This is a genomic window from Acidiphilium sp. PA, assembly GCF_026191915.1.
GTDB lineage: Bacteria > Pseudomonadota > Alphaproteobacteria > Acetobacterales > Acetobacteraceae > Acidiphilium.
The window spans coordinates 114,300-226,796 of record NZ_JAIMBY010000002.1 but is presented as its reverse complement, the minus strand read 5'-3'; the positions used below and the strand labels follow the sequence as shown (position 1 = coordinate 226,796).

At 65.4% G+C, this 112,497-nt stretch carries 111 protein-coding genes and 1 pseudogene (2 of these 112 running past the window's edge); 65 read left to right on the top strand and 47 right to left on the bottom strand.

Annotated elements, in window-relative coordinates:
* From ybeY to AruPA_RS04620, 3 genes are all read left to right on the top strand, one after another.
* Positions 1–433, top strand: the 3' portion of a protein-coding gene (gene ybeY, locus AruPA_RS04630) for an rRNA maturation RNase YbeY (protein ID WP_265635476.1). It extends 29 nt beyond the left edge of the window; only the last 433 of its 462 coding nucleotides appear in the window; the start codon falls outside the window, past its left edge; the stop codon is at positions 431–433.
* Positions 430–1,290, top strand: coding sequence for a hemolysin family protein (locus AruPA_RS04625; protein ID WP_265635475.1), 861 nt, complete (start codon positions 430–432; stop codon positions 1,288–1,290). The genes ybeY and AruPA_RS04625 overlap by 4 nt, the downstream gene beginning before the upstream one ends.
* A 286-nt stretch (positions 1,291–1,576) precedes the next feature.
* Positions 1,577–2,272 (top strand): thioredoxin domain-containing protein, encoded by a 696-nt coding sequence (locus AruPA_RS04620; protein ID WP_265635474.1) that lies wholly within the window; start codon positions 1,577–1,579, stop codon positions 2,270–2,272.
* Here the strand turns inward: AruPA_RS04620 and AruPA_RS04615 are convergent, their stop codons facing one another.
* On the bottom strand, positions 2,273–2,545 hold the full coding sequence (locus AruPA_RS04615) for a hypothetical protein (RefSeq protein WP_265635472.1): 273 nt from the start codon (positions 2,543–2,545) through the stop codon (positions 2,273–2,275).
* Between the two features lie 318 nt (positions 2,546–2,863).
* Here AruPA_RS04615 and AruPA_RS04610 point away from each other — a divergent pair, with 318 nt between their 5' ends.
* Together AruPA_RS04610 and AruPA_RS04605 are read left to right on the top strand one after the other, a co-directional pair.
* The gene (locus AruPA_RS04610; protein WP_265635470.1) at positions 2,864–3,919 is read left to right on the top strand and encodes a ribonucleotide-diphosphate reductase subunit beta; all 1,056 of its coding nucleotides are present in this window, start codon (positions 2,864–2,866) and stop codon (positions 3,917–3,919) included.
* 288 nt (positions 3,920–4,207) lie between these two features.
* A complete protein-coding gene (locus AruPA_RS04605) occupies positions 4,208–4,504 on the top strand; it encodes a hypothetical protein (RefSeq protein WP_029312818.1) in 297 nt (98 codons plus the stop codon).
* On the opposite strand, the gene AruPA_RS04600 is transcribed toward AruPA_RS04605, so the two are convergent.
* From AruPA_RS04600 to AruPA_RS04575, 6 genes are read right to left on the bottom strand one after another with little or no spacing between them, the layout of a single operon-like run.
* On the bottom strand, positions 4,501–5,112 hold the full coding sequence (locus AruPA_RS04600) for a ribonuclease HII (RefSeq protein ID WP_265635467.1): 612 nt from the start codon (positions 5,110–5,112) through the stop codon (positions 4,501–4,503). The genes AruPA_RS04605 and AruPA_RS04600 overlap by 4 nt on opposite strands.
* Positions 5,105–5,608 carry an NADH-quinone oxidoreductase subunit B family protein gene (locus AruPA_RS04595; protein WP_265635466.1) on the bottom strand — a complete coding sequence of 168 codons (504 nt, stop codon included), beginning with the start codon at positions 5,606–5,608 and terminating at the stop codon, positions 5,105–5,107. Before AruPA_RS04595 ends, AruPA_RS04600 begins: the two co-directional genes overlap by 8 nt.
* Entirely contained in the window at positions 5,601–6,893 is a 1,293-nt protein-coding gene (locus AruPA_RS04590; protein ID WP_265635464.1) for a nickel-dependent hydrogenase large subunit, read from the bottom strand. The genes AruPA_RS04595 and AruPA_RS04590 overlap by 8 nt, the downstream gene beginning before the upstream one ends.
* Entirely contained in the window at positions 6,890–8,230 is a 1,341-nt protein-coding gene (locus tag AruPA_RS04585) for a hypothetical protein (protein ID WP_265635463.1), read from the bottom strand. Before AruPA_RS04585 ends, AruPA_RS04590 begins: the two co-directional genes overlap by 4 nt.
* Entirely contained in the window at positions 8,227–9,519 is a 1,293-nt protein-coding gene (locus tag AruPA_RS04580) for a hypothetical protein (protein WP_265635462.1), read from the bottom strand. Before AruPA_RS04580 ends, AruPA_RS04585 begins: the two co-directional genes overlap by 4 nt.
* Before the next feature lie 36 nt (positions 9,520–9,555).
* Positions 9,556–10,416: a sulfite oxidase heme-binding subunit YedZ gene (locus AruPA_RS04575; protein WP_265635460.1), complete on the bottom strand. Its 861-nt coding sequence runs from the start codon at positions 10,414–10,416 to the stop codon at positions 9,556–9,558.
* A gap of 259 nt (positions 10,417–10,675) precedes the next feature.
* Between AruPA_RS04575 and ileS the strand changes: the two genes are divergently transcribed.
* The 4 genes from ileS to AruPA_RS04555 all read left to right on the top strand — a co-directional run bounded on the left by ileS (position 10,676) and on the right by AruPA_RS04555 (position 15,865).
* Positions 10,676–13,504: an isoleucine--tRNA ligase gene (gene ileS / locus AruPA_RS04570; RefSeq protein ID WP_265635458.1), complete on the top strand. Its 2,829-nt coding sequence runs from the start codon at positions 10,676–10,678 to the stop codon at positions 13,502–13,504.
* Positions 13,501–14,010 carry a signal peptidase II gene (lspA, locus tag AruPA_RS04565; protein ID WP_265635456.1) on the top strand — a complete coding sequence of 170 codons (510 nt, stop codon included), beginning with the start codon at positions 13,501–13,503 and terminating at the stop codon, positions 14,008–14,010. The genes ileS and lspA overlap by 4 nt, the downstream gene beginning before the upstream one ends.
* Positions 14,007–14,585 carry a DUF3035 domain-containing protein gene (locus tag AruPA_RS04560; protein ID WP_265635454.1) on the top strand — a complete coding sequence of 193 codons (579 nt, stop codon included), beginning with the start codon at positions 14,007–14,009 and terminating at the stop codon, positions 14,583–14,585. Before lspA ends, AruPA_RS04560 begins: the two co-directional genes overlap by 4 nt.
* A gap of 68 nt (positions 14,586–14,653) precedes the next feature.
* Complete coding sequence (locus AruPA_RS04555) at positions 14,654–15,865, top strand: MFS transporter (RefSeq protein ID WP_265635452.1); 1,212 nt, start codon at positions 14,654–14,656, stop codon at positions 15,863–15,865.
* Between the two features lie 28 nt (positions 15,866–15,893).
* Here the strand turns inward: AruPA_RS04555 and AruPA_RS04550 are convergent, their stop codons facing one another.
* Together AruPA_RS04550 and AruPA_RS04545 are read right to left on the bottom strand one after the other, a co-directional pair.
* Positions 15,894–16,784, bottom strand: coding sequence for an alpha/beta hydrolase (locus AruPA_RS04550; RefSeq protein WP_265635450.1), 891 nt, complete (start codon positions 16,782–16,784; stop codon positions 15,894–15,896).
* A 32-nt stretch (positions 16,785–16,816) separates the two neighbouring features.
* Positions 16,817–17,665, bottom strand: a complete 849-nt coding sequence (locus tag AruPA_RS04545) for an SDR family oxidoreductase (RefSeq protein ID WP_265635448.1) — start codon at positions 17,663–17,665, stop codon at positions 16,817–16,819.
* Positions 17,666–17,719: 54 nt separating this feature from the next.
* On the opposite strand from AruPA_RS04545, the gene mutL reads away from it, so the two are divergent.
* From mutL to AruPA_RS04530, 3 genes are all read left to right on the top strand, one after another.
* On the top strand, positions 17,720–19,456 hold the full coding sequence (gene mutL / locus AruPA_RS04540; protein WP_265635447.1) for a DNA mismatch repair endonuclease MutL: 1,737 nt from the start codon (positions 17,720–17,722) through the stop codon (positions 19,454–19,456).
* A 40-nt stretch (positions 19,457–19,496) separates the two neighbouring features.
* The gene (locus tag AruPA_RS04535; protein ID WP_265635445.1) at positions 19,497–21,185 is read left to right on the top strand and encodes a M3 family oligoendopeptidase; all 1,689 of its coding nucleotides are present in this window, start codon (positions 19,497–19,499) and stop codon (positions 21,183–21,185) included.
* Between the two features lie 133 nt (positions 21,186–21,318).
* Positions 21,319–23,073 (top strand): ABC transporter ATP-binding protein, encoded by a 1,755-nt coding sequence (locus tag AruPA_RS04530; protein WP_265635443.1) that lies wholly within the window; start codon positions 21,319–21,321, stop codon positions 23,071–23,073.
* A gap of 97 nt (positions 23,074–23,170) precedes the next feature.
* On the opposite strand, the gene AruPA_RS04525 is transcribed toward AruPA_RS04530, so the two are convergent.
* Both AruPA_RS04525 and ubiG read right to left on the bottom strand, forming a co-directional pair.
* Positions 23,171–24,028: an oxidoreductase gene (locus AruPA_RS04525; RefSeq protein ID WP_265635441.1), complete on the bottom strand. Its 858-nt coding sequence runs from the start codon at positions 24,026–24,028 to the stop codon at positions 23,171–23,173.
* A gap of 99 nt (positions 24,029–24,127) precedes the next feature.
* Positions 24,128–24,847 (bottom strand): bifunctional 2-polyprenyl-6-hydroxyphenol methylase/3-demethylubiquinol 3-O-methyltransferase UbiG, encoded by a 720-nt coding sequence (gene ubiG, locus AruPA_RS04520; RefSeq protein WP_265635439.1) that lies wholly within the window; start codon positions 24,845–24,847, stop codon positions 24,128–24,130.
* A gap of 130 nt (positions 24,848–24,977) precedes the next feature.
* Between ubiG and AruPA_RS04515 the strand changes: the two genes are divergently transcribed.
* The 10 genes from AruPA_RS04515 (at position 24,978) to AruPA_RS04470 (ending at position 36,485) form a co-directional block, all read left to right on the top strand.
* Positions 24,978–26,195, top strand: a complete 1,218-nt coding sequence (locus AruPA_RS04515) for an aspartate kinase (RefSeq protein WP_265635437.1) — start codon at positions 24,978–24,980, stop codon at positions 26,193–26,195.
* The gene (locus AruPA_RS04510) at positions 26,195–27,235 is read left to right on the top strand and encodes a nitronate monooxygenase family protein (protein ID WP_265635435.1); all 1,041 of its coding nucleotides are present in this window, start codon (positions 26,195–26,197) and stop codon (positions 27,233–27,235) included. The genes AruPA_RS04515 and AruPA_RS04510 overlap by 1 nt, the downstream gene beginning before the upstream one ends.
* Complete coding sequence (ptsP, locus tag AruPA_RS04505) at positions 27,213–29,483, top strand: phosphoenolpyruvate--protein phosphotransferase (protein ID WP_265635433.1); 2,271 nt, start codon at positions 27,213–27,215, stop codon at positions 29,481–29,483. Before AruPA_RS04510 ends, ptsP begins: the two co-directional genes overlap by 23 nt.
* Positions 29,484–29,569: 86 nt before the next feature.
* A complete protein-coding gene (locus AruPA_RS04500; RefSeq protein ID WP_265635432.1) occupies positions 29,570–30,745 on the top strand; it encodes a helix-turn-helix domain-containing protein in 1,176 nt (391 codons plus the stop codon).
* A 15-nt stretch (positions 30,746–30,760) separates the two neighbouring features.
* Positions 30,761–31,897, top strand: a complete 1,137-nt coding sequence (ispG, locus tag AruPA_RS04495; protein WP_265635430.1) for a flavodoxin-dependent (E)-4-hydroxy-3-methylbut-2-enyl-diphosphate synthase — start codon at positions 30,761–30,763, stop codon at positions 31,895–31,897.
* Between the two features lie 3 nt (positions 31,898–31,900).
* The gene (locus AruPA_RS04490; RefSeq protein ID WP_265635428.1) at positions 31,901–32,503 is read left to right on the top strand and encodes a glutathione S-transferase family protein; all 603 of its coding nucleotides are present in this window, start codon (positions 31,901–31,903) and stop codon (positions 32,501–32,503) included.
* 99 nt (positions 32,504–32,602) lie between these two features.
* Positions 32,603–33,838 (top strand): histidine--tRNA ligase, encoded by a 1,236-nt coding sequence (gene hisS / locus AruPA_RS04485; RefSeq protein ID WP_265635427.1) that lies wholly within the window; start codon positions 32,603–32,605, stop codon positions 33,836–33,838.
* Positions 33,835–34,890 (top strand): peptide chain release factor 1, encoded by a 1,056-nt coding sequence (gene prfA, locus AruPA_RS04480; protein ID WP_265635426.1) that lies wholly within the window; start codon positions 33,835–33,837, stop codon positions 34,888–34,890. The genes hisS and prfA overlap by 4 nt, the downstream gene beginning before the upstream one ends.
* Before the next feature lie 10 nt (positions 34,891–34,900).
* On the top strand, positions 34,901–35,758 hold the full coding sequence (gene prmC / locus AruPA_RS04475) for a peptide chain release factor N(5)-glutamine methyltransferase (RefSeq protein ID WP_408858574.1): 858 nt from the start codon (positions 34,901–34,903) through the stop codon (positions 35,756–35,758).
* Between the two features lie 253 nt (positions 35,759–36,011).
* Positions 36,012–36,485: a DUF4167 domain-containing protein gene (locus tag AruPA_RS04470; protein WP_265635424.1), complete on the top strand. Its 474-nt coding sequence runs from the start codon at positions 36,012–36,014 to the stop codon at positions 36,483–36,485.
* 3 nt (positions 36,486–36,488) lie between these two features.
* On the opposite strand, the gene AruPA_RS04465 is transcribed toward AruPA_RS04470, so the two are convergent.
* Positions 36,489–37,181, bottom strand: a complete 693-nt coding sequence (locus AruPA_RS04465) for a tyrosine-protein phosphatase (protein ID WP_265635423.1) — start codon at positions 37,179–37,181, stop codon at positions 36,489–36,491.
* A gap of 43 nt (positions 37,182–37,224) precedes the next feature.
* On the opposite strand from AruPA_RS04465, the gene AruPA_RS04460 reads away from it, so the two are divergent.
* The 8 genes from AruPA_RS04460 to AruPA_RS04425 all read left to right on the top strand — a co-directional run bounded on the left by AruPA_RS04460 (position 37,225) and on the right by AruPA_RS04425 (position 46,151).
* On the top strand, positions 37,225–37,737 hold the full coding sequence (locus AruPA_RS04460) for a CHAP domain-containing protein (protein WP_265635422.1): 513 nt from the start codon (positions 37,225–37,227) through the stop codon (positions 37,735–37,737).
* Between the two features lie 9 nt (positions 37,738–37,746).
* The gene (gene murJ / locus AruPA_RS04455; RefSeq protein WP_265635421.1) at positions 37,747–39,306 is read left to right on the top strand and encodes a murein biosynthesis integral membrane protein MurJ; all 1,560 of its coding nucleotides are present in this window, start codon (positions 37,747–37,749) and stop codon (positions 39,304–39,306) included.
* A 224-nt stretch (positions 39,307–39,530) separates the two neighbouring features.
* Positions 39,531–40,532: a tryptophan--tRNA ligase gene (gene trpS / locus AruPA_RS04450; RefSeq protein ID WP_265635420.1), complete on the top strand. Its 1,002-nt coding sequence runs from the start codon at positions 39,531–39,533 to the stop codon at positions 40,530–40,532.
* Complete coding sequence (locus tag AruPA_RS04445) at positions 40,529–42,172, top strand: ABC transporter substrate-binding protein (RefSeq protein ID WP_265635419.1); 1,644 nt, start codon at positions 40,529–40,531, stop codon at positions 42,170–42,172. The genes trpS and AruPA_RS04445 overlap by 4 nt, the downstream gene beginning before the upstream one ends.
* The gene (locus AruPA_RS04440; RefSeq protein WP_265635418.1) at positions 42,169–43,188 is read left to right on the top strand and encodes an ABC transporter permease; all 1,020 of its coding nucleotides are present in this window, start codon (positions 42,169–42,171) and stop codon (positions 43,186–43,188) included. Before AruPA_RS04445 ends, AruPA_RS04440 begins: the two co-directional genes overlap by 4 nt.
* Before the next feature lie 4 nt (positions 43,189–43,192).
* Complete coding sequence (locus tag AruPA_RS04435) at positions 43,193–44,167, top strand: ABC transporter permease (RefSeq protein WP_265635416.1); 975 nt, start codon at positions 43,193–43,195, stop codon at positions 44,165–44,167.
* The gene (locus AruPA_RS04430; protein ID WP_265635414.1) at positions 44,164–45,162 is read left to right on the top strand and encodes an ABC transporter ATP-binding protein; all 999 of its coding nucleotides are present in this window, start codon (positions 44,164–44,166) and stop codon (positions 45,160–45,162) included. The genes AruPA_RS04435 and AruPA_RS04430 overlap by 4 nt, the downstream gene beginning before the upstream one ends.
* Positions 45,159–46,151, top strand: coding sequence for an ABC transporter ATP-binding protein (locus AruPA_RS04425; RefSeq protein ID WP_265635412.1), 993 nt, complete (start codon positions 45,159–45,161; stop codon positions 46,149–46,151). Before AruPA_RS04430 ends, AruPA_RS04425 begins: the two co-directional genes overlap by 4 nt.
* 8 nt (positions 46,152–46,159) lie before the next feature.
* Here AruPA_RS04425 and AruPA_RS04420 read toward each other — a convergent pair whose 3' ends face one another.
* From AruPA_RS04420 to galU, 4 genes are read right to left on the bottom strand one after another with little or no spacing between them, the layout of a single operon-like run.
* The gene (locus tag AruPA_RS04420; protein ID WP_265635410.1) at positions 46,160–47,686 is read right to left on the bottom strand and encodes a hypothetical protein; all 1,527 of its coding nucleotides are present in this window, start codon (positions 47,684–47,686) and stop codon (positions 46,160–46,162) included.
* Positions 47,679–48,665 carry a glycosyltransferase family 2 protein gene (locus AruPA_RS04415; protein ID WP_265635409.1) on the bottom strand — a complete coding sequence of 329 codons (987 nt, stop codon included), beginning with the start codon at positions 48,663–48,665 and terminating at the stop codon, positions 47,679–47,681. The genes AruPA_RS04420 and AruPA_RS04415 overlap by 8 nt, the downstream gene beginning before the upstream one ends.
* Entirely contained in the window at positions 48,652–50,070 is a 1,419-nt protein-coding gene (gene pgmG / locus AruPA_RS04410; RefSeq protein WP_265635407.1) for a phosphoglucomutase/phosphomannomutase PgmG, read from the bottom strand. The genes AruPA_RS04415 and pgmG overlap by 14 nt, the downstream gene beginning before the upstream one ends.
* Positions 50,063–50,941 carry a UTP--glucose-1-phosphate uridylyltransferase GalU gene (gene galU / locus AruPA_RS04405; RefSeq protein WP_265635760.1) on the bottom strand — a complete coding sequence of 293 codons (879 nt, stop codon included), beginning with the start codon at positions 50,939–50,941 and terminating at the stop codon, positions 50,063–50,065. The genes pgmG and galU overlap by 8 nt, the downstream gene beginning before the upstream one ends.
* A gap of 145 nt (positions 50,942–51,086) precedes the next feature.
* On the opposite strand from galU, the gene AruPA_RS04400 reads away from it, so the two are divergent.
* Positions 51,087–51,512 (top strand): MaoC family dehydratase, encoded by a 426-nt coding sequence (locus tag AruPA_RS04400; RefSeq protein ID WP_265635405.1) that lies wholly within the window; start codon positions 51,087–51,089, stop codon positions 51,510–51,512.
* A 7-nt stretch (positions 51,513–51,519) separates the two neighbouring features.
* On the opposite strand, the gene AruPA_RS04395 is transcribed toward AruPA_RS04400, so the two are convergent.
* Entirely contained in the window at positions 51,520–52,419 is a 900-nt protein-coding gene (locus AruPA_RS04395) for an alpha/beta fold hydrolase (protein WP_265635404.1), read from the bottom strand.
* A gap of 246 nt (positions 52,420–52,665) precedes the next feature.
* On the opposite strand from AruPA_RS04395, the gene AruPA_RS04390 reads away from it, so the two are divergent.
* From AruPA_RS04390 to AruPA_RS04380, 3 genes are read left to right on the top strand one after another with little or no spacing between them, the layout of a single operon-like run.
* Entirely contained in the window at positions 52,666–53,484 is an 819-nt protein-coding gene (locus AruPA_RS04390; RefSeq protein ID WP_265635402.1) for an ABC transporter ATP-binding protein, read from the top strand.
* A complete protein-coding gene (locus AruPA_RS04385; RefSeq protein ID WP_265635400.1) occupies positions 53,481–54,305 on the top strand; it encodes an ABC transporter permease in 825 nt (274 codons plus the stop codon). Before AruPA_RS04390 ends, AruPA_RS04385 begins: the two co-directional genes overlap by 4 nt.
* The gene (locus AruPA_RS04380; protein ID WP_265635399.1) at positions 54,302–55,258 is read left to right on the top strand and encodes an ABC transporter substrate-binding protein; all 957 of its coding nucleotides are present in this window, start codon (positions 54,302–54,304) and stop codon (positions 55,256–55,258) included. Before AruPA_RS04385 ends, AruPA_RS04380 begins: the two co-directional genes overlap by 4 nt.
* A 9-nt stretch (positions 55,259–55,267) precedes the next feature.
* On the opposite strand, the gene AruPA_RS04375 is transcribed toward AruPA_RS04380, so the two are convergent.
* Complete coding sequence (locus AruPA_RS04375) at positions 55,268–57,055, bottom strand: FAD-dependent oxidoreductase (RefSeq protein ID WP_265635397.1); 1,788 nt, start codon at positions 57,053–57,055, stop codon at positions 55,268–55,270.
* Between the two features lie 103 nt (positions 57,056–57,158).
* On the opposite strand from AruPA_RS04375, the gene AruPA_RS04370 reads away from it, so the two are divergent.
* The 3 genes from AruPA_RS04370 to AruPA_RS04360 are packed head-to-tail and all read left to right on the top strand — an operon-like array spanning position 57,159 to position 58,930.
* Positions 57,159–57,488, top strand: coding sequence for a hypothetical protein (locus tag AruPA_RS04370; protein WP_265635395.1), 330 nt, complete (start codon positions 57,159–57,161; stop codon positions 57,486–57,488).
* Positions 57,485–57,976 carry a hypothetical protein gene (locus AruPA_RS04365; protein ID WP_265635393.1) on the top strand — a complete coding sequence of 164 codons (492 nt, stop codon included), beginning with the start codon at positions 57,485–57,487 and terminating at the stop codon, positions 57,974–57,976. Before AruPA_RS04370 ends, AruPA_RS04365 begins: the two co-directional genes overlap by 4 nt.
* 9 nt (positions 57,977–57,985) lie before the next feature.
* Positions 57,986–58,930, top strand: coding sequence for a polyprenyl synthetase family protein (locus AruPA_RS04360; RefSeq protein WP_265635391.1), 945 nt, complete (start codon positions 57,986–57,988; stop codon positions 58,928–58,930).
* 83 nt (positions 58,931–59,013) lie between these two features.
* Here AruPA_RS04360 and AruPA_RS04355 read toward each other — a convergent pair whose 3' ends face one another.
* The 5 genes from AruPA_RS04355 to AruPA_RS04335 form a co-directional block, all read right to left on the bottom strand.
* Positions 59,014–60,243, bottom strand: coding sequence for a cyclopropane-fatty-acyl-phospholipid synthase family protein (locus tag AruPA_RS04355; RefSeq protein WP_265635389.1), 1,230 nt, complete (start codon positions 60,241–60,243; stop codon positions 59,014–59,016).
* A 177-nt stretch (positions 60,244–60,420) separates the two neighbouring features.
* Positions 60,421–60,978, bottom strand: coding sequence for a 50S ribosomal protein L9 (gene rplI / locus AruPA_RS04350; RefSeq protein ID WP_265635388.1), 558 nt, complete (start codon positions 60,976–60,978; stop codon positions 60,421–60,423).
* A gap of 12 nt (positions 60,979–60,990) precedes the next feature.
* Positions 60,991–61,275, bottom strand: coding sequence for a 30S ribosomal protein S18 (rpsR, locus tag AruPA_RS04345; protein ID WP_265635386.1), 285 nt, complete (start codon positions 61,273–61,275; stop codon positions 60,991–60,993).
* A gap of 3 nt (positions 61,276–61,278) precedes the next feature.
* Complete coding sequence (rpsF, locus tag AruPA_RS04340) at positions 61,279–61,755, bottom strand: 30S ribosomal protein S6 (RefSeq protein WP_265635759.1); 477 nt, start codon at positions 61,753–61,755, stop codon at positions 61,279–61,281.
* Positions 61,756–62,023: 268 nt separating this feature from the next.
* The gene (locus tag AruPA_RS04335; protein WP_265635385.1) at positions 62,024–62,269 is read right to left on the bottom strand and encodes a hypothetical protein; all 246 of its coding nucleotides are present in this window, start codon (positions 62,267–62,269) and stop codon (positions 62,024–62,026) included.
* 313 nt (positions 62,270–62,582) lie between these two features.
* On the opposite strand from AruPA_RS04335, the gene speB reads away from it, so the two are divergent.
* Together speB and AruPA_RS04325 are read left to right on the top strand one after the other, a co-directional pair.
* Complete coding sequence (speB, locus tag AruPA_RS04330) at positions 62,583–63,479, top strand: agmatinase (protein WP_265635383.1); 897 nt, start codon at positions 62,583–62,585, stop codon at positions 63,477–63,479.
* 157 nt (positions 63,480–63,636) lie between these two features.
* Positions 63,637–65,067, top strand: coding sequence for an alkaline phosphatase family protein (locus AruPA_RS04325; RefSeq protein ID WP_265635381.1), 1,431 nt, complete (start codon positions 63,637–63,639; stop codon positions 65,065–65,067).
* A gap of 14 nt (positions 65,068–65,081) precedes the next feature.
* On the opposite strand, the gene AruPA_RS04320 is transcribed toward AruPA_RS04325, so the two are convergent.
* The 4 genes from AruPA_RS04320 to AruPA_RS04305 form a co-directional block, all read right to left on the bottom strand.
* Positions 65,082–66,635, bottom strand: a complete 1,554-nt coding sequence (locus AruPA_RS04320) for a GMC family oxidoreductase (protein ID WP_265635379.1) — start codon at positions 66,633–66,635, stop codon at positions 65,082–65,084.
* Entirely contained in the window at positions 66,632–68,023 is a 1,392-nt protein-coding gene (locus AruPA_RS04315; RefSeq protein ID WP_265635377.1) for an alpha/beta hydrolase, read from the bottom strand. The genes AruPA_RS04320 and AruPA_RS04315 overlap by 4 nt, the downstream gene beginning before the upstream one ends.
* Positions 68,016–68,180 (bottom strand): hypothetical protein, encoded by a 165-nt coding sequence (locus AruPA_RS04310; RefSeq protein ID WP_265635376.1) that lies wholly within the window; start codon positions 68,178–68,180, stop codon positions 68,016–68,018. The genes AruPA_RS04315 and AruPA_RS04310 overlap by 8 nt, the downstream gene beginning before the upstream one ends.
* A gap of 75 nt (positions 68,181–68,255) precedes the next feature.
* Positions 68,256–69,215 carry an SDR family oxidoreductase gene (locus AruPA_RS04305; protein ID WP_265635374.1) on the bottom strand — a complete coding sequence of 320 codons (960 nt, stop codon included), beginning with the start codon at positions 69,213–69,215 and terminating at the stop codon, positions 68,256–68,258.
* Between the two features lie 410 nt (positions 69,216–69,625).
* Here AruPA_RS04305 and AruPA_RS04300 point away from each other — a divergent pair, with 410 nt between their 5' ends.
* Both AruPA_RS04300 and ispD read left to right on the top strand, forming a co-directional pair.
* Positions 69,626–70,051 (top strand): PRC-barrel domain-containing protein, encoded by a 426-nt coding sequence (locus tag AruPA_RS04300; protein WP_265635372.1) that lies wholly within the window; start codon positions 69,626–69,628, stop codon positions 70,049–70,051.
* A 340-nt stretch (positions 70,052–70,391) separates the two neighbouring features.
* Entirely contained in the window at positions 70,392–71,582 is a 1,191-nt protein-coding gene (gene ispD, locus AruPA_RS04295) for a 2-C-methyl-D-erythritol 4-phosphate cytidylyltransferase (protein WP_265635370.1), read from the top strand.
* 16 nt (positions 71,583–71,598) lie between these two features.
* Here the strand turns inward: ispD and AruPA_RS04290 are convergent, their stop codons facing one another.
* Genes AruPA_RS04290 through pcaF form a run of 3 tightly spaced genes read right to left on the bottom strand, consistent with a single transcriptional unit; the run spans position 71,599 to position 74,122 of the window.
* On the bottom strand, positions 71,599–72,252 hold the full coding sequence (locus tag AruPA_RS04290) for a 3-oxoacid CoA-transferase subunit B (RefSeq protein WP_265635369.1): 654 nt from the start codon (positions 72,250–72,252) through the stop codon (positions 71,599–71,601).
* On the bottom strand, positions 72,249–72,920 hold the full coding sequence (locus AruPA_RS04285; protein WP_265635367.1) for a 3-oxoacid CoA-transferase subunit A: 672 nt from the start codon (positions 72,918–72,920) through the stop codon (positions 72,249–72,251). The genes AruPA_RS04290 and AruPA_RS04285 overlap by 4 nt, the downstream gene beginning before the upstream one ends.
* Before the next feature lie 5 nt (positions 72,921–72,925).
* The gene (gene pcaF / locus AruPA_RS04280) at positions 72,926–74,122 is read right to left on the bottom strand and encodes a 3-oxoadipyl-CoA thiolase (protein WP_265635365.1); all 1,197 of its coding nucleotides are present in this window, start codon (positions 74,120–74,122) and stop codon (positions 72,926–72,928) included.
* Here pcaF and AruPA_RS04275 point away from each other — a divergent pair.
* Genes AruPA_RS04275 through AruPA_RS04265 form a run of 3 tightly spaced genes read left to right on the top strand, consistent with a single transcriptional unit; the run spans position 74,106 to position 76,875 of the window.
* Positions 74,106–74,261, top strand: coding sequence for a hypothetical protein (locus AruPA_RS04275; protein WP_265635363.1), 156 nt, complete (start codon positions 74,106–74,108; stop codon positions 74,259–74,261). The two genes, pcaF and AruPA_RS04275, sit on opposite strands and share 17 nt — an antisense overlap.
* Positions 74,258–75,883 carry an ABC-F family ATP-binding cassette domain-containing protein gene (locus tag AruPA_RS04270; protein WP_265635361.1) on the top strand — a complete coding sequence of 542 codons (1,626 nt, stop codon included), beginning with the start codon at positions 74,258–74,260 and terminating at the stop codon, positions 75,881–75,883. Before AruPA_RS04275 ends, AruPA_RS04270 begins: the two co-directional genes overlap by 4 nt.
* A complete protein-coding gene (locus AruPA_RS04265) occupies positions 75,880–76,875 on the top strand; it encodes an NAD(P)H-binding protein (protein ID WP_265635360.1) in 996 nt (331 codons plus the stop codon). Before AruPA_RS04270 ends, AruPA_RS04265 begins: the two co-directional genes overlap by 4 nt.
* A 131-nt stretch (positions 76,876–77,006) precedes the next feature.
* On the opposite strand, the gene AruPA_RS04260 is transcribed toward AruPA_RS04265, so the two are convergent.
* The 3 genes from AruPA_RS04260 to AruPA_RS04250 are packed head-to-tail and all read right to left on the bottom strand — an operon-like array spanning position 77,007 to position 80,145.
* On the bottom strand, positions 77,007–78,542 hold the full coding sequence (locus AruPA_RS04260) for a DHA2 family efflux MFS transporter permease subunit (protein ID WP_265635358.1): 1,536 nt from the start codon (positions 78,540–78,542) through the stop codon (positions 77,007–77,009).
* Positions 78,539–79,630 (bottom strand): HlyD family secretion protein, encoded by a 1,092-nt coding sequence (locus tag AruPA_RS04255; protein ID WP_265635356.1) that lies wholly within the window; start codon positions 79,628–79,630, stop codon positions 78,539–78,541. The genes AruPA_RS04260 and AruPA_RS04255 overlap by 4 nt, the downstream gene beginning before the upstream one ends.
* Complete coding sequence (locus AruPA_RS04250) at positions 79,627–80,145, bottom strand: helix-turn-helix domain-containing protein (RefSeq protein WP_265635355.1); 519 nt, start codon at positions 80,143–80,145, stop codon at positions 79,627–79,629. The genes AruPA_RS04255 and AruPA_RS04250 overlap by 4 nt, the downstream gene beginning before the upstream one ends.
* Before the next feature lie 106 nt (positions 80,146–80,251).
* Between AruPA_RS04250 and AruPA_RS04245 the strand changes: the two genes are divergently transcribed.
* From AruPA_RS04245 to AruPA_RS04230, 4 genes are all read left to right on the top strand, one after another.
* Complete coding sequence (locus AruPA_RS04245; protein WP_265635353.1) at positions 80,252–80,692, top strand: PaaI family thioesterase; 441 nt, start codon at positions 80,252–80,254, stop codon at positions 80,690–80,692.
* 3 nt (positions 80,693–80,695) lie between these two features.
* A complete protein-coding gene (gene panE, locus AruPA_RS04240; protein ID WP_265635351.1) occupies positions 80,696–81,637 on the top strand; it encodes a 2-dehydropantoate 2-reductase in 942 nt (313 codons plus the stop codon).
* Between the two features lie 430 nt (positions 81,638–82,067).
* Positions 82,068–82,475, top strand: a complete 408-nt coding sequence (locus AruPA_RS04235; protein ID WP_265635349.1) for a hypothetical protein — start codon at positions 82,068–82,070, stop codon at positions 82,473–82,475.
* Positions 82,476–82,520: 45 nt separating this feature from the next.
* Positions 82,521–83,240, top strand: coding sequence for a hypothetical protein (locus AruPA_RS04230; RefSeq protein ID WP_265635348.1), 720 nt, complete (start codon positions 82,521–82,523; stop codon positions 83,238–83,240).
* A 261-nt stretch (positions 83,241–83,501) separates the two neighbouring features.
* Here the strand turns inward: AruPA_RS04230 and rsmD are convergent, their stop codons facing one another.
* The 3 genes from rsmD to AruPA_RS04215 are packed head-to-tail and all read right to left on the bottom strand — an operon-like array spanning position 83,502 to position 85,521.
* Positions 83,502–84,056 carry a 16S rRNA (guanine(966)-N(2))-methyltransferase RsmD gene (gene rsmD, locus AruPA_RS04225; RefSeq protein WP_265635347.1) on the bottom strand — a complete coding sequence of 185 codons (555 nt, stop codon included), beginning with the start codon at positions 84,054–84,056 and terminating at the stop codon, positions 83,502–83,504.
* Positions 84,056–84,811, bottom strand: coding sequence for a pseudouridine synthase (locus AruPA_RS04220; protein ID WP_265635346.1), 756 nt, complete (start codon positions 84,809–84,811; stop codon positions 84,056–84,058). The genes rsmD and AruPA_RS04220 overlap by 1 nt, the downstream gene beginning before the upstream one ends.
* Positions 84,808–85,521 (bottom strand): gamma-glutamyl-gamma-aminobutyrate hydrolase family protein, encoded by a 714-nt coding sequence (locus AruPA_RS04215; protein WP_265635344.1) that lies wholly within the window; start codon positions 85,519–85,521, stop codon positions 84,808–84,810. The genes AruPA_RS04220 and AruPA_RS04215 overlap by 4 nt, the downstream gene beginning before the upstream one ends.
* A 53-nt stretch (positions 85,522–85,574) precedes the next feature.
* Between AruPA_RS04215 and AruPA_RS04210 the strand changes: the two genes are divergently transcribed.
* From AruPA_RS04210 to AruPA_RS04175, 8 genes are all read left to right on the top strand, one after another.
* Positions 85,575–86,030, top strand: a complete 456-nt coding sequence (locus AruPA_RS04210) for a nucleoside deaminase (RefSeq protein ID WP_265635758.1) — start codon at positions 85,575–85,577, stop codon at positions 86,028–86,030.
* Between the two features lie 120 nt (positions 86,031–86,150).
* Positions 86,151–87,716 (top strand): flagellar basal-body MS-ring/collar protein FliF, encoded by a 1,566-nt coding sequence (fliF, locus tag AruPA_RS04205; protein ID WP_265635342.1) that lies wholly within the window; start codon positions 86,151–86,153, stop codon positions 87,714–87,716.
* Positions 87,713–88,720 (top strand): flagellar motor switch protein FliG, encoded by a 1,008-nt coding sequence (locus AruPA_RS04200; protein ID WP_265635341.1) that lies wholly within the window; start codon positions 87,713–87,715, stop codon positions 88,718–88,720. The genes fliF and AruPA_RS04200 overlap by 4 nt, the downstream gene beginning before the upstream one ends.
* A gap of 25 nt (positions 88,721–88,745) precedes the next feature.
* Positions 88,746–89,081, top strand: a complete 336-nt coding sequence (gene fliN / locus AruPA_RS04195; protein WP_265635340.1) for a flagellar motor switch protein FliN — start codon at positions 88,746–88,748, stop codon at positions 89,079–89,081.
* A gap of 9 nt (positions 89,082–89,090) precedes the next feature.
* Positions 89,091–90,437, top strand: coding sequence for a sigma-54-dependent Fis family transcriptional regulator (locus AruPA_RS04190; RefSeq protein ID WP_265635338.1), 1,347 nt, complete (start codon positions 89,091–89,093; stop codon positions 90,435–90,437).
* Positions 90,434–92,509, top strand: coding sequence for a flagellar biosynthesis protein FlhA (gene flhA / locus AruPA_RS04185; RefSeq protein ID WP_265635336.1), 2,076 nt, complete (start codon positions 90,434–90,436; stop codon positions 92,507–92,509). The genes AruPA_RS04190 and flhA overlap by 4 nt, the downstream gene beginning before the upstream one ends.
* Positions 92,510–93,385 carry a GTP-binding protein gene (locus tag AruPA_RS04180; protein WP_265635334.1) on the top strand — a complete coding sequence of 292 codons (876 nt, stop codon included), beginning with the start codon at positions 92,510–92,512 and terminating at the stop codon, positions 93,383–93,385. It begins immediately after the preceding gene.
* The gene (locus AruPA_RS04175) at positions 93,375–94,217 is read left to right on the top strand and encodes an AAA family ATPase (RefSeq protein WP_265635333.1); all 843 of its coding nucleotides are present in this window, start codon (positions 93,375–93,377) and stop codon (positions 94,215–94,217) included. Before AruPA_RS04180 ends, AruPA_RS04175 begins: the two co-directional genes overlap by 11 nt.
* 24 nt (positions 94,218–94,241) lie before the next feature.
* Here AruPA_RS04175 and AruPA_RS04170 read toward each other — a convergent pair whose 3' ends face one another.
* Positions 94,242–95,138: a tyrosine recombinase gene (locus AruPA_RS04170; RefSeq protein WP_265635332.1), complete on the bottom strand. Its 897-nt coding sequence runs from the start codon at positions 95,136–95,138 to the stop codon at positions 94,242–94,244.
* 28 nt (positions 95,139–95,166) lie between these two features.
* On the opposite strand from AruPA_RS04170, the gene aroB reads away from it, so the two are divergent.
* The gene (aroB, locus tag AruPA_RS04165) at positions 95,167–96,837 is read left to right on the top strand and encodes a 3-dehydroquinate synthase (RefSeq protein ID WP_265635331.1); all 1,671 of its coding nucleotides are present in this window, start codon (positions 95,167–95,169) and stop codon (positions 96,835–96,837) included.
* A pseudogene (locus tag AruPA_RS04160) lies at positions 96,797–97,333 on the top strand (FMN-binding negative transcriptional regulator); the annotation flags it as partial. The gene aroB and the pseudogene AruPA_RS04160, both read left to right, overlap by 41 nt.
* A gap of 31 nt (positions 97,334–97,364) precedes the next feature.
* Here the strand turns inward: AruPA_RS04160 and AruPA_RS21765 are convergent.
* The gene (locus tag AruPA_RS21765) at positions 97,365–98,411 is read right to left on the bottom strand and encodes a hypothetical protein (protein ID WP_408858570.1); all 1,047 of its coding nucleotides are present in this window, start codon (positions 98,409–98,411) and stop codon (positions 97,365–97,367) included.
* A 56-nt stretch (positions 98,412–98,467) separates the two neighbouring features.
* Between AruPA_RS21765 and AruPA_RS04155 the strand changes: the two genes are divergently transcribed.
* Entirely contained in the window at positions 98,468–99,004 is a 537-nt protein-coding gene (locus tag AruPA_RS04155; RefSeq protein WP_265635327.1) for a cytochrome b, read from the top strand.
* Here the strand turns inward: AruPA_RS04155 and AruPA_RS04150 are convergent.
* The 8 genes from AruPA_RS04150 to AruPA_RS04115 form a co-directional block, all read right to left on the bottom strand.
* Positions 98,996–99,808 (bottom strand): TIGR00282 family metallophosphoesterase, encoded by an 813-nt coding sequence (locus AruPA_RS04150; RefSeq protein ID WP_265635325.1) that lies wholly within the window; start codon positions 99,806–99,808, stop codon positions 98,996–98,998. The genes AruPA_RS04155 and AruPA_RS04150 overlap by 9 nt on opposite strands.
* 57 nt (positions 99,809–99,865) lie before the next feature.
* Positions 99,866–100,171 carry a putative quinol monooxygenase gene (locus tag AruPA_RS04145; RefSeq protein ID WP_265635323.1) on the bottom strand — a complete coding sequence of 102 codons (306 nt, stop codon included), beginning with the start codon at positions 100,169–100,171 and terminating at the stop codon, positions 99,866–99,868.
* A gap of 13 nt (positions 100,172–100,184) precedes the next feature.
* Entirely contained in the window at positions 100,185–101,144 is a 960-nt protein-coding gene (locus AruPA_RS04140; protein WP_265635322.1) for an aldo/keto reductase, read from the bottom strand.
* Positions 101,145–101,209: 65 nt separating this feature from the next.
* Positions 101,210–101,464 carry a CopG family antitoxin gene (locus AruPA_RS04135; RefSeq protein WP_265635320.1) on the bottom strand — a complete coding sequence of 85 codons (255 nt, stop codon included), beginning with the start codon at positions 101,462–101,464 and terminating at the stop codon, positions 101,210–101,212.
* Positions 101,465–101,531: 67 nt separating this feature from the next.
* Positions 101,532–103,184: an NAD(P)/FAD-dependent oxidoreductase gene (locus AruPA_RS04130; protein WP_265635319.1), complete on the bottom strand. Its 1,653-nt coding sequence runs from the start codon at positions 103,182–103,184 to the stop codon at positions 101,532–101,534.
* Positions 103,181–103,981: a carbon-nitrogen hydrolase family protein gene (locus AruPA_RS04125; protein ID WP_265635317.1), complete on the bottom strand. Its 801-nt coding sequence runs from the start codon at positions 103,979–103,981 to the stop codon at positions 103,181–103,183. The genes AruPA_RS04130 and AruPA_RS04125 overlap by 4 nt, the downstream gene beginning before the upstream one ends.
* Before the next feature lie 68 nt (positions 103,982–104,049).
* Positions 104,050–104,280, bottom strand: coding sequence for a hypothetical protein (locus AruPA_RS04120; RefSeq protein WP_265635315.1), 231 nt, complete (start codon positions 104,278–104,280; stop codon positions 104,050–104,052).
* A 2-nt stretch (positions 104,281–104,282) separates the two neighbouring features.
* Positions 104,283–104,750, bottom strand: coding sequence for a hypothetical protein (locus tag AruPA_RS04115; protein WP_265635313.1), 468 nt, complete (start codon positions 104,748–104,750; stop codon positions 104,283–104,285).
* Between the two features lie 125 nt (positions 104,751–104,875).
* Here AruPA_RS04115 and AruPA_RS04110 point away from each other — a divergent pair, with 125 nt between their 5' ends.
* From AruPA_RS04110 to topA, 6 genes are all read left to right on the top strand, one after another.
* Complete coding sequence (locus AruPA_RS04110; RefSeq protein ID WP_265635311.1) at positions 104,876–105,532, top strand: helix-turn-helix transcriptional regulator; 657 nt, start codon at positions 104,876–104,878, stop codon at positions 105,530–105,532.
* 65 nt (positions 105,533–105,597) lie between these two features.
* Positions 105,598–106,533 carry an aspartate carbamoyltransferase catalytic subunit gene (locus AruPA_RS04105; protein ID WP_265635309.1) on the top strand — a complete coding sequence of 312 codons (936 nt, stop codon included), beginning with the start codon at positions 105,598–105,600 and terminating at the stop codon, positions 106,531–106,533.
* Positions 106,526–107,800 (top strand): dihydroorotase family protein, encoded by a 1,275-nt coding sequence (locus AruPA_RS04100; protein ID WP_265635307.1) that lies wholly within the window; start codon positions 106,526–106,528, stop codon positions 107,798–107,800. Before AruPA_RS04105 ends, AruPA_RS04100 begins: the two co-directional genes overlap by 8 nt.
* On the top strand, positions 107,797–108,375 hold the full coding sequence (gene plsY, locus AruPA_RS04095) for a glycerol-3-phosphate 1-O-acyltransferase PlsY (protein WP_265635305.1): 579 nt from the start codon (positions 107,797–107,799) through the stop codon (positions 108,373–108,375). Before AruPA_RS04100 ends, plsY begins: the two co-directional genes overlap by 4 nt.
* Positions 108,372–109,493: a DNA-processing protein DprA gene (gene dprA / locus AruPA_RS04090; RefSeq protein ID WP_265635303.1), complete on the top strand. Its 1,122-nt coding sequence runs from the start codon at positions 108,372–108,374 to the stop codon at positions 109,491–109,493. Before plsY ends, dprA begins: the two co-directional genes overlap by 4 nt.
* A gap of 39 nt (positions 109,494–109,532) precedes the next feature.
* Positions 109,533–112,169 (top strand): type I DNA topoisomerase, encoded by a 2,637-nt coding sequence (gene topA, locus AruPA_RS04085; protein ID WP_265635301.1) that lies wholly within the window; start codon positions 109,533–109,535, stop codon positions 112,167–112,169.
* Positions 112,170–112,200: 31 nt separating this feature from the next.
* Here topA and AruPA_RS04080 read toward each other — a convergent pair whose 3' ends face one another.
* A protein-coding gene (locus AruPA_RS04080; RefSeq protein WP_265635299.1) for a lysozyme crosses the window boundary here: on the bottom strand, positions 112,201–112,497 show its 3' portion. Its footprint extends 198 nt past the window's final position; only the last 297 of its 495 coding nucleotides appear in the window; its start codon lies beyond the right edge, outside the window — the gene reads right to left on this strand; the stop codon is at positions 112,201–112,203.

The window sequence follows — 112,497 nt, the reverse complement described above, 5'->3', positions numbered from 1 at the left end:
CCCCCTCGCCGGTCCACCGGCGCGGGGGGAGATCATCATCGCCAACCCGGGCTGGCACCGCCACGTCAAAGCACCCGAGCGCCTGATCGCCCGCGCCCTCACCATCGCCGGCCGTCACCCGACGGTCGTCCTCGCGGACGATGCCACCGTCAAACGCCTCAACACGCGCGACCGGGGCCGCAACAAACCCACCAACGTCCTGACCTACGAAACACCGCCGGAAATCATTCTCGCCCTCGGCGTCGTCCTGCGCGAAGCGGCCGCCGCAAACCGCCGCCCCGCCCACCACCTCGCCCATCTGGTCATCCACGGCGCGCTGCACCTCGCCGGCGAAGACCACCATACCGCCGGCGAAGCCCGCCGCATGGAACGGCTGGAATCCCGCCTGCTCGCCAAACTCCGGGTTCCGAATCCGTGGAAGCACCAGTCATGAGTGGTAGCTGGTTCACCAAACTCCTCCACAAAATCCGCGACCAGCCCGATCTGCGCCAGCAGATCGGCGAACTCATGGAAGAAGCCAACGCCGAAATCGACGCCGAAGACGGCGGCGGCACCGGGCTCGACCGTCAGGAACGCGCCCTGATCGCCAATGTGCTGCGCCTGCGCGGCTTCTCCGCCGACGACGTCATGATCCCGCGCGCCGACATCATCGCCATGCGTGCCGACGTCACGCTCGATCAGGCGATCGACCAGATGCGCCGCGAAGGCCACTCCCGCATGCCCGTATTCGGCGAGCATCTCGATGACATCCTCGGCATGGTCCACGTCAAGGACGTACTTGGCTACACGGGTAAACCCGAAGCCTTCAACCTGCGCGCCATCCTGCGCAAGCCGCTGATGGTCGCCCCGCAAATCCCGGTGCTCGACCTCCTGCTGCAGATGCGCCAACGCCGCATCCACCTCGCCCTGGTGATCGACGAATACGGCGGCGTCGACGGCCTCGTCACCATTGAGGATCTGGTCGAAACCATCGTCGGCGACATCGATGACGAACACGACGAAATCGAAGGCCCGATGATCACCGAACGCGAAGACGGCAGCATCGACCTCAACGCCCGCCTCCCCATCGAAGATTTCATCGCTCGCTACGGCGACATCCTGACCGAGGAAGAACGCGAAACCGACCTCGACACCGTGGGCGGCCTGGTCTTCACCCTCGCCGGCCGCGTCCCTACCCGCGGCGAAATTCTCCGCCACCCCTCAGGCCTGGAATTTCTGGTTCTCGACGCTGACGCTCGCCGCATCCGCCGCCTCCGCGCCCGCCAGATCACACCGCCGCCCGCGGTGTGATCAAGACATGGGGAGAGGAAATCGACGACTGTGCCGCAAACAGGGAGGGGAAAGAGACGTCATAACATTCGCGATAATTTGAGCGTAGCCATCAAAGAAATTTGTGTGAACGATCGAACCAAAGAAGGTTCCAGAGGCATCTGACTGGCTTGTGATTGAGTCGCTAGCAACGTGAAATGTAAGGAGGTTCGGGATATGTATGGGCAGTCGAGTTGCCAGGCCGAGCTTTTGACGCGTGCGGCGTGATTCTGCTTGACCGTTTTGCCGAACCAGGTAACGGAGGAGTATGACAAGCCGGATTAAATCCGCACTGTTCGCCGTGGGCGCCGTCGCCGTTGCTGCCGTTCTGGTGGTCATGCTGCATCGACCAAAACCGAAACCGGCGAGCGATGCCAATCCGCCGGTCATCCACACCCCGTTCACCGCGGCCAGCCTGATCCGCACAGGCGATCCGGTGTTCGGCAACCCCAACGCCGCCGTCACGATCACGGATTTCTACGATATCCGCTGTCCGCCCTGCCGGCGGATGAACCTGCGGTTCAACCGGCTGATGCAGTCGGATCATGATTTCCGCTATGTGCCGGTCGACTACCCGATTCTCGGCAAACCCAGCGTGCTCGGCACCAGGGCGCTGTTCGCAGCGGCGCTGCAACACAAATATCGGGCGCTGCGTCATATTCTGATGCGTCAGAAGCGCAAGCCCACCATGGCGATCCTCAAGGCGGATGCCAGAACCGCCGGGATCGACTGGCCGAGCCTGCAGGCAGCGATGAACGGTCCGGCCGTGGCCGCCCGCCTCGCGGCCAATCTGGCGCGCGGCCATGGGCTTGGCTTGAAATATGTGCCGAGCTGGTACATCGGCCACCAGCGCATCATCGGCTCAATCAGTTATGCCGATCTGGTCAAAACCGTCGATCGGGCAGAGCAGCAGCAGCGTCAGGCCGGGAACGACCAAGGAGCCACCGCGAGCCATAAATCCTGATCAGCGATTGGCCGGTGGCTCATCGGCGCGGCCCGAGGTTAGATGGCGGTCCACCGACAGGCGGAAATCTTCCAGCGCGACCACGGCTGAAGGATCGAGCGCCTCGACCCCGGCCATCAGCGTATCGCTCAACTCGCGCAGGGCCGAGAGCAGCGCCGCGCCCACCAGATTGCCGGACAGCACATCGGCGAAACGCGCCGCGTGTTCGGGGTGGTTCTTGTCCCGCAACGTCCGGATCAGGGTTTCGGCGTGTTTCTGCGGTTCATCGGTCATCGTGCATCCGTCCATCTTGTTTCACCCGCGAGTCTCGACGGGCTTGGCGGGGCTGTCAATCGGATCGCGGCTCGAGGCGGCATACGCGTCAACATATAGTGGCCTCGCCCCGCGTTGCGCGCAGATGTAGTGGCGAAATCGGATTCGGGCCGAAAAATGCGATTGCCCAACCGCCCGTACCGGTTCATAAGACAGGCATAGAGTCGATCATCAAAACCAGCGCGGTCCGGGACCGTCCATCCGCTCAGCCGTGCGCCGCACGATGAAGCGGAGGTACTTGCTCCGCCTTGACCTCGCTTTGCCTCAAAGGATCACCGCATGTCCGCCATCATCACGCCGCCGCCGACCCCGATTGTCCTGCCGACCAAGTTCGACCTGCTGACCGAGAACCCGGTCTACAAGCCGTTCCGCTATCCATGGGCCTACGAGGCGTGGCTGACCCAGCAGCGCGTGCATTGGCTGCCGGAGGAGGTGCCTCTGGCCGATGACGTCAAGGATTGGCACAAGAACCTGACGGCCGCCGAACGCAACCTGCTCACCCAGATTTTCCGCTTCTTCACCCAGGCGGATGTCGAGGTGAATAATTGCTACATGAAGCACTACAGCCAGGTCTTCAAACCGACCGAAGTGCTGATGATGCTCTCGGCCTTCTCTAACATAGAGACGGTGCATATCGCCGCCTACTCGCATCTGCTCGATACCGTGGGCATGCCAGAGCTCGAATATTCCGCCTTCATGAAATACAAGGAAATGAAGGACAAATATGACTACATGCACGGCTTCCGGGTGGATAACAAACATGAAATCGCCAAGACCCTCGCGGCGTTCGGCGCCTTTACCGAAGGCTTGCAGTTGTTCGCCTCATTCGCGATCCTGCTGAATTTCCCGCGATTCAACAAAATGAAGGGCATGGGCCAGATCATTTCCTGGTCGGTGCGCGACGAAAGCCTGCATTGCCTGTCGATCATCCGGCTGTTCCGCACCTTCATCTCGGAAAACCCCGAAATCTGGACCGAGGAGCTACGCCGCGAGCTCTATCTGACCTGCGCCACCATTGTCGATCACGAGGATGCGTTCATCGATCTCGCGTTCGAATTCGGCGCGATCGAGGGTATCAATGCGGCCGAGGTGAAGCGCTATATCCGTTTCATCGCCGATCGTCGCTTGCAGCAGCTTGGCCTCGACCCGTTGTTCCATGTCGAGAAAAACCCGCTTCCCTGGCTCGATGAAATGCTGAACGCGGTGGAGCATGCCAATTTCTTCGAGAACCGTGCGACCGAATACAGCAAGGCGTCTACCACGGGTTCATGGGAGGAAGCCTTTTCGGATTTCGTGTTCACCTCGCCTGAACCACCGCTGATCGTTGCGGTCTGATTGATCATTACCAAAGCCGAATCCGGTCCCGTTGCAAATGGTCGCGTGCGCGGTTCGACCCCGCGCACGGGATTATTCGCACAGCGCGAATGAGGACTTGTCAAAAATGAGAGAGTGTGGCTCTATATCGCCAACCAACAATTTCAAAAATAAGAAACCGGCGAGAACTGCGTTTTGCGTACAACACTAATCGTTTGTATGACGTTTTTTGTTGGCAATAGACGTGTTTGAGCATAGCCAAATGTTAGAAAACCGGTAAGATGACTTCCAGTTCATCTTTTGATCGGAATGCCCGCAGTGACAGATGAGGATACCATCGACCAGTTTGCCGACGATGTCGTGAAGGCTGATAAAACCCAGTCACGGTATAGCCGGCGCCTGTCCGATAAAATATTGATCGCGTTTCATCATGCATGCGATCAGGACGATTACGAAATCGCCGAGCAGTTGCTGGTCATTCTCGAGCACATGCTGACGCGCCGCAGCCCTAACAGCGATGCGAACCGGCGTAAGAGCATCGAGAGCCTGGTGGCCGCGCATGAACGGCTTTGGCACCTGCGGCATCCCGAGCAGAAATACGCCTAAACCGGCCTTGCGATATCACGCAGCAGCGGGCCGAACCCGCAACGGTGATGTGCCGTGATACCGCGTGACACGATGGCGGCACGATGGACCTGCGTGCCATAGCCGGCGTTTTGCGCCCAGCCATAACCCGGATAGCGCCGATCGAGCCGCACCATCAGCTGATCGCGCGCGAGTTTTGCCGCGATCGAAGCCGCGGCGATCGAGAGTGAAATACCATCACCACCGACCAGCGCCGAACAATTCATCGGCAGTGACGGTACCATGTTGCCATCGACCAGCACGTGGTCGGGCCGCACCGTCAGGCGGGCAACCGCCCGGCGCATCGCGAGTAGGCTCGCCTGCAGAATATTCAGCCGCGCAATCTCGGCAACGGAGGCGGCGCCCAGCGCGATCACGGCGCCGCAGTCGATCAGCGCGGCCAGCGCCACGGCCCGCCGCGCGGCCGATAATCGTTTGGAATCATCGATCAGCCGCATGATCGTCGCGTCGATATCGAGCGGCAGGATTGCCGCGGCCGCCAGCACCGGGCCGGCCAGCGGTCCGCGGCCGACCTCGTCCACCCCTGCCACGATCCCGCCGCAGCGCCGCTCATAGCTGAAATCAGGCATGCGGCTCGATCCGCGATGAGCGGCGCGAACCGGCAACCGGCGCGGCATTGGCCTCGAGCAAAGCCACGAGACCGGCGATGATGCGGCCCGGCGAAGGCGGGCAACCGGCGATCAGCAAATCGACCGGCACGATCCGTTCCGCACCGCCCAGCACGGTCGGCGCGCCCTTGAAGACGCCGCCATCGACCGCGCAATCCCCCACCGCGACCACGAAGCGCGGCGGCGCCATCGCAGCCAGTGTGCGGGTCACCGCATCGGACATCGTGGTGGTGACGACGCCAGTGATCAGCAGCACATCCGCCGCGCGTGGATCATCGACCAGCGTGATGCCGTAGCGGATCAGCCCGGCCCGCAGCGCCGCGGCACCCGCCAGCGAAATTTCGCACCCGCCGCAACTGCCGGCATCGACATGGCGCACCGCAAGGCTGCGGCCCAGCCTTGTGATGCCGGCATCCGCGAGGCGTGCCGCCAGTGAACTCACTGCCGCTTCATCCATCGATCGCCCCCACTGACAAGCCATAACACGCGATCAGCACGGCCGCCGCCCTGGGATCGAGCCCGACCACGGCGCCTTCGAGCACCGGCAGCAGCCGTGCCGAAGGGTCGATCGCGATACAATCGCGGATCTGCCCGTCGAGCAGGTCGATCCAGTGATACACCATGCCGCGCGCGCTTTCGGCCTCACCCAGCGCCGTGCCGGTGCCGGCGGGCAGCGCCGCGGCGATGATGCCCTCAGGCACCGCCGCGAGGTCGGCACGCACCGATGCAGCGAGCGCACGGATCGCGCGTGCCCGCGCCTGCGCGATCGCGGCGGCCGGCCCCAGGTCGCGCCGCACCCGCCCCCAGGCGAACGCCCGCACCACCAACACGGCACGGTCCACCGCAGCGAGCAGGGCGGCAACACCATCGCCACGCAGATCGAGCGCGAGACCGCCGGGCACGACGATATCCATCATCAGCCGATGGCCGAACGCGTCGCCCAGCGCCACGGCGCACTGTTCCCGTGCCTGACCGAGCAACGTCGCGAACCGCGCATCGCCGGCCGCCGCCACCGCCGCCGCCAGCGCGGCCAGATCGGCGGTCATCCGCTCGATCGCGATCATGATGGTCCGCAGCGCCACCGCCCGCGGCGGGGCCGCGGCATCGCTCGCCGCCTCCGCCGCGCGGGCGAACGCCACCGCGTGCGCCACCGTCGCATCGCCGGCGATGCGGGCGGCGAAGCGTGCGGCCACTCGGGGCGACTTGCCACGCATCAGCCCCCCGATGCCGCGATGGGCGTAGCCGAGGCGGTGCTCCAGGCGGAGGATCCGCGTGCCGTCCATGCTAAAACGCCCCAAACTGAAACGTCGGTGCACCGGGCTTGCGATCCGCCCGGCAACCGGGCCCGCGCCGATCTGATACCCGCCCTCACCCGCGGTTTCGATGAAGCGCGGCCAGGCGGAATCGGTGCCGGCGGCGCCTTGCGCGATCGCCGGGCGGTGATCGGTGGCACCTTCAGCCACGGCACCGGTCTGATCGAACGCGAGCCGTTCGAACCACGCGGCCTGCGGAAATCCCGCAGCGATCGAAGGATAGGCGTTGGCGATCAGGTCGGTCGCCAGCAGCAGCGGTGCCGATCCATTGGTGAACAGCGCATGCACGCGCCCGCCCGAAACGAACAGACCGCGAAACCCCAACCCGGGATCGCCGGCCGCGAGGCTGCGCCAAGTGGCGGCATCCAGCATCACGATCGCACCCGGCGGCGCGGCAGACGCGATCGCGGCATCAAGTGCGGCGTTCATGCGGGCAGCGCGATCAGCCAGGGCAGCAGCCCCAGCGCGGCGGCGGCGAGCAACAGCAGGGCAGCGGGCAGCGCGCGGCGCGCCGGCGGCATGACGAACCGCGCCGGCGGCTGGCGGGCCAGTGCGATCGCCGCGGTCAGCACGACCGCCGCCAGCACCGCCCCGCCCAGCCAGACATCGAGGCGGAAAGCGCCGCGCAGCACGGCGGCATCGCCGGTGAAGGCGCCGAACGGCGGCAAGGGGAGCAGCGCGATCAGGCCGGTGGATGCGAACGTGCCGCCGGCGAGGCGCGCGAGCGCGATGGTCGCCAGGATCAGCAGCGCGCCGTCGGTTGCGCCCAGACCAAAGCCGATCGATGCGACGCCGAGTTGCACGCACCCTGCCGTCTCCTGTACCGCGCCGCGCCGGAGCAGCCCGATCAGACCAGCCAGAACCAGCACGCCACCGCCCCAGATCAACAGCGTGGCCACCGCAACCGTCTGCGCGAGCATCACCGCGAGGCAGCCGATCGCCGCCGCGACGCCGAGCCGGATCGCGAAGCGGCGCGGTGCGAGCCAGATCAGCACGAGGCCCAGCACACCGGCCTTGACGATCCAGGCGGCCAGCCCGACCGGCCAGGTGGCGGCGAGACCGGAATCCGCCATCGGCAAGGGCGCGATCACCGCGAGCACGATCGACAGCAACACGATGCGGCGCAGCATCGCCTCGATCCGAAACAGCGCGCGCTCCGGCCCCGCGTAATCGGCCGGGTCGCCGCATTCGAGGCACCCCGATGTCAGGGCGAGCGCGATGCCGGCCAGCAGAACCAGCGCCGCATTGGCGGGTGTCGCCGCGAGCAGGCCGCCAATCGCATCGAGTCGGTCGCTGCCCGCCCGCACCGCCAACGCGCCGAGCACGAGCAGCCAGACCAGCAGGCCGATCGCCACGCGCAGCGCCGCCTCCGCCGCCACCGCGCCACGCCCGCCCTCCCCCGATTCGAGCCACGCGGCCAGGCGCGCGCCGAGTGCCAGGGCAAGCAGTCCGGCCAGCAGCGGCACGGTCGCGAGCGGGGCCGTGATCAGACCGAAGGAAAAACCGGGCACCACCAGCAAGGCGGCACCGCTCGCGCTCACCGCGATGACCGGCCAGGCGGCATAGAGCGGCGAGGCGAATCCCGGCCGCAGCCGGCGTTTACGGCTGAGTTTGACCAGATCATCCCAGGCCTGCCGCCACGGGGGCGGCGCCACGCCATCGTGCACCGCCCGCAGGACCGGGGTGAGCAGACCGAGTCCCGCGGCCATGCCGAGCAGCGTGGCAACATCGATCAAGGTGGCGACCAGGCGGCTCAGCAGCATCATGGCCGGAACGGCGCGGCGAGCCAGTGCAGGGCACGGCAGATCCAGTGCCAGGCGGGTTGCGCGCGGGGCGGTAGGCGGAGCCCGCCGGCAAACCCGGTCGCGGTGATCTGGGTCGCCGGATCGCCGAACGGCAGCCACGCCGGCGGGCGGGCGAAACCATCGTCATACGCTGGTACGTCGACCGGACCGGCCCGCAGCAGAAACCGCCGTGCGGCGAGCGCCAGGGCGGCGATGGCGAGGGCAACCCCCAGCCGCGCCGGATCGGCCAGCGCCACGATCACGCCACCGAGCAGCATTGCCGTGAGCGCGACCAGCACCGGCCGCGCCGCATCCTCGGCCGCCGCGGCGCGCAGGCTGCGTGGCCGGCCGAGGGCGATGGCGGCGAACGCACGCAGCACGGCAAATCCCATCAAGGCGAACCACAGCGCCAGCGTAATGATGGCGGTCCAGGCACCGGCACCGATCGCGGCGCGCCACGCCGCGCTGAAGGCGACGAAGCCCGGTCCGGGCGGCAACATGGCGGCGAAGGCGAGGCCGCCACCCGTCAGCAAGGCAAAGCGCGGCATTCCGCGCGCAATGCCGCCCAGCCAGTCGAGCGCGCTGGTGCCGGTCGCCTCGGTGAGCGTCGCGGCGGCGATGCCGAGCACAGGGGTGATCAGCGCGTTCGCGATCATCGCCGCCACCGCCGCCGGTGCGGCGCCAAGGCCGAGTGCCAGGAGCGCCAATCCGGTGAGCCCCAGCGCCGTGGCGCGGGCGAAGCCGGCCAGCGTGTTCGCGCGCGCCGCCCATGCGCCACCACCGAGCAGAGCGGCGCCGCCAGCCAACGCGAATACGGGGTCGAGCGCGGGGGCATCCAGCGCCACCGTGAGCAGGACCGATGGGACCGCGGCGAGTGCGAACGCGCCGCCCTGGCGGCCCCATGATGCGAGCAACAGCGCGATCAGTCCCCAGAACAGCGAACCGGCCGGATCGAGCGCCAATACCGCGAGCACACTGGCTGCTATGAGCGCGTACAAACCCGGCGTGGGCCGTCCGGCCGCCGTGATGGTGGCGGCGGCGGCGAGCAGCAGGGGTGCTAGCAGGCCGGCCCGCAGCGGATCGACCGTGAAACCCGCCACATCGAACCCGGGGTCACCCAGCCAGGGCAGCACCGCCTGCATCGGCGGAACGCCGAACAGCGCGACCGCCGCCATGCCGAGCGCACCGGCGAATGCGAGACCGGCCACGCCGCCAGCCACGGCTGCCGGCATCGCGGCCATGACGCGTGACTGCTCAGGGGATCGGGCCATGCCCCGGCATAGCAGGCCGGCCCGATTCGCCCATCATCAGGGTGATGCCGAGGCGCGTTTCTGCACCCGCCGCGCGATCACCAAACCCATCAGAATCGCGAGATCGATCGCCACGAATGCCGCCGCGCTGATCCGCGCCGTGCTGAAATTGGCGTCGAGCACGAGCCATGGGTTGATCCCCGAATTGAGCTTGTACCATAGCGCCTCGCCCAGCGCGGTGATCAGCACGCTCGCCACCGCCAGGATCGCGATGCCCGGCACCGAGCGGCGAAACCCCGGCGCGCTGGCGCGCCACAGCATCAGCCACACGAACAGCCCGGCCGGCACCATCGCCACCCCGACCTCGACCTTCTGGGTCAGGAAAAAATGCCAGAGCGACAGGATCGCGACCGGATAGATCAGCCGGTGCAGCGCTTTCCATTTCTTCCCCATCCGCGCCATCGCCGCATCGGTCGAGGTGATCGACAGGGCGATGAACCCGACCGTCGCGATCGTGCCGAGAATGAGGTAGAATACCGTCAGCATCTGGCTGACCACGAAGCCGAGCGCGAACCCCTCGTCCCACGCGTAGAGCCCGATGTGGGCGATCGTGTAGAACGCCGCCGCGAGCCCGAGCATGCGCCGCAGCATCACTACGCGCGGCCAGTCGAACAGCGCGCGCGCCGGGGTGACCGCGAGGCACAGGATCAAGAAACGGATCGCCCAGAACCCGGTTTCCAGCATGGCGTGATGCACCGGCCGGCTGCCTAGATTATCAGTGCGCCACTGCCAGAGAATGAACGGCGTCGGCGCGATGCAGAGCAGCAGCGTGATCAGCTTCAGCCAGGAAAACCGCCCGGCCGGCGTGCGCCAGGGGATTGCGAAGACAGAGGGGCGGCGCTTGGTCGTGGTGCTCATGTGGGTCTCATGTGTTTACGCATCTACGCTGGCAGATGGGGCGGCAGGCAAAAGTAAGGCTGCTTTTTTGAAAAAAAGAAGCAAAAAACTTTTTGTCCTGTGGGCGCCGCGGCTCTGTGGCTTGACCGGGGTGGCTTGGGGCTTGCATATATTGACCATGAATGGGTGCAGCATCCGGCGCATGAGCGGACGAATTATCGGGCCGGCCCTGAGCTAAGGGCCGGGTTACACACCTGTTTCCTCTCCTCCGGAGCTTGCCATGAACGATAGCGTCCCCGCCGAGCGCGATTACCGCGCCACCGTGTTTCTGCCCCGCACCGCATTCCCGATGCGCGGCGACCTGCCCAAACGCGAACCCGAAGCCCTCGCCCGCTGGGAGGCGATGGATCTGTTCGCCCGCCTGCGGGCCGATGCCGCCGGCCGCACCCCCTTCATTCTGCACGATGGCCCGCCCTACGCCAACGGCAATCTGCACATCGGCCACGCGCTGAACAAAATCCACAAGGATGTGATCAACCGCGCCCGCCAGATGGCCGGGTTCGATGCCGATTACGTGCCGGGGTGGGATTGCCACGGCCTGCCGATCGAATGGATGGTCGAACAACAATACCGCAAAGCCGGCAAAAACAAGGACGAAGTGCCGGTACTCGACTTCCGCGCCGAATGCCGCGCCTACGCCGCCAAATGGCTCGACATCCAGGCCGCCGAGTTCAGACGCCTCGGCATCGAAGGCAATTGGGCGCAACGCTACGCGACGATGGATTTTCCATCCGAAGCCGCGATCGCCGCCGAGATCCATAAATTCGCGGCGAACGGCGCGCTCTATCGCGGCCTGCGGCCGGTGATGTGGAGCCCGGTCGAAAAGACCGCGCTGGCGGAGGCGGAGGTCGAGTATCAGGATCGGACGGATACGGCGATCTGGGTGCGGTTTCCGATCATCGCCGGTGAATTCGCCGGCAGCGCCATCGTGATCTGGACCACCACACCATGGACCATTCCGGGTAACCGCGCGATCGCCGCCGGTGCAGATTTCGAGTATGCGCTGATCGATGTCGATGCGGTGAGCGAAACCAGCCACGCGCGCATTGGCGACACATTGTTCGTCGCGCTCGATCTGCTCGATAAATTCACAGCCGAAACCGGCATTGTCGGTCATACGCAGCGCCGCGTCGTGACCGGCGCCGCTCTGGTGGACGTGGTCTGCGCCCATCCGTTGCGTGGACAAGGCTATGAGTTCGACGTGCCGATGCTGTTGGGTGATTTCGTCACCACCGAAGCCGGTACCGGCTTCGTCCACATGGCGCCCGCGCATGGGGAGGACGATTTCTTTCTCTGCCGCGAACACGGCATCGAGGTGCCGGAGACCGTCAATGACGACGGCACCTATGCCGCCGATGTGCCGCTGTTTGCCGGCCAGCATGTCTACAAAGTGGCCGACAATGTCTGCCGCGCCCTGGAAGAGGCCGGCGCGCTGCTCAAACGCGCGGAATTCCTCCACTCCTACCCGCATTCCTGGCGCTCGAAAGCACCGCTGATCTACCTCGCACGGCCCAACTGGTTCATCCGGATGGATGGCACAGAGCAGATCCGCGACAAAGCGCTGGCCGCACTCGATGCCACGCGGTTCGTGCCGGATGCCGGGCGCAACCGCATCCGCTCGATGGTGGAATCCCGGCCGGACTGGTGCATCTCGCGCCAACGCGCCTGGGGCGTGCCGATCGCGCTGTTCATGCGCAAATCGGACAAGACGGTCCTGAACGATCCTGCGGTGTTCGCCCGCACCCGCGCCCTGTTCGAGGCCGAGGGGGCGGACGCCTGGTACGCCCGGCCCGCCGCCGATTTCCTTGGCAACGCCTATAACCCCGATGATTACGAACAGGTGTTCGACATCGTCGATGTCTGGTTCGAGAGTGGCTCGACCCATGCCTTCGTGCTCGAAGCGCGCGGCATGCCCTGGCCGGCCGATTTATACCTCGAAGGGTCGGATCAGCATCGCGGCTGGTTTCAGGCCTCGCTGCTCGAAGCGGTCGGCACGCGCGGCGTGGCGCCGTTCAAGGCGATCGTCACGGATGGTTTCGTGCTCGACGAGCAGGGCCGGAAAATGTCGAAATCGCTCGGCAACGTGACCGCGCCGCAGGAGGTGATCGACCTGTACGGTGCGGACATTCTGCGCCTGTGGGTGATGAATTCGGACGTGCACAACGATCTGCGGATCGGCAAGGAAATCCTCAAGCAGCAGGCCGATCTGTATCGCCGCATCCGCAACACGCTGCGCTGGATCCTGGGCGGGCTGGAGGGTTTTTCCGACGCGGAAATACTCGATCGCGCGGCGATGCCCGAGCTCGAGAAATACATGCTCCACAAGCTGGCCGAGCTCGATGCGATGCTGCGCCGCGCGGTCGAGACGCATGACTGGACCGGCGTGTATCCGGCGATCCATCAGTTCTGCAACAACGATCTGTCGGCGTTTTATTTCGACATCCGCAAGGACGCGCTCTATTGCGACGTGAAGCTCGATGCCGACGGTCGGCAGCTTGCCCAGAGCGAAACGAGGCGCGCCTGCCGGACCGTGCTGGATATTCTGCACCGCTGCCTGACCACCTGGCTCGCGCCGGTGCTGCCGTTCACCGCCGATGAGGCATGGCGGGCACGATTCGGTGAGGATGAGTGCGTGCATCTGGCGCAGTTTCCGCCGGTGCCGGCGGCGTGGCGCGACGACGCGCTCGAAGTCGGCTGGGCGGAAATCCGCGCGGTGCGCAAGCTCGCGAACACACAGTTGGAAGAGGCGCGGCGTAGCGGCGACATCGCGTCCTCGTTGCAGGCCTGCATCAGCCTCACCCTCGCGGTCGATGCGCCGCCTGCGTTGCATAGCGCCGATTGGGCGGAGTTGCTGATCACCTCGGCGGCTGAAACCATGATCGCAACCGATGAAGCTGGCGCGGGTGCGGCTGCACCATTGCGCGCGCCGCCGAAGGTGACGATCGCGCCGGGCACCAAATGCGCGCGCTGCTGGCAGGTCTTGCCGGAAGTGGGCGAGGATCAGGCTCACCCGAGCCTGTGCCGCCGCTGCTGCGAGTATGCCGGATGAACCGTCGCCTTGCCGGTGTGCTGATGGCGCTGGTCGTCCTGCTGGCCGACCAGGCGTCGAAATACTGGGTGCTGTACGGGCTCGACCTGCCGCAGCGCGGCATCGTGCGGATCCTGCCGGTGCTGAATTTCGCGATGGTATGGAACCACGGCGTCACATTCGGCATTCTGGCGGGCGATAACGCCACGCTGCTGCTCATCATGGTGGCCGCGGTCGCGGTCATCGCGCTGGCGGTCTGGCTGTGGCGGGCGGACCATCTGACGACGACGCTGGCGGTGGGTGCGATCATCGGCGGCGCGATCGGCAATATTATTTCGCGGGTGCAGTACGGCGCGGTGGTCGATTTCATCGATGCGCATATCGGCGCGTATCACTGGTATGTATTCAACGTGGCGGATGCCGCGATCGTCTGCGGTGTCGGGACGTTGATTCTCGACTCGATGCGCCGCCGTGACCCCGCCGCTCCCTTGCCCGCACGGGCGCGCGGCGATAAGGAGGCGTCATGATCCGCACACGCAAATCGGCCGCGCCGTTGACCCTTGCCGCCATCTCCGCCATCGCGACACTGGCGCTCGCCGGGTGCAGCGATGCCTCGAAAACCTTCGGGCTCGAGGTCACCCCGCCCGATGCCTACGATGTCGCGACCGAGGCACCGCTGTCGATGCCGCCGGATCTCGCGCTGCCCACGCCGCAGCCTGGCGCACCCCGGCCGCAGCAGGTCTCCGCCTCGCAGCAGGCCGAGGACGTGCTCTCGCCCCAGACCGCGCTCGCCAACGGCGATACCAGCATGGGCCCCGGCCAGCAGGCCCTGTTGCAGGAGGCCGGTCCGCCGCCGCCGGCCGGGATACGCACGATCGTCAATCACCAGGCCGAGCTTGAAAGCCGCAGCCCGGGTTTCGTGTCCTCGCTGATGTCACTCGGCGGCGGCACGCAGGGCAACCAGGTGGTCAACGCCTCCGCCGAGCAGCGTCGCCTGCAGGAAAATGCGGCGCTCGGCGCACCGGTGACGTCGGGCGCCACGCCGCAGCAGAGTGCCACACCATCCAAAGGTCTCATCGGGCGGATTCTCAACATTTTCTGACCCACCCGCATGTGAGCCTTGCCGGCGTGCCGGTTGCGCGCGGCTGAACAACTTGCATATCGGGTGGCATGCCCCACGCCACGAACGCATCGGCCGACGCGACCGCACCATCCACCGGCCTGATCACCCTGTATGCCGTCGCGGCCGGTGCGGTGGTGGCCAATTTATATTATGCTCAGCCCCTGGTCGGGCTGATCGCGCCCGCGCTGCATCTGCCCAAATCGATCGCGAGCCTATTGGTGACCTTCACCCAGCTCGGCTATGCGTGCGGGTTACTGCTGTTGGTGCCGCTGGGCGATCTGGTCGAGAACCGCGCGCTCAGCACCCGGTTGATCGGCGGGTCGGTCATCGCCCTCACGCTCGCCACCGCCGCGTGGGCCTGGCCGGTTTTTCTGGCCGCCGCCCTGCTGATCGGCCTGTGTTCGAGTGCGGTGCAGATATTGGTGCCGATGATCGCGACCCTGACGCCGGATGCCACGCGCGGCCGGGTGGTGGGCAACGTGATGGGCGGCCTGGTGTTCGGCATTCTGCTGGCGCGGCCGGTGGCGAGCCTGATCGCTTATGCGGTGGGCTGGCGCGCGGTGTTCGGCCTCTCGGCGCTGGGCATGGCCGCGCTGTTTCTGGTGCTGCGCCGGCACTTGCCGCGCGTAGCCCCCAAGGCCGAAGCGGGCTATTTTTCGCTCATTCTGAGCATGTTCAAACTGTACGCGACCGAGCCGACGCTGCGGCGGCGTGCGGCCTATCAATGCGCGGCGTTCGGCGTGTTCAGCCTGTATTGGACGGCGGTGCCGATCTATCTGACCGAGCAGTTCCACTACACGCAATTCGGCATCGCGGTGTTCGCGCTGGTCGGTGCCGCCGGCGCGATTTCAGCGCCGCTGGCCGGGCGGCTGGCCGACGCGGGCCATGGCAGGGTGAGCAGCGCGGTCTCGCTCGCTCTCGTGCTGGTCTCATTCGGGGTTTCGGCGTTGGCGGCGGCGCTGCATAGCGTGGTGCTGCTGGCGCTGGCGGGCGTCGCGCTCGATTTCGGCGTGCAGGCAAACAACGTGCTCGGCCAGCGCGCGATCTATGCGCTGGCGCCGGAGCTGCGGGCGCGATTGAACGGTGCCTACATGGCGGCGTTCTTCGTCGGCGGCGCGACGGGCTCGGCGGTGGCGAGTGCCCTGCTGATCCACGGCGGCTGGCCGCTGGTCGCCCTGGTCGGCGCGGCGGCCCCTGCCCTCGCGCTGAGCTATTTCATTCTGAACGAAATCCGCCGGCGGCGCGCGGCCTTCGCCTGACCCCGACCGCCGCCGCGCGGCTTGAGCGCTAGCGCGCCGCACCGCGGATGAAGGCGGCGCTGTCGTCGAGCGTCTGTCGGCCTTCCGGGACGAAACTATGGAACATCGGCCAGACATGCGCCACCACCGGCCAGATGCGCAGCAGGCTCACCACGCCCGCGGCGCGCGCCTTTTCGTCCAGCCGCACGCTGTCGTCGCGCAGGACCTCGTTGGCGCCGACGTGGATCATCAGCGGCGGCAAGCCGGCAAGGTCGCCATACAGCGGCGAGGCGTGCGGCGTGCGGGGATCGGCCTCGCCGAGGTACAGTTTCGCCCCCTCGGCGATTTTGCTGCCGATGATCATCGGATCGCGCCCCTCGTTCTCGATCGCGCTGGCGCCGGTGCCGGCCAGATCGGTCCAGGGCGAGAATAGGACGGCGCGCGCCGGCATCGGCAGGCCCGCTTCCTTGGCTGCGAGCAGCACGGCGAGCGCCAGGCCGCCGCCGGCGGAATCCCCCGCGATCGCGAGGCGTTGCGGCATCACCCCCTGCTCGAGCAGGCCGCGATAGGCGGCCAGACCGTCATCGACCGCGGCGGGGTAGCGGTGTTCGGGGGCGAGCCGATAATTAGCGGCGAACACGCGAACGCCACGCCGCGCGAGCGCGCCGGTGATCGGGCGATGGGTCTCGGCCGAACAGACCAGATAGGCGCCGCCGTGCAGGTAAAGCACCGTCATCGCCGGGCGGGCCCCCACGGCCGGTTCGACCCACTCGCCCGGCACACCGCCAACCAATGCCTCGGTGTAGAGCACGCCGCGCGGCACCGGCATCGGCGATTTGAAGGCGCGGCGGACGGTTTCAGGATCGGCGGTGCCGGAGAGCTTGCGCTTGACCTGATAGCGCAGGACCGGATTGAGCAGATGGGCGGCAAGACTGGCCATAGCGACTCCTTGAGGTCAACGGCGTGACGGTATCACGGTTTGGCGGTTACCAGATCTTGCGGCCTGGCAAGCCGGCGCTGGATCACGCTCCAGGCGCGCACGGGCATCAGGCGGCTCAGCGTGTCGATCGTGTAGGCATCCGCGCCGATCAGCACGCGCGGCGCGCCCCGTTCCACCCCATCGAGAATGACACGCGCGGCGGTCTCGGGTGGTGTCTTGAGCGAGATCTCGAACGCCTTGACACCGGCGGCGGCGACGGCCGGATCGATCCGCGCGGCGAGCCGGGCGGCGCGGGCGATGTTGGTACGGATGCCGCCAGGATGCACGATCGTGACGCCGATCCTGGTATCGGCCAGTTCATGGCGCAGCGATTCGCCAAAGCCGCGGATGGCGAATTTCGAGGCGGCATAGGCCGCCTGCCAGGGCGGCCCGACGAGGCCGAACACCGATGAGAGAAACACGATCCGCCGGGGGCCGGCGTCCCCCTTGCGCAGGACCGGCAGCATGGCGCGCGTCAGCCGCACCGCCGCCCAGAAATTGATGTCCATCAGCCAGGCGAATTCTGCCTCGTCCATCTGTTCGAACGAGCCGACCAGCGCGACACCGGCATTGTTGATCAGCAGGGCGGGTGCCGCGTGGCTGGCGGCAATCGCGTCCGGCAATGCCGCGATGGCGGCGGCGTCGGCCAGATCGGCAACATGGGTGGATACGCTGGCGCCGAACAGCCGTGCGCGTTCCGCGATACGCGCGAGACCTTCGGCATCGCGGTCGATCAGCGCAAGATCGGCGCCGCGCGCCGCCAGCGCCAGGGCAAGAGCGGCGCCGATTCCGCTGGCGGCGCCGGTGAGCACCGCAACCTTGCCGTTTACCCTCATGCGCATCGGCGGACTCCCTGTGGTTTGGACATCGTTAACCCAACGGCTTTACATGGTCGCATGCCGATCCGACTCCTAGCCCCCGCCACCATCAACCGAATCGCTGCCGGCGAAGTGATCGAACGGCCGGCCGCCGCGGTCAAGGAACTGGTCGAGAACGCGCTGGATGCCGGCGCGCGGCGGATTGCCGTGCGGATCGACGGCGGCGGCATCGCGCGGATCGAGGTCACCGACGATGGCAGCGGCATCCCCGAAGCGGAACTGGCGCTTGCAATCACCCGGCACGCCACCTCCAAACTGTCCGATGAGGCGCTGGTGCGGATCGCGACCCTCGGGTTTCGCGGCGAGGCGCTGCCTTCGATCGGGGCGGCGGCGCGGCTGACGCTGGTGTCGCGGCCGCGCGGCCAGGATGCGGCGGCCCAAATTGTGGTGGCGGGCGGCGCGGTGAGCGAGATCGTGCCGGTGGCGGCTCCGTTCGGCACCAGCGCGATCGTGGAAGATCTGTTCTATGCCACGCCGGCGCGGCGGAAATTCCTGCGCTCGGTGGCATCGGAAACCGCCGCCTGCGCCGATGCGGTGCGGCATCTGGCGCTGGCGGCGGCGGATGTCGCGTTCGCGCTGAGCATCGATGGGACCACCAGTTTCGACGTGCCCGCGCAGAATCGGCGGGCGCGGGTCGCGGCATTGTACGGGCGCGGTGACGCCGAGGCGCTGGTCGCGCTGGCGGCGACGCGCGAGGATATCACGATCAGCGGCTTCGTCTCGCCCGCCAGCGTGACGCGGGCGACGGCGCGGCATCAGCACATGATGGTCAATGCGCGGCCGGTGCGCGACCCGCTGCTGCGAATGGCGCTGCGGGTGGCGTATCGCGATCTGATCCCGGCCGGGCGGCATCCGCTGGCGGCACTCTGGCTCGACATTCCGCCCGAGCAACTCGATGTCAATGTGCATCCGGCGAAATCCGAATTGCGGTTTGCAGCGCCGGATGCGGTGCGCAGCCTGTTGATCGGCGCGGTGCAGCGTCATCTGGCGACGCCGGCCGGGGTCGCCGCCGCCCCGGCGCTGCGCCTGGGCGGCGGCGGGCGGGCAAGTTGGAGCTATCCAGCACCGGCCGGTGCGACGGCGCGCGGCTTTGCGGAGGCGGAGACGGCGCTCGCGTTCGATCTGCCGCCGAGCCTGCGGCGGGCGGCACCGGCGGAGCCGGTCGGCGCGTTTCCGCTCGGCACGCCGATCGCCCAGGTATTCGACACGTATATTTTGTCGCAGATCGCCGATGGGTCGCTGGTGCTGATCGACCAGCACGCCGCGCATGAGCGGTTGACCGAATTGCGGCTGCGCGCCGAGCGCGATGCCGGCGGGATTGCAAGCCAGGGATTGTTGTCGCCGGTGCCGCTCGATATGGCGGATGACGATGCCGCGCGGCTGATGGCCAGTGCCGGATCGCTCGCGCAACTCGGCGTGCTGCTCGAGGGATTCGGCGCCGGGGCGGTGCTGATCCGCGCGATTCCGGCCGCTTTGGGCAATGCCGATCCGCGGGCGCTGGTGCGCGATATCGCCGATGCACTCGCCGATACAGGAACCGCGGGCCCGCTGGAAGGGCGGCTCGACGCGATGCTCATCCGCATCGCGTGCCACCGTTCGATCCGCGCCGGTCGGCGCCTGGGATTCGAGGAAATGGCGGCGCTGCTGCGCGCGATGGAGGCCACGCCGCTGTCGCAGACCTGTCCGCACGGGCGCCCGACCGTGCTGAAACTGACGCGCGGCGATCTGGAGCGGATGTTCGGGCGGGCCGGCTAGGCGGGATTGCGCGGCGGCGCCGAACTTGGTTTGATCAGGGATGGACAACGAACCCAATATCCGTTTTGCCGATATCACTGCCCCGACGCCGGACCGTGCGAGCCTCGCGCGCGATTACGCCGCGATCAACGCGCTGTTCGACGATGGCGAGATTGCCGAGGCGGCGGCGCGGTTCGATCGGTTGCGGCGCGAGATCGGGACGTGGGGAGCCCTCGTCGAACTGCGGTTTCAGCAGAATACCGACGATGCCGGGGCGAAGGCGGCGCTCGATTATCGGGATGAATTGCTGCCGGCGGCGCAGAACCATGAAACCGCATTCAAACGGCGCATGCTCGACCATGACGACCGGACCGCGATCGTGCATGCGGTGGGTGCCAATGCGGTCGCGTTGTGGGACCTCGACATCGGGATTTTCCGCCCGGAGATCGAGGCCGATCTGGAGCAGGAGGCCAAGCTCGCCGCGCGCTACACCGAACTGACCGCCTCGGTGCAGATCGAGATCGATGGCAGAACGGTGAATTACGAGGGGATGGCACCGTACCGGGAGCATATCGATCGTGCGCTGCGCCATGAGGCCGAACAGAAGATCGATGCGTTCTTCGGGGAGAATGCCGCGGAACTGGACCAGATTTATGACGAGCTGGTGAAGTTGCGCCACGGGATCGCACGCAAACTCGGCTATGAAAGTTTCATTCCGCTCGCCTACAAGCGGATGCGCCGGCTGGATTACGGACCCGATGAGGTCGCCCGGTATCGCGACGCGATTGCGACGCATGTGACGCCGCTGGTCGCACAGATTATGGAACGGCGGCGTACGATTTTCGGCTGGGACAAGGTATTCGCCTGGGACGAACGCATCGTCGATCCGCTCGGCAACCCGACGCCGCTGGGCGGGCATGATGAGTTGGTTGCGGCCGGTCAGGCGATGTATGATCGGATGGACCCGGAGATTGCCCGGTTTTATGAGGCGATGAACCAGGGTGGGTTTCTCGATCTGAAGAACCGGCCCGCCAAGGGCAACGGCGGGTTCTGCACCAGTTTCGATACGGTCGGCATGCCGTTCATTTTTGCCAATTTCGTGGGAACCAGCGGTGATATCGACGTGCTGACGCACGAGATGGGCCATGCGTTTCAGTATTTTTCCAGCCGGGCGCTGCCCAGCGTCGATGATCTCTGGCCGGGGAGCGAAACAGCCGAGATACATTCGATGAGTTTTGAATTTTTCGCCTATCCGCATGCCGAGTTGCTGGTCGGGACAGATGCCGCAGCGCGCTACCGCCAGATGCACCTGATCGGCGCGTTGACGTTTCTGCCGCACGGCGCGTGCCTCGATCATTTCCAGCACGAGGTCTATGCGAACCCGGATATGACGCCGGCTGAGCGCCGCGCGGTGTGGCGGAAGCTCGAACGGCACTACCTGCCGTGGCGCGATTACGGCGATCTGGCCAATGGTGCGGATGGTGGGTCGTGGCAGCAGGTGCTGCATTTATATCTGATGCCGTTCTACATGATCGATTATGCGCTGGCGCAGTGCTGCGCCCTGCAGTTCTGGACACGGTCGCGCAAGAATTACGCGGTGGCGCTCGCGGATTACATCGCGCTGTGCCGGCGTGGCGGGTCAGCGCCGTTTCTGGAACTAGTGGCGTCGGCGGGGTTGATCTCGCCGTTCGCGCCGGGCGCGCTGGAGGCATCGGTCGCGGAAGTGGCAAAGGCATTGAGGTCAGACTGATCGAAACGGATTAAATTATCGTCAATTCCTGTGGTTTTCCTCCCGCCTGCCTAAAATTGCCACGGTTGCGGGGCCAATCTGGCCCATGGGATCCATGGCATCGAGGCGGGTTTTGGCACTTCGGCGACGCGATATGATGGTGAGGGAGCGGCCGCTCGAACAGCAAAGCGCGCTCCGCTTTATTCTGGGTGCGGCACGGCGGCGGTTCTGGTCGCATATGGTGGTACTGTTCTCGGTCATGGTCGCGGTGGGCTGCTCGATCGGCTCGCAATATGCCGTCAAGAACATGGTCAATGTGCTTGCAGCCCATCGTGTGGATGAGGTCTGGCTGGCATTCGGGCTGCTGGCGGGACTGATCGCGGCGGATAATCTGGCCTGGCGCGTCGGCGGGTGGGTCGCGGCGCGGGCGTTCGTGGTGGTGACCGGCGACATCCGGCGCCGGCTGTTCAACCATATGCTCGGCCATTCGCACGGGTATTTCGCGGAGCGGCGGCCCGGGATGCTGGCGGGGCGGATTTCCGCGACCGGCAATGCGGTGTTCCGAATCGAGAGCCTGACCTTCTGGAACGTGCTGCCCCCGTTGTTTGCGGTGGGCGGTGCCATGGTGCTGCTCATTTCGGTCAATGCCATCATGGGGCTCACCGTGGTGGTGGTGGCGCTGGTACTGGGGCTGATCCTCAAGCGGATGGCCGAAGGGGGCGAGGATCTGCACAAGGATTACGCGGTCAAAGCCGCATCGGTCGATGGCGAGCTGGTCGATGTGATCAACAACGTCGGCGTGGTCCGCGCCTTCGGCGCGTTGCGGCGCGAGCGGCGGCGGTTTGCCGGCCGGCTGGGCAACGAGATGGATGCGCGCCAGGAGAGTCTGCGCTATCTCGAAAAACTACGGATCTTTCATGCAGTGTGCACCGCCGGCCTGACCTCCGCCCTGCTCGCCTGGACGCTGCATTTATGGGTGCTGGGGCGGGTTTCGCCCGGCGATGTGGTGCTGGTGACTACGCTGGGCTTTACCGTGTTGCACGGCACGCGCGATCTGGCGGTCGCCCTGGTCGAGATGGTGCAGGATTTCGCACGGCTGACCGATGCGCTGAAGGCGCTGCTGGTGCCGCATGACATGGTGGACGATCCCGATGCGCCGCCGCTCGAAGTACGGCGCGGGGCGATCAGTTTCCGGCATATCGAATTCGCCTATCCAGACAGCGACGTGCTGCTGCGGGATTTTTCACTCGACATCCAGCCGGGCGAGAAAATCGGGCTGGTCGGGCGTTCGGGGTCGGGTAAAACCACGCTGCTGGCCTTGCTGCAACGCCAGTTCGACCTGCCGGAAGGGCAGATCCTGATCGATGGCGAGGATATATCCACCCGCACCCAGGCCAGACTGGCCGGGGCGATTGCGGTGGTGTCGCAGGATGTGCAGTTGTTTCACCGCTCGGTGCTGGAGAATATCCGCTACGGCAAGCCATCCGCCACGGATGCCGAGGTGCGCGCGGCCGCCGAGGCGGCGGAATGCATGAGCTTCATTCGCAAGCTGCCCGATCGGTTCAACACCATGGTGGGCGAGCGGGGGATGAAATTGTCGGGCGGCCAGCGCCAGCGCATCGCGATCGCGCGGGCGTTTTTATGCGACTCACCGATCCTGTTGCTGGATGAAGCGACCTCGGCGCTGGATTCGGAATCCGAAAAATCGGTGCAGGAGGCGCTGACCCGGCTGGCGCACGGGCGGACGGTGATTGCCGTGGCGCATCGGCTGTCGACGGTGAAGGATTTCGACCGGATCGTGGTGATGGAACAGGGACGGATCGTCGATCAAGGCGCGCCGGACGCCCTGGCGGCGCGGCCGGGGCCGTATCGCGATCTGCTGGCGCATCAGGGAATGCAACTGGCCTGAGCGCTGCCGAACGCTGATCGCCCTGATGGAGGGCCGCCGCCTCGGCGGCCATGCCGAGGCGGCGTTTCACAGCGTTATCGAGTTGGCATCAGCGCGATCAGGCGGCGTTCTGATGCTCCGGGAAGTCGGCCGAGAGCGTCAGATCCTGCCATTTTTCAAGCTCGGCGCCGAGCGTTGCAACGTGTTTGCGCGCGAGTTCGAGCGCGGGGCGGCCGAGCACCAGATGCAGCGGTGGTTCGGCGGCTTCGACCGCGGCGATCATCGCCTCCGCGCCGCGGCGCGGATCGCCGGGCTGTTTACCGCTGCGGGCCGCGGTTTCACGGCGGCGGACGCCGGCGGTCTCCGCGTAATCCTCGATATGGGTGGCCGATTGCACGATCGAGCGGCCGGCCCAGTCGGTACGGAACGGCCCGGGCTCGACGATCGTGACCTTGATGCCGAGCGGTTTGCCTTCGATCGCGAGCGATTGGGACAGGCCTTCGACCGCGAATTTGGTCGCGTGGTAGTAGCCCGTGGCCCCGAAGCTGACGAGACCGTCGATCGAGGAGATATTGACGATATGGCCGCTCTTGCGTTTGCGCATGCCGGGCAGGACCGCCTTGGTCATGGCGATCAGGCCGAACACATTGGTCTCGAACAAAGCGCGGACCGCCTCATCCTCGCCCTCTTCGATCGCGGCGAGATAGCCGTAGCCGGCGTTGTTCACCAGCACGTCGATCCGGCCGAATCTGGCTTCGGCGGCGGCCACCGCGGCATCGACATCGGCTTGCCTGGTGACGTCGAGTTGCAGCTTGAGCAGGTTGTTCTGGTGCGCGCGGCCCAGATCATCGAGGGTTTTCAGGTTGCGGGCGGTTGCGATCACCCGGCCACCCCGTTCGAGCACGGCCTCGGTCAATTCACGGCCGAAGCCGGTCGAACAGCCGGTGATGAACCAGGTTTTTGTGGACTCCGTCATGCGCGGTCTCCTTTTCAAACAGATCGTTGCGGGCCAGCATGTCATGAGCCGGCCCGGCGAACGCAAGGGGCGCGCGGGCGGCGCGACCCTCAGGGCCGGTCACGCGTGCGCGACGCCGATATAATTTACCGACAGGTTGCGCGACTCCCGGAACCCGCCGCCCCGCAGCGAGGGCACGAGGCCCGCCATGTCGCCCATGCGCAGGCCGGCGTTACGGCACATGATCGACAATTCGCCGGGTGTGATGAAGCGCGCCCAGGAATGCGTGCCGACCGGCAGCAGGCGGAGCAGGTGCTCGGCACCCAGTTTGGCGATGATGAAGGATTGCGGCGTACGGTTCAGCGTGGACAGAAAGAGCAGGCCGCCGGGTGCGAGCAGGCGGGCGAGGCTTGCCAGAAACGCCTGCGGATCGGGGACGTGTTCGATCACTTCGAGCGCGGTCACCACGGGAAAGCGCGCACCCTCGGCGAGCAGATCATCGGTTTCAGCGGCGCGGTAGGCGATGGGCAGACCCTGGCCGGACGCATGCGCGCGGGCGGCGGCGATGGCTTCGCCGGCGGCATCGATGCCGGTGACGCGGCAGCCGGCCCGAGCGAGGCTTTCGGCGAGCAGTCCGGCGCCGCAGCCGACATCGAGCAGATCGATGGGATCAGTGCCGAACCGCGCGCGGATACGCTGCATGATCCAGGCGGTGCGGGCGGGGTTCATGGCATGCAGCGGGCGCATCGGGCCGGTCCTGTCCCACCAGCGGGCCGCCAGCGCGTCAAATTTTTCGACTTCGCGCCGATCGGTGGTTCCTTGCCGTTCCGTGATGATCATGCCGCCTCGCATTGCCCTTCGCCGTCCCGCCCGGTATGGGGACGCGAAGTTCATGTGAGCCCGGCGGGGCAAACCGGCAAGCGTCCCGCCCAAAGTCAACCAAAATACCCACGGCAACGAACGGATTGTTATGGCGCGTATCGTGATGAAATTCGGCGGCACATCGGTCGCCGATCTGGACCGGATTCGCAATGTGGCGTCCCGCGTCAAGCGCATGGTCGATGACGGGCATGAGGTTGCGGTTGTGACATCGGCGATGGCGGGGGCCACCAATCAGCTGGTCGCGTGGTGCCAGGAATTATCCCCGCTGTACGATGCGCGCGAATACGACACCGTGGTGGCGACCGGCGAGCAGGTCACCGTCGGGTTGCTCGCGATCGCCTTGCAAACGCTGGGGGTCGAGGCACGGTCCTGGACCGGCTGGCAGGTGCCGGTGGCAACCGACGGGCAGCACGGCAAGGCGCGGATCAATTCGATCGACGGTGCGGAGCTGATCAGACGGATGCAGGCGGGCCAGGTGCCGGTGATTGCCGGGTTTCAAGGCATCGGGCCGGACAAGCGGATCACCACGCTCGGGCGCGGCGGGTCCGATACCTCGGCGGTCGCGGTGGCGGCGGCGATCGGGGCGGACCGGTGTGATATCTATACCGATGTCGATGGTGTCTACACCACCGATCCGCGGATCGTGCGCAAGGCACGCAAACTTGCGGCGATCACCTATGAGGAGATGTTGGAGCTGGCTTCGGTTGGTGCCAAGGTGTTGCAGACGCGTTCCGTCGAACTCGCTATGAAGGAGCGGGTTCGGGTGCAGGTGTTGTCCAGTTTTTCCGAGGCGCCGGGGACACTGGTCGTTGATGAGGATGAAATCGTGGAACAGGAAATCGTCGCCGGCATCGCCTATTCGCGGGACGAGGCCAAGGTTACCGTCCGCCGCGTGCCGGACCGGCCCGGTGTGGCCGCCGCCGTGTTCGGGCCGCTGGCCGAGGCGAGCATCAATGTCGATATGATCGTGCAGAACGTGTCCGAGGACGGCACGACCGACATGACGTTCACGCTGAACAAGACCGAACTGCCGCGCGCGCGCGCCGTGCTGGAATCGATGCACCCCGAAATCCAGTATGCCGATCTTTCGATCGATGCGGATGTTGCGAAAATATCGGTGGTCGGCGTCGGCATGCGCAGCCATGCGGGCGTCGCTGGCACGATGTTTCGTGCGCTGGCGGGCCGGGGGATCAATATACTGGTGATCTCGACCAGCGAGATCAAAGTCAGCGTGCTGATCGCGGCGGAATATACCGAACTCGCGGTGCGCGCCCTGCACACCGCTTATGGATTGGATGTCGCCTGATGAATGCACTCGATCAGCTCTGGGCGCGCGGCTGCGACTTCCTCGGCACCGAGACCGCGATCATGGGCGGGGCGATGAGCTGGGTGAGCGAGCGGCACCTGGTTTCGGCGATTTCCAACGCCGGCGGGTTCGGGGTGATCGCCTGCGGTTCGATGAACCCGGCCCTGCTGGATGCCGAGATCAGCGCGACCAAGGCGCTGACCGGCAAGCCGTTCGGCGTCAATCTGATCACGATGCATCCGCAGTTGCTCGAACTGATCGAGGTTTGCATCCGCCATGAGGTCGGCCATGTCGTGCTGGCGGGCGGCGTGCCGTCGGGTGCCGCGGTGCGGGCGGTGCGCGACAGCGGGGCGAGGCTGGTGTGTTTTGCGCCGGCGCTGGTGCTGGCCAAACGGCTGATCAAATCCGGCGCCGATGCGCTGGTGATCGAAGGGTCCGAAGCGGGCGGGCATATCGGGCCGGTTTCATTGACGGTACTGGCGCAGGAGATTCTGCCGGTGATCCGCGAGGTGCCGGTATTCGTGGCCGGCGGCATCGGGCGCGGCGAGGCGATTCTGGCATTTCTGGAAATGGGTGCTGCGGGCGTGCAGCTCGGCACCCGGTTTGCCGCCGCGACCGAAAGCATTGCACATGAAAAGTTCAAGGCAGCGTTCGTGCGGGCGAATGCGCGCGATGCGGTGCCTTCGGTGCAGCTGGATGCGCAGTTTCCGGTGATTCCAGTGCGCGGCCTGGCGAATGAAGGGACCCGCAATTTCCTGGCGCATCAGGCGGCGACGCTGAAGCGGTTTCAGTCAGGCGAACTGACAAAGGAGGCGGCACAGCTTTCGATCGAGCATTTCTGGGCCGGGGCGCTGCGCCGCGCGGTGATCGATGGCGATGTCGAGCAGGGATCGGTCATGGCGGGGCAATCGGTCGGAATGGTCACCGCGATCCAGCCGGTGGCGGCGATCATTGCGGAGCTGATCGGCCAGGCCGAGGCCGCATATGCCGCGCGCCATGCCCCGGTGGCACGCACAGATGCTCGAAGCCACGCCGCCTGATCCTGCCATGCCCGGATCGGGCGCCGAGCCGTTCGCGGCGGCGCGACGGCTGTTCGCGAAACTGCGCGAACGGCTCAGCGGCGGCAATTCCAGCCTGGCGGAACTGGTCGAACTGATCGCGAGCGAATTGGAGGTCGAGGTCTGCTCGATCTATGTCGCCCGCCCGGGCGAGATGCTGGAACTAGCCGCGACCTATGGGCTGCGGATCGGCGCGGTCGGACGAACGCGGTTGCGCGTGGGTGAAGGCATCATCGGGCTGGCGGCGGCCAAGGGTGAGTTGATGAACCTGCCGGATGCGCAGAATCATCCCGAATTCGCCTACCGGCCGGAAACCGGCGAGGATCGCTACGCCTCGATGCTGGCGGTGCCGATCCGCCGCGCCGGGCGCACGCTGGGCGTGATTGCGGTGCAGAACATCGAGCCGCGCCAGTATGATACGTTCGAAGTCGAGACGATTTCGACCATCGCCATGCTGCTGGGCGAGATATTGTCGGCCCAGGGTGCCGGTAATATCGCGCCGACCGGCCTCGGCGATTCCCTCTCGCGCCGGTATGCCGGGCATCCGCTGGCGCCAGGCATCGTGCGGGGCAGCGCCTTGCCGTTCGGTCGCTCGACCGGGCCGCGCCATGTGCTGGCCGATGATCCGGCAGCCGAGATCGCGCGGCTCGAACAGGCAATGACCGAGGCGGAGCAGAGCCTCGATACGCTGATGGCGGATCATCTGCCGCAGGGCCACGCGACGCGCGAGGTGCTCGATGCGTATCGGCTGATCTCGCAGGGCACCGGCTGGCTGGAGCGGGTGCGCAGCGCGATCGCCGACGGGTTGACCGCCGAAGCCGCGGTCGACCAGGTCGGGTCCGAACTGCGGCGGCGCATGCGCAAGATCGCCGATCCGTATCTGCGTGAGCGGTTGGCCGATGTCGAGGACATGATCGAGCGGATGCTGACCGCGCTCGGCGCCGGGACCGCCAAGCCGGATGATGCGAGCGGCATGATCCTAATCGTGCGGCGGCTGGGGCCGGCGGAATTGCTCGATTGGCATCGGCGCGGGATCGCGGGGGTGGCGATCGAGGAGGCAAGCGCCGGCGGCCATGCGGCGATTCTGGCACGCGCGCTCGATATTCCGGCTCTCGCGGTCGAGGCCGGCGCCACCGAGGCGGCCCAGCAGGGCGATGCCGTGCTGCTCGATGCGGAATCCGGCGCGCTGATCCTGCGACCGGACCCGGAAGTGACCGCCTTATACGAGCGCGCCCTCGCCGCCCGTTCCTCGCGCGCGGCGGAGTTGAGCGTGTATCGCGACCGCCCGGCCGCCACGCTGGATGGCACCCGGCTGACGCTGATGCTCAATGTCGGCCTCGCGTTCGAACTCGATCAGCTGGCCCGCACCGGCGCTGAAGGGATCGGGCTGTATCGTACTGAAATTGCGGCTCTTGCCGCCGCGCGCGTGCCCGGCGTCGCCGCGCAGGCGGCTGATTACCGGCGCGTGATCGAGCGCGCGGCAGGGCAACGGGTAGTGTTTCGCACCCTCGACCTGGGTGCCGACAAGATGCTGCCGGGCGAAGCCGATGACGCGGTAGAAAATCCGGCGATGGGGTGGCGCTCCCTGCGGGTCGGGCTCGATCGGCCGGCCATACTCCGCAAGCAGTTGCGCGCGCTGCTGATGGGTGCGGCCGGACATCGGCTGTCGATCATGTTTCCGATGGTGGCGACGGTCGCTGAATTCCGCGCGGCGCGCGACCTGCTGGAAGCCGAAGCCGCCAAGCTGGATGAGAAGCCGACCGAGATCGAGGTCGGTACCATGCTCGAGGTGCCGGCGTTGCTGTTCCAGTTGCCCGGCTTGCTGGCCGAGGCGGATTTCATATCGCTCGGCACCAATGATCTGATGCAGTTTTTATTCGCCGCCGATCGCGGCACACCGAAGCTGGCGGGCCGCTACGATGTGCTGTCCGCCCCGGTGCTCGAACTAATCGAAGGTCTGGCGGCGGCCTGCGCCGAGGAAGAGGTGGGGTTTTCGATTTGCGGCGAAGCGGCGGGCCGGCCGCTCGATGCGCTGGTGTTCGCCGCCATCGGGGTGGACACGCTGTCGATGTCGGGCACCGCTATCCTGCCCGTCAAGGCATTGCTGGCAGCAGCCGATCTGGGTGCGATGCGGCCGGTGCTGCGGGAATTGCGCCGCGCCGGCGCGGCGGGCGCCTCGCTGCGCGAGCCATTGACCGCCTGGGCGCGCGAGCACGGTTTGCCGATCTGAGCGGATCGGGGTAAACATTTGATCCGATTGGCGTTGGCAGCGCAGCGCCGCAGACCATGTCATATGGCTTACGGATGATTTCTGCGATGAATAGTATGAACGGCAACCGCGACACCGACATGACGATTCCAGATTTCCAGGCCTCCGGTCTCAGCGGTCCGGCAAAGGTGGGCTCGGAGTTGCGCGGCGTGCGCGAGCGGTTGGGCTGGAAATTGCCGGATCTGGCGGCGCGGCTGAAAATTCGACTGCCGTTTCTCGAAGCGATCGAGGCCGGCGATCTCGCGGCCCTGCCCGCGCCGGCCTATGCTGCGGGGTTTATCCGCTCCTATGCCGAGACGATGGGGCTGGACCCCGAGGAAATTCTGCGGCGTTTTCGCGCCGAGGGCATGACCCGGCCGAAACAGCCGCATCTGACGTTTCCCGAACCGGTGCCCGACCGCGCGGTGCCCCCGGGGGCGGTGGTGTTTCTCGTCGCGGTGATCGGCATTGGCGCTTATTTCCTGTGGTATCGCCATTCCGAGCATGAGCTTAAAATGGCTCAGATGGTGCCGGCCGTTCCGGCCAAGCTGGCACCGCTGGCCGTGCCGAAGCAGCCTGCGCCGGTCGCCAGGCAGGCAAGCCAGCCGAATGCCACCGCCGCCACAGCGAACGTGCCGGCGAACTCACCGCCGGCGCAGGGTTCGGCGGGTAGCGGTGCAAACGCGGGCGGCACCGCAACGACAACGCCCGCTGCCGCAGGGAGCGCGCCCGGCGGCAATGGATCGGCAGCGACCAATCCGCCGGCGGCGTCCACAGGAACCACGGCAGCAGTCACGGGGGCTGGCGGAACGCAACCGGCGGCGGCCAGTAATGGCGCCACGGGCACGACGCTTCCCGCTTCGGCGGCGTCCACCAGCGTGGCATCGTCCGCCGCGTCCACAGCATCGGATCAGGCCAGCCCGCTGGTGATCAGCGCCACCGCCGATAGCTGGGTACAGGTTCGGGGGCCGACCGGCACCATACTGTTCAGCCGCGTTTTGAAGGCCGGCGAGACCTGGCCGGTGCCCGACGAGCCCGGCCTGACGCTGACCACCGGCAATGCCGGCGGTACCGTGCTGATCCATAACGGCGTGAGCGGCAGCCCGCTCGGCAACGCCGGGTCGGTCATGCGCAAAGTGCCGCTGACTCCGGCGGCCACCGCACCGACATCATCGACATCGACGTCCGCCACGCCTGCCGGGACGTCACAACCGTCGCCACAAGTGCCGAAGACGGCGCCATAACCGCGAGACACAGTCATGAATTACCGAGAATATCAGATGATTACCCGCCGCAAATCCCGCCAGATCAGCGTGGGCGCGGTCAAGGTGGGAGGCGACGCGCCGGTTTCGGTGCAGACCATGACCAACACGCTGACCGACGACGTGGCGGCGACCGTGGCGCAGATCCACCGCGCGGAACGCGCCGGGGTCGATATCGTGCGGGTGTCCTGCCCGGATGAAGCCAGCACCGCGGCGCTGGCGGATATCGTGCGCCAGGTGAACGTGCCGATCGTGGCGGATATTCATTTCCACTACAAACGCGCGATCGAAGCCGCCAAGGCAGGCGCTGCCTGCCTGCGGATCAACCCCGGCAACATCGGCAGCGCCGAGCGTGTGCGCGAAGTGGTGACGGCGGCGCGGGATTACGGTTGCTCGATCCGCATCGGCGTCAACGCGGGGTCGCTGGAGCGCCATCTGCTGGAAAAATATGGCGAGCCGAACCCGGAAGCCCTGGTGGAATCGGCGCTCGAACACGCGAAAATCCTGCAGGACCACGATTTTCACGAATTCAAGATCAGCGTGAAAGCATCCGATGTGTTCATGGCGGTGGCGGCGTATCAGCAGCTCGCCGATGTGTGCGATCACCCGCTGCATATCGGCATCACCGAAGCCGGCGGGCGGCGCACCGGCACGGTGAAATCCTCGATCGGGCTGGGATCGCTGCTCTGGGCCGGCATCGGGGATACCATGCGGGTCTCGCTTTCGGCCGAGCCCGAGGAAGAGGTGCTGGTCGGCTGGGATATTCTGAAATCACTCGGCATCCGGCATCGCGGTGTGCGGATCATTTCCTGCCCGTCCTGTGCACGGCAGGGGTTCAACGTGATCGACACGGTTGCCAAACTGGAAGACCGGCTGGCCCATATCGAAACGCCGATCACGCTTTCGATCATCGGCTGCGTGGTGAACGGGCCGGGCGAGGCGCTGATGACCGACCTTGGTGTGACCGGCGGCGGCAACGGCCGGCACATGGTCTATGCGGCCGGCAAGACCGATCACACGATCGAGGGTGATGCGATGATCGATCACGTGGTCGGGCTGGTCGAGACGCGGGCGGCCAAATTGCAGGCTGAGGCCGCTCTCGCGAAGGAGGCGGCGCAGCAGGCTGCGGAATAGCCGATGCGGCTCTACGGCATGGCGATGTCCGGCAATTGCTGGAAGGTCGCCACGATGTTGCGCCTGACCGGCCAGGATTTCGAGTGGGTCGAGACCGACAGCAACGCCGGTGCGACCCGCAGCGAGGCGTTCCTCGCGATCAACCCGAACGGCAAGGTGCCGGTTCTGGTGCTCGACGACAATGTGATCCTGACCGAGAGCAACGCGATCCTGCTGCATCTCGCGGAGGGGACCCACTGGTTGCCGGCCCCCTCGCTGGCCCGCACGCGGGTGCATGAGTGGTTGTTTTTCGAGCAATACAGCCATGAGCCGTATATTGCCGTCGCGCGCAATCTGATCACCTGGCGACGGGAAGCCGATTTGTATCCGGAGCGACTGGCCGAATGCGCCCGGCGCGGGGCGCAGGCGCTCGATGTCATGGAGCGCCGTCTGAAGGATGCGCACTGGCTGGTCGGTGACAGTCCGACCATCGCCGATCTGGCTTTGTTTGCGTATACGCATCGCGCCGATGAGGGCGGGTTCGATCTGTCGCGCTGGGATGGTGTTGCGCGATGGATCGACCGTCTCGCCGCCCTGCCCGGCATCACCACGCTGCCACGCCGGTAATCCGGGCGGAACGCCCCGATCGCGCCAGGCCGCTGCTGTTCAAAGGCGAGAATTTCCGGCAAACCGGCCACGTCCCCGAATTTTGAAGGATCACTTGCCTTGACCAAGCTGCAACCCGTGCGTGGCACCCAGGACCTGATCGGTGAGGACCAGCGCCGTCATGCGCATGTGGTGGCGACCGCGCGGCGGATTGCGGCGCTGTACGGTTGCGCCGAATGGTCCACCCCGATTTTCGAGGCGACCGCGGTATTCGCGCGCAATCTCGGCGAGACGTCGGATGTGGTCACCAAGGAGATGTATACGTTCGAGGATCGCGGTGGCGACAGCATCACCCTGCGCCCGGAAGGCACCGCCGGGGTCTGCCGCGCGCTGGTCTCGAACGGGCTGACCCAGACGCTGCCGCAGAAAATTTTCTACAGCGGCCCAATGTTTCGCTACGAGCGTCCCCAGAAAGGGCGGTACCGGCAGTTTCACCAGATCGGCATGGAGATCATCGGTGCGGCCGAACCGCTGGCGGATGCCGAGGCGATTGCCTGTGGCTGGCAGATTCTGCGCGAACTCGGCATCACCGAGAGCGTCACGCTCAATATCAACACGCTCGGCGACCGCGAGAGCCGCGATGCCTATCGCACCGCGCTGGTCGACTACCTCTCGCGCTACGAGGCGGACCTATCGGCGGACAGCCGTGTGCGCCTCGTCAAAAACCCGTTGCGGGTCCTTGATTCCAAGGATGCCGGCGATATCAGGCTGCTGGCCGACGCACCGATGATCCATCAGCATCTCAACGCGACCTCGGCCGCATTCTACGACGGGTTGAAATCCACCCTCACCCGGCTGGGTCTCGAGTTTATCGAAAACCCGCGAATCGTGCGCGGCTTTGACTATTACAATCACACCGCATTCGAATTCGTCAGCACGGGCCTGGGTGCTCAGGGCACCGTGCTCGGCGGCGGCCGCTATGATGGGCTGGTCGAGCAGATGGGCGGCCCCTCGACGCCCGGCATCGGCTGGGGTGCGGGCATCGAACGCCTGGCCATGCTGCTCGCCACAGCCCCGGCGGCTGAACGCATGGTGGCGATCATTCCGCTCAGCGAGGGCGAGCAGGGCGTGGCGATCGATCTGCTGAACCGGTTACGCAGCGCGGATATCGCGGCCGATCTCGCCTACCGCGGCAACCTCAAGCGGCGCCTTGATCGAGCCAATAAAATCAATGCAGACCGCGCCGTTCTGATCGGCGCGGATGAACTGGCGCGCGGCGCGGTGACACTCAAGACGCTCGATGACGGCACCCAGCGCGAGGTCGCCATCGCGGATCTGATTTCAGCGCTGCGATGAATCTTGCCGATAAACTCGACCGCATCGTGGATCGCGCCGCCGAACTGCGCGCGATGCTGTCATCGGGGCTGGATGGTGATCGGTTCGTCGCCGCCTCACGCGAGTTGGCGGAGATCGAGACGATCGAGGCCCAGGTGATCGAGTTTCGCGCCGCGCAAAAGGCGCAGGCCGAAGCGGAAGCGGCGCGGGCCGACCCCGAACTGCGCGATCTGGCCGATGCCGAGTTGGATAGTTTGCGCGAGAGCCTGCCCCGGCTGGAACGCGAGATCACGCTCTCGTTGCTGCCACGCGACGAGGCGGATGCCCGCGCGGCGATTCTGGAGGTTCGCCCGGCCGCCGGCGGGGATGAGGCGGGGTTGTTCGCCGCCCAGTTGTTCGGAGCCTACAAGCGCTATGCCGATGCGAAAGGCTGGCGCTTCGAGATCATGGATTATGCGGAGACCGAGCTCGGCGGGCTCAAGGAAGGCATCGCCGAGATCACCGGCCGGTCGGTGTTCGCCCGGCTGAAATACGAGAGCGGCGTGCACCGGGTGCAGCGGGTGCCGACTACCGAAACGCAGGGCCGCATCCATACCTCGACCGTCACGGTTGCGGTGCTGCCCGAGGCCGAGGAGGTCGACGTCGAAATCAACGAAGCGGATTTGCGGATCGATGTGTATCGGGCTTCGGGCGCGGGCGGGCAGCATGTCAACAAGACCGAATCCGCCGTGCGAATCACGCATATGCCCACCGGCATCGTCGTGGCGATGCAGGAGGAGCGCAGCCAGCACAAGAACCGCGCCAAGGCGATGAAAATTCTGCGCGCGCGGCTCTACGAACAATCGCGCGCCAGCCTGGCGGCCGATCGCGCGGCGGACCGGAAGTCGCAGGTCGGCACGGGTGATCGATCGGAGCGCATCCGCACCTACAATTTCCCGCAAGGCCGCGTCACCGATCATCGGATCAATCTGACGCTGCACAAGATCGATCGGGTGATGCTGGGTGAGTTCGACGAGATCATCGACGCTCTGACCGAGGAAGACCAGGCGGCACGGCTGGCAGCACTTGACTGATCGCATGGCGATGGTCGCGACCGCCGATGCGTTGAAGGCGATCGCGGCGATTCTCGCGGCCGGCGGCATCGAGGAGCCACGCCGGGAAGCGCGGCTCATTCTGGCGCATGCGATCGGGTGCGATCCTTCGTCCCTGTTCAGCCGCGAAACCGTCATGAGTGAAGCGGCACTGGCGATGGCACGGCGCCGGGCGATGCGTGAGCCGCTGGCCTACATTACCGGGCGCCGCGAGTTCTGGAGTCTGGAGCTGATGGTGTCACCCGCCACGCTCATCCCCCGACCGGACAGTGAAACGCTGATCGAGGCGGCGCTGCATCATCGGCCGGAACGGGCGCGGGTTCGCACCGTGCTCGATCTGGGTACCGGCACCGGCGCGCTGCTGCTGGCCGCTCTCAGCGCCTTCGACGACGCGTTCGGAATCGGCACCGACCGGATCGCCGCGGCAACCGCCCTCGCGCGCGCCAATGCGCTGAGGCTGGGATTAGGTGCGCGGTGCGGCTTCGTGGTCGCGGATTGGGCCGCACCGCTTGCCGGGTCGTTCGATCTGGTCCTGTCGAACCCGCCCTACATCCCCTCGCCCGCGCTTGCCGGGCTGATGCCGGATGTCGCCCGGTTTGAGCCGCTTTCCGCGCTGGATGGCGGGTTGGACGGGTTCGACGCCTATCGCTGCATCATCGCGGACCTGCCCCGGCTGCTCGCCCCGGCGGGCATCGCGGTTATCGAGGCCGGCATCGGCCAGGCGGCTCAACTCATGGCCCTCGCGACGGCCGCCGGGCTCGCCGCGGTCAGTCACGCCGACCTTGCCGGTGTGCCCCGCGCCATCGTCATGTCAGCACCGGAGGGGATGCGTGAAAAAACCATTTGGTGAATTGCGCGAATCAGCCTATTTACCGCGTGCATTCTTTGATACCCGAATGCATGGTATTCGGGTTGGTGGTCATACAACCGGGTGTTCATGGTTGTGGTGCAATATCACCGGATCGAGCGTGTATGAACGATCACGTATTGATCAATCACTTTATCTCACGGGTAAGCGGATTTGATGCGCTCATCAACGCTCGACTTAGGTTCGGACGATAGGGGCGCGGCAAGACGCACTGCAACAGGATGACGGAAGTTCGATGAATATCAAACGTATGCGCGGGCGCAACAACCGGAATAATGGCGGTGGCGGCGGCGGCAATTTTCGGAGCTATCAGAGCGGCACGCCGCTCAATCGGAACCATGTATTCGACAGTTCCGGCCCTGAGCAGCGGGTGCGTGGCACCGCACAGCAGCTTTACGACAAATACCAGCAAATGGGGCGCGATGCGTCGAGCAGCGGCGATCGCGTGCTTGCGGAAGCCTATTATCAGCATGCCGAGCATTATTTCCGCATCATCACCGCAATGAATCAGGCCCAGGGCAACCAGGGCGGTCAGCAGCATAACCAGAACAACCAGCAGAACGGCCATGCCAACGGCCGGCGTGACGACAACCAGCGCGACGAGTCTCAGACCGAGGGCGAATACAGCGATCAGGTCAACGGCCTGGGCGACCAACCGCAGGTCGAGCCGCGCGAAATCCCGATCAGCGTCGCGCCTCCGGAAGGGTGAGCATCACTCGCGCGCCAGGATCCGATCGTTGACGAAGCGGGCGATCCGGCGTGGCAGGGCGTTGGCGTTGCGCGCATCGTAGGCGCGCCGCAGGGCGACCTCGTCATAATCCTCGGCGACCCAGTCGAGAAACGGTTTCCGCCCCTCGCCCGCCCGCTCGTATTCGTCGAGAAATGCATCGAGAATGCCGGTGTTGGATTGGCGAATGTGGCCGAACCGCCAGCTCAGCTGCGCCCGCGCCGCCGCCACCGTGCCGCCCTCGATCAGGACGAACAATGCTGAGCCGATCCCGGCACGATCAGCGCCGGATTTGCAATGGACCAGTGCGGGGCGCTGCATCGTGCGGAAAATTTCGGCGATCCGCAAAATCCTGTCCCGCTGCGGCGCACCGCGTGATTCCAGCGCCATGTCGTAGAAATCGAGCCCGAGCCGGCCGGCCGCGTCGCGCGACAAAGCATCCGAACCGTTGCGGCATTCGCCACGGAGATTGATGAGCGTACGCAGGCCGACGGTGCGGGTGAATTTTTCCAGCTGAAACGGCACCGGGTGGTTCGAGCGGTACAGCGCCCCTGGCTTCACCACGGCGAAATTGGTCCAGCCGAGGCGGAGCACGGCGTGATCGATGAACAGGGCATCGAGCCATGCGTTGCGCCGGCCGGCCTTGGTTGCAATGTCACCGCGATAGATCGTGTCCATAAAATCCTGTTTAGCAGGCCCGGGGCTCTGATAACATCCAGCCATGCGAATCGGCAGGGCGATTGTCGTCATGATGCTGGGCCTCAGCAGCTGCGGCACGTCGCCGCCGCGCACCGGCATCGATGCCTATGGGCAGCGCACCACGCTGTCCTGTGTGCCCTACGCCCGCGCGGTCTCCGGGATTGCGCTGACCGGAAATGCCTGGACCTGGTGGCAAGAGGCCGCCGGCCGCTATCTGCGCACCCACGCTCCGGCGGTGGGCGCGGTGCTGGTGCTGCGCCGGCACGGCTCGATGGATGAAGGGCATCTGGCGGTGGTGACGCATATTGTAGCACCCCGCGAAATCACCGTGACCCAGGCAAACTGGCTGCCGGGGCGGATCGAGCACGGGCAACCGGTGTTCGATGTCTCGCGGCAAAACGACTGGACGCTGGTGCGGGTGTGGTATCCGCCGACGCGGGCGTTGGGCATCACCGATTATCCCGCGGATGGGTTCATCCTGCCGCATGCGCCGCCGAACATCGCCCGGCTGGAACCCACGCTTGCCGCACGCTAAGAGCCTGCAATGATCAGAAACGCCCTTACGGTCGGCGCCTGGACGCTGGGCAGCCGCGTGCTCGGCTTCGCACGCGACATCCTGATCGCGGCGCTGCTCGGCGCGGGGCCCGCCGCGGATGCGTTTTTCGTGGCCCTGCGGCTGCCCAATCTGTTTCGGCGACTGTTCGGTGAAGGCGCGTTCAGCGCTGCCTTCATCCCCGCCTACACCGGGCTGCTGAGCCACGAGGGCGAGGGTCCGGCGCGGCGGCTGGCGGAGGAGATCACCGCGATCATGGTGGTGTTTCTGTTCGTGCTGATGGCGCTGGGCATGATCTTCATGCCGGCGGTGCTCGATGCCCTCGCACCGGGATTTCGCGCGGAACCCTCGAAATTCGCACTGGCGGTGCATCTGTCGCGCATCACCTTTCCCTATCTGTGGCTGATCTGCCTGTGTGCGCTGTTCGCCGGCGTGCTGAACGCGCGGGGTCATTTCGCCGCGGCGTCCGCTGCGCCGATCCTGTTCAATGTATCGATCATCGCATCCTTGTTCATTCTGCATGGCAATGGCACGCGCGTGCCCGAAGCCCTGGCCTATGGCGTGGTGATATCGGGCATCGTGCAATTTGCGATGCTCGGGCGCGCCCTGGCAAAAGCCGGCACACCGCTGCGCCTGCGCATGCCGCGCCTGACGCCGGCAGCAGTCATCGTGCTGCGCCGCCTCGGGCCGGGGTTGATCGGTGCGGGTGTCACGCAACTCAATCTGACGGTCGATACCATCATCGCGTCACTGCTGCCGAACGGCACCGTCTCGGTGCTGTACTACGCCGACCGGGTCAATCAATTGCCGCTCGGCGTTATCGGTGCGGCGCTCGGCACCGTGTTGCTGCCCAGCCTGTCGCGGCATTTTCGGCGCAACGAAACACTGCAGGCCCAGGGGGCGCTCAATCGGGCGTTCGAATTCGCCCTGTTGCTGACCCTGCCGGGTGCTGCCGCACTCGGGGCGATCGGCCTGCCGATCATGCGCACCTTGTTCGCCCATGGCGCGTTTTCCGATGCCGATGCCGCCCGCAGCGCGGCAGCCCTGGCGGCCTACGCATTCGGTCTGCCCGCCTTCGTGCTGGTCAAACTGTTCGCGCCGGGTTTTTTCGCGCGTGGCGATACGAAAACCCCTGTGAAAATCGGCCTTGCCGCCGTAGCACTCAACCTGGCGCTCAACCTGATTCTGATGCACCCGTTGCAACAGGTGGGAATCGCGCTGTCGACCAGCATTGCGGCCTGGTTCAATGTCGCGATGCTCGCCATTCTGTTGCGCCGGCACGGCGGCTTCGCGCCGGATCGGCGACTGGTCGGGCGCGTCATCCGAATCGTGATCGCCAGCGCGGCGATGGCGATCATGCTGGTCGCCCTGCGCGCCACACCGCTGATGCACCTGCCGGGTAGCCTCGCGCTGATCGGGCTGATCGGCCTGGGCATTTGCGGATTCGGCGCGATCGGGCTGGGGATCGGCGCATTTCGTGTGGCCGAAGTGCGGAGCATGTTGCGGCGGCCCGCGAAGGGCGGCGCGGCGCTGGATGGTGTTAAAGGTTGAAGGGGCGGGTCAATTAAGGAAGGGCTTCTTTTTTGTAAAAAAGAAGCAAAAAACTTTTTGACTCTGGGGCATGGGCGTTTGAAGCGACACGGGCCCAAACTAACAAAGTATTTTTTTGCTTCTTTTTTGTTCGCAAAAAAGAAGAACCTTCACCCCAACTATCTCACCTCCGTCCAGCCGATCCCCTGCTTGACCCCGCCGCACAACACAGCCGATACAGGCGCATGGCACGCATTTTCTCGGGCATTCAGCCCACCGGCATCGCGCATCTGGGCAATTATCTTGGCGCCATCCAGAACTGGGTGGCGCTGCAGGAGGGCAATGAGAGCATCTATTGCCTAGTCGATCTGCATGCGATCACGGTGTGGCAGGACCCGCCTGCCCTGCGCGCGCAAACCCGCACCAACGCGGCCTTGCTGATCGCCTGCGGCATCGATCCGTCCCGCAGCATTCTGTTTCACCAATCGGCGGTGCACGCGCACACGCGACTGGCGTGGATTTTCAACTGCGTCGCGCGGTTCGGCTGGCTCAACCGGATGACCCAGTTCAAGGACAAGGCCGGCAAGGATCGCGAGGCGGTCTCGACCGGCCTGTTTGTTTATCCCAACCTGATGGCGGCCGATATCCTCGCCTATCACGCCACCGAAGTGCCGGTAGGCGAGGATCAGAGCCAGCATCTTGAACTGGCCAACGACATCGCGCAGAAATTCAATCACGATTATGCGACCGACTTTTTTCCGGTCATCCACCCGCGCATCATCGGTGGTACCGCGCGGATCATGAGTCTGCGCGATGGCGCGAAAAAAATGTCCAAATCCGACACGTCCGACCAGAGCCGGATCAACCTGACCGATGACAACGACACGATCGCCCAGAAAATCCGCCGGGCCAAAACCGACCCTGCCGATCTGCCGGATCATCCCGAAAAGCTCGACGGCCGGCCGGAGGCCCGCAATCTGGTTGGAATTTTCGCGGCCCTTGCCGATATCACCCAAGCCGAGGTGCTGCGCCTGCATGGCAATCGCGGGTTCGGGCATTTGAAGGAACGGCTGACTGAACTCGTGGTTGAAAAACTGACACCCATCCGCGAGGAAACCAACCGGCTGGCGGCAGACCCCACACATATCGACACGATCTTGCAGCACGGTGCCGCGCGTGCCGCCGCGATTGCCAACCCGATCGTCGCGGAGGCTGAACGCCTGGTCGGCATGTTGCCGGCCGCATGAGGCGCGTCGCTGCGACGCTGCTGATTGTCGCCTGCCTCGTCGCCGGCAGGGCCCATGCGAATGCCGCCAATTATGGCGGAACGCTGCGGCTGATCACCACGGCCGGATCCGGCTCGTTCGATCCACAGATCAACTATACCGAGCGCTACTGGGAGATTTTCCAGGCCATGTACGATGGTCTGGTCACTTTCGCGAAGACCAGCGGGCCAGGGTCGCTGGTGATCGTGCCTGATCTCGCGACCGAAGTGCCGAAACCAACTGACGACGGCAAGACCTATGTGTTTCATCTGCGCCGCGGGATTAAATTCTCGAACGGCGAACCCGTCACCGTGCAGGCCGTGGCCCACAGTTTTCGCCGCCTGTTCAAGGTGAACAACCCCAACGCCGGCACCTGGTACGATGTGATCGTGGGCGGGCGCACCTGCAACGCGCATCCGCACCACTGCACGCTGTCTGGCGTGGTGATCGATGCCGCGAGCAACACAATCACCATCCATCTGCGCCACCCGGATTCCGAGTTTCTCGATCAATTGGCTGTGCCGTTCGGCGCGATCCTGCCGGCGGACACGCCCGATCACGACATGGGCACGCAGCCGATTCCCGGCACCGGCGCCTATATGGTCAAATCCTACGATCCGTCCGGCGGCATCGTGATGGTGCGCAATCCGCAGTTTCATCAATGGAGCAGGCTGGCGCAGCCGAAGGGTTATCCAAACGAGATCGACTACAAATTTGGCCTGTCCGCCGAATCGCAGGTCACCGCGGTCGAGAACGATCAGTACGACTGGATGTTCGAAGACGTACCCGCCGACCGGCTGAACGAGATTGCGACCAAATATACCCGCCAGGTCCATATCAATCCGCTCAACTGGTTCTATTACGCGCCGATGAACGTGAATATTGCGCCGTTCAACAACAAGGATGCCCGTCTGGCCGTCGAATACGCGGTAAACCGGGAATCGATGGTCAAATTGTTCGGCGGCAACGCTCTGGCCAAGCCCGATTGCCAGATCCTGCCGCCTGAAATGCCGGGTTATCAGGCCTATTGCCCCTATACCGAACATCCTGGCGCCACATGGTCCGCCCCGAACTGGCCCCTCGCCCGTGCCTACATGAAAAAATCCGGTATGATCGGCCAGCACGTGACCGTGATCACCGAAGTGCAATCGCCGTTCCGCCAGATCGGAATCTATCTGCAGGATGTGCTGAACCGGCTTGGGTTTGTTGCCGATGTCAAACCGCTCTCATCGAACATCGAATTCAATTATATCCAGAACACCAACAACAAGGTGCAAATCTCGGTGACCGATTGGGCTCAGGATTATCCGGCTGCATCCGATTTCCTAAATGTGCTGTTCTCCTGTGGTTCATTTCGGAAAGGCTCCGATAATTCGATCAACATTTCCGGCTTTTGCGATCCGGCGATCGATACGGAAATGGCGCATGCCGAAACCTTGTCGTTGCTGCACCCCAACCAGGCCAACGCCATCTGGTCGCATGTCGATCACCAGATCACACGGCGGGCTTTGGTGGTCAGCCTGTTTTCCGTTGCCAAACTCGATTTCACCGCGGCCACGCTGAAACATTTCACATTCAGCGGCGAATACATGTTCCTGCCCCAGCTCGCGGTGGTCAAATGAGCGAGGTTAGCGCAACGGACCGCGATATCGCACCGCCCGCGCCCGGGTACTGGGCGATGGCCGGCCGCAAGCTGCTGCGCGACCGGGCGGCGATGATTTCACTGGCCGTGCTCGTCATCATCGCCCTCATGTGCGCCGCCGCCCCCTGGTATGCCGCGCATATTGCGCACACCAATCCCTTCCGCTCGAATTTGTCCGGCACGGTGATGCGCCACGGCAAGCCGGTCGAGGTGCTTGGTGCGGCGAACAACCCGCTGCATCTCGGTATCGAGCCGATCGGGCCGTCCTGGCGGCTTGGCCCCTATATGCTGGGCGCCGATCAACAGGGGCGCGATGTTGCCGCCCGGCTGCTCTATGGCGGTGGCAATTCTCTGATCATTTCCTTCGCCGCCGCCGCCGTCTGCCTCGTGCTGGCGGCAATAACCGGCATTCTGGCAGGATTTTTCGGCGGCTGGGTGGACCGCATCATTTCCTGGCTGCTCGATGCGCTCTGGGCGTTTCCGGTATTCCTGCTCGCCATTTCCCTCTCGGTGGTGCTGATCGCGCATGGGATCGATCTCGGCCTGTTCCGGCTCGATGCATCGAGCCTCGCGTTGCCGATCACGATCATTGGCGTCATCTACGTGCCCTATGTGGCACGGCCGGTGCGTGGCCTGGTGATGGGTTTGCGCCAGAGCGATTATGTGCTCGCCGCCATCGGCATCGGCGCGCCGGCCTGGCGCATCCTGTGGTTCGATATTCTGCCGAACGTGATTTCGGCCCTCGTGGTATTCGCGCCGCTGATCATCGCCCTCGATCTGCTGACCGAGGCGGCGCTGTCGTTCCTGTCGATCGGCGTACAGCCGCCGGCGGCAAGCTGGGGCACGATCATTCATGACGGCGAGAGCCTGATCTATACGCGCCCGATGGTCGCGATCGCGCCGGGGCTCGCCATCGTCATCACGGTGCTCGCGCTGAACATTCTGGGCGATGGCCTGCGCGATGCGCTGGACCCACGCGCAAAACTGCGGAACTAGACGCATGGCAGGCACCATCATCCGCCGTCTGGTCCATATGATTGCCGTGCTGTTCGGCATTTCCGTCCTCGTGTTCCTGATTTTTTTCGCAACCCCCGGCGCCAATCCCGCCGCGCGCATCGCGGGTAAAAACGCCTCGCCGCAGACCGTCGCCCGGGTGGAGCGGCAGTTCGGCCTCAACCGGCCGCTGCCTGTTCAATACGCGCTCATGATGAAAAAAATCTTCATCACCCGCAATCTCACCTCCTACGTGAACCTTGGTGAAAAAGTCGTGCCGCAGGTGTTCAAGGCAGCACCGGTTACTTTGTCGCTGGTGGCGGGTGCTGCGATCATCTGGATCGTCGTGGCCATCGTCATCGGGGCCGTGGCGGCGGCATTCCGCAATAGCTGGATCGACCGGTTATTGATGGTGCTGTCGCTGATCGGCATATCCATGCCGGTGTTCTGGGTCGGCACCATGGCCAATCTGTTCACCCAGGGCATCTGGCATCATACGTGGCTGTTTTCCTGGGTGCCGCCGCTCGGCTATGTCGATTTTTCGAAATCCCCCGTGCTGTGGTTCAAATCATTGCTGATCCCGTGGATCACGCTCGCAATTCTCTACATCGGCCTTTATGCCCGCGTGCTGCGCGCCGCCCTGATCGAAACCATGCAGGAAGATTTCATCCGCACCGCCCGCGCCAAAGGATTATCCGAACGTCAGGTGCTGCTCCGCCACGCGCTGCGCTGCTCGCTGGTCAGCGTGGTCACGCTGTTCGGCCTCGATTTCGGCGTGCTGGTCGGCGGCGGCGCGCTGTTGACCGAGGTGGTGTTCGGGCTTCAAGGTGTCGGGTATCTGACCTATCAGGCCCTGGAGACTTTGGATTTGCCGATGATCATGGCGACCGTGATCTATGCCTCCGTGTTCGTCGTCGTCTCGAACGCGGTCGTCGATATCCTCTACGCCGCGTTCGACCCGCGCATGCGGTTGCGCCGATGAGCCATTTGCTGGAAATCACTGATCTGGCCGTCAGTTTCCGCACGAGCCATGGCCTGATCCGCGCGGTCGATGGCGTTTCGTTCAGCATCGCCGAGCGGGAAATTCTCGGCATCGTCGGCGAATCGGGTTCGGGCAAAAGCCTCACCGTGCTTGCGATTCTCGACCTGATCGGCGACCCCAACGCCGCCATCACCGGCTCGATCCGGTTTCGCGGCACCGAACTGATCGGCCAGAAACCCGAAACCCTGCGCCGGTTGCGCGGCGGCGCCATCGCAATGATCTTCCAGGACCCGATGACGGCACTGACCCCGGTGTTCACCATCGGCGCACAGATCAGCGAACAGATCCGCATCCATACCGATCTGTCGCGCCACGCCGCACAGGCCCGCGCGGTCGAGTTGCTCGATGCGGTCGGCCTGCCCGATCCCCACCGCGCCGCCGTACGCTACCCGCAGGAATTGTCCGGCGGCCAACGCCAGCGCGCCGTCATCGCCATGGCGCTGTCATGCAACCCCGCCCTGCTGCTGGCCGATGAGCCGACCACCGCGCTCGACGTGACGGTACAGGCGCAAATTCTCGAACTGATCCGCAAGTTGCGCGATGATTTCAATTCCGCGGTCATTTTGATCACCCATAATCTGGGCGTCGTCGCCGAAACCGCGGATCGCGTCGCGGTGATGTATTCCGGGCGCATCGTCGAAACCGCCGAAACCGCCGCGCTGTTCGCCGACCCGCACCACCCCTACACCTGGGGCCTGCTGGGTTCGATGCCGGCGCTCGATGGCATCCGCCGCCCGCGCCTCACCACCATTCCCGGCCTGCCGCCGGCGCTCGATCGCCGGCCGCAAGGCTGCGCCTTTTCACCGCGCTGCGGCTTCGTCCGGCCGGAATGCCTGCCCGCCCCGCCGGCATTGACCGGCACCGCGCATCAGGCCGCCTGCGTCCTCGCCGGGCATGAGCGCGCCGCCGCGCGCAACCAGGTGCTGGCGGCATGAGCGCGCCCTTGCTGACGATCGACCGGCTGAGCAAAACCTACACAACCGGCAGCGGTCTGACGCGGGCAGGCAAATCGCTGATCCGGGCCGTCGATGATGTCTCGTTCACGATCAACGATGGCGAGACCCTCGGCCTGGTCGGCGAATCAGGCTGCGGTAAATCCACGCTCGGGCGCTGCGTCACCCGATTGCTCGAGGTTTCCTCCGGGCGGATCACGCTTGCCGGCACCGATATCACCCGCCAACGCGGCGGCGCCCTGCGCGCCACCCGCGCCGATCTGCAAATGATCTTCCAGGACCCCTACGCCTCGCTCAACCCGCGCCGCCGGGTGCGCGATATCGTGGCCGAACCGCTGGTCGTGCATCGCCGCGGCACCCGCGCGACCATCAGCGAGGCGGTGCGGCGCCTGATCGCGGATGTCGGCCTGCGGCCCGAACATCTCGACCGGTTTCCCCATGAGTTCTCCGGCGGCCAGCGCCAGCGCGTCGGCATCGCGCGCGCGCTCGCACTGGCCCCGCGGCTGATCGTTGCCGATGAACCGGTATCGGCGCTCGATGTCTCGGTGCAGGCGCAGATCATCAATTTGTTGACCGACCTCAAGCGCGATCGCGGCATCGCCATGCTGTTCATCGCGCATGATCTCGGCGTCGTGCGGCAAATCGCGGATCGGGTCGCGGTCATGTACCTCGGCCATATCGTGGAGATCGGTGCGACCGAACAAATCCTCGCGGCCGCAGCGCATCCCTACACCGAAGCCCTGATCTCCTCCGTACCGGTGGCAGACCCGGCGCGCGCGAAACAGCGCCACCGCATCGTCCTCGCGGGCGATCCGCCGAGCCCCGCCAACCCGCCCGGCGGCTGCCCGTTCCATCCGCGCTGCCGCTATGCCACCGATATTTGTAAAACCGCGATGCCGGCACTGCGTGAATTGGCCGATGGTCGGTCGGTTGCCTGTCACCATCCGGTGGGGATCGATCAGGCAGCGTAGCCGCGCGATTACCTGTGCGGCGGCAGCGCACCGGAGGAATAGGGCGGCAGCCAGAGCGGATAACCGAACGTGATCCGTTCACCCCATCGCTTAGGAACGACGGTTTGAGCCTGCGGCGACGGCGCGCCGCCCGGTGCCCAGCGCACCGGACCGGCGAACATCCGCCGCAGCGCGATTGCCCGCACACCTTCGCCATCGGGCAGTAGCCGCATCTGGATAATATTGGTCATGGTGCCGCGGGCGTCGCGCAGTACCTCGTTGCCGAAATATATATGGCCCCAACTTCCGGTAACACCGGGAAACTGCACCATCCGGGCCGGCGATCGATTACCGACCGGCACGGCCTCGATCCGCACGGACAGCACGATCAGCGTAGCCACGAGGGACACGAGCGCCACTCGCCGCTCAGACCCGCGCAACGCCCGCAGCAGGAGGAATGCGAACAGCCCGACGCCCGGAAACACCCATTGGAAGTAGTGCACATTCGCATACATCCACAAGCCGCTCGGCAGCAGGTCGATATAGGAAAAAAATACCACGCAATAGGAAACGATCGCGACGGCCAGCAACGAGGCGCTCCACCGCGCCGGCCCGCTGGTCTGCAAGATCGCCGGCACCACACCGGCAATGCCCAATGCAATCCAGGGACAGCGGGCCAGCAGACCCACCCCGCTGGGAAACCACGGGCGCGGGTCGATCAGCAAGACGTAGGCTTTCCAGGGAAACTCGGAAAACGCGAAGCCAAGACGTCCCGACTGAATCACATAGGCGGTCTCGTGCAGGCCATAAATTCGCAAATACAGAAGCCCATAAGGTAGCAGCACGATCAATCCACCGCCGACCAGCGCGGCGGCATCCTGCCAGCGCACGCGGCGGCGGCCAAATTCCGCTATCAGCAGGGTGCCGCCGCAAAGTGCTGTAATCAACGCATCGGTGGGGCGGACCAGCGGCATGGCGCCGAACACCGCGCCCAATCCGAAGAGGCGCGGCAACCGCCACCGATCCTGCGCCGGCGCCGGCGCGGCAAGTTGCGCGGCGGTGCCGGCGAAGCTCAGCCAGATCAGTGCGGCCGATGCGGTCGTGTTCCAGGGCACCGCCCATGTCCTTGCCAGCCGCTGATCCGCCATCGCCGTTAGAATGAACAGGGGTGCTGACCAGTGACGTCGCACGGCAAGGCGCAGCGCGAAGGATTGGAATGCCGCGTAGGCAATCAGCAGACCTGCAAGATCGACAAAAAAGAACGGATGCATTGGCAGCATTCCGATGAACGGTGCTGCCAGCAGAGAATAGCCAAGAGGAAACCAGTTCAGGGCAGGCGAAAAATGATGCGCCCATAGCGCCTGGGCCGACTGGATATATTTCCCTTGATCGAACCAGCCCCACCAGCCCAGCGGGTAGGCCGGGTTATTGCCGGGGAGCGACGGATCGCCCAGATAATAGCCCAGATAGAGCACAACGACCACAACCGCGCCGAGCCAGGGGACCAACTGCAGCGCGGACGGACGGGCTTGGCCAGACGCGTTCAACTCATTCATCTATCGTCTGGCGAGCCGCCTCATCCGGCACCGCCGGTGCCGGCAAACCAAGATACGCCAGCAAACGCAATTCGCGCCGCCCACGGGTCACCGTATCGAGAATGATGCCGGTGGTCAGGCTCAGCGCGCCGACCAGCATGATGCCGGTCGCAAGAACCGCGGTGGGCAGGCGCGGCACCAGCCCGGTGTGCAGGTAGGTCACCAGCACCGGAATGATCAGCGCCGTGGCAACCACGGCGCAGGCCAGCCCAATCGCACCGAAAAACGCCAGCGGGCGCTCGTGGCGGACCAGTTTCAGGATCATTTTCAGAATCCGCCAGCCGTCCTGATAGGTGCGCAGCTTGCTCTCCGACCCCGGCGGCCGGCCGCGATAGCTGCCCTGTTCATGCGCGATCGGAATCGAGAGTTCCAACGCATGGACCGCGAGTTCAGTCTCGATGTCGAACCCGGTGGACAGGGCCGGAAAGGATTTCACGAAGCGGCGTGACAGGATTTTATAGCCCGACAGCATGTCCTCCACGCGGTCGCCGAAAATAAAGCGCACAGCGCCGGTCAGCATCAGATTGCCGAACCGGTGGCCGCCGCGATACGCCTCCTGCGCGGTTTCGACCCGCACGCAATTCACCAGATCATACGGGCCGCGCTGCGCGATATCGAGCAGGCGCGGCGCCAGGCTCGCATCGTAGGTGTCATCGCCATCCGCCATCACATAGTAATCGGCGTCGATATCGCGAAACATCCGCCGCACCACGTGGCCCTTGCCCTGCTGGGTTTCGGTGCGCACCACGGCACCCGCGGCGCGGGCCTCGGCGACGGTGTCGTCGGTCGAATTGTTGTCGAACACGAACACCGTGGCATCGGGCAGCGCGGCGCGAAACGCGCGCACCACCCGGCCGATCGCGATGCCTTCGTTATGACACGGCAGCAAAACCGCAACGTGCAGGCGCGCGCGCGGCCCGCCCCGATCAGTGGCCGGCATTCGCGCCGGAAAAATCGGGCGCAAGGCCGGATGCCGCCAACTGGGACGCAAGCGTCGCCTTCAGCCGCGCCAGCCCCGCCTCCGACCCCGCTTCGGCCCGCGCGACCAGAACCGCCTGGGTGTTGGACGCCCGCAGCAGCCACCAGCCGTCGGGCGTATTGACCCGCACGCCATCGGTTTCGGACACCGTCGCGCCATCGGCGCGCAGGCGCTCGGCAACCTCCGCGACGACGCTGAACTTGCGGCTCTCCTCGCAATCGAAGCGCAGTTCCGGCGTGTTGAGCACCGGCGGCAGGCTCTTGCGGAAGGCCGAGACGCTCTGCCCGCTGTTGATCATCGCGTTCATCACGCGGATCGCGGCGTAAAGCGCATCATCGAACCCGTACCAGCGGTCGGCAAAGAAAATATGGCCGGACATTTCACCAGCCAGCGGCGAGCCGGTTTCCGCCATTTTGGATTTGATCAGCGAATGGCCGGTCTTCCACATCAATGGCGTACCGCCGGCCGCCGCGATCTGATCGAACAGCACCTGGCTCGCCTTGACATCGGCGATGATGGTCGCACCCGGATGGTTCTCCAGCACGTCGCGCGCGAGCAGGATCAGGAACTGGTCGCCGAACAGAATTTCACCCGTGTCATCGACGATGCCAATCCGGTCCGCATCGCCATCGAACGCGATGCCGATGTCCGCCCCCTGCTGGCGCACGGCGGCCACCAGCTGCTCCAGGTTTTTCGGCACCGTCGGGTCCGGGTGATGGGCGGGAAACCGGCCATCGATTGCGGCGTTCAGCACGGTGTGCTTGCCGGGCAGTGCCTTGACCAGGCGCGTCAGCACATCGCCCGCCGCGCCGTTGCCCGAATCCCATACCACGTTCAGGGCACGATCCCCGCCATCCCAATCCTGCAACAGGCGCTTGATATACGCCTCGCTGATATCCTGCGCGGTCACCGAGCCCGGCACCGCCGCAACGACATCGCCCGCAGCGGCAAGCCGGCCGAGCTCCTGGATTTGCGGACCAAAGAACGGCTTGCGGCCGAGCATCATTTTAAAGCCGTTATAATTCGCCGGGTTGTGGCTGCCGGTGACCATCACGGCGCCATCGGTCGCCTCGACCGTGGCAGCGAAATAGAGCATCGGCGTCGGGCCGCAGCCAATGTCGATCACTGCCATGCCGCTCGCCATCAACCCTTCGATCAGCATCGCGGCCAGTTGCGGCGAGGACAAGCGGCCATCCCGCCCGACGGCAACCCGGCTGCCACCCTTGCGCGCGACGATCGAGCCGAAGGTACGCCCGATCGCATAGGCATCCGCCTCGTGCAGCGTTTCACCGACGATGCCGCGGATGTCGTATTCGCGCAGGATGGTGGCGGGAAACAGATGCGAAAAAACGGCTTGGTCATGCATTGGTATAGGCTTTCAGGAAGTTGCGAATTTCCGGGCTCAGATCGGGCCGCGACAGGCCAAAGGCGATCTGCGCTTCCAGATAGCCGATCTTGTCGCCGCAATCGAACCGCCGCCCCTCGAATTTCAAGCCGAAGAACGGCGCATGCCCGATCATTTTGGCCATCGCATCCGTCAGTTGCACTTCATTGCCCGCGCCGCGCTCCATCCGCGCGAGATGCGCGATCACCTCAGGCAGCAACACATACCGCCCGATGATCGACAGGTTGGACGGGGCCAATTCGCGCTTGGGTTTTTCGACCAGCCCGAGCACTTCGACCAGATTGCCCCGGCTTTCCCCGGTTTTCAGCACGCCGTAGCGATGCACCTGCTCCATCGGCACTTCCTCGATCGCGACCACATTGCCGCCGGTCTGCCGATAGGCTTCGGCCAGCTGGGTCAGGCAGGGCGTGTCGCTCAACACGAGGTCGTCCGGCAGGATGATCGCAAACGGATCATCGCCGATGAAGGCGCGTGCGCACCAGATCGCGTGACCAAGCCCGAGCGGCACCTGCTGGCGGACCGTGACGATCGAACCCGGTTCCATCGCCTCCGAGCGCAGCATCCCCAGGGTTTCGTCCTTGCCCCGCTCGTGCAGCGTCGCCTCGAGCTCGAAGGCGATGTCGAAATGGTCGATCAGCGCGGTCTTGCCCCGGCCGGTGACCATGCAGAACTGCTCGATGCCGGCGGCGCGCGCCTCATCGATCGCGTACTGGATCAGCGGACGATCCACCACCGGCAGCATTTCCTTGGGAATCGCCTTGGTCGCCGGCAAAAACCGCGTCCCCAGGCCGGCAACCGGCAATACCGCTTTGCGTAAAGGCTTGATCGACAATGAACTTCCCCCGAACTGAAAAAACGCCCGCTGGCACGACGGCACGCGAATGGACGGCAACTCGCCGGTGTGGCACCCTAATTCGATGCTCAGTGCCACGGCGGGCGGCGCCGGACAAGAACGCGTGACAAGGAAACCGACAGACATGGATCACATGGTCAAGCTCGGCACGAGTTTCGAGGTCGAACATGTTTTCGAAACCGAAGCGTCACAGGCGTTTGCCCGGCTGGTCGGCGACACCAACCCCCTGCATCACGACGAAGCCATGGCAACCGCCTCGCGGTTCGGCGGGCTGATCGCCAGCGGTACCGAAACCACCGCGCGCATGATGGGTCTGACCGCGGGCTATTTTTCGAACCTCGGCCCGACCGTCGGCATGGAGTTCACCTTCCGCTTCCGCCGCGGCGTGCCGATGAACGCGCGCACGCTGATCCGCTGGGTGGTGACCGACCTCGAACACCGGCCGGGGCTGGGCACGATCGCGACCTCGGCCGGTACGCTGACCCTGGTGGAGTCCGGCATCGTCGCGGTCGAAGCCACCAGCAAAGGCGTCCTGCTCGATCAGCCCTGAGTCACCGTCATCTGTCGTAAAACGGCGGCATTTCACCCGCCAGCCACGCCGTCATCATCGCGTTGACCGCCTCGGGCGCTTCCTGTTGCACCCAGTGCGAGACGCCGGGCAGGTAGCGAATGGTGAAATCATCGACCAGCGCTTCCGTGCCGATCGTAAGCTCCTTGCCGAGCGCGGCGTCGCGCTCACCCCAGATCATCAGCGTCGGTACGGTCAGGCGTTTCGCCGGTGCCAGGCTGCGAAACGGATTGCGAAAATTCGCCCGATACCAGTTGATCATCGCGGTCAGCCCCCCAGGGATCAGCGCGTTGGCGCGGTACACCGCCAGCACCGCCTCGGGAAACCGGCTCTTGTCGACCGCCATGCCCCGAAACGCCCGCGCGATCCACGCGGCGTCGTTCGCCGCCAGCACGCGCTCGGGCAACCACGGGAGTTGGAACCAGAAAATATACCACGAACGCCTGAGCTGCCGCATGGTGCGCAGCCCGCGCGCGAACAGATCGGGGTGCGGCAGGTTCATCACGATGAACCGATCGACCGGGCGGACCGCGTTCAGCACGAACAACCAGCCGAGCGCGCCGCCCCAATCATGGCCGATCAGCACAACCTCACCGTCGATGCCGCGCGCCCGCGCCGCATCGATCAGCCCCGCCACATCGCGCAGCAAGGCCGATATCCGGTACGCCGCCACCCCGTCCGGTCGCGCGCTCTCGCCATAACCGCGCAGATCCGGCGCCCAGGCCGTATAACCCAGCGCCGCCAGCATGGGCAGCTGATAGCGCCAGGAGAATTTGCATTCGGGAAATCCATGCAGGCAGAGCGCCAGCTTAGACCCGCTGCCGGCCGTATCGACCGCAAAGGTCAGCCCGTTGGCCGTCACCTTGATCGCGCTGATCGCCTGGCTCATCCTTGATCTCCCCGCGCGCAGCCTAGCATAGCCGCGCGCCAGGGCCACGCTGCGCCCGGGCGCACCCGAACTGGCGCTATATTCAGCGCCGATGCCGATAAAGATTATTTTATAGGCAGATAATCGCCGGACCTATGGACAATTACGTATAGAATGCCCCGAATTTCATCGGTATGACCCGATCTGTCGTGATGGCACGGATCGTGCGTACCGTCCCGGGCATCACAACCACTCTGGAGCCCCCTGTTGACCCAGCCGCCGCCCCGCAATGACAGCGCGATCATGACGCCGGCCCTCGCCATCCGCAGTCTCAGCCACGATTTCATCGCGGCCGACGGCGGAGCCACACCGGTGCTCGACCGGCTCGACATCGCGGTCGCACCCGGCGAGATCCTGGCCATCGTCGGGCGCAGCGGTGCCGGCAAATCCACGCTGTTCAATATCATCTCCGGTCTGCTGCGCCCGCGTTCGGGCCGCATCGAAATCGGTGGGGTGCCGGCCGGCACCGGCAACAGCCGTATCGCCTACATGCTGCAAAAAGACCTGCTGCTGCCCTGGCGCAGCGTGCTCGACAATGCGCTGCTCGGCATCGAACTGCGCGGCAATGTCGGCGCCGCCGATCGCGCGGATGCGATCGCCATGCTCGATCGCTATGGTCTCGCAGCCCAGATCAATGCCTACCCGCATGAAATCTCCGGCGGTCAGCGCCAGCGTGTCGCGCTCACCCGCACGCTGCTGCTGCGCCCGACCGTGCTGCTGCTCGACGAGCCATTTTCCGCCCTCGACTACGAAACCCGGCTGATGCTGGAGGACGATGTGATGAGCCTGCGCGATGAGCGCGGCATGAGCGTGGTGCTGGTCACCCACGATATCGAGGAAGCCATCGCGATGAGCGATCGCGTCGTGGTGCTCGCGGGCCGCCCCGCGCGCGTGTCGCAGGATATCGCGATCGGCCTGACCACACCCGGCCGGCGCGACGCCATCAGCGCGCGCGAGGCGCCGGAATTCCGCGCCTATCACGCCCGCATCTGGGGCGCCCTGAAATCGACCGCGATCGCCGCATGAGCGCGCAGATCGACACCGCAGCCCCGCCACGGCCGCGCACCCGCCGGGCCAGCCCCCACCGCCTGCGCAACCTGGTGCAGAACGCCGCCGTGGCGGCGATCGTGCTCGCCGGTCTTGCCCTGTGGCAGATCGCGGCCGATCGTCATCTGATCAACGGCCAGTTGTTCGGCTCGCCGCTCGGCATTCTGGCCTCCGCGCGTCAGGGCCTGACCACCGGCACGCTACTCTATGATAGCTGGGTGACGCTCTATGAAACCGTCGCGGGCCTGCTGCTCGGCAGCATCACGGGCACCGGCTGCGGTCTCGGCCTGTGGTTCGTGCCGAAAATCGCCCGCCCGGCCGAAGGTGTCTCGATCGTGTTGAACTCGGTGCCGAAAATCGCGCTCGGCCCCTTGATCGTGATCTGGTTCGGCTCGGGCATGAGCTCGAAAATCTGGCTCGCCGCCATTTCCACCTTCGCGGTCTCGATGATCGCGGCGACCGCCTCGGTGCGCGAACTCGACCGCGACCTGCTCAACCTGTTCCGCGCGCTCGGCGCCTCGCGCGGCAAGATTTTCCGCAAACTCATCCTCCCCAGCGCGGTGCCGTGGATCTTTTCGGCCCTGCGCATGAACATCGGCTTCGCGCTGATCGGCGCGGTGGTCGGTGAATACATCGCCTCGCAGGCCGGTCTCGGGCACGAAGTGTTCGTCGCCGGTTCGCTGTTCGACCTCAACACGGTCTGGCTCGGCATCATCGTACTCACGCTGATGGCATCGCTCCTGACCCTGATCGTCCGCCTCATCGAAGAAAGGTTCGTCACTTGGAAATCCGATCGTTGAAACGCACCCTCGCCCAAACCCTCGGCGCACTCTGCCTCGCCGGCACCATGCTCAGCCCCGCTCAGGCAGCTTCCCCCCAAAAAGTGGTCATCTATCAGGCGTTCCAATCGCTGCTGTATCTGCCGCTCTATGTCGCGATCGATCAGGGTATCTTCGCCAAACACGGTCTCGCGGTCGACAAGGTCACCGCCGGCAGCGGTGCCGCGGCGGTCGCCGCGGTAATCGGCGGCAACGCCACCTTCTCGCTGCAGGACCCGATGACCGCAATTCTCGCCAATCTCAAGGGCGCCTCGATGACCAACGTCGCCCTGGTCGTCAACGGCGCGCCGGTCTGGGTGGTGGTCCCGAAAGGCTCGAAAATCACCGCGATCGCCGGGCTCGCCGGCAAACCGGTTGCGACCGCGATTCCCCCCTCGACCAGCACCTACCTGCTGCAACGCCTGCTCAAACGCGACAAGAGCACCGCGACGCTGGATACGGTGCAGATCGGCACCGAGCTGGCCCCCATCATGGCCGGCCGCGCCGCCGCCGCCGCCGTCTACGAGCCGCAACTCGACGAGGGTCTCGCCGCCGGCGACAAGATCATCTACGCCTTCACCAAACACTACCCCGGCGGCTACGCCTTCTCGACCATCGACATGCTGAAAGCGACCGGCGTGAAAGACCCTGGCATGGTCAAGGCGTTCGTCGCCAGCCTCGCCGAAGCCGAACACATGATGCACACCAACCCGAAAATCCCGCTCGACGTGGCCGAAAAGGAGTTTCCCACCCTGCCCGCCCCGGTGCTGAAATCGGCCGTCGCGCGCATGGTTGCGGAAAACGTCTATCCCGCCAACCCGGCCATCTCGCCGAAAGCCTTCCAAAACGCCCTCGCGCTGCAGGTCTTCATCGGCAACATCAAACCGGGACAGGTCACCTACCAGGATGCGGTCGAACCCGCATTCGCGAAATAGCGGCAGGCCTCAACCGTTCGGAAACCACCGCGCATAGCGCCGCTTGATGGTCCGATCGGCGGTGGCCACCATGCCGCCGAGATAGGCAAACGGCCGCGTCGCCGCCGCAAGCGCCGCCTTTGCGAGCGCGGGGTATTCATCGGGCTGGCGGATGCGGATGGGCGGTCCACGACGATGGCGGCGCCGCAGCGCCTCCGCCGCCATCAAACCGCTGACCACCGCCCCTTCGATGGTCACGACATCGATGGCGGTCTGGCAGAAATCCCCGGCGACAAACAGGTTCGGAATGCCGCAGGTCGCCTGGGGCCGCCAGTCCCAGCTGCCGACCTGATTGACGAATAATTCCTCGCCGACATTGGTCTGCAAATGGGTGCGGCAGGTCAGCAGATCGGCATCGTCGAAATCCAGATAGCGATGCAGTTCGCCCAGCAAGGCGGCAATGATATCGTCATCGCCATAGCTCATCGGCACCAGCGTATCGGCGTTCGAGGCCACCACGTTCAGACTGGTGCCTTGCGCCGCGGCCTGCGCCCAGGTTTGCGACGTATCGAGAAAACTCATCTGATACGGCGAATCCAGCAGCACCGTGATGCCGCGTGGAATCCTCTCGAGCTTGCGGCGAAAGAACAGATCGACCGAAATCATCGGCTCGGTGCGGAGGTAATGCACATTCGGCAATGTCGGCGCCCGCGCCGCGATCGCCGGGGTGATCAGCTCACCCAGCGGCCCGGGCGGCAACGCCAGGATCAGATCATCGCTCACCGCCATCGGCTCGAACGGCATCGATGGTTGCTCGTCCGGCCGACCGCGATGGATCGAGGGGGATGAGGCATGCCGCAACAGGCCGATGCCGGTAATCCGCCCCGTATCGGGGTCGATGGTCAGGGATCGGACCGAGGTAAGCGTATGAATGGTCAGCCGGCCGCCCGGCCCGCGCGCCGCGGGCAGGCCCGCCACGATCCCCAGCGGATTGGCCGGATCAGGATCGAGCGCCCCGACAAGTGTGACCCCGCTGGCAATCGCGTGCAGCCGCTTCAGCCAGGGCGTGAATATCGCACGGGCGGTAGGGCCGGCCAGCAGCCACATCGAGGGCTCCGGCACACGCAGCCCGTAGCTCAGCAGGGCTTTGAAACTGCGTGCCGAACTCAGATAGCTCGGCGAGGCGAACGCCTGTGCCGTGGTCCGATAGGTCGCGGCCAGCGCCGCATCGCTCGCATAACTGCGGCCCGCCATGAAGGACGCGACGCTGGTCTTCTCGAGCTGATCGCTGCGTCTGGCAGGCTCGCTGGTCAGGTCGGCCATCGCCTGACCCGAGAGAAACATATTGATCGGCGTATCCATGCCGCTCGCGAGATTGCGCAAGATGGTCCATGGCGAACCGACGTTCACCAGGCTCGTCGCACGCGCGCCCGGCCTGCTGCGGTCCGGTCTGCCGCGCGGCAGGTTGAACACCGCATCGATCGGGATGAAGCTGTCGAGCGCGCCGACCTCATCCATCAACGCCCAGAAATTATGATACCAGTTGAGATACATATGATAGCAATGCTCGTGCCAGTCGCCGGTGCGCGGGCAGCCGCCAGACCCGGCGCACAGGTCGCACGCCGCGGGTTTCGCCGCATCCCCGGCATCCGCATCCAGCCCGGCATCGCGATGCGCGCCAAGCTTGCCGCCGACGAAGTCATTCGCCTCGATCAGCGTCACATCATAGCCGCGCTCCAGCAGGCGATGCGCCGCCGTCAGACCTGCCACCCCGGCGCCGGCGATGATCACGCTGGGCGGGGCGGCGCTGCTTGCCATGTCCGGGCCTTTTCGTGCATATTTCGAGACCAAAATCATAGAGGCCGCGCCTCGTGCACGCAACGCCGCCGCGGCGTTGGTTGCTTGATCGGAAGGATATCGAATGGCGGCGAACTATCCCGCAATGCTGCGCACGGCGATGCAGGTGCAAGGCGCTGCGGCGGCAACCTGGCTCAACCTTGCCGGGCGCGCGCAAAAATTCGCGCTCCAGGAATTGACGGGTCTGGCCCGCGCGGGCGCCGCACCGCTGCTCGCCGGCCGCAACGACCGCCAGACCGCCTGCGAGGATGCGCTCTGGACCGGCTACATGGCGCATCAGCAGTGTCTGCGCGCATTGACCGGTGCCTCGCGCCTGTCCCTCCTGGTATTTCTGAACGAGCTGGACCAGAGGCGCGGCCCCCGCCCGATGCCGCCGGAAGGCCGTCGCCAATGAGCGATCAGCCGGCCGATCCGCTGGCTGCGTTCGGCGATCTCTATCTGAAAGGTCTGGCCGCGTTCCAGTCCGCCGCCGGATCGGCGGGGGAGGAGCAATCCGGTCGGCCCGGCACCCAGGGCTTCAACCCCGCCGCCATGCTGCCGGCCGGCACACCGCCCGAAGTCGCGGCCGCGCTGACCGATGCCTGGCGGATCAGCGCCACCAGCGCGCTGCGCTACGGTCAGGCGCTGATGGCCGTGCAATTGCGCTACCAGGCCGCCTTGCTGCACGCGATGTCCGACCGCGCGAACGGCCGCGCCGCCGAACCATTGGTGCTGGCCGACAACGCGCGGGCGTTCGTGCGCGAAATCGGCGAAACCGCCGAACGCGAGGCCCGCCGCCTGCACCTGGAGCTCGATCAGGTCAGCGAGGCGCTGGCCCAGGCGCTGGCCCAGCCGGGCGACCCTGCCGATCCGGCCAGACGAGCGTATCGGGCCAAGGCATAAGCAGGCTCCATGAACAATAACGGCAGCGGCGGCGATGTGATCGCCGCACTGGGCCTGAATGCCGAAATGACAGCCCTGGGCGCGCGGATCGATGCATGGCTGCGCGGTTGCGATCCCGAAATGAGCGAAACGCTGGACTGGCAGTTTCGCGGCGGCTCGAAATATTTCCGGCCTCTGACCATCTTCGCCTGTTGTCGCTCGATCATGCCCGGCGCCGATTGCGGCCCGATCCCGCCGGAGGTGATGACCGCGGCCCTGGTGGTCGAGATGATGCACAACATGACGCTGGTGGTCGACGATATTCTCGACCGGTCCGACACCAGACGCGGCCGGGCGACCATGCACACCAGGTTCGGCGAGCTGAACGCGCTGATGACCTCAGGCTACATCGTCGCCGCCGGCTACGAGCAGCTGGGCGGCGATGTCCTGGCGATCCGCCTGGTTTCGGAATTGATCAAACGGCTGGGCGTCGCCGAATGCCTGCAGTGGCGGTTACGCCGCCAGGTGCTGGGCGTCGAGGATTGGCGGCGGATTGCCGGCGAGGATACCGGCTCGATGTTCGAGATCTGTGCGTGCCTGGGCGATCGCAGCGGGCGGCTGCGCCGCTTCGGCGGCCTGCTCGGCCTGCTGTATCACGGCTGCGATGATGTGGGCGACGTGCGCGGCGCGGCCGCCCTCGGTGGCGGCGGCGAAGCCGATGTGCGTGACGGCATATTAACCCTGCCCGCCGCCCTCGCGATCCGCGATCCTGCCATCGGCGCGTTGTTCACCAAAGCCAACCCGACCGATGCCGAATACGCCACCCTGGCCGCGGCCTTCGCCGCACGCCTGCCGGACGCCGAAGCCTATCTCGACCGGATCGCCGAAGAAGCCCGCACCGAAGCCCGCCTGTTCGCCGTAGACCCCGCCCCGCTCTACGTCCTGATCGAGCAGACCCGCGGCCTGAGCCGATAGGCGCACACCACAGCGGTCAGCACCCCCTCACCCGGCGTGCACGAGCAGGGCATCCGATACCGCCCCGCCCGGCCACCCGGGCGTCAGGCCGTCTGCCGCGCGAGCATGCGCTCGGTATCGACGATATAGTCGCGGGTCAGCGGCACGGCGTCCTGGCGGCGGGCGAGCTGGATTTGAAACACCATGTGATCCTGCACGGCGAAGGCGAGTTCCGAACCGGCCAGGTAGAACTCGAACATGCGGCAGAACCGCTCATCGTAGAGCGAGGCGATGGTATCGCGGTTGGCGGCGAAGCGCCTGCGCCAGTGGCTGAGCGTCTTGGCATAATGCAGCCGCAGGATTTCGATATCGGTACTGCGGAGCCTCGATCGTTCAAGCGGGCCGAACACTTCGGACAATGCCGGCGAGTAGCCGCCCGGAAAGATGTATTTGGCAAGCCACGGGCTGGTCGCCGCCGGGCCATCGAACCGGCCGATCGCATGAACGAGCGCAACGCCATCCGGCTTCAGGCAGCGATGGATCGTTTCGAAATAGGCCTGATAATTGGGCAGGCCGACATGTTCGAACATCCCCACCGAGACGATGCGATCGAACTGCCGATCGACCGCGCGATAATCGATCAATTCGAAATTAACCCGGTCCGACAACCCCTCGGCCTGGGCGCGGGCGCGCGCCTCGGTCAGCTGTTCGACCGAGAGGGTGATGCCGGTGACCTTCGCACCGTAGTCGCGCGCAAGGGTCAGCGCCATGCCGCCCCAGCCGCAGCCGATGTCGAGCACGGTCAGATCCCGCCGGTCGAGCAGCAGCTTTGCGGCGATATGGCGCTTTTTCGCCGCCTGCGCTTCATCGATCGTTTCGTCACCGCGCGGGAAATACGCGCAGGAATATTGCCGGTCCCGATCCAGGAACAACGAATAGAGCCGCCCGTTCAGATCGTAATGATGCGCCACGTTGCGGCGCGCCTTGCGGGCATTGTTCATCTGCGCGAGCGGCCGGGTCATGCGGTTGAACATGGCCTGCGCGCGCAACACAGGTATGCGCTGTTCCGCCAGTTCGACGCTGGCGAGCAGAACATGCAGCACATCGTAGATCGTGCAGTTCACCGGGGTCAGCGTGCCATCCATATAGGCTTCGCCGATCGCCATGCCCGGCGCATAGGCCAGATGCCGGATCACCGAGGCGTCGTGGATCGCGATCGCCGCGCTGGGTCCGGGTTCGCCGGCATAATGGCTGCTCGTGCCATCCGGCCAGATCACATCCAATTCACCCAGCACGATCAAACGGTTAAGAAGCCTGTCCAACATCGGGCGCATGCTCGACCTCGTCTTGGTAGGTTAACTATTCCGGTCAATTGGGAACGAGGTTTGCCATAAAAAAGGGGGGATTATGGTATCAAGCCTGTCCAAATCACAGGCAACAAAAAAACGCCGGGGACATGCCCCGGCGCCTGCCGTCGAACGGATCGGTCGTGGTAACCGAACCGGAAACGCTCAGTCGGTTTCGGCGGTTTCCGCCTCATCCTCGAAGGTTTCCATCTCGTATTCGTCTTCATCGCGCGTCAAGGCTTCGCCGCGCGCCTGTTTTTCCGCCTCTTCGGCGCTGCGCGCCACATTGACGGTGACGTTCATCACGACTTCGGGATGCAGCGCAACGCGCACCGTTGCGAGCCCCAGCGTCTTGATCGGTGCATCGAGCAGAACCTGATTGCGCTCGATCGTCAGCCCACCGGCGATGCAGCCATCCGCGATGTCGCGGGCGGTGACCGAGCCGTACAGCGACCCCGCATCGCTGGCCTGGCGGATCAGAACCACCGAAAGCCCATGCACACGTTCGGCCAGCCGCTCGGCCTCGCCACGGCGCTTGATGTTCTGCGCCTCGAGCTGAACGCGCTCACGCTCGAAGCGTTCGCGGTTCTGCTTGGTGGCGCGCACCGCCTTGGCCTGCGGCAGCAGGAAGTTGCGGGCATAGCCGGGTTTGACTTTGACCACTTCGCCCATCTGGCCGAGTTTCTCGACGCGCTGGAGCAGGATCAATTCTACTTGTGCCATAATGCGTGCTCCTCAATCGACCACGTAGGGCAGCAGCGCGAGGAAACGGGCGCGCTTGATGGCGCGCGCGAGTTCACGCTGCTTCTTGGCGGAAACGGCAGTGATGCGGCTCGGCACGATCTTGCCGCGCTCGGACAGAAAGCGCGACAGCAGCCGCACGTCCTTGTAGTCGATCTTCGGCGCGCCGGGGCCCGAGAACGGGCAAGCCTTGCGGCGGCGATAAAACGGCCGGCGCGCGCCAACGGCGGCGCGGCGGGCGGCGGGATTAACGTCGGTATCGTCTTGCGTGCTCGACATGGATCAATCCTCCTCGACCAGATCGTCATCGCGATCGGTGCGGAACTCGTCACGGGCGCGGAACTCTTCGCGATCTTCGGGGCCACGGCGGCGGCCGCTATCGAAACGTCCGGCAGGCTTCGGCCCGCGGAAGCCACGTTCGCGGTCACGGTCGTCGCCACGGCGCGACAGCGGTGCCGAGGGCGCCTCCTCGATTTCGTCGATCCGCAGCGTCATGAAGCGAAGAATGTCCTCGTTCAGACCGAGCAAGCGCTCCATTTCGTTGATCGACTTGGATTCGGCATCGAGCCCGAGCAGGACATAATGGCCCTTGCGGTTCTTCTTGATGCGGTACGCCAGGTTGCGCAGGCCCCAATATTCCCGCTTCTTGACCGCACCACCCTCGCCTTCCAGCTGGGCGGTGATGTCGTCGGCGATGACATCGACCTGTTGTTGCGTGATTTCGCTGCGTGCAATCAGCACACATTCATATAGCGGCATGATACCCCCTATGGGTTGCTTCAGCCCCGGCGTGTCCATTACTGGTGAACACGCCAATTTCCCCCATGGAAACGGGCATAGCCGCGCACGATGCCACGTGCCCGGCAGGGAGGGCTCGATGTGCCATACTTGCTCGTTCCGTGCAAGCGGCAGCCGGTCAGCCCGGCTTCTGCCATTCCATGATCAGGAAACAGGTAACGCGCCGATAACCCTGCCGATAATCGGCGTCCCCACCACCCATTTGGATCGCTTATCGCCTGTATCGGCATCAATCATCGGCACCCACCAGGCGCAGCGTCACGCGCGCCGCCTGCGCGGCCGGTCGCACACCCGCTGCGGTGATCGAACCGCCACCGATGATGACACGCGGCTGAAATCTCCGGCAACGCGACGGGGCAACAATTGTTCGACGCGCGTGCCGGCGGGTTTCGAGCCACAGCAGCACCGAGATGACGCAACAGACCATGATGATACATCCGAGCAGAATGATCGGAAGATAGATAAAGGCCGACATGTGACGATCCGTCGCCAGAACTGACGACGACCTTTCGACATTGAGGCACCGCAGATCAGCGGCAGAAATCAGATTTACAGAGAATGAAGCCGGAGCCGCAGGTCAGGCGGTCAAAAGACCGCGCGCATGCCCGGGTTTCGTCATCCCGAAGGGCGAATAAATTGCTGTCAACACTCAACCCTCCTGCAAGAATGATCAATCCGAAACCCCTCTAACGACCGCGCTCCGGTCTGTCCAGATATTTTTCAGCCCGAGCCGGGCGGTCGCGATCCTGCGTGGTTGATCGCGCGAGGGACCCTGTTACGGTGCGGCGATGATCGAGCAACCGACCTTTGCAACCAGGCCTGCGTTCCTTGGCCTGACCAGCAGCGACCCGCGCGCCCAATACGTGATCGCCGGCATTCCGCTCGACATCGGCGTCACCAACCGGGCCGGCGCCCGTTCGGGTCCGGCAGCAATCCGCACCGCCTCGCGCATGCTCGCCGGCAACGACCATCCCCATCACTGGGTCAATGTCGATGCAATGCCCATCGCCGACATCGGCGACTTCGCTATTGCCCTGGGCGACATTCCCCGCAGCCTCGCGCTGATCGAGCAGCAGGCCGCCCCCCTCAACCATCTGCTCGCCCTCGGCGGTGAACACGGCATCACTTTGCCTCTGTTACGCGCCCTCGCCAGGCGCCTCGATGCACCGCTCGGCCTCGTACATTTCGATGCCCACGCCGATACCTGGGGCGAAAACTACGGTCAGGTCTACAGCCATGGCTCGGTGTTTTTCCACGCCATCAACGAGGGTCTGCTCGACCCGCACCGGATGATCCAGATCGGCATCCGATCGCCCCTGCCGCGCGAAACCTACGATTGGACGATCGGCAGGGGTGTAACCATCCTCTCGGCGCAGGACGTCCACGAAATCGGGATCAAAGCGACGGCGGCGCGGATTCACGAGGTGGTCGGCCATGAACGCGCCACCTATCTGAGCTTCGATATCGACTGTCTCGATCCGGGTTGCGCCCCGGGCACGGGCACGCCGGAAATCGGCGGCCTGGCCTCGTGGCAGGCGCAGGCGCTGATGCGCCGCCTCGGCGGGATCAGCTTCGTCGGGATGGATCTCGTCGAAGTCGCACCGGCCTACGATGTCAGTGAAATCACCGCCCTCGCAGCCGCGACAATGGTCTGGGAGTATCTCGCGCTCACCCAGGCGCCCTGATCCGCATCGCCCGACAGCGGTCGATCCTGGATAACCGGCGTTGCCGCCGCCCCATCCCGCGCCAGTCGCCCACTCCGCTCGGCCCGCATCAGCCCGCCGCCTCGAACATGCACGATCGGCGTCCCATATCGATGTCGTGGAGATGAAGGAATCGAACATGAACGCTGAACACGCCCTGCCGATCCGGCACGTGGTTGTGCTGATGATGGAAAACAACGGCTTCGACCGGATGCTGGGGTCGATGGCCGCGGTTCATCCGGGCCTTGACGGCGTCGATCCGGCGCGGCCGCACAGCAACCCCGCCGCCGCGCCAGGTAAGCCGGACATCGTGCAGCGCGAGACCCGATCCCGCAATATCGATCGTGATCCGAAACATTATCTGGCGAATTCTCTGGCGCAGTTCGCCGATGGCACCAACAACGGCTTCGTCGCCGATTTCGTCCGCACCCATCCGAACAGCACACCCGAGGAACGCCAGGAGATCATGGGCTATTTTCCGCGCGGATTCCTGCCGGGTCTGCACACTCTGGCCGAGCATTTCGTGGTCTGCGACCGGTGGTTTTCCTCCCTGCCCGGCCCCACCTGGATCAACCGGCTGTTCGCCCACAGCGGCACCTCACGCGGCCATGTCAACGAACCGGGCGGTCTGTTCAGCTCGAAACTGCACATGTACAGCCAGCGCACCCTGTACGACGAACTCGGCGATGCCGGCGTGCCATGGCGGATTTACTACGGCGATGTACCCCAGACTTTGGTGCTCAGCCATCAATGGCATCATCTCGGCAATTACCGTCACTTTGCCCATTGGAAGGACGATGTCGCAAAGGGCGATCTCGCCGCCTATACCTTCATCGAGCCCAGCTATTTCGGGCCGCATCAGAACGATCAGCACCCCCCGCACGACATCATGCGCGGCGATGCGCTGATCGCCGAGGTGTACAACACACTGCGCGCCAATCCGGCGCTGTTCGAAAAAACCCTGCTGGTCGTGCTGTACGACGAACATGGCGGATTTTACGACCATGTCGTCCCCCCGACGACGGTGCCGCCCGATGAGCACACCGAGCATTTCGCGTTCGATCTCCTCGGTTTCCGGGTCCCCGCCGTGTTCGTCTCGCCGATGCTCGACCCCGGCGTGGTCTCGACCGAATTCGACCACACCAGCCTGCTGCAGATGGCAAGCCGCCTCTGGCCGGGCGTGAAACCGCTGGGCCGGCGCGCCGAACGGGCCAACGACCCGATCACGGCGATGACCTGGCGCACGACACCGCGGCGCGATCTGCCGGAGGCGGGGGTCGCACCCGATATCCAGCCGGCGCGGCCGGTGGCGATGCTCGAAGGGTTCAAAGCCTCGCTGTTCGGCTTCAGCCACCATATCGAAAGCGAAATCCAGCACGAAGGCCACAAGGCCGGGCTGATGCAACGCGCTCACGAGGCGCTGGGCGACGGGATGAGCCAGGCGAAACTCGCGACCGACCGGCTGGAAACCTTCATCGGCGAACGGCAAAACAACAGCGGTGTGCTGCAAACGATCGAACGCGGCTTCGCGGCGGCCGCCAGAACACTGGGTCTCGGCGGCAGAAACTGAGGCGGCGCGAAGCGTCAGGCGCGGTGACCGCGCAGGAACGCCTCGGCGGTCCGCAAGCTCAGCGCCATGATGGTCAGGGCCGGGTTGGCAGCCATGGCGCTGGGAAACACCGAATTGTCGCAGATCCAAAGGTTCGGAACATCAAAGCTGTTGCCTGCATGATCGACCACGCCGGTATCCGCGCTGGCGCCCATGCGGCAGGTGCCGATGGTATGGGCCGAGCGCCGCATGGTCCAGATATCCGTCGCACCCGCGTGCTCCCAGATGCGGGTTAGCACACGCCGGGCGTGGCGCTCGAGCCTGTGTTCATTCTCGCCATAGCTGAAATGGATGCGCGGCCGGCGCATGCCGATGTCATCGATCTCCCCGGAAAGCTCCAGGAAATTGCCGGCCGAGGGCAGGCATTCCCCGTTGATGCCAATGCCTGCGACATGGTTGTAACGATCCAGATAATCGACCAGCGCCTGCCCCCATAAACCCCGCCCCCGCGCCACCTGCTCCGCCCAGGTGACCGGCACGATCCCGAGGCTCTGGATCAGGTAGCCCCCCGCGAAATCGGCATCGGCCGGACGCAGCATGTCCTCGGTGATCAGCGAAGACGGATAGCCTTTATGAGGGCGGGTCTGCGCGGCGAAACTGCCCCAGGCCTGGGTCGCGACATGGGCCATGTAGTTGCGGCCGACCTGCCCGCTCGAATTGGCAAGGCCGAGGTGCAGCAGCAGGCGCGGCGTTTCCACCGCCCCGGCGCACAGAAAAACCGCGGCACAGCGCTGCCGGTGGTCCGTACCCTGGTTGCGATACACGACGGCGGTGATTTTGCCCGTGGCATCGCGCTCGATGGTGTGGACCCTGCATTCCGGCCGGATTTCCGCCCCGGCATGAACCGCGGCCGGCAGATAGGTCACATCCATGCTGGCCTTGGCTCCGATGCGGCACCCCTGGTGGCAATAGCCGCAATTGATGCAGGCGGGGCGCGATGACGCATCCCGCTGGTCGAACCGGCGCGAGACGACCGCGGCCGGCGCATCGGTCACGGTAATGCCCAGGGCGTCGCAGCCGCGCTGCATCAGCATGGCCGGCGCATTGCGCGCGACCGGCGGCAGCGGATAGCGGCGGGACGCATCCCACGGATAAAAACGCGGGCCCGAAACCCCGATGCCCGCTTCGATCCGCTCGTAATACGGCGTGAGACACGCCAGTTCCAGCGGCCAGTCATGCCCCAGGCCGGTTTCGGTGCGCAGGCGCCAGTCGCGCGGGTCGGGGCGCGGGCAGAACGCCCCCCAATGGAGCGTGGAACCGCCCACCCCGGTGCCGCTGTTATTGGCGCCGAACGGCGGGGGCGTATCGCCCGCGCTCAGGCGTTCATCACGCCAGTAGATACCGCCAGCCTCAATCTCATCCGCCGGGAAACTGTCGGGCTCCCAGTTCCGGCCGGCTTCGAGGGCGACAACCGTCAGCCCGGCGCCCGCAAGCGCCGCCAGCAACGGCGCACCACCGGCGCCGGTGCCGATGATGACGGCATCGACCGTATCGCCCGCCGCGTGCCGGCGCATCGCCTCCAGATTCATGCCCCCTGCCCCGCCCGGGCATCCGGTGCGCCGGGTGCCGGTTCCCAGGATTCCACGGCGTCGAGACCGATCGGATGAAACCCGGGTTTATGGTCGCCATCGCCGCCATAGGCGATACCGCTGTAGCCGATGCGCGCAAAAGTGGCGGGATGCGCCATATAAGCACGGACCGCGACGGAACGCAGGTCCTCGAACCACAGGCGCATCTGCCCGGCATCGAGGCCGCCGGGTGCTGCATCCCAATCGGCGGCGGCCAGTGCGGTGAGCATGCTGTCCTGCCGCGCGGGGCACAATGCGGTGAACATGCTGTTCCAGCGCCGGTCCGCCTCGTCCTCCAGCGTATCCAGCGCCAGGCGCCATGCCTCGGCATCGGGCGGCAGGGCAGCAAACCGCCAGCCGCGCGGTGCGGCGAAACTCGCGGCCACGCTGGCGGCAAGATTGGCCGGGCCGCCGCCGGGAATGACGCGCGCGATCACCGCCTGCAGGGTCCGGCTTTGCCGGTCGTTGAACACACTGGCCCCGGTTTGCGGCCGCGTTCGCGCCAGCAGAGCCGCGCGGGTCCGGCTGCTGACGCGATCGGAGGCGATCAAGGCGCGATAGGCGGCATCGATCGTCCCGGCCTCACGGCGCAGCTTCGCGTGCCCTTCGATCAGGCGCGCGAGCGCAGCCGGTCGTTCGAGCGGGATCAGATGGCCGGTCGCGGCAAGGGTCACCAGACGATGATGGCTGAAATGCGGTGCCATCAGCGCGCGCTGGGCGTCGGTTCCAAGATCCGTGTCGGCCGCACCGGCAACAATCAAGGCGGGTGTGCGCAGCGTGCCGATGCGCGCGGCCCAATCCTCGCGGCTGCCCCCGTCAAGCCACGCGACCCAGGCCGCCCGGTTGATGCGCAGAATATCCGCAACCGCCGCCCGATGCACGGCGGGATCAAGCCTCTCGCCGATATTGTTCGCAATATAGCGATCCGCCTGAGCCATCCACGCAGCGGCAGACCCCTGGAACCAGCCGCGCATTTCGGCGCGCAGATCGTCGCTCATCGGCTCGGGAGCCGGAGGCGATCCGGCCAGCAGAATGATGTGACTGAGCCCGGCAAGAGCCGGCACACCGTTTTCAGCCGCGCGCGCAATCACGGTTGCGACCTTGGCACCCATGCTGTGACCGACCAGCACCCAGCGCCCGCGCACCCGCTCCCCGATGGTCGCAATCACCCGATCGGCCATGGCCCCGACGCTGCCGCCCGGCTCGGCGGCGGCCGCGCCGAACCCCGGCAGATCGATCACGACGCAACGGGTGGACGGCGGCAGATGATCGATCGTGCTGCGCCAGGTATCGCCGCTGCCACCCAGGAAATGCAGGAATACCAGCGTGGCCGGCGCAGTATCATCCATGGGGGAGCCGATGGGCGGCAGCCCGGCCGGGCGCACCCTTGTCGTGCGCCACCCTCACGCGCGCCCCATCGGCATCACCGCACCCCGCCGGATCACCGGCAAGCGCGGCGATCGCCGCACCCTGGTTGAAATCGCTGCCATCCGGGGCGCGCATCATCATCGTGATCCTTCTGGTTCAAACACTGCAAGCGCCCTGCTGCGGCGCTCGCCACGCCGCAGCCCGCCGCGTTCATCACCGGTCGGTATAGCCGCCGATGACCGGCAGGATCTCGCCGGTGATGTAGCTCGACATCTGTTTCGATGCCAAAAATACATAGGCCGGCGCAATCTCCTCCGGCTGTGCCGGGCGCTTCATGCGGGTATTGGTGCCGAATTCGGCCATGCCGGCCGGGTTGTCGCTGGGGTTGAGCGGCGTCCACACCGGGCCGGGCGCCACGGCGTTAACGCGGATGCCGCGCGGCACCAGACTGCCCGATAGCGCGCGCGTGAAGGCGTGGATGCCGCCTTTCGTCATGGTGTAATCGATCACGCTGGAATTCCCCATCAGGGCGGTAACCGACCCCGAATTGACGATCGCGGAACCCGCCCGCATATGCGGCAGACAGGCCTGCGTCATATGGAAATACCCGTAGAGGTTCGTCTTTACCGTCAGATCGAAATGATCTTCGGACAGGTCCTCGAACCGGCTGACATGCAGCTGAAACGCGGCGTTATTTACAAGGACATCAACCCTGCCGAACACATCGACGATTTTCCGAACCGCCTCGAAACACGCGGCCCGATCCGTCACATCGGCGACGACCGCCATCGCCTTGCGGCCCTCGTCCTCGACGGCCTTGACGACGACATCCGCATCGTCCTGCTCGGATGCCAGATGCAGAATGGCGACATCGGCACCTTCGCGCGCGAACAACACCGCAACGGCGCGGCCGATGCCGGAATCACCGCCGGTGATCACGGCGATACACCCCTCGAGTTTGCCAGAGCCTTTCCAGAACGGCGCGTCGTAAAGCGGCTTGATGCTCTGACCCGCCTCGATCCCCCGCTTGCCATCGGCATCGGCGGTGAACGGCGGTTCGGGATAGGGGCGTGCACCGGCCTGCATCGCCCCCTTCATTTCAAGCTTCGGCCGCGCCTCGTCGGCGGCGCGGACCTCATCGTGGATTTTCTGTTGGCGTTGATTGATGTCCATGTATCGAAACCTTCACTATCGTCATGTCTGATCGTGTCGCAGCCAGTCATGCCAAATGCCGGACGGCGCGGCAGCGACGTCGTTGACCACACGTAATATTCTGTCCTGATCCTGCCCGGCTGCGGACATCTGGGGGTTCCGCGACGCGATCCAAATAACAATTCGGCAATGACCAGCTCAGATCGATGGCATTCGTTGCATCATCGACGCAGTCTCCCGATATCGCATTGTAATGACCGCCGGGCTGCGCCCGATCGTCAAATCGAGTGGACGTGATCGGGAAACAATGATTTGCCTGACGATAGTTTCATCATTGCCCTCGTCGTAATCGAAGCCCGCAATCCACACATCGATTGAGCGACATCTGCCGCACGGCGGATGCAAAACCATCAAACCAAGGGAACACGCACATGAACAGTTACAACGATACCCCGCATACCGCCGGCACGGCGCCTGCGGAACATCTCGATAGTCTGAGCGAGACCAGAACGCTGATCGCCGCGAGCAAGGTCAACGGCACCCATGTCTACAATCGCCAGGGCGATTCGATCGGCTCGATCTACGATGTCATGATCGACAAAGTCTCCGGCCGGATTTCCTACGCCATCATGTCATTCGGCGGCTTCCTCGGCCTCGGCGAACATTACCACCCGCTGCCATGGAGCATGCTGCAATACGACCGCCAGCAGGGCGGCTACGTGGTGGATATCGATCGCGATCGTCTCGAAGGCGGCCCCTCCTTCGCCACCAGCGCCATGCCGGACTGGTCCACCGGCACCTATGGCGAACGGGTCGACGATTATTACGGCGTCCACCCCGGCATGATGACGCGCTAGGCTCGACCGCAAGGGGTTGCGCCCCGCCGGAACACGCCGAAGTCCCGGTCATCCACGCGCTCCGCTTGACCGGGACCCGCCGATCCGCAGCTCTTGGCGTTCGCGCGGCTCAGCGCACCCTCATGACGAACGCCGAACCCAATTGCTGCCGGGCGCGTCCCTCGCGATCCTGCGCGCCTGACGTTTGGTCGATCCAACGTTTGGTCGATCCGAGGCCGCTGCATCGAGCCGACACGGCTCGCCTTGACGTGATCTGGTTCCGGGCTTAGCGAACATTTGTTCAGAACGGCCGATTTCGCTTCGGCCGCGAACATCGCACGACTGGAAAAGTTAAGTTAACATGACGTTTGCTCTCATCGTCGCTGCGGGGCGCGGACAGCGCTTGAGCGGGCCGATCCCCAAACAATACCGGTTGCTCGACGGCAGCCCGATCATCCGTCACACCGTGGCGGCATTCCGCCGCAATCCGGCGATCAGCGGCGTTCAGGTGGTGATCCACCCCAACGACATCGATCTCTACCAGCGCGCGACGGAGGGGCTGAACCTGCCTCCACCCCTGATCGGCGGCAATTCGCGCCAGGAATCCGTCCGCCTCGGGCTCGAGGGGCTGGCCCGCGAGGCGCCGGAGACCATCATCATTCACGACGGCGTCCGCCCCTTCGTCGAACAGGAAACCATCGGCGCCGTGATCGACGCGCTGGACCGCTCGCCCTGCGCGATCGCCGGCGTGCCGCTCGCCGACACGCTGAAATTCTGCGGTGACACCAAGGTCCTGAAAACCGTCGAGCGTACCAATCTGTGGCGCGCCCAAACCCCGCAGGCGTTCCGCTTCCGCGATATTCTCGCCGCCCACCGGCGGGTCTACCTCGCCAATCCGCTGGCCCAGGACTTCACCGACGATGCGGCGATCGCCGAAGCGGTCGGGCTCGAAATCGAAATGGTCCGCGGCACCGAGGACAATTTCAAGATCACCACGGAGCACGACCTCGACCGCGCCGAGGTCATCATGCAGCGCGGCCATCGGGAAATTCATTCCGGCTGGGGATTCTCGACCGAAAACCTGGTTGCCGCCGCCCCGGCCGACAACCCGGCCATCATGATCTGCGGCATTCCCGTGGTGCTCGATGGCAGCGTGCGCACATCCGGCGGTTCGGATGTCGGGTTGGACGCGATCACCTCGGCGATCCTGGGCACGGTCGGCGGCATCGGCGCCGATCTGGCCGATGGCCGCGCCTTGCCGAGCCGGCGCTTCACCAATTCGGAAAATCTGATCCGCGAGGCGGTTTCCGTCGTCGCCATGGCCGGCGGGCGGATCGAGCATGTCGATCTGACGGTGATTTCCGACTTCAAGAGCGTGCTCGACCGTCAGGCGATGATGGTGCAGCGCACGGCCGATCTCCTGTCGACCAGTTCCCGGTCCATCTCGATCAAACACGCCTTCATCGACGATCTCGGGTTCACCTTCCGGCGCGAGGTGATTTCCACCCAGTGCATCGCAACGGTCAATTATCCGCGCGACCGCGATTTCTAGCCCCCGGCGCCGCCGCTCACCCTCGCATGACGCCGAGCGGCGCGCCCATCCGTGCCGCGATCTGCGCGTGGTCGATACCCGGCGCGGCCTCGCGCAGCACGAAGCCCTCCGGCGTCACATCGATCACCGCGATATCGGTATAGACGCGGCTGACCGTGCCCAGCGCGGTCAGCGGATAGGTGCAGCGCTCCACCAACCGTGGCGTGCCATCCCGCGCGGCGTGTTCCATCAGCACCCAGACGCGCCTGGCACCGGCGCCCAGGTCCATCGCACCGCCGACCGCGGGCGCTTCGCCGGCGCGGCCGGTCGACCAGTTGGCAAGATCGCCATTGGCACCGACCTGATAGCCGCCAAGCACGCAGAGATCGAGATGACCGCCGCGAATGATGGCGAAACTATCCGCCTGGCCGACGATCGCAGCCCCCGGCCGCAGCGTGACCGGCTGCTTGCCGGCGTTGATCAGCCACGGGTTCTCCTGCCCCGCCGCCGGCGCCGGGCCGACGCCGAGAATGCCGTTCTCCGAATGAAACATCACCTCGCGCTCGACCGGCACGAAATTCGCGATCAGCGTGGGCAGCCCGATGCCGAGATTGACCGCCCAACCCTCAGGAATATCGGCGGCCACGCGCGCCGCCATGTCCCGGCGCGACCAGCCGGAAAGCGTCGTCATGCCGAACCTCCCGCAATCAACACCCGCTGCACGAACAGACCGGGCGTGACGATGGTCTCCGGCGCAAGCGTGCCAAGCTCGCGCCGGTGATGGGCGAGTGCGATGGTGACGCCCGCGGCAGTCGCCATGATTGGGTTGAAATTACGCCCCGCCGCATTGTACGTCAGATTGCCCCACCGGTCCGCCTCCCACGCCTCGATCAGCGCGAAATCGGCGGACAGCGCATATTCCAGCACACAGGCCCGCCCGCCGATGACGCGAACACCCTTGCCCGCGGCAAGGTCGGTGCCGGCGCCGGTGGGCGTGAAAAACGCCGGCACACCCGCCCCGGCGGCGCGGATGCGCTCGGCCAGCGTGCCCTGCGGCACCAGTTCGAGATCGATCTTCCCCGCGGCATAGAGCGCATCGAACGCGGTCTTGCTCGTGGCGCGCGGGTAGGAACAAATCACCTTGGTAATGGCGCCCTGCGCGATCAGCTTCGGCAGGCCGCCGAAATCGCCCCCGGCGTTGTTGGCAATGATGGTCAGGTCCCGCAGCCCGCGCTCACCCAGCGCATCGACCAGCAGATGCGGCTGACCGACCGCACCGAAACCACCGACCATGATGGTCGCACCATCGCCGATCCCCTCAAGCGCCGCCTCGATGGAGTGGACGAATTTGTCGATCATGGCGGTCAGACGCGCTCGATCAGCAGCGCAATGCCCTGACCCACCCCGATGCACATGGTCGCGATCGCGCGCCGGCCGCCGCGCGCCTCCAGCGCCCGCAGCGCGGTGCCGGCGATCCGCGCGCCCGATGCGCCGAGCGGATGGCCGAGCGCGATGGCCCCGCCATGCGGATTGACCCGTGGATCGTCATCGGCCAGGCCCAGCAGGCGCATCACCGCAAGCGCCTGGCTCGCGAACGCCTCGTTCAGTTCGATGATGTCGATATCGCTCATCGCAAGCCCGGTGCGCGCCAGCAGTGTTTCGGTCGCCGGCGCCGGCCCGATGCCCATGATCCGGGGCGCGACGCCGGCGGTCGTCATCGCAAGGATGCGGCCGCGCGGCGTCAGCCCATGGGTCTTCGCGGCCGCCTCGCTCGCAATCACCAGCGCCGCCGCCCCATCGTTCACGCCCGAGGCATTGCCAGCAGTAACCGTCCCCGGCGTGCGGAACGGCGTTTTCAGCGCGGCGAGCCCCTCGAGCGTGGTCTCCGGCCGCGGGTGCTCGTCCACGGCGAACAGAGTGTCCCCCTTGCGCGATGTCAGCGTGACCGGCGTACACTCACCCGCCAGAAATTCCGCCGCCGCCGCGCATTTCCGCTGGCTGCGATAGGCGAACAGATCCTGATCCGCCCGGCCGACCGCAAAATCCGCCGCGACATTCTCCCCGGTTTCCGGCATCGGCTCGACGCCGTATTCCGCGCGCAAGTGCGGGTTGGGAAAGCGCCAGCCGATCGTGGTGTCGAAGATCTCGGCGGTCCGCCCAAAGGCTTCGCTGCTCTTGGCCATCACGAAGGGCGCGCGCGTCATGCTCTCGACACCGCCCGCGATGATCAGATCGGCCTCCCCGGCGCGGATCGCCCGGGACGCGGTGCCCACCGCGTCGAGCCCGGAGCCGCACAGCCGGTTGATCGTCGCCCCGGGCACCCCAACCGGCAGCCCGGCCAGCAGCAGCGCCATCCGCGCGACGTTGCGGTTGTCCTCCCCCGCCTGGTTGGCGCAGCCGAGCAGAACCTCGTCGATCCGCGACGGATCGATCCCCGGGTTGCGGGCCAGCAGCGCGCGCAGCGGCACGGCCGCCAGATCATCGGCCCGCACACCGGACAAAGCGCCGCCGTAGCGAGCGAACGGTGTGCGGATGTAATCACAGATGAACGCTTCGGGCATCGCCGGCCACTCCAGGAAAAACCGCTTTGTGCGGGCCGGGCGCGCCGCTGTCCAGATGGCCACCGCCGCCGCGCGGTTCACGCCCGCGCCGATTTGCTATAAGCGCGCGGCCATCACCCTGACCACCGAGGACGCATGATACGCCTGGACAGCATCAGCAAACAGAACGGCCAGCGCCTGGTCTTCATCGAGGCGTCGGCCGCGCTCCAACGTGGCGAGAAGATCGGCCTGGTCGGGCCGAACGGCGCGGGCAAGACCACGCTGTTTCGCATGATCACCGGTCAGGAAGAGCCGGACGAAGGCCAGATCCTGGTCGATCGCGGCGTCAGCATCGGCCTGTTCAGCCAGGACGTCGGCGACATGGCCGGCCGCAGCGCGGTCGCCGAGGTGATGGACGGTGCCGGTGCGGTCAGCGAAGTGGCCGCCGAACTGGCGATGCTCGAAACCGCGATGGCCGACCCCGATCAGGCGGACCGGCTCGATGCCATCATCGAGCGCTTCGGCGATGTGCAGGCCCGCTTCGAGGAACTCGGCGGCTACGCGCTCGATGGCCGTGCGCGCGAAGTGCTGCACGGGCTCGGGTTCAGCCAGGAGATGATGGAGGGCGATGTCGGCAAGCTCTCCGGCGGCTGGAAGATGCGCGTCGCCCTCGCGCGCATTCTGCTGATGCGCCCGGACGTGATGCTGCTCGACGAACCCAGCAACCATCTCGACCTCGAAAGCCTGATCTGGCTCGAACAGTTCCTCGCCGGCTACGACGGCGCCCTCCTCATGACCTCGCACGACCGCGAATTCATGAACCGCGTGATCAACAAGGTGATCGAGATCGACGGCGGCAGCCTCACCGAATTTTCCGGCGATTACGGATTCTACGAACAGCAGCGCGCCGTGAACGAAAAACAGCAACAGGCGCAGTTCGACCGCCAGAAAGCGATGCTCGCGAAGGAGATCAGCTTCATCGAGCGGTTCAAGGCGCGCGCCTCGCATGCCGCCCAGGTGCAGAGCCGGGTGAGAAAACTCGAAAAGATCGATCGCGTCGAGCCGCCGAAACGCCGCCAGACGGTGGTGTTCGAGTTCCCGCCCGCCCCCCGCTCGGGCGACACCGTGGCCGCGCTGCGCGGCGTGCACAAGCGCTACGGCAACCGCGTCATCTATCAGGGGCTCGATCTTCTGGTGCGCCGGCGCGAGCGATGCTGCGTGCTCGGCGTCAACGGCGCGGGAAAATCCACCCTGCTCAAACTCGTCACCGGCACCACCGAACCCGATGAAGGGTCCGTCACGCTCGGCGGCTCGGTCAAGCTCGGCTATTTCGCCCAGCACGCGATGGACCGGCTCGATGGCGACCGCAGCGTGTTCGAAACCCTCGATCGCGCGTTTCCCCAGGCCAACCAGGGCGCGCTGCGCACCCTCGCCGGCGCATTCGGCTTTTCCGGCGACGAGATCGACAAACCCTGCCGCGTGCTGTCGGGCGGCGAAAAGGCCCGGCTGGTGATGGCGCTGATGCTGTACGATCCGCCGAATTTCCTGGTGCTCGACGAGCCGACCAACCATCTCGACATCGCAACAAAGGAAATGCTGATCGCAGCACTCGCGCAATACGAGGGCACGATGCTGTTCGTCTCGCACGATCGGCATTTCCTCGCCGCGCTGTCCAACCGCGTCCTGGAACTGACACCCGAGGGCATCCACCAGTACGGCGGCGGCTACACCGAATACGTCGCCCGCACCGGCCACGAGGCCCCGGGATTGCACGCCGCATGAGCGGCGCCGCGCACCCTTCATCGCCCCCCTCCACGCGCCTGCGGATCGTCCTGCTCGGCGCCACCGGCACGATCGGCCGCGCGACCCTGCGCGCCCTCGTCGCCCGCGGTGACGACGTCGTGTGTTTCGTCCGCGCCGGATCGGATAGCACGCCGCTGCACGGTGCCACGGTTCGCATCGTCGACGTCGCGGATGCGGACGCGCTCGCCCGCGACGGTTTTCGCGGCGAGCGGTTCGATGCCGTCCTCTCCTGCATGGCCTCGCGCACCGGCGCCCCGCGCGATGCCTGGGCGATCGATCATCGCGCGCATCTCGCCGTGCTCGCGGCCGCTGAGGCCGCCGGCGTTTCGCACTTCGTGCTCCTGTCGGCAATCTGCGTGCAAAAACCGCTCCTCGCGTTCCAGCACGCCAAACGCGCCTTCGAACAGGCGCTGATCGCATCCGGCCTGACCTATTCGATCGTGCGGCCAACCGCGTTTTTCAAATCCCTGTCCGGCCAGATCGCGCGCGTGCGCCAGGGCAAGCCATTCCTCCTGTTCGGCGACGGCAGGCTCACCGCCTGCAAACCGATCAGCGATGACGACCTCGCAACCTACCTGGTCGATTGCCTGCACCACGAAGCGCGCCGGAACCGCATCCTCCCGATCGGCGGCCCCGGCCCCGCCATCACGCCGCGCGAACAGGGCGAATACCTGTTCGCCCGGCTCGGCCAGCCCCCGCGCTTCCGCGAGGTGCCGGTGGGCCTGCTCGATGGCATTATCGGCGTCCTCGGCACCGCCGGATGGATCATCCCCCCCCTGGCCGCCAAGGCCGAACTCGCCCGGATCGGCCGCTATTACGCCACGGAATCCATGCTGGTGCTCAACCCCGCAACCGGCCGTTACGACGCGCAGGCCACACCCTCGACCGGGCGCGAAACCCTGTTCGATTACTACGATCAAGTCCTCGCCGGCGCGCCCGTGGCGGCGCTGGGCGATCACGCCGTGTTCTGAACCCAGGCTGAACAGCGGCGCGTCCTTCATAAAACCCAGCGCCCGGCCACTCGAAACCCCATCCCGGACCGCCGTGTCCCCGCCAGAGCCGTCGCACCGCTCGCCGCGCACCGGCGCCACGAGGAGCGCGATCAATGGGCGCCGGCCGGCGGTGCTTTCGGCGGCGTCACCTTCCGCATGAAGAGCACCAGAACCGTGGCGAACCCGAACGCCAGCATCACGATACGGAACGCATCCGCGAAGGCCAGGGTCGATGCCTGCTGATACGCAAGGGTGCGCAACCGCAGCAGCGATGCCGGCACACCGCCACCCGGCGCGCCCGGCATGGCCCCATAGCGCGCCGAAAGGCGGCCGAGCAGCCGCGTCATCGGCCCGTTCGCCGGTGTCAGCGCCGAGGCGATGGTGGTGAAATGAAGATTGGTCCGATCGTTCAGAACCGCGCCACTCACCGCAATTCCCACCGCACCACCCAGATTGCGCATCATGTTGAACAGGCCGCTGGCATATTTCAGCCGCGCCGGGCTCAGACTGCCCAGCCCCAGCGTCACGCTGGGCGCCACGGCAAACACCTGCGGAAAGCCCCGGATCACCTGCGGCATCAGCAATTGTCCGCCGCCCCAGTCGCTCGTGATGGCACTGAAACTCACCATCGATAACCCAAAACACGCAAGGCCGAACATCATCAGCCAGCGGCCATCAAATTTTCGCGCCAGCGCGATATAGACAGGCACACCCGCCAGCGAGGCAAGCCCGGTGGTAAACACCGCAACCCCGGTCTGCCAGGCTGAATAGCCGCGCACATAGCCCAGAAACAGCGGTGTCAGATAGATCGTCGAAAAAATCCCGATCCCGGTGATGAACGACAGAACGCACCCGATGCTGAAATTACGATTGCCGAAGGCGCGCAGATCGACCACGGGATTGGCGAAGGTCAAGCTCCGCCACAGGAACAGCACGAAACTCACCGCCGCGGCGATCGCGCAGATCCGGATGGTCCGATCGCTGAACCAGTTCCACCGCGCGCCTTCCTCCAGCACGTATTCCAGCGTACCGAGCGCCACCGCCATCAGCGCAATCCCCGGATAATCCGCACCACGCAGCAACGACAGGTCCGGCCGGTCGATATCCACCATGGCAGCCACGCCCGCCGCCACCAGAACACCAGGGATCAGATTGACATAAAACAGCCACGGCCAGCCGAGTGTATCGGTGATCCAACCGCCGATCACCGGACCGAGCGAGGGCGCCACCGAGGCGATCGTGCCGATCACGGCGGCGGCATAGACCCGGCGCGGGCCAGGAAAGTAATGAAACGACGAGGTGAACACGGTCGGAATCATCGAAGCGCCCAGCAACCCCTGCATCGCACGAAAGACGATCATGCTGTCGATATTCCACGCAAACCCGCACAACATCGAGCTGACCGTAAAACCGAGCGCCGAGACGCTGAACAGCCAGCGGGTCGAAAACACCCGGGTCAGCCAGCCCGATAACGGGATCATGATGATCTCGGCGATCAGATAAGCGGTCTGCACCCAGGAAATCTGGTCCTGCGCGGCCGACAAACCGCCGCCGATATCCTGCAAGGACGATGCAACGATCTGAATATCGAGCAATGCGACGAACATCCCCACGCACATCACGGCGAAAGGCAAAATCGCCCTCATCGCGCGGCCTTGGTATCGACGCTGACCGTCGCCGATAGCCCCGGCCGCAGCCTGCCGAGCGTCGCCGCACCACCGTCCAGCGCAATCCGCACCGGCACCCGCTGCACGATCTTCGTGAAATTGCCCGTGGCGTTCTGCGCCGGGATCACGCTGAAGACCGCACCGCTCGCCGGTGCCAGGCTTTCGACATGACCGTGAAACACCCGCGCCGGCAGCACGTCCGCCACGATCCGCACCGGCTGACCCGGCCGGATCGCCGCAAGGTCGTCCTCCTTGAAATTGGCGTCCACCCATAAACCCCGCGCCGGGACGATCGACAACAGGTAGCTGCCGGCGGTTACATAGGCACCGGCCTGGGCGGCCCGATTCCCGACATAACCATCGATCGGCGCGCGAATGATCGTGTAACCCACCTTGAGCTGCGCGAGCCTCAGATCCGCCACCGCCGCCGCCTTGGCCGCATGCGCCTGGACGATCCGGGTCGCAAGCACGGCGAGCTGCCGTCTCGCGGCCGTCAGGGCCGCGCGGGACGCCGCGACACCCGCCCGCGCCGCCTGCGCCGCCGCCAGCGCCTTCTGCGCGTCTTGGCGCGAATTCGCCCCCGACCGTGCCAGCACCCGATACCGCGCGGCATCGCTCGCCGCGAACGCGGCATCCGCCTCCCGCGCCGCCAGATCGGCCGCCGCCGATGCGATCATCGCATGCTGATAATCGATGTCCGCCGCCAGTTGCGCGAGCGCCGCCGACCGCGCCCGAACGATCGCGGCCGCCCGCGCCCGCGCCGCCCGCAAATCATGCCCCCGCAGCGCGATGATCGGCTGACCGGCATGGACATATTGATTGTCGCGCACCAGCACCGCACCGACGAACCCGGCGACATGGGGTGAAATCGGCGTGACGTCACCCCCAACATAGGCATCATCGGTGCTCGCGACGAACCGCCCCACGGTCCACCACCGCCGCACGTACCATGAAGCGCCGCCGAGCACGATCACCAGACCGAGCAGCAGAACCACGCGTCTGCGAAATCGCCGCCGGCCCGCCACGGCGTTACCATCGCGATCCGCTGCGGCCATCGTCTGGCTCATGGCGCGTCGTCGCCTTCCGTCGCAACAACGGCGCCCGGTGGTCCGCCGTGCCGCGCCCGCGTCCGCGCATCGGCCGCGGGGCCCGGTGCCGAGCGATACCGGCCCGACTCCAGGCGCCTGCCGGTCCGCTCATCCACCATGACCGGCACCACCTCCGCCCCGGTCTCCTGATCGACCAGCACGACACTCGGCCCCTCCGGTGCGAAATGCCTGTTGCCCCAGGCCAGCAAAGCCCACAGCACGGGCCGGAAATCCCGGCCGCGCTCGGTCAGAACATAGTCGTAGCGGGGAGGATGCTCACTGTAGCGCCGCTTCTCCAGCAGCTCAGACTCCACCAGCGCCTGCAGCCGCCGCGTCAGCATGTTCGGGGCAATATCCAGGCTTTTCTGAAACTCGTCGAACCGCGTCAGGCCATGGAACGCATCCCGCAAAATCAAAATGCTCCACCACTCGCCCACCCGTTCAAGACTGCGGGCAATCGGACATTGCAGATTGCCGAAACTCTTGCGCTGCATCGAATTTATGTCCCGTCATGTCACTTTCACGATGCAAGCTTTATAGGCTTGTCACTATCACCATGCAAGTGATAAACGTGAGGTCAGTACCCTGAAGGACCAGCACATGAGCGAACACACGCACACACCAAACGGGCTCGAAACCCTCCGCGCCCTGATCGCCGCCGGCAAAATGCCCGGAATCGGCCGCACCATGGGGTTCGATCTTATCGAGGTGGCAGACGGTCGCGTGGTGTTCGAAGGCAGACCGGGAACCGAGGTCTATAACCCGATCGGCACGGTGCACGGCGGCTACGCGGCGACCCTGCTGGATTCCGCCTGCGGCTGCGCGGTGCATTCCCGGCTGAGCCCCTCGCAGGCCTATTCGACGCTGGAACTCAAAGTCGCCTATCACCGGGCGCTGACCGCGGAAACCGGCGTGGTCCGCGCGACCGGCACCGTGGTCTCCATGGGCCGCCGCGCCGCCTTCGCCGAGGCGCGACTGACCGATTCAGCCGGCAAACTCTACGCCTCGGCGACATCGACACTCATCGTGATGGAGCGCTGAACCATGGCCATGAAAATCCTGGTCGTCGGCGCCGGCAGCATCGGCGGCTATTTCGGCGGCCGGTTGATCGAGGCCGGCGCCGACGTGACATTTCTGGTGCGCCCAGCCCGGGCAGCAGCCCTCCGGCAGACCGGGCTGGTGATCAAAAGTGCGCGCGGCGATGTCCACGACCCGTCCCCCAAACTGGTGACAGCAACATCCCTCACCGCCGGGTTCGATCTCATCCTGCTCAGCTGCAAAGCCTACGATCTCGCCGATGCCATCGCCGATTTCGCCCCGGCAGTCGGATCGGATACGCTGATCCTGCCCCTGCTGAACGGCATCAGCCACCTCGACGAGCTCGACCGGCACTTCGGCGCCGCACACGTCCTCGGCGGTCAATGCGTGATCTCGACAGTGCTCGACCCCGAAGGACGCATCATCCATCTGAACGAGATCGAATCGCTCACCTTCGGAGCCCGCGACCCCAGCCAGGCGGCGCGCGTCGGCACAATCGACACCACATTCGCCGCCGCCCGGTTTGCGACACAGCGTAGCGAAACGATCATGCAGGACATGTGGGAGAAATTCGCCTTCATCACATCGCTCGCCGGTATCACCTGCCTGATGCGCGCAACGATCGGCGATATCGTGGCCGCCGGCGCCGGTCCCATCGCGCTCGACCTGGCCCACGAATGCGCCGCGATCGCAGCCAGCCAGGGCTACCCACTCCGCGAACCGGCATGGCAACGAACCCGCACCGCCCTCACCGCCGCCGGATCACCCCTCGCCGCCTCGATGCTGCGCGACATCGAGCGATCAGGCCGCATCGAAGCCGATCATATCCTCGGCACCATGCTGACCCGCTGCCCGCCCGACCAAACCGCCCCCGTCCTCAAAATCGCCTATCTCCATCTGAAAAGTTACGAGAAAGCCCAGGCACGGACGACGGCGACAACGCCCTAGGGAGACAAGCGCGAGCAAGGACAAGGGCAAGCAAGAGTCTTCTTTTTTGTGAACAAAAAAGAAGCAAAAAAAACTTTGTTACTCTGGGCCCATGCCGGTGAAACCGCCCAAGTCCCAGATAAAATCTTGTTACACCGGGCCCGTGCCGGTGAAATCGCCCAAGTCCCAGATAAAACCTTGTTACGCCGGGCCCATACCGGTGAAACCGCCCAGCCCCAGATGAAACCTTGTTAGGCCGGGCCCGAGCCGGTGAAACCGCCCAAGTCCCAGATAAAATCTTGTTACGCCGTGCCCAGGCCGGTGAAACCGCCCAAGTCCCAGATAAAACCTTGTTAGGCCGGGTCATGCCGGTGAAACCGCCCAAGCCCCAGATGAAACCTTGTTAGGCCGGGCCCATGCCGATGAAACCGCCCAAGCCCCAGATTAAACATTGTTACGCCGGGCCCGAGCCGGTGAAACCGCCCAAGTCCCAGATAAAACCTTTTTCCACCGTGCCCATGCCGGTGAAACCGCCCAAGTCCCAGATAAGACCTTGTTACACCGTGCCCATGCTGGTGAAACCACCCAAGTCCCAGATGAAACCTTGTTAGTCCGTGCCCGCGCCGGCGAAACCGCCCAAGTCCCAGATAAGACCTTGTTACACCGTACCCATGCCGGTGAAACCGCCCAAGTCCCAGATGAAACCTTGTTCCACCGTGCCCGTGCCGGTGAAACCGCCCAACTCTCAGATGAAACCTTGTTACACCGTGCCCATGCCGGTGAAACCGCCCGTGCCCCAGACTCAAAAAGTTTTTTGCTTCTTTTTTACAAAAAAGAAGCGCTTCCTTTCTTCGTCTAACATTTTCCTTTCTCACCCCCCACCGATCATGGTCTAACCCTTCCCATGATCGCAAACGCGCCGTTCATGCCTGCCGACCCGACCGAGCGCTTCACGGTGATCTTCCGTGCCCTGCAGCGCTCGGTCGCCGACAACGGCTACCGCCTCAAAATCCACGGCCCGCTCATCGTCCTGATCTGGAACTACCTCGCCCGCCAGATCGCCCGCTTCGCCCGCATCGCATCCCGCCCACCCCAATCCCCGCGCATCCGCACCCGCGCTCCCAAACCGGTCGAGCGCGAACCCGCCACCGCCAAACCCAAACCACCCCTCACACTCCCCCGCGGCTTCGCCTGGCTCATCCGCCTGCTGCCCAACGGCCCCGCCACCGTCGTCGCCGGTGCCGCCGCCCGCGCCGATCTCCAGCTCTTCATGGAAGACCCCATCGTGCTGGAGCTGCTGGCCACCCACCCCAGCCTCGGCCGCATCCTCCGCCCCCTCCACACCATGCTCGGCCTGCGTCCCCCCCAGATCATCAAACGCCCAAGAAAACCCCGGTGCGAACCCACAGGCGAACCAAAACCCCGCCCCAAACGCCCTCGCCCCGAGCGCCAGCCCGACTTCATGGCCCAATACAAAGTCAACCCCGACGGCAGCATCGACTTCACCCCCGAACAACTCCGCGACATCCTCGGCCCACCCCCACCGCCCGTCCCGCCCTGGCACCACCCCTTCGTGCCCTCCTTCGATGCGAAAAAAATGTGGCGCAAAGGCCCGCGGGGCTGATGCACGCTTAATTCATTACGATATCATAACGAAATAGGTAAAAAAGCAAGGGAAGTTCTTCTTTTTTGTAAACAAAAAAGAAGCAAAAAAAACTTTGTTAATTTGGGTCCGTGCCGGTGAAAACGCCCGTTACCCAGATTAAAGAAAGTTTTTTGCTTCTTTTTTACAAAAAAGAAGCCTTCCCTTATCTCCTTATCCCGTCTCCAGCCCATCCCACCCAGCCCCAATCATTGGCACCTTCGACGACGACGCCCCTCAGTATTACCGCGAGGACCAGATCACCAGCCGTGCTGCGCCGTGGGTGCGTTCGGCGAGCGGTTCGATACCGTACGGCAGCGGATCGCTTCTGCCGAACTCGGCGGCGATCAGCGCGTCCGGCGCGATCCAGCCGGTTTTATCGAGGGCTGCAATCGCGCGGGGGATCAGGTCGTTGCCGTAGGGCGGGTCAAGCAAAATCAGGCCGTGGGGGCTGCCTTGGGGCGGATTGAGTGCGTCGGCGGGAACCAGCCTGGCGCGGTCGGTTGCGTTGCAGGCGGCGATGTTACGGCGGATCATATCCATCGCGGCGCGGTTGTTATCGATGAAGGTGGCGTTCGCGGCACCGCGCGAGAGCGCTTCGAGCCCGAGCGCCCCGGAGCCGGCGAAAACATCGAGCACCGTATTGCCATCGACCGCGCCTTCGGCCCAGGGCGCGTGCATCAGCATATCGAACAGTGCTTGTCGCACCCGCCCTGCGGTGGGTCGCGTCGTCAGACCCTGTGGCGCGCCCAGGGCGCGGCCGCGCCAGGCGCCGGCGATGATGCGCGGCGCCCCCATTATCTGTCCTTGGGCAATTGCTCGCGCAGGACTTTGCCGGTGACTTCGGCGACCGCGCCGCGCGCGAGGCTGCCCAGTTGGAACGGACCGTAGGCCACGCGGATCAGGCGGGTGGTTTCCAAACCAAGTGCGGCCATGACCTTGCGGATTTCACGATTCTTGCCTTCGGTGATGCTGACCGAGAGCCATGCGTTCGCACCCTTGGCGGAATCGACCTCCGCGGTGATCGGGCCGTAGCGAACCTCATCGACCGTGATCCCTTCTTTCAGCGCGGCAAGTTTGTCGGAATCGACCATGCCATACACACGTACCCGGTAGCGGCGATGCCAGCCGGTGGTCGGAAGTTCGAGCCGGCGGGCCATGGCACCGTCGTTGGTCAGCAGCAGCAGACCCTCGCTGTTGAGATCGAGCCGGCCGACGCTGACCACCCGCGGCAGGCCGGCCGGCAGTTTTTCAAACACGGTCGGGCGGCCTTCTGGATCGCGATGGGTGGTAAGCAGGCCATCCGGCTTGTGATAGCGCCACAGCCGCGTGCGCGCCGGTTCGCCGACCGGGTTGCCGTCGACCAGAATACTGTCGCCCGGCGTAACGAAGGTCGCCGGATGCTCGACCTTGATGCCGTTGTGCACCACCCTGCCTTCGCCGATCATGCGTTCGGCATCGCGCCGGCTCGCAATACCGGCGCGCGCCAGGTATTTGGCAATCCGCTCGCCCTGCTCGCGGTCCGGCGCGACATAGCTGCCTTTTTCGGTCATGACGCGGCACCGACCAGGGCGGCCAGAATGCGCCCATCACCGGGATCGATCAGGAATTCGGGATGCCATTGCACGCCGAGGCAGAACCGGTGGGTGGTGGATTCCACGCCTTCGATCACCCCGTCCGGCGCGGTGGCGTTGACCCGCAGCGCGGCGCCGGGGTCGCGCACGGCCTGATGGTGTGACGAATTGACCCGCATGGTGGCGGCGCCGACGATGGCGGCAAGCCTCGTACCGGGGCAGATCCGCACATCATGGCCGGGCTGATCGCGCGGGTTGGGCTGTTCATGCGCCAGCGCGTTCACGATTTCCGCCGGGATATGCTGGATCAGCGTCCCGCCAAGGGCGACGGCCAGCAATTGTTCGCCCCCACAGATGCCAAGGACCGGCAGATCACGCATCAGAGCCCCGCGCAGCAAGGCGAGTTCGGCGGTCGTGCGATCCTGCTTGAGCGAAACGGTGTCGTGCCTGGTCGCATCACCATACAAGGCAGGATCGACATCGAACGCGCCACCGGTCACAACCAGCGCATCGATCATATCAAGATACGCGCCGGCCAGTTCGGCACGATGCGGCACGCCGACCGGAACGCCGCCGGCATCGGCGATCGCGTCCATATAGTTCTGGCGGATCGCGTACCAGGGAAATTTCGAATAGCCGCCCGGTGCCTCGGCATCGAGGGTCAGGCCGATGGTCGGGCGCTTTGTCATACGCGGAGCTAGACCTGTTGGGTGCGCCAAGGCAAGAGAGCGGCATGACCCCGATGGCGCAGGCCCTGATCGAAGCCGGCAAGGCGGCCGCGCGCGGCGAGGTGCCCGTGGGTGCGGTGGTGACCGACGCGGCAGGCACCATACTCGCCGCCTTTGGTAACGAAGTGGAAGCGCGCCAGGATACGACCGCCCATGCCGAGTTGCTCGCGCTGCGCGCGGCGGCGCTGCGACTCGGTGGGAAATTTCTGCCGGGCTGCACCCTGACCGTGACGTTGGAGCCTTGTCCGCTCTGCGCGGCCGCCGCCTCGCTGTTCAGGATCGAGCGCCTCGTGTTTGGCGCGTACGACCCCAAATCGGGCGGAGTCGAGCACGGACCTCGCATTTTCGAGCAGGCAACCTGCCATCATCGACCGGCCGTGGTGGGTGGCGTGGCTGAGCGCGAGAGCGCTGCCATGCTCACGAATTTCTTTAAAACCCGGCGCGACCCGGCAAATTCTGCCGAGCGTTAACCGAACGCTTACCTTCATCTGACATTCTTGCAGTGCGACAAAATCGTCGCGACAGCAGGATGAACCGATGCCGCTCCGTGTCCCGCCCCGCAGAACCCTGACCGAGGGGTCTGGCAACCGATGAACAAACTGATCGAGAATTTGCGCGCACTCGGCCCGGTAAAACTCGGTGCCATGGCCGCCGTGGCAGTCAGTGTGCTCGCGTTGATGGCCACTTTGGCGATAACCGGGGGGCCCAGCCCCAACGCGACCCTGTACGCCGGTCTCGGCCTGAAGGACGCGAGCAACATCACCACCGCTCTTGCGGCCGCCCACATCAAATACGAGATCGGCGATAACGGCCACAGCATCATGGTCGAGCCGACGCAGTTGGATCAGGCGCGGCTGCTGTTGGCCCAGCATGATCTGCCGGCCGGCAGTTCGAGCGGTTTTGCGATCTTCGATCATCAGAACCCGCTGACCGGCTCGGATTTTCTCGACCGGATCGATGAGACCCGTGCGCTCGACGGCGAATTGGAGCGCACGATCGATCTGATCCACGGCATTCGGTCGTCGCGCGTCCAGGTGGTGCTGCCACAGGCGGACGATTTCAGCCTGCATACTGCCCCAGCCCAGGCCAGTGTCATGCTGTCGCTCGCCGGTGCCGCACCGCTCGACCGGCAGAGCATCGATGCGATCCTCAATCTGGTCGCGTCCGCCGTGCCGGGATTGAAGCCATCGAACATTTCGATTGCCGATGATCGGGGCGATCTGCTGGCGCAGGCGGGGCGGAGCGACGACGCGATGCTCGATGCCCGCGATGCCAGCCTGAAGCAGGCGACCGAGCAGCATCTGACCGACGCCGTGCGCTCGATGCTGGACGCCGCGCTGGGACCGAATCAGGTGCGGGTCGTCACGGCCGTCTCCATGAATTTCGACCGGACCGCGCAGACCGCAACGACTTACGATCCGAATGGCCAGGTGGTGCGCAGCCAGCAGCAAAGCCGAACCAAATCCAACCGGACCGAGAACAATAACAAGACCGTATCCGTTGCAAACAATCTGCCCGGCGCTTCGACCGCGCCGGCGACGCCGAAATCGGTCGATGCAACATCACGCACCGATCAGACGACCAATTACGAGATCAGTCAGACCGTCAAACACACGATTCACGCGACACCCGAAATCACCCGGATCAGCGTCGCCGTCATGCTCGACGATGTCCAGGCCAAAGGACCGAAGGGGCAGATGATCACCCGGCCCCGCTCGGCCGCGACCATCGCCCGTATCAAGCGATTGGTTCAAACCGCGATCGGATACGACAAGGCCCGGGGCGACGTGGTCGATGTGCAGTCCATGGCGTTCGCCAATACCGACATGATGAGTGCTGCGCCGAAACGATCGTTCCTCGCGCGCTTCATGAGTAGCGGCATGCTGATGCCACTCCTGCGAATCCTGGTCAGTGGGCTGATCGCGCTGGCGGCTCTGCTGGTGGTCTTCCGGCCGATGGTCCGCCGGCTGACGGCACCGCCCATCCCCGCCAGTGCCGATGGAGCGATCGGGGGTCCCAACCAGGCGGCAATCGCCGGGCCGGAACAGGAGGGGGCGGATAATCCGATCCGCGCGATCGTCGAACTGATCGATCGCAATCCTGAAGAAAGTGTCGCCGTGATCCGTGGCTGGCTCAGCCAGGAAGGGACGTCGTGAGCGGGTCGACCCTGGCGCTGAGCGGCGCCGCACGCACCGCCATCCTGATGCTCGCCCTCGGCGACGAGTATGGCGGCAAGCTGATGGCGATGCTGAAGGACGACGAAATCCGCGATGTCTCGCGCGCCATGGTAGGCCTCGGCAAGGTCGGGCCGGAAGTGGTCGAACAATTGTGTCAGGAGTTCGCTGCGAGCCTCGGCCGGACCAGCTCGGTGTCCGGTTCGGCGGAAGCAACCGAACGGATGCTGCGCGCGATGCTGCCGGCCGAGATGGTCAACCAGATCCTCGAGGATCTCTACGGCCCGGCCGGGCGCAACATCTGGGATAAGCTCGGCAAGGTCAACGAATCGGTACTTGCCGATTATTTGTGCCACGAACATCCGCAAACGGCGTCAATGGTGTTATCCCGCGTGCCGGCGGAGCATGCGGCACGGGTCATTCCGTTGCTGCCCGAAGCGCTGGCGATCGATGTCGTCGAGCGCATGCTCGCACTCGGCGGCGTTCAGCGCGAGGCGATCGATGATGTCGAACGCACGTTGAAGGTCGATTTCATGGCAAATCTCGCATCGAGTGCGCAACGTGATCCGCACGCAAAAATGGCCGAGATTTTCAATTCGTTCGATCGGGCCGTGGAATCGCGGCTGATCAGCGCATTGGAGGCCAAGAACCAGGATGCGGCACAGCGGATCAAGGCGCTGATGTTCACCTTCGATGACCTGGTGCGCCTCGCACCGCAGGATATTCAGACCCTGCTCCGCAATGTCGAGAAGGAAAAGCTGCCGATCGCCCTCAAAGGGGGCTCCGACCGGATCCGCGACTTGTTCATGCGCAATCTGTCCGAACGTGCGGGCAAGATGCTGCGTGATGACATCGAAGCGCTCGGGCCGGTGCGGCTGCGCGATGTCGATGCCGCGCAACTCGCGATCGTCATGACGGCGAAAGAACTGGCAGCACAGGGCGAAATCGAAATCGGCACAGGAAAGGAAGACGACCTTGTCATCTGAGAACATCAACTCACCGGAAACGACCATGCCACCGCGGGCTCTAGCCGAGTTGCCGCTGGCAACACCGGCGCCGCGCGCCGCGGCCGATGATCATTCGACATCGCGCGGACCGCGCGACCTCGAGGCGGTTTATGACATTCCCGTGCTCGTCAGTGCCGTACTCGGCCGCTCCACCATGCAGGTCAGTCAACTGCTCAAGCTCGGGCGGGGAGCCGTCGTCGAGCTCGATCGCAAGGTTGGCGATCCGATCGATATTTTCGTGAACAACCGGCTGATCGCGCGCGGCGAAGTGGTGATGATCGACGAGACGAAACTCGGCATCACCATGACCGAAATCGTCAAATCTGATCGAGGCGGCTGAGGTTTGGCAATGCGCATTCTGATCATCGGATCGTTGCAGGGCGAGCTTGGTGTGGCGGCGCGGATTGCCGCTTCGCGCGGGGCCACGCTCGACCACGCGGAGACGATCGATTCCGGCATGCGCCTGCTGCGGTTGGAGGCGCGGATCGATCTCATCATTTGCGACGTCTCGCGCGATCTGCCCCGCCTGATGGCGCAACTCGCCGACGAACGATTCACAACGGCGGTGGTCGCCGCCGGTGCGCAGGATGATGAAGCGGCGGCGGTCGCCGCCATTCGTGCGGGCGCGCGGGAATATCTGCCGCTGCCGCCCGACGCGGAATTGATCGCGGCAATCCTTGCCGCCGTCTCCACCGACCTTCCGTCGGCGCTGGTGGTGCGCGACCCGGCGATGCGCGCATTGCTGGCGAAGGCCGAACAGGTTGCGCAATCGACCGCATCCATCCTGATCACCGGCGAGAGCGGTACGGGCAAGGAAGTCCTGGCACGGTTCATTCATGCGCAGTCACGCCGGGCGCGCGCACCGTTCATTGCACTCAATTGTGCGGCAATCCCCGAAGCATTGCTCGAATCCGAACTGTTCGGCCATGAAAAAGGGGCGTTTTCGGGGGCGATCGCGCGGCGCATCGGTAAATTCGAAGCGGCACATCAGGGAACATTACTGCTCGACGAGCTGGCGGAAATGGATATCCGTCTGCAGGTCAAGCTGTTGCGCACGCTGCAGGAACGCTGCATCGATCGGGTTGGTGGCGAACGGCCGATTCCGGTCGATGTGCGGATCCTGGCGGCCACCAACCGTGACCTGCTCGCGGAGATCGATGCCGGCCGGTTTCGCGAGGATCTGTTTTTTCGGCTGAATGTGGTCGCGCTGCATATCCCGCCCTTGCGTGAACGGCCATCCGACATCCCGACGCTCGCGCAGCATTTCGTCGATCATTATGCCGCACTCAACGAAGCTGGTGAAAAGCGGCTGACCGAAAGTGCGATAACGCGGTTGATGGAGCATGCGTGGCGCGGCAATGTCCGTGAGTTGGAAAACGCCATGCATCGGGCTGTCCTGCTGACGCCGGGGGCACTCATCGATGCCGATGATGTCAATATCGAGACCCGCCCGATGGCGCGGGTGGCGAACGCGGGCAGTCCACGTTTGGAGCCCGGAATGGCGTCTCTGGTGGGCCGGCGGGTCGAGGACGTCGAGCAGGCGCTCATTTTGGAAACATTGCAGCACTGCCTCGGCAATCGGACCCATGCGGCCACGATCCTCGGCATCTCGATCCGTGCACTGCGCAACAAGTTGCGCGATTACGCGGCCCAGGGCGCCGTAATTCCGGCGGCCCATAACGGGGTCGCTGCATGAAAAACCTGCTCGATCTCGCGGCCATCAACACTGCGCTCAGGCGGTTCCGTCCTGGTAGCGACGTCGGGCTCGCGATGGCGGTGGTGTGCATCATCACCGTCCTCATCCTCCCGTTGCCGCCGTTTCTGCTGGATGCCGGTCTGTCGCTCTCGTTCACGTCCGGCATTCTGGTTTTGATGGTCGCGCTGTTCATTCGCAAGCCGGTCGAGTTCACCAGTTTTCCGACCGTTTTATTGTTGACCACCTTGTTACGACTGTCACTCGATGTCGCATCGACCCGTCAGATCCTGTCACATGGCAGCGAAGGGGTTGACGCCGCGGGGCACGTGATTGCCGCGTTTGGTGGCTTTCTGATGGGTGGCGATCTGCTGATCGGGCTGATCGTGTTCGCCATCCTGCTGGTGGTGAACTTCATCGTCATCACCAAGGGTTCGACCCGCATTGCCGAAGTTGCCGCCCGCTTCACGCTCGATGCGATTCCGGGCAAGCAGATGGCGATCGATGCGGAGATGAACTCGGGCGCGATCAACGAGGCGACGGCCCGGCGCAAGCGCGCGGAGCTCGAACAGGAAAGCGGCTTCTACGGCGCGATGGATGGCGCGGCAAAATTCGTCCGCGGCGATGCGATTGCGGCGTTGATCATCACGTCGATCAATATCGTGGGCGGGTTTGTGATCGGGGTCGCCCAGAAGGGCATGAGCGTCCACGACGCCGCATCCGCTTTCACGACGTTGTCGATCGGTGAAGGTCTGGTCTCGCAAATTCCGTCCCTGCTGGTTTCGGTCGCCGCGGGAATCGTGGTGACCAAGGGATCGGCCGAAGGCAGCGCCGACATCGCGCTGGTTGCACAACTTGGCCGATCGCCGAAGCCGCTCGGCATCGTGGCCGCCGCGGCCTTGGCGCTCGCGATCGTGCCAGGTCTGCCGTTCGTGCCGTTTGCGCTACTCTCCGGCCTGGCCGCGTGGGCTGCGTGGCATCGTTGGCAGCACCCCATCGTGGTGGAGAGCACGCCCGATCCGCTACCCGTGGAGCCGGGCGAACCGCCGATCACCGACGCGCTCAAGATCGATCAGATCCGGCTCGAGCTGGGGTACGGCCTGCTCATTCTGGCAGGGGGCGACACACCCAAACTCACCGAGCAGATCAAATCGCTGCGCCGGTCGATCGCGACCGAAATGGGCTTCATACTCCCGGCGGTCCGCATTCAGGACAACATGCAGCTGGCGGCTGACACGTACTCGATCAAAATCAAGGAAATCGAGGCTGGTTCCGGCAAATTGCAGGCGACCAGACTCCTCGCCATGACCGCCGACGGCACTTTGCCGGACGTGCCGGGCGAGCGCACCACCGAGCCTGCCTTCAACCTGCCGGCAATCTGGATCGATCCGTCCGACCGTGATCTGGCACGCGCCAAGGGGTGCACGGTGGTCGACCCGGCGAGCGTGCTGACGACGCATCTGACCGAAATCGTCAAGGAAAACATGGCGGAAATGCTGTCATTTTCCGAGACACAGAAACTGCTCGACGATCTGCCGCGCGAGCAGCAGCGGCTGGTCACCGAACTCATCCCAAGTCAATTGACGGTGGGGGGCGTGCAGCGGGTATTGCAGGCGCTGCTGGCCGAGCGGGTCTCGATCAGGGATCTGCCCACGATTCTCGAAGGCATTCACGAGGCCTGCGCCACGCAGATCAAAGGCGTGGCCGCCGTGGCCGCGCATGTACGGATGCGGATGGCACGCCAGCTCACCGATGCGCATCTCAGTCCGCGCGGCTATCTGCCGCTCGTGGTGATCGGCCCTGAATGGGAAAACGAGCTGAACGACGCGCTGGTCGGGCCACCGGAATCGCGCCAACTGGCTCTGCCGCCGGGCCGCCTCGCCGATTTCATGCGCCGTGTCACCCAGGTATTCGAATCCGTCGCCGCCGAAGGTGAAACACCCGTGCTGCTGACCAGCGCGCCGCTGCGCGCGCACATCCGCGCGATCATCGAGCGGATGCAACCCTCAACGCCAGTCCTAGCACAGACCGAAATCTTTCCGCGTGCGCGGATCAGAACCCTGGGAGCCCTATAAATGCGTGTGAAACTCATCAGAGCCGCCTCGATGCGGTTGGCATTCGCGGAAGCCCACCGGTTGATGGGACCGGAAGCGCTCATTCTGCAAAGCCGCAACGTCGGAGACGAGGTCGAGATTTCGGTCGCGACCGACGCCGAGGAGACGCTCGATCATTGCGAGCAATGGGGCGATGCACTTGCGTTTCATAAAGTACCCACTCGCCTCGCCGAACGCTGGCGCAACCAGGCACCGGACACCGCCGTGGCCAGCACGTTCCGGTTTGGCGGGGTCGGCTACCAGCAACCCCTGCTGCTGGTCGGGCCGCCCGGTGCCGGCAAGACCATGACGACCGTAAAACTGGCGACGCGCCTCGTGCTCGATGGCATCCGGCCGACCGTGATCAACGCCGATCAGAACCGGGCCGGCGCGGCGGCGCAGTTATCCGCCTTGTGCCGCGTTCTGAAGACGCCATTCATCGATACGGCAGCGCCGGATCAGGCGCGCCGAAGACGGAGCAAAACCGGGCCCACCCTGATCGATCTGCCCGGGATGGACCCGTTCAACGACGCCGATATGGCAACCTTGGCCGAGATGATTGCTCAGGTCTCCGGCGTCGCAGCGCTCGTGTTGCCAGCTGGGCTCGATGTGCAGGATAGCGCGGATATGGCAGCGCGGTTTCATGCCGCCGGTGCGACCATGCTGATCCCCACCCGGCTCGATCTGACCCGCCGGCTGGGCGGCATGATCGCCGCCGCCGAGGCTGCACCACTGATCCTGAGCCATGCCGGTACGTCCGGCTCGATGACGGACGGACTCGAACCGATGACACCGGCATTCCTCACGCGGCGCCTGCTCAATCGCAATAGCAAGGAAGCGATCGCGCATGCCGCATGAACAGGGCGATACGATCGGCGATCAGATGGCACCGCCGAGCGCTGCGGCACTGTTCAACCCAAGCCTGCTTGGAGCCACGACACCCCGGCTGATCGCGCTGGCTTCCGGCAAAGGGGGCGTTGGCAAAACCTGGCTGAGCCTGACCCTCGCGCAAGCCCTCAGCCGGCGGCGGCGGCGGGTTCTGGTGTTCGATGCCGATTTCGGACTGGCCAATGCCGACATTCAACTTGGGCATCTGGCGGGGCTCGATCTCGCCGCACTCATGCGCGACGGCACCGATTTGCGCGACGGTGTCACGACGGTCGCACAGGGCGGTTTCGATCTGATTGCCGGGCAAGCGGGGTCCGGCGCGCTCGCCGGCGTTTCGATCGAGCAGATTGCGGCGCTGCTCGAACGACTGGCGGCACTGGCGGGCGATTACGATGTCATCCTGTTCGATCTTGGCACCGGGGTCGAGCCGGTGACCCGGCACGTCGCGGCCTATGCCGATACCGTCATCCTCGTGACGACCGAAGACCCTTCCAGCCTCACGGATGCTTATGCCGTGCTGAAACTGCTCAAGCGGGATCGTGTGGCGATGGGTCGCACGGTCGATGCGCGGATCGTGGTCAACCAGACGCAGTCCGAGCCCGCCGGCAAGCGGGCGCACGCCGCCCTGGCGCGCGCGGCGCGCGGCTTTCTGCGGCTCGATCCGCCATTGCTGGGCACGATCGGGCGCGATGAGCGGGTGGTCGATGCGATCCGCTCGCAGCGCCTGCTGCTCTCGCAATATCCCCAATCGGCCGCAGCGGGCAGCGTGATGGCGATAGCCCGGCGGTTGCTGGCGCGATGAGAGGCGCCGCTCGGTCACGCCCCTTCACAGCTCGGCGTTGCGGGCGAGCGGGTGGTGCGCATCGATCAGCCGTTGCAGACGTTCGGCGAGAACATGGGTGTAGATTTGCGTGGTCGAAATATCGACATGGCCGAGCAAGGTTTGCAGGCTGCGCAAATCCGCGCCACGCGCCAGCAAATGTGAGGCAAAGGAATGGCGCAGCACATGCGGTGACAGGCGCGCGGGGTCGATGCCGGCCTGCAAGGCGACGCGCTTGAGCAGCAGGGCGAAGCCCTGGCGGGTCATCGCGGTGCCGGCGGTGCGGCCCGGAAACAGGAAGCGCGCGCCTTTCGGGTGGGCGGCGCGCAGTTCGGCGCCAGCCGTGCGCGCGGCGGGCGAGAGTGGCACGATCCGCTCGCGGCCGCCCTTCCCCTTGATCAGCAGCACCATCGCATCGGTCGAAAGTGCGGTCGCCGGCAGGGCCAATAACTCGGAGATGCGCATGCCCGAGGCGTAGAGCATTTCAAGACCGGCCCGCGCGACACGCGCCTGGGCGGCCGGCAGGCTGGCGGCGGCGGCCAGCAGCGCATCGACCTCCGCTTCGCTCAAAAAACGCGGGATGGTTGCTGGCAGCCGCGGCGCGGGTGACAGGGCGGTCGGATCATCGGCGCGTTGACCATCGCGCAGCAAAAAGCGCTGGAATTGCCGCAGCGAAGACAGGCGCCGCGCCTGGGTGCGGGCGGACAGGCCAAGGGTCGTGAGGTCGGTGAGGTAGGCGGTGACGATTGTCGTATCAGCCGCCGCCGGACCGATGCCGCGTGCGGCACAGAACGCGGCAAAGGCCTCAAGGTCGGCCTGATAGGCCATGATGGTGTTCTTTGCGGCGCCACGCTCGGCTGCCATCGATTCCAGAAACGCCTCGATATGTCGCTCTATCGTCATACGCCGAGTGTGGTAAGCCGCGCGGACCATGCCCGACAAGTCCGACACCCAGACATCCGCCCACCAATCTGGCCCGCTGCCGCAGGTGCGCCGCAGTATCGTGCTGGTGGGGCTGATGGGCGCAGGCAAATCGGCCATCGGCCGGCGACTGGCGGCGCGGCTTGGCCTTGAATTTCACGACTCCGACCTCGAAATCGAGGCGGCCGCCGGCCTCAGCATTGCCGATATCTTCGCCCAGCACGGCGAGGCGCATTTTCGGGCCGGCGAACGGCGTGTGATCGCACGGCTGCTGGCCGAGGGCCCGATCGTGCTGGCAACCGGCGGCGGCGCGTTCATGGACGAGACGACCCGCGGCCTGATCGCATCATGCGGCATTTCGGTCTGGCTGCGGGCACCGGTGCCGGTATTGCTCGGCCGGGTGGCGGGCCGCACGCATCGACCGCTGCTGAACGACGGCGATCCGGCCGAGATCCTCACGCGGCTTTCCGCGCGCCGCGCTCCGGTCTATGCCCAAGCCGACATCATCATCGACAGTTCCGAGGACCCGCCCGATATGACCACCGAGACCGTCCTGGCCGCCCTCGATCGTTTCGCGCCGCCCCGCTCCGTGCCGGTCGCCTTGCCGGATGCGCCGTATGAGGTGGTGATCGGGCGGGGACTTCTCAAAGGCGCCGGCGCGCGGCTGGCGTCCGCCCTGCCCCAGCTTCGGGCGATCGTGGTGACCGATGAGCATGTCGCCGCCGCGCATCTGCCCACCCTGGCGGCATCGCTCGACGATGCCGGCTTCACGCATGACGCGCTGGTGGTGCCGCCCGGCGAAAGTGCCAAGAGTCTCGCGCGATTTGCCGCGCTGATCGAGGATATTCTGGCGTTGAAACCCGAGCGGCGGACTGCGATCGTGGCGCTCGGCGGCGGCGTGATCGGCGATCTGGCAGGGTTTGCCGCCGCGGCGACATTGCGCGGCCTGCCATTCGCCCAGATCCCTACCTCGCTGCTGGCACAAGTCGATTCCAGCGTGGGCGGCAAGACGGGGGTGAATTCGCGTCATGGCAAGAATCTGATCGGCGCGTTCCACCAGCCGCGGCTGGTGATCATCGACAGTGATACGCTGGCGACGCTGCCGCGCCGCGAGGCCGCGGCGGGATATGCCGAAATCGTCAAGGCCGGGCTGATCGCGGATGTCGAGCTGTACGACTGGTGCGAGGCGAACGGTGCCGCGCTGCTCGATGGCGACCAGGCCCTGCAGGAACAGGCGATCGGCCGCGCCGTCGCGTTCAAGGCTTCGGTCGTGGTTGCCGACCCGCATGAAACGGCGCCGAGCGATGGCCGCGCGCTGCTGAACCTGGGGCATAGTTTCGCCCACACGTTCGAGGCGGAAACCGGCTACGGCCCTGCCCTGCTGCATGGCGAGGCGGTGGCAATCGGGCTGGTCTGCGCGTTCGATCTGTCGGCCCGGCTGGGGCATTGCGACCCGGCGATCGCACGCCGGATCGCCGCGCATCTCGCAGCGGTCGGCTTGCCGCACCGCATCGATGGCTGGCCCGCGGCCGCGCTGATCGAGCATATGCAGCGTGATAAAAAGATGCGCGACGGCCGGCTTTCGTTCGTGCTGGCGCGCGGCATCGGGGCCGCGTTCACCAGCCGCGCGGTGCCGGCGGATGCCGTGCGGGAAACCCTGCTGGCCTGCGGGGCCGGGTAGAAACATGTATACCCCGCCGGCGTTTCGCGAAGACGATCCCGCGATCATCACGGGCATCATGCGCGCGGCGCGCCTGCCTGTTCTGGTCTCGGCCGGGGCTGAGGGGATCGAGGCGACGCATCTGCCGCTGACCTGGCAGGATGCCCCGGCGCCGCACGGCCGGTTGATCGGCCATCTGGCGAGGGGCAATCCGCAATGGAAATCCCTCCGCCAGGGCGCCGCCGCGATGGCCTTGTTCCAGGCGCATGATTTCTATGTCTCGCCCAATTGGTACGAAACCAAGCGCGAGACCGGCAAGGTGGTGCCGACCTGGAATTACGAGGCGGTACACGCTTATGGCACGGTCCAGATCATCGAGGATGCAGCAGGCCTGCACGGCATCGTCACGGCCCTGACTGATCTGCATGAGGCGCGCCAGCCGAAACCGTGGCGGGTGGCCGATGCGCCGGATGATTACGTGGCATCGCAACTCAAGGGCATCGTCGGGATCGTGATGGTGATCGACCGGCTGATCGGCAAGCGCAAGCTCAGCCAGAACCGCCCTGTCGCGGATCGGCTCGGCGTGATCGCCGGGCTCGATGCGGCGGGCGATGCGGTATCGGCGCGCTTGATGCGTTCGGTGGAACCAGCGGCGGATCCACCTGGCCCAGGACCCACCCCTCCACCGCGCGGATGACCGGATCGTCCGGAATACCGTCCGAAGCGCCGCCGATCACGCGGATGACTGCCAGCACGCCGAGCAGGCAGTCGAACCGGTCTTCACCGTCGGCCGTGGCACCGAACCCATCGTCCAGCATCGCGGCCAAGGAGTTGGTCGGGATCGCGCCCAGCCCTGCCATCACCGCGCGGATCGCCAAGGCGAGCCCGGCGCGGTCGGACTGGCGGCGTTTGCTGCGGGGACGTTTCAAACCGAGTTGGACCAGGGCTTCCGCCGGGTAGGTTTCGGCCAGCGCGATGCCGCCCGGGCGCAGCAGGTCGGTGAAACCGCCCTCATAGGGCCAGATGGCGATCGGGATCTTTTGGGCAAAGCCCGGGATCAGGCAGTCCCGCCAGGCGGCCAACGCCGCCTTGCCGCATTGATTGGCGCCCATGGTCCAGAACAGCGCGGCCCCCGCCGGGCGGCGAGATGTCTGGCGGTCTACCGCGCGGCGCAATGCACTGATATCGCTCAGCCCCAGGGCGGCTGCGAGCCGCGCCATCTGCCCGGCGCCGGTGACGCTCGATCCGGGATAGAACGGCCGCGCGAGGCTGACCTCATCGAGCGAACCGCAGGGTTCGAACAGCGCGGCATCGGGGCGGAGCCGCCGCAGCCAGGCGGCGAAGTTCGCAATATCCGCGCGCGCGGCATAGGCGCGCGGCAGCCCCAGCGGGAAATCCACCCCGAGCGCGATCGGTGCGTGGGGCGCATCGCTAACCAGCCGTGCAAGCAGCGTCGCGGACTCCGCCACCGGTTCCGGTGCGCCGATCGACCAGACACCATCGAAGCGCGCCTTGCAGATCCACCGTTTGCGCGGATCGACACTCCAATCGGCGTGGGCGGCCAGCATGACCGGAAATTGTAACAAAGCTGCCATCGACCTGCCATTTATCGGTTGTTATGTCGCGGCAGACATAAGGATAGGATGACCGAATGGAACCGCGTTACCGACCGTTTGCCCAGGCGTTGCATTGGCTGATCGCGATTTCAGTGATCGGGCTGATCATCGCGGGATTGATCGTCCATTATAACTGGATTCCCAAACCGGGCCGGATCACACTGGCCCTGCTGCACATCAGCGTCGGGCTGACGATCCTGGTGCTGATGCTGGTCCGCCTCGGTTATCGGCTGGTGCGCACCCCGCCGCGCTTGCCGGAGACCATAGCGCCCCATGAGCGGCTGCTGGCCGCCGCCGGGCACTGGAGTTTCTACGCGCTCATCGTCGCCATGCCGATCTTCGGCGTGCTTTTTTTTGAAGCCGCGGGCCGGCCGGTCAAATGGTTCGGCCTGTTCAGCCTGCCGCAATTCGTCGGCAAAAACCGCGCGATCCACCACGACTTCGCGTTTCTGCACTTCTGGGGCGGCATTGCGCTGATCGTGCTGCTGGTCGTGCATGTCGGTGCCGTGATTGCCCATGAACGGCGCGGCCAGCGGATTCTGATCCGGATGATGCCGCGCCGGTCACACTGACGGCATCATCGGCGACAGGCGGCCGCCAAGGCGCAGCGGATCGATCCGCAGCGCCTTGCCATCGGCGCCGGTTTCGATCACCGCCCCGCAGATGGTCGCCTCGCCATCGGCCGGGTGCAGGCGTTCGCCCGGCATTTTGCGGGTGAAGCGGGCGATCGCCGGTGCTTTGCCCATGCCGATCACACTGTCGTAATCGCCGCACATGCCGACATCCGCCATAAACGCGGTGCCGCCGGGCAGCACCTGGTGGTCGGCGGTCGGGCAATGGGTGTGGGTACCGAGCACGGCACTGACCGCGCCATCGAACGCATGGGCGAACGCCATTTTTTCGCTGGTCGCCTCGCCATGGAAATCGACCAGGATGGCGGCATGCGTCACGCCGAGGCGGGCGCGCGCGAGGATTGTTTCGATCGCGCGAAACGGGCAATCCATCGCATCCATGAACAACCGGCCCATTGCCTGCAGGATCAAAACGCGCCGGCCATCCGCGAGCGTGATATCGACCGCACCCTCACCGGGTGTGCCGGGCGGATAGTTGATCGGGCGGATCAGCCGTTTCTGCTGGGCGATGTAGGGGATGATTTCCTTGCGGTCCCACGAATGGTTGCCGAGCGTGATGGCATCGGCGCCGGCGGCGAAAATCGCCTCCGCCATATCGGGTGCCAGGCCGAACCCGTGCGAGGCGTTTTCGGCATTGACCACCGCGACATCGATCTTCAGATCGCGCCGCAGCCCCGGCAGAGCCGACACCACCGCGTCGCGGCCGGTGCGGCCCATCACATCGCCCAGAAACAGAATTCTCATCGTCGCTCCTTGTCCGCCGTGGCGGTAAGGCGTGCGGCCGGTTTGGGCAAGCGCGGATCAGGCGGATTCGAGCACGTGCAGGATGCGGTTGGCGATCAGCTCCTTCGCTCTGGCGGCATACTCAGCCATGTGCGGCGTTTTCACATGGGCCGACAGCGCCTCCTTGGTGGCCCATTTTTCGATCACGACATAGCTGTCCGGCCCGAAATCGGCCGAGGCGATGGCGTGATCGGTATCGATCGCCGGCGCGTATTCGATGCAGCCGTCTTCCGCGTGGACCATCGGCATCACCGCGTGGAATGCTTCGAGCAGTTCGGCCCGCTTGCCGGGCTTGGCGGTGATGATGGCAAGGACGTGGATCATGAAATTCTCCGGTTCAAAATGTGGCGTCGGCGCTGGCGTGGTCGAGCGTCTCGATCTCGGCGGCCGACAAGGTGAGTGACGCGGCCTTGATCAGATCGTCAAGCTGGGCCGTGCTGGTCGCACTCGCGATCGGTGCGGTGATGCTGGGGCGGGCGATCAGCCAGGCGATCGCGACCTGACCCGGGGTGGCGCGATGGTGCGCCGCAATATCATCGAGCGCAGCGAGAATCCGCCTGCCGTGCGGATTGAGGTATTTCCTGACGCCGGCGCCGCGCGGGCTGGCGGCGAAATCGGCCTCGTTGCGGTACTTGCCGGTCAGAAACCCGGCCGCGAGTGCGAAGTAGTTGATCACGCCGAGATGCTCGGCGACGCAGAGCGGTTCGAGCTCGGCCTCGTAGCCGGCGCGTTCGACCAGATTGTAATGCGGCTGGAGCGCGCAGTAACGCGGCAGGCCGAGGCGATCGCTGGTCGCCAGAGCCTCCCTGAGACGCGGCGCGGTGTAATTCGAGGCGCCGATGGCCCGCACCTTGCCTTGCTCGATCAACAGGGCGAAGGCCTCAAGTGTCTCCTGCAGGGGCGTGTCGGTCTCATCGGCATGCGCCTGATAAAGGTCGATCACATCGGTCTTCAGCCGTTGCAGCGAGGCATCGGCGGCGGCGAGGATGGTCGGTTTGGAGAGTTTTCGGCCATCCGCACCGGTCATCATGCCGACCTTGGTGGCGATCAGCATCTCGCTGCGCGCACCGCTCCGGGCCAGCCAGTTGCCGATCACGGTTTCGGACTCGCCGCCTTTATGGCCCGGTGCCCAAACCGAATACATGTCGGCCGTGTCGATCGCGGTCAGACCCGCGTTACGCAGCCGGTCGAGCAGGGCGAACGAGGTGGCTTCATCGGCGGTCCAGCCGAACACGTTGCCGCCGAACATGATGGGCGGCAGGGAGAGGCCGGATGTGCCGAGTTGTTTGTGGTTCATGCTGCGAGTCCTGCACTGTTAAGCCTGCCACATGGTCAGCCAGGCCGCCGGCGGCAAGCGCCCCGTCAGCGTCCTGGGGCGGCGACCGCCTGCTCCAATACCTCACGGATATAACGGGTGTAGGGAATGCCGCGCGCCGATGAGCGCGCCTTGGCCGCGTCGAGCAGGGCTTGCGGCAGGCGCATGTTGATCTGCGCAGCCTTGGGCTCGAATTCGAAATGGGCCGATATAAACTGGCTGAAATCGAGGTCCGACAAATCCTGGTCGAGTACTGTTTCGGCCTGGTTGTCGGTGTGGACTTCCGGGACCGGTCTGTTCACAGTGGGCACCATTCGTTCGTGATCGTTATCATGGCAGTATTCGGAATGATTGATACAGCGCCCACAACTATTCCACCAGCCTGACTGGTGCGAGGTCGGGCCAGCGATCGATCGGGTCGGGGTTTTCGGGATGGGCGCTGCCGCCGAAGTGGCGGATGACACCGGCGACGGCATTGAGCGCCGTGGTGACGGCACCTTCGGCCCAGCCGGCGGTCCAGGAAATATCGTCGCCGGCGAGGAAAATGCCACGGTGCGGCGCGGGCAGGTCGTCCTGGATGAAATGACTGAACAGCCGGCGCTGATAGCGGTAATGCCCGGGCAGATTGGCCTTGAACGCCCCCATGAAATTAGGGTCGGATTCCCAGGATACCGTGATCGGCGCGCCGATGATGTGTTTCGCGATATCGAGCGTGGGATAGATCTGGCGCAGGCTGTGCAGCATCAGGCGCACCCGGTCATCGAGCGGCAGGGCGAGCCATTTCAGCGCATCGTCGCTCCAGGTGTAGGACAGGCAGATGACACCGGGCTTGTCCTCGCCATGATCGAGCAGATAGGTGCCGCGGGTCAGCCGGTCAGACAGGGTCATGCTAAGCACATGTTCGCCGCTGGCGGCATCGATGTCGCGCCAGAACGGGCGATCGACCATGACGAAGGTTTTGGAGGATTGCATGTAATGGGTCCGTTCCATCCCCATCCAGAGATCGTGATGGAACAGGGATTCACTGCAGTCGATCCGCGCCGAGAGCAGCCAGACCTGGCAGGTGACGATGACGGCATCGTATTCAGTGGTGGTGCCGTAGCGATCGGTGATCGCAAATTTTTTTGTGCGGCCGGGCGCGATTTTCGCGACACCGGGTTTCGGCACATGATTGTGCAGCGAGGCCAGGGACGTGCCGGCAGGCCAATGCGTCATCACCGACGGCACCAGCGCCCAGAGGCGGCGCGGCAGTTGTTCGACACCGCCGACCACGAGGCGATGATCGTCATCCGCGCCGGTTGCGACCACGCGGAGAATTTCTAGGATCGAATTCGGAAAATCGGTATCCCACCCGCCCGTGCCGAAGCCGACCTGGCCGAACATCTCCCGGGCGCGAAAGCCGAGTTCGCGGAATGCCTTGGATTTCGCGATGAAGCCGGAAAAACTTTCCTCATCGAGGCTTTCGACCAGCGGATGCCAGAGCCGCCTGATGGCCGCGACATCGCGCGCCCGGATCGCGGCGGTCAATTCGCCGTAATGCGCGCCTTCCTCCAGCGCCTCGGCCCAGGCGCGTTCGACCTCGGCGAACCGGTGCGGCAGATCATCCTTGGTGCGGGCGTAATGTTTGACGCCTCCCAGTTCGATCACGGTGGAGGGCGTATCGGGTGCCAGCGGATTGGGAAAGCCGGTCGTCTCGATGCCGACCTTGTCGAAATAGTGAAACAACGCCCGCGAGGAGGGCGGAAACCGCATCGCGCCGAGTTCGGCATAGGCCCCTGCCCCGTCCTTGAACGGCTCGGAGCGCAGCCGCCCGCCGATCCGGTCGCTCTCGAACAGGACCGGCTTGAAGCCGAGCTTCATCAGTTCGTGGCCGGCCACGATGCCGGCGATACCGGCACCCACAATCGCGATTTCGGTGCCGTGCGCGGCGGCGGGTACCGCGCCGAGCCCCGCGCGATGGGACAGGAAATCATCATAGGCGAAGGGGAAATCGGGGCCGAACATGGTGATCGGGGCGGTCATGCGGTCAGGCTCCGATAAAATTCGGGGCGGCGGTCGGCCAGGAGCGCATCGCGGGCGCGGACGCGCGCCTGATGGGCGGGATCGAGCATCGCCAGGATCAACTCCGGGCCGGCGGCCGCTTTGGCGAGGATCGCGCCGTCCGGCCCGCAGATCGAGGATTTGCCGATATAGGCGAGGCCGTCCTCGCTGCCGCAATGATTGGCATAGGCAATGAAGACCTGGTTTTCATAGGCGCGGGCCGGGATGACATGATCGGCCACGACATCGTAGGGCGGCATCAGCGCGGTCGGCACCAGGATCAGATCGGCGCCGGCCAGCGCGAGGGCGCGCGCGGTTTCGGGGAATTCAATGTCGTAGCAGATGGCGAGCCCCACCGTGAAGCCACGCCAGGCGACCACCGGAAATCCGCCCCCCCGCACCGCGAACATCGCCCGGTCGAGCGCACCGAACAGATGGATCTTCCGATAGGTCAGCAGGATTTCCCCCGCCGCATCGATCAGCGCGGCACTGTTGGCCACTCCGCCCGCCGCGATCTCCGGAAAACCCAGGCAGAGCGCGATGCCGTGCGCGCGGGCGATCGCACGGATTTTGGTAAATCGCGCGTCCTCGCGGCTCATCGCGAGGCTGCGCGCCCGATCCGCGCCGAGATTATAGCCTGTGCAGAATAATTCCGGCAGCACCAAAAGCGCCGCGCCCCGCTGGCTGGCCGCGCGCGCGGTTGCATCGAGCAGGGAAATCGCCGCATCCGGGTCGGCGAAACATCCCTCGGTCTGGCAGATCGCGATTGTCAGGGTCATCGATTGGCAATAGGCGGCGTCTCCGGCGGAGGCAACGCCCCGCCGGAGACATGACGGATCAGGGGCCGTTACAATGTGTTGAGCACCAGATGCGCGCCTTTCCGGGCGATCGCCCCCATTCGTGCGCCGTGGCTGCCGGACGCCATGACGATGTCGCCCGGCGTGATCAGGTCGCCTGCTTCATGAAAGAAATCGTCGCGATCGAGTGCCGACAGCGCATCGTCGCCGGTGCGATAATGCCAGAGGGTAAAGCCGTTGGCATAGGCGAGGACGGACAGGTTGCGCAGGGTGAAAGCCATGGTCAGATCTCCTTTGAGTCGCGTGTTGATGATGACTGGGGCGGAAATAAGAAAGTAATCCTATCGTTCGGAAAATTTTTTTCGGGAACCACCGGCACGCCAAGATCGAACCCGGCGACGATGCCGCGCGCGCGGAGCGCCTGTTCCAGCTCGGCGAGGGCGTAACGCCATTGCCGCCAATCGCTGCGATCGGATCCGCTGCGCCGGTCCGGCGCGCGGCCGCGGTCGCCCCAAACGCGCAGCACGCGCGCGTGCACGAGGTCGATCCGGCGGGCGCGATACAGCCGATCGAGACAGGTCAGGATCGTCTCTGGCGTGCAGGGGCGCGAGCGGTCATGCGGCAGTGGCGTGCCGGCCCGGCGGGCGGCGAGGCGTTCGGCGGTCCAGAGCCAGGCGCGCTCGGCGGAGGCGAAGGGCTTGATCTGGGGGATCGGTCGGGCAGGGCCTGGGTCTGCTTTCAAGGTGGTCATCGTGGCCTCCGGTGTGAACATAACAAGAACATACTAACTGGAGGTTGTATCGCTCGCAAGAGAAAAACGGAGTTTTTTCCTATTTATCTCTTTCCAACCCGCTAAAATCCGTTAAGAACAATGTGATGCGACACGAAGATATCTGGCGCGCAATCGATACGCTGGCAGCCGAGCGCGGACTGTCGACCTCAGGCCTCGCGCGCAGCGCCGGGCTCGACCCGACCAGCTTCAACCCCTCGAAACGGCGCGGCGCCGATGGCAAACTGCGTTGGCCATCCACGGAAAGCATCGCCAAAATCCTGATGGCGACCGGATCGGGGCTCGATGCCTTTGCCGGTCTGGTGCTGGGCGCGCGCACCTTGCCGCCGGCACGCGTCACCGGCCGCCGCGTACCGGTGATCGGCCTGGCGCAAGCCGGCCAGGACGGTTTTTTCGACGATGCCGGCTATCCGGCCGGCGGCGGTTGGGATCATGTGGCTCTACCCCGCACCGAGGCGGCGCTCGCCGATGATCCCCATGCGTTCGGCCTGACGATCCACGGTGATTCGATGGAGCCGGTCTACCGTGAGGGCGACATCATCGTGGTCTCGCCCGCCGCACCGGTCCGCGCCGGTGATCGTGTGGTGGTGCGCACCAGCGCGGGCGAGGTCATGGCAAAGCTGCTGCAGCGGCGCAGCGCGCAGCGGGTGGAACTGGCGAGTTTCAACCCCGACCATAAGCTGCTGGTCTTTCCCGCCAATCAGATCGCGGCGATCCACCGCATCGTCTGGGCCAGCCAGTAGCGCGCCCTCGCGACCCGGCAGACCAGCACTTTGCGCCGGCAGCGCGTTTCTGTATGCAGTCACGCATGCGATTGCCGACACGCCATCTCCTGGGAATCGAAAACCTCCATCCCCGCGATATTTCGGCCCTGTTGGATCTCGCCGAGAGCTACGCGCTGCTCAACCGCTCGGGCAAAACCCGGCGGGATGTGCTGCGCGGGCGCACGCTGATCAACCTGTTCTTCGAGGACAGCACCCGCACCCGCACCAGTTTCGAACTGGCCGGCAAGCGCCTCGGCGCCGATGTCATCAACATGTCGGTCTCAACATCCTCGGTCTCCAAAGGCGAGACGCTGCTGGACACCGCCGCCACGCTGAACGCCATGAACTGCGACCTGCTGGTGGTGCGCCACAAGGCATCCGGCGCACCGGCCCTGCTGGCGCAGAAGGTCGATGCCGCGGTGATCAATGCCGGCGATGGCATGCACGAACACCCCACCCAGGCGCTGCTCGATGCGCTGACGATCCGCCGCCACAAGGGCACGCTCGCGGGGCTGACCATTGCGATCTGCGGCGATATCGCCCATTCCCGGGTTGCCCGGTCGAATATTCTGCTATTGATCGCCATGGGCAGCCAGGTGCGCGTGGTCGGACCGCCGACGCTGATCCCCTCCGGCATCGAACAATTCGGGGTGAGCGTGTTCCACGATATGCGGGAGGGTTTGCGCGATGCGGACATCGTGATGGCCCTGCGCCTGCAGACCGAACGGATGAGCGGCGGCATGATCCCGAGCGCGCGCGAGTTTTTCACCTTCTACGGGCTGGATGCGGCGAAACTTGCTTTCGCCAGGCCGGATGCGCTGGTGATGCACCCGGGCCCGATGAACCGCGGCGTCGAAATCGACAGCCAGGTGGCCGATGACACGACACGCTCGGTCATTCGCGAACAGGTCGAGATGGGCGTCGCCGTGCGCATGGCGGTGCTGGACGTGCTGGCCCGGACGGCGCTGCGCAATGCGTGATACGTTGATCACCGGCGCCCGGATCATCGACCCCGCCTCCGGCCACGACGCGATCGGCGATTGCCTGATCCGGGATGGTCTGATCGCCGATTTCGCCGGCGCCTTGGGCCGGCCCGCCGATGCGGCCGTGGTCGATGGCGCCGATTGCATTCTTTGCCCTGGCCTGGTCGATGGCCGGGCCTCGCTCGGAGAGCCGGGTTTCGAATATCGCGAGACCATTGCCTCGGCTGCCCAGGCCGCCAACGCGGGCGGCATCACGACGATCGCGGTGCTGCCCGACAATGCGCCCCCGACCGATGACCCGGCGCTGGTGCGCGCCCTGGCGAGCGCCGGCCAGGCCAGCGGGCGCATCACCATCGCGCCCTACGGTTGCGCGACGCGCGGTTGCAGGGGCGAGAGCATCGCCGAATACGGGCTGCTGCGCGCGGCGGGTGCCATCGCGTTTTCCGATGGCGCGCGCGCGATCGGCCCCGCGGGTCTGATGCGCCGGGCGCTATCCTACGCGCGCGGGTTCGGTGCGATGATCGTGCAGCATCCCGAGGAACCAAGTCTCGCGGCAGGGGGCGCCGCAACCGCGGGTGCGCGGGCAACCCTGATGGGCCTGCCCGGCATTCCGGTCTGCGCCGAGGCGATGATGGTGGCGCGCGACATCACCCTGGTCGAACTGACCGGTGGTGCGGTGCATTTCGCCCATGTCTCGACCGAAGCGGCGCTCGACCTGATGCGCGCGGCCAAGGCCCGCGGCCTCGCCGTGAGTTGCGACACCGCGCCGCCCTATTTCGACCTGAACGAGACCGCGATCGGCGATTTCCGCACCTACGCCAAGCTCTCGCCGCCACTGCGCAGCGAGGACGACCGCCTCGCGGTGGTCGCCGGGCTGGCAGACGGCACGATCGATGCGATCGTGTCGGACCATCAGCCGCGCGATGCCGATGACAAGCGCCTCCCCTTCGCCGAAGCCGCCCCCGGCGGCGCCGGGCTCGCGACGTTGCTGGCCATCACGCTCGCGCAGGTGCAGTCCGGCGCGCTGAACCTGCACACCGCACTTTCCCTGCTGACCGATCGGCCGGCGCGCCGGTTCGGGCTCGATGCCGGGCGGATCGTCAAGGGCGGGGCCGCCGATCTATGCCTGTTCGCGCCCGAGCGATCCTGGCGGATCGAGGCCGGCAAGCTGCCGGGCAAGGCGCAAAACACGCCGTTCGACGGCCGCGCGGTCGAAGGCGTGGTGGTTGGCACCTGGAAGGCCGGCATGAGGGTATTCGGATGATCGCGCTCGCAGCCTTGATCGGCTATCTGCTCGGCTCGGTGCCATTCGGCCTGATCCTGACGCGCGCGGCCGGGCTGGGCGATGTGCGCAAGATCGGCTCCGGCAACATCGGTGCCACCAATGTGCTGCGCACCGGGCGCAAGGGGCTCGCCGCGCTGACCTTGCTGCTCGATGCGGCCAAGGGCGTGATCGCGGTCCTGCTGATGCACAATGAAGGGCGCTGGATCGTCGTGATCGCCGGTTTGTTCGCGGTCATCGGGCATCTCTATCCGGTGTGGCTGCGCTTCAAGGGTGGCAAGGGTGTCGCGGTCGGTCTGGGCGTTCTGCTGGCGCAGGCGTTCCCGGTCGGGCTGATCGCGTGCCTGGTGTGGCTGGGGATGGCGTTCTGGCGGAAATATTCCTCGCTCGCCGCGCTGACGGCGTTTGCGACCGCCCCGCTCGTCGCGCTGCTGCTGGGGGACTGGCGGGTCGCGATCGGGGCCGTGGTGATCGCGACCCTCGTGTTTCACAAGCATCGCGCCAATATTGCCCGGCTGCGCGCCGGCACCGAACCGCGGATCAAGCTCGGCGCGTGATCGACCGGGTGGCCCTGCTGCGGCTGATCCGCACCGAGGGGGTCGGGCCGCAGACCTATCGGCGGCTGCGCGCCCGGTTCGATACGCCGGAAGAAGCCCTGGCCGCAATTCCCGCCCTTGCCCGCGCCGGCGGCCGGGCGAAGCCACCCTTCGTGCCCAGCCTGGGCGATGTGCGGCGTGAGCTCGACCGGCACGACAAACTCGGCGCGACACTGTTGTTCATGGGCGAGCCCGACTATCCGAAGCTGCTCGCCCTGCTGCCGGATGCCCCGCCGATGATCGCGGTGCTGGGCGATGTCTCGATCCTGCATCGGCCGATCGTGGCCGTGGTCGGTGCCCGCAACGCCTCGGTCAACGGCGCGCGGATCGCCGCGGATATCGCGGCGGAACTCGCGGCATCCGGCCGGCCGATCGCCTCGGGGCTCGCGCGCGGCATCGATGCGGCGGCGCACACCGCAGCCTTGCGGACCGGCACCACGATCGCCGCGATCCCCGGCGGGCTCGATGTCGTCTATCCGCCCGAACACAGGGCGCTCCAGGCCGAGATCGCCGCAAATGGCGTCCTGATCGCCGAGGCACCACCCGGCACGGCGCCGCTCGCGCGGCATTTTCCCAAGCGCAACCGCATCATCGCCGGCCTGTCGCTCGGTGTCGTCGTGATCGAGGCGGCCTTGCGCTCGGGCAGCCTGATCACCGCGCGCTATGCGCTCGACTACGGGCGGGAGGTGTTTGCGGTGCCCGGTTCACCGCTCGATGCGCGGGCCCGCGGCACCAACGACCTGATCCGCCAGGGCGCGCATCTGACTGAGTCGGCTGGCGATGTGCTGGCGAACCTGCCCGATCAGCCGGGCGCCCTGTTCGCCGATGCGCGGATCACGCCGGTTCAGCCGGGTCTCGCCGAACCGGTCGCGGCCCTTGACTCGGTCGGTTCGGACATCGATATGGCGCGGCGCGACATCCCTAGGTTGTTGTCCGCGAGCCCGATCACGGTTGACGAACTGGCATTGCACTGCCAGTTCTCCGCCTCCGTCATGGTCGCCGTGCTCATGGAACTGGAATTGGCCGGGCGGATCGAGACTTTGCCTGGCAATAGAATCGGGTTGCTGCTGGACCCGTAGCTTGCTCTGAATGCGCCCCGAACTGGAAAAATCGCCCAGATGAACGCTATCGTCGTCGTCGAGTCACCGGCCAAAGCCAAGACGATCAACAAATACCTTGGTGAGGGGTTCACCGTGCTGGCGTCGTTCGGCCATGTGCGCGATTTGCCGGCGCGTGACGGCAGCGTGCGCCCGGATGAGGATTTCGCGATGTCCTGGGAAGAGGACGCGCGGGGCGACAAGCAGGTGGCGGCCATCGCCAAGGCGCTGAAAGGCGCCGACACTCTCTATCTCGCAACCGACCCTGATCGCGAGGGCGAGGCAATTTCCTGGCATGTCCGCGCGATGCTCGAAGCGCGCAACATGCTTAAGGGTAAGATCGTCCGGCGCATCACCTTCAACGAAATCACCAAATCCGCCGTCCAGGCGGCCATGCGCGCACCGCGCGAGCTTGATACACCGCTGATCGAAGCCTATCTGGCGCGCCGCGCGCTCGATTATCTGGTGGGCTTCACGCTCTCGCCGGTGCTCTGGCGCAAACTGCCGGGCAGCAAATCGGCCGGGCGCGTGCAATCGGTCGCGTTGCGGCTGATCTGCGAACGCGAAGCCGAAATCGAGGTCTTCCGCAACCGGGAATACTGGACGATCGAGGCGGTGTTCACCACGCCGGCCGGCGCGCCGTTCCATGCCCGGCTGACCCATCTGGACGGCAGGAAACTCGACCAGTTCGACATCCCCGACGCCGCAGCCGCCGAGCGTGCGAAGGCCGCGGTCGAGCGCGGCGAATTCTCGGTCGTCTCAGTCGAGAAAAAACGCACGCGCCGCAACCCGCCGCCGCCGTTCACAACGTCGACCCTGCAACAGGACGCCTCGCGCAAGCTGAGCATGACGGCGCAGCAGATCATGCGCACCGCCCAGCAACTGTATGAAGGGGTCGAAATCGGCGGCGAAACCGTCGGGCTGATCACCTATATGCGAACCGATGGCGTGCAGATGGCGCGGGAGGCGATCGGCGCCGTGCGCAGCCAGATCGGCTCGGCGTTCGGCCCCGATTATCTGCCCGCCGCACCGCGCGAATACCAGACCAAGGCCAAGAACGCGCAGGAAGCGCATGAGGCGATCCGGCCGACCGATTTCACCCTCACGCCCGAGCGCGCATCCCGCCACCTCAGCCAGGAGCAGGCCCGCCTGTACGAGCTGATCTACAAGCGCGCCCTCGCCTCGCAGATGCAATCGGCCGAGCTTGATCAAACCAGCGTCGACATCGCGGACAAAGCCGGCACCACGCTGCGCGCGACCGGCTCGATCCTGGCGTTCGACGGGTTTTTGAAACTGTATCGCGAAGAACTCGACGACACCGCCGAGGATGAAGACTCCCGCCTGCTGCCCCCCATGACCAAGGCCGACCCGCTCAATCGCGGCAAGGTCACCGCCGATCAACATTTCACCCAGCCGCCGCCGCGCTACTCCGAAGCGACACTGGTCAAGAAAATGGAGGAGCTCGGCATTGGCCGGCCGTCCACCTATGCCTCGATCCTGACCGTGCTGCGCGAACGCAATTATGTGCGGATGGATGCGCGCCGGTTCATTCCCGAAGATCGCGGCCGGTTGGTGACGGCGTTTCTGGTCAGTTTTTTCGCCCGCTACGTCGAGACCGGCTTCACCGCCGCGCTCGAGGAAAAACTCGACGAAGTGTCCGACGGCAAGCTCGACTGGCGCAAGGTGATGCGCGATTTCTGGACCGATTTTTCTAACGCGATCGACCAGACCAAGGACCTCAAGATATCGGACGTGATCGACGCGCTCGATGAGGAACTCGGCCCGCATTTCTTCCCCGCGCGCGAGGACGGCTCCGATCCGCGCGTGTGCCAGGCCTGCGGTACCGGGCGCCTCGGCCTGAAACTTGGCCGCTACGGTTCGTTCATCGGCTGCTCGAACTATCCCGAGTGCCAATATACCCGCAAACTCGCGATCGACGGCACCGATGATGACGGCGACACGCTGCGCGACGGCATGAAGGTGCTGGGCACCAACGCCGATGGCATTCCCGTCACGCTGCGGCGCGGGCCGTATGGCCTCTATATCCAGCTGGGCGAACCCGATCCGGAGGACAAAAAGGCCAAGCCGCGCCGCGCCGCCCTGCCCAAAGGCGTGACGGGCGATGATCTGACGCTGGAACAGGCCCTCGGGCTGCTCTCGCTGCCGCGCATCGTCGGCGTGCACCCCGAGACCAAGGCGGAAATCCAGGCCGGCATCGGCCGGTTCGGACCCTATGTGAAAATGGGCCCGATCTTCGCCTCGCTCGACCGCGATGACGACGTCCTGGCGGTCGGGCTGAACCGCGCGGTGATGGTGCTGGCGAAAAAGCAGGAAGGGATCCGCGAGCTCGGCCCGCACCCGAAGGGCGGCGACCCCGTCATGGTCCGCAAGGGCCGGTTCGGCCCCTACGCACAGCACGGCAAGACGGTCGCCAACCTGCCGCGCGGCACCGAGCTCGACACCATCACCCTCGATGAGGCGGTGGCGCTGCTGACCGAAAAGGGCAAGACGCTGGCGCCGAAAGGCAAAAAGGGCGGCAAACCGGGCGCGAAGAAAACCGCTTCAGAGCCCAAACCGGCAGCCGCCAAGCCGCCGGCGCGCGCGGCGGCGAAGACAAGCGCGAAGCCGCACGCGAAAGCGAAGCCGAAAGCAAAATAGCGCAACCGCGCCGGCCAGGCTGGTGCGATGTCTACGGGTTCTGCGGCGTGAGGCTCGCCTGATCCTGGTTGAATAGCGCCTGCTCCGCCTCCCGCCGCCGTAACAGGCCGGGCAGCACAACCCCGCCGGCATAATCCCAGCGCACGAATTGCGCTGCCGCGCCCTGATAGTCACCCTGATTGAGCAGGGCGAGCAAGGTGGAGCGATAGAAATTGCCGGCGCCGACGTTGTAGATGAAATCGATCAATGCCGCCTCCTGATTGGCATCGAGCGGCACGAACACGGCGGCCGAAACCACGCTCTGTGCTGCCGCCAGATCGCGCTCGAC

Bases quoted from the DNA above. Each gene is read 5' to 3' on its own strand.
- AruPA_RS04110 (WP_265635311.1), top strand. From the start codon at position 104,876: ATGCGACACGAAGATATCTGGCGCGCAATCGATACGCTGGCAGCCGAG.
- AruPA_RS04140 (WP_265635322.1), bottom strand. From the start codon at position 101,144: ATGAACCACAAACAACTCGGCACATCCGGCCTCTCCCTGCCGCCCATC.
- AruPA_RS04440 (WP_265635418.1), top strand. From the start codon at position 42,169: ATGAGCGAGGTTAGCGCAACGGACCGCGATATCGCACCGCCCGCGCCC.
- pcaF (WP_265635365.1), bottom strand. From the start codon at position 74,122: ATGCCCGAAGCGTTCATCTGTGATTACATCCGCACACCGTTCGCTCGC.
- AruPA_RS04370 (WP_265635395.1), top strand. From the start codon at position 57,159: ATGGCGGCGAACTATCCCGCAATGCTGCGCACGGCGATGCAGGTGCAA.
- AruPA_RS04415 (WP_265635409.1), bottom strand. From the start codon at position 48,665: ATGCCGGCCACTGATCGGGGCGGGCCGCGCGCGCGCCTGCACGTTGCG.
- AruPA_RS04245 (WP_265635353.1), top strand. From the start codon at position 80,252: ATGAGCGAACACACGCACACACCAAACGGGCTCGAAACCCTCCGCGCC.
- AruPA_RS04155 (WP_265635327.1), top strand. From the start codon at position 98,468: ATGGAACCGCGTTACCGACCGTTTGCCCAGGCGTTGCATTGGCTGATC.
- AruPA_RS04545 (WP_265635448.1), bottom strand. From the start codon at position 17,665: ATGCGCATGAGGGTAAACGGCAAGGTTGCGGTGCTCACCGGCGCCGCC.
- AruPA_RS04590 (WP_265635464.1), bottom strand. From the start codon at position 6,893: ATGAACGCCGCACTTGATGCCGCGATCGCGTCTGCCGCGCCGCCGGGT.
- AruPA_RS04120 (WP_265635315.1), bottom strand. From the start codon at position 104,280: ATGGCTTTCACCCTGCGCAACCTGTCCGTCCTCGCCTATGCCAACGGC.
- AruPA_RS04320 (WP_265635379.1), bottom strand. From the start codon at position 66,635: ATGAATCTGGAGGCGATGCGCCGGCACGCGGCGGGCGATACGGTCGAT.
- AruPA_RS04400 (WP_265635405.1), top strand. From the start codon at position 51,087: ATGGATCACATGGTCAAGCTCGGCACGAGTTTCGAGGTCGAACATGTT.
- AruPA_RS04595 (WP_265635466.1), bottom strand. From the start codon at position 5,608: ATGGATGAAGCGGCAGTGAGTTCACTGGCGGCACGCCTCGCGGATGCC.
- rplI (WP_265635388.1), bottom strand. From the start codon at position 60,978: ATGGCACAAGTAGAATTGATCCTGCTCCAGCGCGTCGAGAAACTCGGC.
- topA (WP_265635301.1), top strand. From the start codon at position 109,533: ATGAACGCTATCGTCGTCGTCGAGTCACCGGCCAAAGCCAAGACGATC.
- AruPA_RS04580 (WP_265635462.1), bottom strand. From the start codon at position 9,519: ATGGCCCGATCCCCTGAGCAGTCACGCGTCATGGCCGCGATGCCGGCA.
- murJ (WP_265635421.1), top strand. From the start codon at position 37,747: ATGATCAGAAACGCCCTTACGGTCGGCGCCTGGACGCTGGGCAGCCGC.
- AruPA_RS04605 (WP_029312818.1), top strand. From the start codon at position 4,208: ATGCCCGCAGTGACAGATGAGGATACCATCGACCAGTTTGCCGACGAT.
- fliN (WP_265635340.1), top strand. From the start codon at position 88,746: ATGCCACCGCGGGCTCTAGCCGAGTTGCCGCTGGCAACACCGGCGCCG.
- AruPA_RS04395 (WP_265635404.1), bottom strand. From the start codon at position 52,419: ATGAGCCAGGCGATCAGCGCGATCAAGGTGACGGCCAACGGGCTGACC.
- ubiG (WP_265635439.1), bottom strand. From the start codon at position 24,847: ATGATCATCACGGAACGGCAAGGAACCACCGATCGGCGCGAAGTCGAA.
- AruPA_RS04470 (WP_265635424.1), top strand. From the start codon at position 36,012: ATGAATATCAAACGTATGCGCGGGCGCAACAACCGGAATAATGGCGGT.
- AruPA_RS04425 (WP_265635412.1), top strand. From the start codon at position 45,159: ATGAGCGCGCCCTTGCTGACGATCGACCGGCTGAGCAAAACCTACACA.
- AruPA_RS04575 (WP_265635460.1), bottom strand. From the start codon at position 10,416: ATGAGCACCACGACCAAGCGCCGCCCCTCTGTCTTCGCAATCCCCTGG.
- lspA (WP_265635456.1), top strand. From the start codon at position 13,501: ATGAACCGTCGCCTTGCCGGTGTGCTGATGGCGCTGGTCGTCCTGCTG.
- AruPA_RS04560 (WP_265635454.1), top strand. From the start codon at position 14,007: ATGATCCGCACACGCAAATCGGCCGCGCCGTTGACCCTTGCCGCCATC.
- AruPA_RS04310 (WP_265635376.1), bottom strand. From the start codon at position 68,180: ATGATGCGCGCCCCGGATGGCAGCGATTTCAACCAGGGTGCGGCGATC.
- ispD (WP_265635370.1), top strand. From the start codon at position 70,392: ATGACGTTTGCTCTCATCGTCGCTGCGGGGCGCGGACAGCGCTTGAGC.
- AruPA_RS04150 (WP_265635325.1), bottom strand. From the start codon at position 99,808: ATGAGAATTCTGTTTCTGGGCGATGTGATGGGCCGCACCGGCCGCGAC.
- AruPA_RS04260 (WP_265635358.1), bottom strand. From the start codon at position 78,542: ATGAGGGCGATTTTGCCTTTCGCCGTGATGTGCGTGGGGATGTTCGTC.
- AruPA_RS04220 (WP_265635346.1), bottom strand. From the start codon at position 84,811: ATGACCGAAAAAGGCAGCTATGTCGCGCCGGACCGCGAGCAGGGCGAG.
- speB (WP_265635383.1), top strand. From the start codon at position 62,583: ATGATCGAGCAACCGACCTTTGCAACCAGGCCTGCGTTCCTTGGCCTG.
- trpS (WP_265635420.1), top strand. From the start codon at position 39,531: ATGGCACGCATTTTCTCGGGCATTCAGCCCACCGGCATCGCGCATCTG.
- AruPA_RS04325 (WP_265635381.1), top strand. From the start codon at position 63,637: ATGAACGCTGAACACGCCCTGCCGATCCGGCACGTGGTTGTGCTGATG.
- AruPA_RS21765 (WP_408858570.1), bottom strand. From the start codon at position 98,411: ATGGCAGCTTTGTTACAATTTCCGGTCATGCTGGCCGCCCACGCCGAT.
- AruPA_RS04600 (WP_265635467.1), bottom strand. From the start codon at position 5,112: ATGCCTGATTTCAGCTATGAGCGGCGCTGCGGCGGGATCGTGGCAGGG.
- AruPA_RS04275 (WP_265635363.1), top strand. From the start codon at position 74,106: ATGAACGCTTCGGGCATCGCCGGCCACTCCAGGAAAAACCGCTTTGTG.
- AruPA_RS04130 (WP_265635319.1), bottom strand. From the start codon at position 103,184: ATGACCGCCCCGATCACCATGTTCGGCCCCGATTTCCCCTTCGCCTAT.
- AruPA_RS04550 (WP_265635450.1), bottom strand. From the start codon at position 16,784: ATGGCCAGTCTTGCCGCCCATCTGCTCAATCCGGTCCTGCGCTATCAG.
- ileS (WP_265635458.1), top strand. From the start codon at position 10,676: ATGAACGATAGCGTCCCCGCCGAGCGCGATTACCGCGCCACCGTGTTT.
- AruPA_RS04180 (WP_265635334.1), top strand. From the start codon at position 92,510: ATGCGTGTGAAACTCATCAGAGCCGCCTCGATGCGGTTGGCATTCGCG.
- AruPA_RS04445 (WP_265635419.1), top strand. From the start codon at position 40,529: ATGAGGCGCGTCGCTGCGACGCTGCTGATTGTCGCCTGCCTCGTCGCC.
- AruPA_RS04190 (WP_265635338.1), top strand. From the start codon at position 89,091: ATGCGCATTCTGATCATCGGATCGTTGCAGGGCGAGCTTGGTGTGGCG.
- AruPA_RS04500 (WP_265635432.1), top strand. From the start codon at position 29,570: ATGAATAGTATGAACGGCAACCGCGACACCGACATGACGATTCCAGAT.
- AruPA_RS04255 (WP_265635356.1), bottom strand. From the start codon at position 79,630: ATGAGCCAGACGATGGCCGCAGCGGATCGCGATGGTAACGCCGTGGCG.
- AruPA_RS04430 (WP_265635414.1), top strand. From the start codon at position 44,164: ATGAGCCATTTGCTGGAAATCACTGATCTGGCCGTCAGTTTCCGCACG.
- ispG (WP_265635430.1), top strand. From the start codon at position 30,761: ATGAATTACCGAGAATATCAGATGATTACCCGCCGCAAATCCCGCCAG.
- AruPA_RS04210 (WP_265635758.1), top strand. From the start codon at position 85,575: ATGGCGCAGGCCCTGATCGAAGCCGGCAAGGCGGCCGCGCGCGGCGAG.
- pgmG (WP_265635407.1), bottom strand. From the start codon at position 50,070: ATGCATGACCAAGCCGTTTTTTCGCATCTGTTTCCCGCCACCATCCTG.
- flhA (WP_265635336.1), top strand. From the start codon at position 90,434: ATGAAAAACCTGCTCGATCTCGCGGCCATCAACACTGCGCTCAGGCGG.
- AruPA_RS04115 (WP_265635313.1), bottom strand. From the start codon at position 104,750: ATGACCACCTTGAAAGCAGACCCAGGCCCTGCCCGACCGATCCCCCAG.
- AruPA_RS04490 (WP_265635428.1), top strand. From the start codon at position 31,901: ATGCGGCTCTACGGCATGGCGATGTCCGGCAATTGCTGGAAGGTCGCC.
- AruPA_RS04285 (WP_265635367.1), bottom strand. From the start codon at position 72,920: ATGATCGACAAATTCGTCCACTCCATCGAGGCGGCGCTTGAGGGGATC.
- AruPA_RS04620 (WP_265635474.1), top strand. From the start codon at position 1,577: ATGACAAGCCGGATTAAATCCGCACTGTTCGCCGTGGGCGCCGTCGCC.
- AruPA_RS04465 (WP_265635423.1), bottom strand. From the start codon at position 37,181: ATGGACACGATCTATCGCGGTGACATTGCAACCAAGGCCGGCCGGCGC.
- AruPA_RS04435 (WP_265635416.1), top strand. From the start codon at position 43,193: ATGGCAGGCACCATCATCCGCCGTCTGGTCCATATGATTGCCGTGCTG.
- prmC (WP_408858574.1), top strand. From the start codon at position 34,901: ATGGTCGCGACCGCCGATGCGTTGAAGGCGATCGCGGCGATTCTCGCG.
- AruPA_RS04555 (WP_265635452.1), top strand. From the start codon at position 14,654: ATGCCCCACGCCACGAACGCATCGGCCGACGCGACCGCACCATCCACC.
- AruPA_RS04145 (WP_265635323.1), bottom strand. From the start codon at position 100,171: ATGATCCACGTCCTTGCCATCATCACCGCCAAGCCCGGCAAGCGGGCC.
- AruPA_RS04305 (WP_265635374.1), bottom strand. From the start codon at position 69,215: ATGGACATCAATCAACGCCAACAGAAAATCCACGATGAGGTCCGCGCC.
- AruPA_RS04625 (WP_265635475.1), top strand. From the start codon at position 430: ATGAGTGGTAGCTGGTTCACCAAACTCCTCCACAAAATCCGCGACCAG.
- AruPA_RS04515 (WP_265635437.1), top strand. From the start codon at position 24,978: ATGGCGCGTATCGTGATGAAATTCGGCGGCACATCGGTCGCCGATCTG.
- prfA (WP_265635426.1), top strand. From the start codon at position 33,835: ATGAATCTTGCCGATAAACTCGACCGCATCGTGGATCGCGCCGCCGAA.
- AruPA_RS04170 (WP_265635332.1), bottom strand. From the start codon at position 95,138: ATGACGATAGAGCGACATATCGAGGCGTTTCTGGAATCGATGGCAGCC.
- AruPA_RS04610 (WP_265635470.1), top strand. From the start codon at position 2,864: ATGTCCGCCATCATCACGCCGCCGCCGACCCCGATTGTCCTGCCGACC.
- AruPA_RS04420 (WP_265635410.1), bottom strand. From the start codon at position 47,686: ATGAATGAGTTGAACGCGTCTGGCCAAGCCCGTCCGTCCGCGCTGCAG.
- AruPA_RS04460 (WP_265635422.1), top strand. From the start codon at position 37,225: ATGCGAATCGGCAGGGCGATTGTCGTCATGATGCTGGGCCTCAGCAGC.
- AruPA_RS04615 (WP_265635472.1), bottom strand. From the start codon at position 2,545: ATGACCGATGAACCGCAGAAACACGCCGAAACCCTGATCCGGACGTTG.
- AruPA_RS04335 (WP_265635385.1), bottom strand. From the start codon at position 62,269: ATGTCGGCCTTTATCTATCTTCCGATCATTCTGCTCGGATGTATCATC.
- rpsR (WP_265635386.1), bottom strand. From the start codon at position 61,275: ATGTCGAGCACGCAAGACGATACCGACGTTAATCCCGCCGCCCGCCGC.
- AruPA_RS04215 (WP_265635344.1), bottom strand. From the start codon at position 85,521: ATGACAAAGCGCCCGACCATCGGCCTGACCCTCGATGCCGAGGCACCG.
- AruPA_RS04300 (WP_265635372.1), top strand. From the start codon at position 69,626: ATGAACAGTTACAACGATACCCCGCATACCGCCGGCACGGCGCCTGCG.
- AruPA_RS04585 (WP_265635463.1), bottom strand. From the start codon at position 8,230: ATGATGCTGCTGAGCCGCCTGGTCGCCACCTTGATCGATGTTGCCACG.
- AruPA_RS04525 (WP_265635441.1), bottom strand. From the start codon at position 24,028: ATGACGGAGTCCACAAAAACCTGGTTCATCACCGGCTGTTCGACCGGC.
- rsmD (WP_265635347.1), bottom strand. From the start codon at position 84,056: ATGGGGGCGCCGCGCATCATCGCCGGCGCCTGGCGCGGCCGCGCCCTG.
- AruPA_RS04375 (WP_265635397.1), bottom strand. From the start codon at position 57,055: ATGGCAAGCAGCGCCGCCCCGCCCAGCGTGATCATCGCCGGCGCCGGG.
- AruPA_RS04290 (WP_265635369.1), bottom strand. From the start codon at position 72,252: ATGACGACGCTTTCCGGCTGGTCGCGCCGGGACATGGCGGCGCGCGTG.
- panE (WP_265635351.1), top strand. From the start codon at position 80,696: ATGGCCATGAAAATCCTGGTCGTCGGCGCCGGCAGCATCGGCGGCTAT.
- AruPA_RS04365 (WP_265635393.1), top strand. From the start codon at position 57,485: ATGAGCGATCAGCCGGCCGATCCGCTGGCTGCGTTCGGCGATCTCTAT.
- AruPA_RS04355 (WP_265635389.1), bottom strand. From the start codon at position 60,243: ATGCGCCCGATGTTGGACAGGCTTCTTAACCGTTTGATCGTGCTGGGT.
- AruPA_RS04265 (WP_265635360.1), top strand. From the start codon at position 75,880: ATGAGCGGCGCCGCGCACCCTTCATCGCCCCCCTCCACGCGCCTGCGG.
- fliF (WP_265635342.1), top strand. From the start codon at position 86,151: ATGAACAAACTGATCGAGAATTTGCGCGCACTCGGCCCGGTAAAACTC.
- AruPA_RS04315 (WP_265635377.1), bottom strand. From the start codon at position 68,023: ATGGATGATACTGCGCCGGCCACGCTGGTATTCCTGCATTTCCTGGGT.
- mutL (WP_265635447.1), top strand. From the start codon at position 17,720: ATGCCGATCCGACTCCTAGCCCCCGCCACCATCAACCGAATCGCTGCC.
- AruPA_RS04100 (WP_265635307.1), top strand. From the start codon at position 106,526: ATGCGTGATACGTTGATCACCGGCGCCCGGATCATCGACCCCGCCTCC.
- AruPA_RS04230 (WP_265635348.1), top strand. From the start codon at position 82,521: ATGATCGCAAACGCGCCGTTCATGCCTGCCGACCCGACCGAGCGCTTC.
- plsY (WP_265635305.1), top strand. From the start codon at position 107,797: ATGATCGCGCTCGCAGCCTTGATCGGCTATCTGCTCGGCTCGGTGCCA.
- AruPA_RS04360 (WP_265635391.1), top strand. From the start codon at position 57,986: ATGAACAATAACGGCAGCGGCGGCGATGTGATCGCCGCACTGGGCCTG.
- AruPA_RS04530 (WP_265635443.1), top strand. From the start codon at position 21,319: ATGATGGTGAGGGAGCGGCCGCTCGAACAGCAAAGCGCGCTCCGCTTT.
- AruPA_RS04535 (WP_265635445.1), top strand. From the start codon at position 19,497: ATGGACAACGAACCCAATATCCGTTTTGCCGATATCACTGCCCCGACG.
- rpsF (WP_265635759.1), bottom strand. From the start codon at position 61,755: ATGCCGCTATATGAATGTGTGCTGATTGCACGCAGCGAAATCACGCAA.
- AruPA_RS04510 (WP_265635435.1), top strand. From the start codon at position 26,195: ATGAATGCACTCGATCAGCTCTGGGCGCGCGGCTGCGACTTCCTCGGC.
- ptsP (WP_265635433.1), top strand. From the start codon at position 27,213: ATGCTCGAAGCCACGCCGCCTGATCCTGCCATGCCCGGATCGGGCGCC.
- AruPA_RS04125 (WP_265635317.1), bottom strand. From the start codon at position 103,981: ATGACCCTGACAATCGCGATCTGCCAGACCGAGGGATGTTTCGCCGAC.
- AruPA_RS04175 (WP_265635333.1), top strand. From the start codon at position 93,375: ATGCCGCATGAACAGGGCGATACGATCGGCGATCAGATGGCACCGCCG.
- AruPA_RS04250 (WP_265635355.1), bottom strand. From the start codon at position 80,145: ATGCAGCGCAAGAGTTTCGGCAATCTGCAATGTCCGATTGCCCGCAGT.
- aroB (WP_265635331.1), top strand. From the start codon at position 95,167: ATGCCCGACAAGTCCGACACCCAGACATCCGCCCACCAATCTGGCCCG.
- AruPA_RS04270 (WP_265635361.1), top strand. From the start codon at position 74,258: ATGATACGCCTGGACAGCATCAGCAAACAGAACGGCCAGCGCCTGGTC.
- AruPA_RS04105 (WP_265635309.1), top strand. From the start codon at position 105,598: ATGCGATTGCCGACACGCCATCTCCTGGGAATCGAAAACCTCCATCCC.
- AruPA_RS04385 (WP_265635400.1), top strand. From the start codon at position 53,481: ATGAGCGCGCAGATCGACACCGCAGCCCCGCCACGGCCGCGCACCCGC.